The following is a 111,979-nucleotide window of genomic DNA, read 5'->3' on the forward strand; positions in this document are numbered from 1 at the left end:
GTGTCGGTGTTTTCCCAAGACAGCAACGCGGCCAAGGATTTAGGCCCGCAAGACATTATGGCGCTGCGCCGCCACTACCCCAAGGAGGAATAGATGCCGTTTGATTTGTGGTTGGCTTTTGTGGCCGCGTCCATTGCGTTGTTGATGATCCCAGGGCCGACGATCCTGCTGGTCTTGTCCTATGCGCTGTCCAAGGGGCGCAGCGTCGCTGTCGCCTCGGCCGCCGGGGTCGCGACCGGGGATTTCGTCGCCATGTCGCTGTCGCTGGCGGGGTTGGGGGCGCTTGTGGCCACCTCGGCGATGTTGTTCACGGTGCTGAAATGGGTCGGTGCGGTCTATCTGGTGTGGCTGGGGATCAAGCTGATCCGCTCGGCGCCAACCAGCGGCTTGGCCCTGCCAGAGGCAGAGGTTTCGGCCCGCGGGGTGTTCCTGCACAACGCCGCCGTGACCGCTTTGAACCCGAAAAGCATCGCGTTTTTCATCGCGTTTGTGCCGCAGTTCATCACGCCCGAGCGTGCCTTGCTGCCGCAATTTGCGGTGCTGGTGACGACCTTTGTGACGCTGGCGACGCTGAACGCGCTGGCCTATGCGCTGGCTGCTGACCGGCTGCGCGGGATGATTGCGCGGCCCTCTGTTCTGACGTGGATCACCCGCGCTGGCGGTGCCACCCTGATCGCCATGGGCGTGCTGACCGCCAGCCTGCGCCGCGCCGCTTGAATTGAGAAAGGAGACCCGGACATGCGGGACAACAGAGACGTCAAAGACTACATCCGCACCATCGTCGATTTTCCCCACGAAGGGATCATGTTCCGCGATGTGACCACGCTGTTCGCCGATCCGCGCGGGTTTCGCATGGCGATTGACCAGCTGTTGCACCCCTACGCAGGCGTGCGGTTTGACAAGGTGGTGGGGCTGGAAGCGCGCGGGTTTATCCTTGGCGGGGCGGTGGCGCACCAGCTGTCGGCAGGCTTTGTGCCGATCCGCAAAAAGGGCAAGCTGCCCGGCGCGGTGATTTCCGAGGAGTATCAGCTGGAGTACGGCGAGGCGATTGTCGAGATCCACGACGATGCGATCAAGGCCGGGGAAAAGATCCTGTTGGTGGACGATTTGCTGGCCACGGGCGGCACCGCCGAGGCCGGGATCAAGCTGGTGGAACGGCTGGGCGGCGAGATCATCGGCTGCGCGTTTATCGTGGATTTGCCGGACCTTGGCGGGCGGGCAAAGCTGGAGACGCTGGGGATGGAGGTCCATGCGCTGTGTGCCTATGAGGGGCTTTAGGGGGCGCGAACACGAAGGGGTGTTGCGGGCGCTGCCCACTCACCGGAGGTGAGGCACTTGATGTGGAGGGGGCGCTGCCCTCTCACCGGAGGTGAGGCACTTGATGTGGAGGGGGCTCTGCCCCCGCCCTGCGGCCTCCCCCGGGATATTTTGAAAGAGAAGAAGCTGAGGCCGGAAAAGGAAACGGCCCGCGCGAGGGAAGCGCGGGGCGTTTTTGATTTGGGTTGGTTCCCTTAGGCGACGTTGGCGGCCTTGGGTTTGGCCGGTTTCTTGTCGCCCGAGTTGGAGTCGATGAAGTCGAGCACCAGCGGGCGGATGTTGTCGCGCCAGCTTTTGCCCGCGAAGATGCCGTAGTGGCCTGCGCCGGGTTCGACGTGCGAGGCTTTCTTGCTGTCAGGCAGACCGGTGCACAGGCCGAGGGCCGCGATACACTGGCCGGGGGCGGTGATGTCGTCCTTGGCCCCTTCGACGGTTTTCACGGCGACATTGGTGATCTTGCCCATGTCGACCTTATGGCCATCGACGATGAATTCGTTCTTGGCGATTTCGCAGTTCTTGAAGATGCGTTCCACCGTCGAGAGGTAGAATTCCGCCGGCATGTCCATGACCGCGAGGTATTCGTCGTAGAAGCGGTTGTGGGCGTCGTGGTCCGACGCCTCGCCGCGGCAGACGCGCATGATCTGGTCGCGGAAGGCTTTACCATGGCGGTCGGCGTTCATGCTCATGAAGGAGGACAGCTGGAGCAGGCCCGGATAGACCATGCGGCCCACGCCCTTGTACTTGAAGCCGACGCGCTGGATCATCGTCTCTTCGAGCTGGCCCATGGTTACCCGCGCGCCAAAGTCGGTCACGTCCGTCGGCACCGCGTCGGGGTTGATCGGGCCGCCGATCAGGGTCAGCGTGCGCGGCTGCGCGTCGGGGTCCAGTTCCGCCAGATAGGCGGTTGCGGCCAGCGTCAGCGGCGCGGGCTGACAGACGGCAATCACATGGGTGTCGGGCCCGAGGTGGCGCATGAAGTCCATCAGGTAGAGGGTGTAATCCTCGATGTCGAACTTGCCCGCCGAGACCGGGATGTCGCGCGCGTTGTGCCAGTCGGTGATGTAAACCTCGCAGTTGACGATCAGCGATTTCACCGTCGAGCGCAGCAGCGTCGCGTAGTGGCCGGACATGGGCGCGACCAGCAGGATCTTGCGCGGCTGTTCCTCGCGGCCGGCCACGTCAAAGTGGATTAGATCGCCGAAGTCCTTTTCGACCACGGTCTTGACCTCGACCAGGTGGTCCTTGCCGTCTTCGCAGGTGAAGGTGCGAATGCCCCAGTCGGGCTTGACCACCATGCGTTCGAAGGTCCGTTCCGTCACCTCGCCCCAGGCGGCCATCCATTCCAGCGCCGGGTTCGGCATCATCGAGAACGCCGGGTAAGACGCCATGGTGCGTGCGGTCGCCCCCAACCACTGGTTGGTGTTCCGCATGGTTTCCATCAGATCATAAGTCGCCATGTAGCGCATGACAGCCACTCCTAAAAGTTGCGGTAAGGGCGCAAATCGTTGCACACTTCCCGTAAAACTAATTCGTCGCTTGGCCCACAGCGTCTGGCGACGTTATTCTGCATAGCAGCGAAGATAGGGGGAATTCGTTAAGATGACAACAAACGAGGTTGCCGCAGGTAAACATCAACAGCGGCTGGAGGAGAATCTCGCCAAGGTCGAGGCGCTTTCTCAGCGTCTTGTCAACGCTTTGACGAAAAAACACCCAACGCCGAATGCCTTGAACGGGCCCGATCCGGCGCTCTATTCCAAAGCGGCGCAGGCGTATTTCAGCGAATGGACAACGAATCCTGCTAAGATTCTTGAACAACAGGTCCAGTATTGGGGCAAGACCGTCACCCATTTCGTCGAGGCGCAACAGGCGCTGGCGAGTGGCAAGCTGGCCGCTCCCGACGATCCCGGCCCCAAGGACCGGCGTTTCAAGAATGAGCTGTGGGATACCCACCCTTATTTTAACTTTGTTAAACAGCAGTACCTGATCAACGCAGAGGCGATCAAAGAGGCCGTCGAATCAATCGAAGATATGGACCCGACCGAAAAGCGCCGCTTGCGGTTCTTTGCCCAGCAGATCACCGACATGTTCGCGCCGACGAACTTTTTGGCGACCAACCCAGATGCGCTGCTCAAGGCGGTCGAGACCGAGGGCGAGAGCCTTGTTCACGGGATGGAAAACCTTGTGTCCGATCTTGAGGCGAACAATGGCGAGCTGCTGGTGCGGCTGGTGGACGAGACCGCCTTTGAGGTGGGCGAGAACATCGCCACCGCGCAAGGCGAGGTCGTCTTTCGCAACCGGATGATGGAGATCATTCAGTACAGCCCCACCACGGAAAAGGTGCACGAGACCCCGATCGTGCTGTTCCCGCCTTGGATCAACAAGTTCTATATCCTTGATCTGAAACCGCAAAACAGCTTGATCCGCTGGGTCGTGGACCAGGGCTATACCCTGTTCGTGGTCAGCTGGATCAACCCCGATGGCAAGTACCGCGATGTCGGCCTAGAGACCTACATCGAGGAAGGCTATCTGCAAGCGATCGACGTGGCGCGCGAGATTTGCAAGGTCGAGCAGATCAACGCCGTGGGCTATTGCATCGCCGGGACGACGCTGGCGCTGACCTTGGCTTTGCTCAAGAAACGCAAGCTCAAGTACATCAAGTCGGCGACCTTCTTTACCGCGTTGACGGATTTCAGCGATCAGGGGGAATTCACGCCCTTCTTGCAGAACGACTTTGTCGACGGGATCGAGGAAGAGATCGACCAAGAGGGCATCCTGCCGTCGTTTATCATGGCGCGGACGTTTTCCTTTCTGCGGTCCAACGATCTGATCTACGGGCCTGCGATCAAGTCCTATATGATGGGCGAGACGCCCCCGGCGTTTGACCTGCTCTATTGGAACGGCGACGGCGCCAACCTGCCCGGCCTGATGACGATGGAGTATCTGCGCGGCCTGTGTCAGCGCAACGAATTCGCGAAAGGCACCTTTGAGCTTTTGGGCGAGACCCTGACGCTCAAGGACGTGGACGTTCCGTTGATGTCCATCGCGACGGAAACGGACCACATCGCCGCCGCCCGTGACGTCTATCGCGGGGTGCAGCAGATGGGATCGCGGTCCAAGGAGTTTGTTCTGGGCCAGTCGGGCCACATCGCGGGCATCGTCAATCCGCCCAACAAAAACAAGTATGGCCATTATACCAATTCTGACCTCAGCGCCGACTTTGACAGCTGGAAAGAGGCCGCAGAGCACCACCAGGCGTCCTGGTGGCCCCATTGGGAGGCGTGGCTCAAGAAGCGCAGCGGTAAAATGGTGCCTGCTCGCGCTCCGGGTGATTCGACGTTTAAACCACTCGCGCCAGCGCCCGGTACTTACGTGAAGTTAAAAGCGGCTAAACAATTTCAGTAGGTTAGACGATTTATGCTGCGTCGCAGAAATTTCACTTGAAATGCTGCGCCGCAGCATACATATTCCTTAGCAAGCTGCACAACAACGCGGGGTGGGCCCGCAGCAGTCGGACAAAGGAATTAGTACAATGGCACAGACCCAAGACTTCACCGCTATGATGAAAGACATGATGGGCGCGTTCCCGGTGGACACCAAGGCGATGGAAGACGCCTTCAAGACCACCGCGACCATGAACGAGAAGCTCTCGGGTGTTGCTTTGGAAGCCGCTGAAAAGTCGACCGAACTGTCGGCAAAGTGGACCAAGGACACGCTGAGCAAAATGGCCGACATGTCCAAAGCAAAAGCAGAGCCGGCAGACTACGCCAAGGCGATGACCGATTTCGCGTCCGCTCAGGCTGAAGTTGCTGCCGAGAACATGGCTGCTTTCGCTGAGATCGCGAAAAAGGTCCAGATGGACACCGTCGAGCTGATGATGGCCGCAGGCAAGGACATCTCTGAGGATGCCACCGCCGCCATGAAAAAAGCGACCGACGAAATGACCGCCACTGCCAAGAAGGCAACTGCTGCGGCCAAGTAATTTCGGCCCCTGCGGGGGCTGATCCGGAAGTTGCGCCCTCTCCTCCCATTTTGGCGCGACGTTCCTAGGCGGGTTCTTCGGAACCCGCCTTTTTTGTGTTTGGCGCTTTGGGGGATGGGGTTGCGCCTGCGGACAGTGCGGATGCCTCCGGCGGGGATATTTTCAAAGAGAAGAAGCGAGCACGAAAAAGGCCGCGCGGGCGGGATGCTGCGCGGCCTTTGGATTTGTGTGTAGGGTGTTTAGACGATGGTGGCGAGGGTCGCTGCGCGCAGCTCTTCCTCGGTGACGCCATCGGCGCATTCGACGATTTTCAGGCCGCCTTCGACCACGTCCAGCACGCCGAGGTTGGTGATGATCCGGTCAACCACGCCCTTGCCGGTCAGCGGCAGGGTGCATTCCTTGAGCACCTTGCTGTCGCCGTGCTTGTTGGTGTGATCCATCACCACGATGACCTTGCCGACGCCGGCCACGAGGTCCATCGCGCCGCCCATGCCTTTGACCAGCTTGCCGGGGATCATCCAGTTCGCCAGATCGCCGTTTTCGGCCACTTCCATGGCGCCGAGGATGGCCGCCGCGATCTTGCCGCCGCGGATCATGCCGAAGGAGGTCGCGCTGTCGAAGTAAGACGTGCGCGGCAGTTCGGTGATGGTCTGCTTGCCGGCGTTGATCAGGTCGGCGTCTTCTTCGCCCTCAAAGGGGAACGGGCCCATGCCCAGCATCCCGTTTTCGGATTGCAGGGTGATGTCCTTGTCGCCGACGTAGTTGGCCACCAGCGTCGGGATGCCGATGCCGAGGTTGACGTACATGCCGTCGTCGAGTTCCTGAGCGGCGCGCGCCGCCATTTGGTTACGGTCCCAGGCCATTACGACGCCTCCTTTTGACGAACGGTGCGCTGTTCGATGCGCTTTTCATGCTCGCCTTTGATCAGGCGGTGCACGTAGATGCCCGGCAGGTGGATGTGATCGGGGTCAAGCTCGCCCGGCTCGACGATCTCTTCGACTTCCATCACGCAGATTTTGCCGCACATGGCCGCAGGCGGGTTAAAGTTGCGCGCGGTCTTGCGGAAGATCGCGTTGCCGGTGGTGTCGGCCTTCCACGCTTTGACGATGGCCAGATCGGCAAAGATGCCCTCTTCGAGGATGTATTCCTTGCCGTTGAAGATCTTGACCTCTTTGCCCTCGGCGATCTGGGTGCCGACGCCGGTCTGGGTGTAAAAGCCCGGGATGCCTGCACCGCCCGCGCGCATACGCTCGGCCAGGGTGCCCTGCGGGTTGAATTCCAGCTCAAGCTCGCCGGACAGGTACTGGCGCATGAACTCGGCGTTCTCCCCCACGTAGGAGGACATCATCTTTTTGATCTGCTTGGTTTCGAGCAGCTTGCCCAGACCAAAGCCATCAACGCCTGCGTTGTTGGACGCAACGGTCAGATCCTTGATGCCGCTTTCGACGATGGCGTCGATCAGCAGTTCCGGAATGCCGCACAGGCCAAAGCCACCGGCGGCGATGAGCATGCCGTCGCTCAGCAGGCCGTCCAGCGCCTCGGCAGCGGTGCCGTAGACTTTCTTCATGAAACTCTCCCCTAATCTCTGGATTGCCAAAGTTGTCGCCGCGCGGCAGCAAAGAGTCAATGCAGGTGCAACAATGGACCTGCTATTAACCAAACCGATAGCGCCAACGGGTCAGATCAGGCGGACTTGGGTGCCGATGGGGGTGATCTCGAACAGCTCGGCGATCTTTTCGTTATACAGGCCAATGCAGCCGTCCGACGAGGGCCGGCCGATCTTGCGCGTGTCGTGCGTGCCATGGATCAGGTAAGCGGGCCAGTCGAGATACATGGCGTGGGTGCCAAGCGGGTTGTCGGGGGCGCCGCCTTCGACCGGGCGCCAGTCGGGGAAACGCTCCATCTGGCTGGCGGTGGGGGTCCAGCTGGGGCCGACCTTTTTGCGCACGATCTTGGTGTAGCCGCGTTTGGTCAGCTCGTCGGTTTTCGGCACAGAGGTCGGGTAGACGCGGTAGTCCTTCCCGTCTGCGGCCCAGTAATGCAGGGCGCGGCTGGCGGTGTCGCAAACGATGCAGCCCACACCGAGCGCGTCAAAGTGATCGCGCCAGTCCTGGCTGACAAAGGCCGAGGCATTGCGCCGCGCAGGCGCTTCTTGCGCGCGGGCGGTGGCGGGGACCAGCAGGCTCGCGCCGCCTGCGGCCAAAAGGGTGCGTCGGGTGATCATGTCAGACTCCTGCTCTTGGGTGTCACTTGGTAGCACCCAAACATGAGTTTGACGGCGGTTGAAAATCACACATGCGTGTGGCGGCATATCAGTGCCGATTGGCAACAGGCCGACTAGCCAAGCGCCAGATCTCGCAGAACCTCCACCGATGCGGCGGCCCCCTGGAGGGCCGTGGGCCAAGGCAATTCGGTGTGGCGATGGAACGGCACGAAGCCATGCCCGCCGTCTGCGCCCTCTTGGAAATCGACCCGAGTGACGGTGCATGTGGGCGTTTCAAACGGGTCCACGGTCAGCAGATCGTCAAGCGACGGGCTTTCCATGCGCAACCCCAATGCCTTGGAATAGGTGACTTCGCTCGCACCACAAGTGAACAAGAGCGCATCCTTCTCGCCAAAATCCTTGGCGACAACAAAGCCCACCATCGGCAACAGCAAAACAGGCACGGTCGGCGCCACAAAGGAATGCGAGCGGCCATCCTTGATGACCAACAACTCTGCCAAATCCATCGCAGTCATCGTCAGAGAGGGCGGCTCCACGTCCGGCATGGACGCGCAGCTTTGCAGATAGCGCAGAACAAGGCCCACGCCATCCAGCCCACGGTTATGAAGATGCCACGCGCATTGTCCCAACATCTCTGGGTCCGGCTCTGGGCAGTTCAGCTGTGTGGCCAGCTCTGCGATCGCGGTTCGGACCTGCGCGTAAGGCAGGTCCGTGTAGCCGTCAGTCATCCTTCTTTGCGGCCGGTTTCTTGGCCGCAGGCTTCTTGGCGGTGGTCTTTTTCGCGGCAGGCTTTTTCGCTGCCGGTTTCTTGGCCGCGGCCTTCTTCGGCGCGGCTTTCTTCTTGCCGCCCTTGCCGGCCTTTTCCTCGATCAGCTTCAGCGCCTCTTCCATGGTCAGCTTTTCAGGGTCGGCATCCTTGGGCAGGGTCGCGTTGACCTTTTCCCATTTCACATAAGGACCATAGCGCCCTTCCATGATTTGGATCTTGCCGCCGTCGGGGTGATCCCCCATCTCGCGCAAAGCCTTGGCGGCGGTGCGCCCACGGCCCGGATTTGCGCGCTTGTGGTCGATCAGTTCCACCGCGTGGTTCATGCCGATCTCGAAAACCTCTTGGAATTCCTTGAGGTTAACGTAAACGGGCTTTTCGTCGTCGGGCAGCTGGTGCGCGATATAGGGGCCAAAGCGGCCAAGGTTCGCGGTGATCACGCCGCCGTTCGGGTGCATCCCCACCTCGCGCGGCATGGTCAGCAGCGTCAGCGCCTTTTCCAGCGTCATATCCTTGGGATCCCAGCCCGGCAGATACTCGCGGTTCTTGCGCGGCAAGGATGCGCGCGGCGGTTTCTTGTTCTCGGGCGTGGGTTCGCCGCGTTGCACATAGGGGCCAAAGCGCCCGGCCTTGAGCCAGATTTCATCCCCGGCGTCCTCGCCCAGCAGCTTTTCTTCGCCCTCGGCCCCCTCGCCCGCGATGGGGCGGGTGTAGGTGCATTCGGGGTAGTTGCCACAGCCGACAAAGCCGCCCGTGCGCGAGGTTTTCAGGTGCAACTGGCCCTGCCCGCACTTGGGGCAGATGCGCGGATCGGTGCCGTCTTCGCGCGGCGGATACAGCTGCGGGGCCAGCGCGTCGTCCAGCACATCCAGCACTTCGGCAATGCGCAGGTCGGACGTCTCGCTGATGGCGGCGCTGAAATCGCGCCAGAATTTCGCCAGCAGTTCCTTGTAGTCCTCTTCCCCGGCGCTGACGTGGTCCAGCTCGGTCTCCAGCGCGGCGGTAAAGTCATACTCCACGTAACGCTTGAAGAAGTTGAGCAAAAAGATCGTCACGATCCGGCCCTTGTCCTCGGGGAACAGGCGGTTTTGCTCTTTGCGGACGTATTCGCGGTCCTGGATCGTGGTGATCACGCTGGCGTAGGTCGAGGGGCGGCCAATGCCCAGCTCTTCCATGCGCTTAACAAGGGTCGCCTCTGTGTAGCGCGGGGGCGGCTGGGTGTGGCTTTGCAGCGCCAGCGTGGCCGCGTCCTTGGACATCACCGCCGCGCCATTGGACTGCATCCCGCCGCCGGGCTTGTCGCCATCGTCGATCACGCTGTCGGCAGTTTTCTCGCCGGCCTTGGCGAATTGCGCCTGCATGGCCCCGGCCGCAAAGGCTGCCGGCTCGCCCTGCATGATCTGCGGCAGGCGCTTGTCGTCATCCTCGACCGGCTCGTCGCGGCCCTCTTCGTAAACCTTGAGGAAGCCGTCAAAGGTCACCACCTGCCCGGTTGCGCGCAGGCCAACCTGACTGTCATCGCTGCCGATTTCAACGGTGGTGCGCTCCAGCCGCGCGCCTTCCATCTGGCAGGCCAGGGTGCGCTTCCAGATCAGGTCATAGAGCTTACGCTGATCATCCTCGGACAGCTTCAGCTGGGTCGCGTCCTTGGTCATATCCGTCGGGCGGATACATTCGTGTGCTTCCTGCGCGTTCTTGGCTTTGTTCTTATAAATCCGAGGGCTGGAGGGCACGTATTCCTTGCCATAGCGGTCGGCAATCGCGTCGCGGCAGGCGGTCACCGCCTCGGGGGCCATGTCGATGCCGTCGGTCCGCATATAGGTGATGTGCCCCGCCTCATAGAGCCGCTGCGCCGCGTTCATACACTGGCGCGCGCCCATGCCGAACTTGCGGCTGGCCTCTTGTTGCAGGGTCGAGGTCATGAAGGGCGCGGAGGGGTTGCGCGAGGCCGGCTTCGCCTCCACGCTGGTGATGCTCAGCGCGCGTTTCGACACGGCGTCCACGGCCATCTCGGCCTGCGTGGCGTTGGCCAGGTCGAAACGGTCGAGCTTCTTGCCCGCAAGGCTGGTCAAACGGGCCTCAAAGCTTTGACCGCGCGGGGTTTTCAGCTGCGCCTTGACGGTCCAGTACTCGCGCGGGTTAAACGCCTCGATCTCCATCTCGCGCTCGACGATCAGACGCAGACAGACCGACTGCACCCGCCCCGCCGAGCGCGCGCCCGGCAGTTTGCGCCACAGCACCGGCGACAGGTTAAAGCCTACAAGGTAGTCCAAGGCGCGGCGCGCGAGGTAGGCTTCGACCAGCGGCGCGTCGATGTCGCGCGGGTTCTGCATCGCCTCGGTCACCGCCTTTTTCGTGATCGCGTTAAAGGTCACGCGGCTGACGTGGGTCGATTTCTTGATCGAGCGGCGTTTGGTCAGCGCCTCCTTGAGGTGCCACGAAATTGCTTCGCCTTCCCGATCGGGGTCAGTCGCGAGGATCAGTTCGTCGTCGGTTTTGAGCGCTTCGGCGATGGCCGCGACATGTTTACGCGAATCGTTCGCGATCTCCCATTTCATCTCGAAATCGGCGTCGGGATCGACGCTGCCGTTCTTGGGAGGCAGGTCGCGCACGTGCCCGTAAGAGGCCAGAACGGTGTAGTCCGAGCCGAGATACTTGTTGATTGTCTTGGCCTTAGCGGGGGATTCGACGACAACGACTGGCATATCGGGCTGCACCTCGTGAAATGGTTTTTCGGACCTCTACAGAGCCCGCGTATGGCGACCACAGATGTGGGGCGCAAGGGGGAATTGTCAATGTGGGTTGCCTTGCCGCGCGGGTTTGATCGCGTTTTTGCGTTAAACTTTGGTCAATTTTCGGCCCGTTTCGGCACCTGCTTGGCCCCGGTTTGCTCCCGGCTTCCCGCCCCAAACGCTATGCGCCGCGCACGCCCGGGATCAGCGACAACAGACCGCCCGCGTGGCGTTGCACCCGGCCGTCAAGCTCCAGGTCGGTCAGCGCAGGCGTGACCTTGCCGGGGTTTGTGCCCAGCTCACGGATCAGCTGATCCTCTGGCAAAGGCGCAGGGCTGAGCCGCGACAGGATCTGACTGTGCAAAGAGGCCGCCTCTTGCAAGGTGCGCTGTTCGGGCGGTGCCTTTGGAATGTCCACGGGGGGGATGCCCACGGGCGGCGCAGGGGCAAGCGGCAGCTCACCTTGCACAGCGGCCCCGTCCTCCGGCGGCAGGGATTCGAGAATATCCTCGACGTTGCGCACCAGCCGTGCGCCATCGCGGATCAACAGGTTACAGCCGCTCGCCCGCCCGTCCAGCGGATGCCCCGGCACCGCCAGCACTTCGCGCCCCTGGTCGAGCGCGTTGCGAGCGGTGATCAACGAGCCGGACTTGGCGGCGGCCTCGACCACCACAACCGCTTGGGACAGGCCCGAAACGATCCGGTTGCGCATGGGGAAATGCCGCGCGATGGGCTGCGTGCCCATGGGCATTTCCGACAGGCGCAGGCCGCCCTTTGCCGCGATGTCCTCGGCCAGCTTGGTGTTCTCGGACGGGTAGAGCACATCGACGCCCCCCGCCAGTACCGCGACGGTCCCGGTGTCCAGCGCCGCCAGATGCGCTGCCGTGTCGACCCCGCGCGCAAGGCCAGAGGTCACGACCAGCCCCGCCTTGCCCAGCCCCTCGGACAAGGTGCGCGCCATCCGCAGCCCCAAGGAGGAGGCATTGCGCGCCCCCACCAAGGCCACAGAGCGGCGACGCAAAACGCCCACATCGCCCACCGCCCAAAGGATCGGCGGCGCGTCGGGCAAATCCATCAAGGCCTTGGGGTAGTCTGGCGCGCCGTGGCACAGCATCCGCGCCCCGCGCAGCTTGGCCGCCTTGAATTCGGCCTGGATGACGCCCATCGGGCAAATCTCGTAGTTTTCGACCCCGGCGGCACGAGCCACCTCTGGCAATGCCTCCAGCGCAGCGGCGGCGCTGCCGTGTTCGGCGATCATGCGGTGAAAGGTCGTCGGCCCCACACGACGAGAGCGCAAGAGACGGAGCCAATCCACACGATGATCTTCCGTGGTGGGTGGGAGTGGGGGGTGAGTGGAAGAGTAGCTTTCGTCGCGCATCTTGTCCCCGTCGTCTTGCAGGAACAGGTTTAACGTGTGCTAGGTTAACCAGAAGTAAACCGGAAAGAGAAAAATGCACGTCATATAATTAAGGCGCTGAATCTTTGAGAGAATTAGTTCAACCCCCAAGCAAACCTGGCGTCACCCAACATGCAAACGCCGCCAAACCAAAGGCCCGGCGGCGTTAATATTCAGGCCGCAGCGCCGCCCACGGTCAGCCCGCCGATCATCACCGTGGGCTGACCGACGCCCACCGGAACCCACTGCCCCTGCTTGCCGCAATTGCCCATGCCGGGATCGAGCGCCATGTCGTTCCCCAGCGCCTTGATCTGGTTCAGCGAGGTCGCGCCATCGCCGATCAGCGTCGCCCCCTTGACCGGCGCGCCGACCTTGCCGTTCTTGACCCGGTAGGCCTCTGTGCAGCTGAACACGAACTTGCCGTTGGTGATGTCCACCTGCCCGCCGCCAAAGCCCACGGCCCAGATGCCATCCTTGAGATCGGCAACAATGTCCTGCGGGTCGGCGTCGCCCCCCAACATATACGTGTTGGTCATGCGCGGCATGGGAATGTGGGCATAGCTCTCGCGGCGCCCGTTGCCGGTGGGCTGAACCCCCATCAGGCGCGCGTTCTGGCGGTCCTGCATGTAGCCCACAAGGATGCCGTCCTCGATCAGCACATTCTTACCCGACGGCGTGCCTTCGTCGTCGATGGTGATGCTGCCGCGCCGGTCGGGGATGGTGCCGTCGTCCAGCACGGTCACGCCCTTGGCCGCGACCTGCTGGCCCATCAACCCGGCAAAGGCGCTGGAGCCCTTGCGGTTAAAGTCGCCTTCCAGCCCGTGGCCAATCGCTTCGTGCAGCAAGATGCCCGGCCAGCCCGGCCCAAGCACCACGTCCATGACACCCGCCGGGGCCGGTTCCGCCGACAGGTTCACCAAAGCCACGCGCAGCGCCTCCTTCGCCTTGGATTTCCAATCCTGCGGGTCCAGCAAACCGTCCAAGGCGACACGCCCGCCGCCCCCCGCCGAGCCGGATTCGCGGCGGCCGTTTTCCTCGACAATAACGCTGACATTCACACGGGTCATCGGGCGCACATCGGTGACCAAACCGCCTTCGGGCCGCAGAATCGCCACCTCTTGCAAGGACGCCGCAATCGACGCCGTCACCTGCACCACGCGCCTGTCCAGATCGCGGCAGTAGGCGTCAATCTCGCGCAGAGTCTCGACCTTGACCGGAAAGGACGCGCCCTCGATCGGGTCGGAATCGGTATAAAGCGCGCGGTTGGTGCCCGCGGGCGGCGGCGCCATCACCCCGCCCCCGTCGCCAATCGCCAGCCGCGCGGTTTCCGACGCGCGTTTCAGCGCCGATTCGCTGATCTCGGTGGAATGGGCGTATCCGGCGACCTCGCCTTTGACCGCGCGCAGGCCGAATCCCTCGGCTGCGTCATAGCTGGCGGTTTTCACCCGCCCGTCATCCAGCACGAGGGATTCGGAGCGGCGCCGTTCAAGGAACAATTCACCGTCTTCCGCCCCTGCAAGGGCAGTTTTCAAAGTGGAAAGTGCGCTTTCACGATCCAGATGTGTCTCAAAAGGTAGGAAAGGGGCATTTGACATATGGACCTCAGGCTTGATCTAGATCAAAAAAGCGGCGCTTTGCCGCAAGGCGGGTTCTTTATCCGTGAACTGGAATATGGTTTTAAGGATAGCTGAACGCAATGGGAGGAGACTGTCTGCCGCGGATGTATACCGATGTGGACCCGACCCTTCCGTCCGATGAACTCGAATCACAACCGATCAGGGTGAGATATGCAACTTAAAACGATGTTGACAGGCCTGCTCAGCGCCTTTGTCGCCGCGCCCGCAATGGCGCAATCCCTTGAAGTGGTGGGCAAACCCACCGATGGCGACATGGGCTTTCAGCCCGCCGCAACCAAGCTGGCCGAAGACCTGCAGTGGCTCGATGGCATGATTTTGGTGATCATCACCCTGATCACGCTGTTCGTGACCGGCCTGCTGGCGTGGTGCATCGTGCGCTACAACCGCAAGGCCAACCCGACGCCGGGGTCCTTCACCCACAACTCGCCGCTCGAAGTGGCATGGACCATCGGGCCGATCGTCATCCTGATCTTCATCGGCTCTTTCTCGCTGCCGGTTCTGTTCGACCAGCAGGAAATCCCCGAGGCGGACATCACCATCAAGGTGACCGGCTACCAGTGGTACTGGGGCTATGAGTACATCGGCGAAGACCTGTCCTATGACGCCAACATGATCGGCGCGCCCTACACCGATGGCGACTATCGCAAGACCCCCGAGGTCGTCGCCCAGCTTGAAGAAGCCGGCTACGCCGAAGAAGACTTCCTGCTGGCCACCGACACCGCCGTTGTCGTGCCCGTGGGCAAGACCGTCGTGATGCGTGTCACCGGCGGCGACGTGATCCACTCGTGGACCATCCCCGCCTTTGGTGTGAAGCAGGACGCCGTTCCGGGCCGCACCGCCGAGCTGCACTTCACCCCGAACCGTGAAGGCGTCTACTTTGGCCAGTGCTCCGAGCTGTGCGGCATCGCCCACGCTTACATGCCGATCACCGTCAAGGTCGTCTCCGAGGCTGCCTATGACGCATGGCTGGCCCGCTCCAAGGACGAAGGCGGCTACGTCGACGTTCGCGAAGTTTTGACCAACTAAGACTGTCTGACGACATGCGCCGGGGCTATCTGGCCCCGGTACACACCTGACACTCTGGCACCTGATCCAAAGGCACCCAAATGAGCGACGCAAGCTACGACAGCAGCATCCAGGAAGGCGAAGCGCAGTTCGGCGACTATTTCGCCCTGCTCAAGCCCCGTGTGATGACCCTCGTGGTGTTCACCGCCTTTGTGGGCCTGTTGGCCGCGCCGGTGCCGGTGCATCCGTTTATCGCGTTCTGCGCCGTACTGTTCATCGCCGTGGGCGGTGGGGCATCCGGCGCGCTGAACATGTGGTACGACAGCGACATCGACGCCGTCATGCGCCGCACCGCGAAACGCCCCATTCCCGCAGGCAAAGTCACCCGCGAAGAGGCACTGGCCATCGGCCTGACGCTCTCGGTGTTTTCCTGCCTCTTCCTTGCCTTTGCCACCAACTACCTGGCAGGCGGCCTGCTGGCCTTTACCATCTTTTTCTACGTGGTGATCTACACCATGTGGCTGAAACGCGCGACGCCGCAGAACATCGTGATCGGCGGGGCCGCTGGCGCCTTTCCCCCGATGATCGGCTGGGCGGCGGCGACCGGCGAAATCTCCACGGCCTCCGTACTGATGTTCTGCCTGACCTTCATGTGGACCCCGCCGCACTTCTGGGCGCTGGCGCTGTTCATGCGCTCGGATTACGACGACGCGGGCGTGCCCATGCTGACCGTCACCCATGGCCGCCGCGCCACCCGCGTGCACATCCTTGTCTACACCGTCCTGCTGGCCGCGCTGGCCATCGCTCTGGGGTTCACCCAAGTGGGCGGGCCGGTCTACCTGACCGTCGCCGTGGTGCTGAACGCGCTGTTCCTCAAGGGCGCGGTGGACATCTGGCGCCGCGACGAGGACGCCTCGGAAGGCGACAACTTCCTGACCGAGCGCAAATTCTTTAAACTCTCCCTGCTCTATCTTTTCGCCCACTTTGGTGCGATCCTGATCGAAGCGGGCATCGACCGGATGGGGTTCTGATCACATGGCACTGACCAAGGAACACGAACTTCACACCCGCCGCCGCAGCCGTAATGTGGGCCTCGGCCTGACGCTGGCCGCCTTTATCGCCATCGTCTTCGGCATGACCTTCGTCAAGGTCACGCGCGGCGGCTTTGCCCCGAACCCCAGCCCGGTGGCCACTGCTCCAGCAGGGCAACAAGGAGGCGCGAATGGCAACTAACAACAACGGCAAGACGGTTCTGCAACTGGTCGGCGTGGTGGTCTTTATGGGCGCTATGGCCTGGGCTTCGGTGCCGTTCTACAACTGGTTCTGCGCGGTCACCGGCTTTGGCGGCGCAACCCTGACCGCCGAGGCCACCACCGGTGAAATCCTCGACCGCAAGATCAAGGTCAACTTTGACGCCAACACCGAACAGGGGATGCCGTGGGAGTTCAAACCCGCGCAGCTGTCCATGGAGGTGCGCATTGGCGAAGAGGGGTTGGCGTTCTACGAGGCCTACAACCCCACCGACAAACCCGTCGCGGGCCAAGCCAGCTACAACGTCGCGCCTTTTCAGGCCGGCAGCTACTTTAGCAAGATCGAATGCTTTTGCTTTACCGAACAGGTGCTTATGCCCGGTGAGCGCATCCAGATGCCGGTCAGCTTTTTCGTGGATCCCGAGTTCGCGACCGACCCCAATACCAAGGGGATGAAACACATCACCTTGTCCTACACCTTCTACGAGATCGACCTGCCCGAAGAGGCTCAGGCGGCTCTTGAAACCAACGAAGACGCGAAAGCGTCTGTGAACTAACGCCTAACGAGGGAAACGCCATGGCGCATGCTAAGAACCACGACTACCACATTCTGAACCCCTCTATCTGGCCGCTGTTGGCCTCGGTCTTTGCTTTTGTGATGCTGTTCGGCGCGGTCATGTTTATGCATGACAACGGCCCGTGGATGCTGATCATCGGCTTTGTTGGCGTGCTCTACGTCATGTTCGGCTGGTGGGGCGAAACCATCAAGGAAAACCAGGTGGGCGATCACACGCCGGTCGTTCTGATCGGCCTGCGCTATGGCTTTATCCTGTTCATCATGTCCGAAGTGATGTTCTTCTTTGCGTGGTTCTGGAGCTTCTTCAAGCACGCCATGTACCCCATGGGCCCCGACAGCCCGGCAATCGACGGCGCATGGCCGCCCGCTGGCATCGAGACGTTTGACCCGTGGCACCTGCCGCTGATCAACACGCTGATCCTGCTGTGCTCGGGTGCGGCGGCGACCTGGGCGCACCACGCTCTGGTCCACGAGAACAACCGCAAGGACATCAAGTCCGGTCTGACCATCGCGATCCTGCTGGGCCTGATCTTCTCGGTGTTCCAGGCGTATGAATACTCGCACGCGGCCTTTGGCTTCTCGGGCAACATCTACGGCGCGAACTTCTTTATGGCGACGGGCTTTCACGGCTTCCACGTGATCGTCGGCACCATCTTCCTGTTCATCTGCCTGATCCGCACGATGAAGGGCCACTTTACCCCGGAAAACCACCTCGGCTTCGAGGCGGCGGCCTGGTACTGGCACTTCGTTGACGTCGTGTGGCTGTTCCTCTTTGCCGCAGTCTACGTCTGGGGCGGCTAAGCCAGTCAGGTTGGGTGTTGCACCTGACCGATACTAAGGTAAACCAAGGCGCGCCCAGTGTGGCGCGCCTTTTTCGTTCGGCCTAGTCGGAGAGCCCGTGAAACGCATCCTCGCCCCTGCCCTGTTCGGCCTGATCGGCATTGCGATCCTCGTGTCCCTTGGCACTTGGCAGTTGCAACGGCTGGAGTGGAAGCGTGCGATCCTCGACCGGATCGAAACGACCATCGCCGGTAATCCCCAGCCCCTGCCCCGCCTCATCAGCCCCGCCGAGCAGACCTATATGTCGGTCGCCATGGACGGCAGCTTTGGCGACGGGGCGCTTTATGTGCTGGTGTCGGTGAAACGCCAAGGGCCGGGCTGGCGCGTCATCAGCGATTTCACCACCCAAGACGGGCGGCGCGTGCTGGTTGACCGGGGCTTTACCCCGATCGAGAGCAAAGCAGCCCCCCGCCCGGGCGCCGCCGCACAGATCACCGGCAACCTGCTGTGGCCCGACGACCGCAATTCCTCGACCCCCGAGAATGATGTCGCTGGCAACACGTGGTTCGCCCGCGATGTGGCCCAGATGGCCGAGGCGCTGAACACCGAACCGCTGCTGATCGTCGCCCGCGACGTGCGCCCTTCGGACCCGACCCTGACCCCAATGCCCGTGGACACCGCCGGCATCCCCAACGACCACCTGCAATACGCGATCACCTGGTTTTCGCTGGCGGCGGTGTGGCTGATCATGACCGGCGTATGGATCATGCGCCGTTTTCAAGGCAAGGACTAACCCATGCGTTACATCTCGACCCGCGGGCAGGCGCCTGCGCTGACCTTTGAAGAAGCGATGCTGTCCGGCCTTGCCCGTGACGGCGGCCTGTACGTGCCCGAAACCATCCCGCAGATGACCGCCGATGACATTCGCGCGCTGAACGGGCTGAGCTACGAGGAAATCGCCTTTCGCGTAATGCGTCCTTTCGTGGGCGATGGGTTCACGGATGAGGTCTTTGCCGACCTGATCGCCAAGGCCTATGCCGGGTTCGGCCACAACGCCCGCGCGCCGCTGGTGCAACTCGCCCCCAATCACTTCCTGCTGGAGCTGTTCCACGGGCCGACGCTGGCGTTCAAGGACTTCGCCATGCAGCTGATCGGCCAGCTGTTCCAAGAGGCGCTGGAGCGGCGCGGCGAGCGTGTCACCATCGTGGGCGCAACCTCGGGCGATACTGGCTCTGCGGCGATCGAGGCCTTCAAGGGTCTGGACAACGTCGACGTCTTTATCCTGTTCCCGCATGGCCGCGTGTCCGAGGTGCAGCGCCGCCAGATGACCACCCCGCCGGAAAGCAACGTGCACGCGCTGGCGCTGGACGGTCACTTTGACGACTGTCAGGCCAAGCTCAAGGACATGTTCAACGACTTCGACTTCCGCGATTCTGTCCGCCTTGCCGGTGTGAACAGCATCAACTGGGCGCGGGTTCTGGCGCAGGTGGTCTACTACTTCTCGTCCGCTGTCAGCCTCGGCGCGCCGGACCGCAAGGTCAGCTTTACCGTCCCCACCGGCAACTTTGGCGACATCTTCGCGGGCTACATCGCCAAGCGCATGGGTCTGCCCATCGACCGTCTGGTGGTGGCCACCAACCAGAACGACATCCTGCACCGCTGCCTGACCGGCGGCGCGTACCAGACGTCGCAAGTGCACCCCTCGATCAGCCCGTCCATGGACATTCAGGTGTCTTCGAACTTCGAACGCGCGCTGTTCGACGCCTACGACCGCGACGGCGCGGCGGTCGCGCAGCTGATGACCGAGCTCAAAGAAGGCGGGTTCAACGTCTCTCAAGGTGCGTTGCAAGCCCTGCGCGAGCATTTCGACAGCGGCCGCGTGTCCGAGGACGAAACGCTGGCGATGATCAAACAGGCCAACGCCACCATGGGCGAACTGCTCTGCCCGCACAGCGCCATCGGTGTCAAAGTTGCCGAAGATTTACGCGACCCTGCCACGCCAATGATCACGCTGGCCACCGCGCACCCGGCGAAATTCCCCGACGCGGTGGAAAAGGCCAGCGGCATTCGCCCGCCTCTTCCCAATCGCATGGCGGACCTCTATGAGCGTCCCGAACGCGTGACGCGGGTCAACAACGACCTCGCCGAACTCGAAGCCCTCATTCAGGAGCGGATCAACAAGTGACCACCCAATTCGCCACGTTGTCCAACGGGCTGCGCATCGTCACCGAACAGATGCCCAGCTTGCAATCCACTGCGGTCGGCCTGTGGGTCGATGCCGGTGGCCGGCATGAACGCCCCGATCAGAACGGCGTGGCGCATTTTCTGGAACACATGGCCTTTAAGGGCACGAACACCCGCACGGCGCTGCAAATCGCCGAGGAAATCGAGGACGTGGGCGGCTATATCAACGCCTACACCTCGCGCGAGGTGACGGCCTATTACGCCCGTGTCCTAGAGGCGGACACCGCGCTGGCGGTGGACGTTCTGGCGGACATTCTGCGCAACCCGATCTTTGACCAAAAGGAAATCGAGACAGAGCGTCACGTGATCCTGCAAGAAATCGGTCAGGCGCATGACACGCCGGACGATGTGATCTTTGACTGGTTGCAGGAAAAGGCCTACCCCGATCAGGCGCTTGGCCGCACCATCCTGGGCGAGGCAGACCGGGTGCGGCGCTTTGATCAGGCCGATCTGGCGCGCTTTGTGTCCGAACATTACGGCCCCGGCCAGTTGATCCTGTCCGCGGCGGGCGCGGTGGATCACGACGCGCTGGTCGCGCAGGCCGAACAGCTGTTTGGCGACATGACCGCGCGCGAGGCGATGACCCCGGACAGCGCGACCTTTCACGGCGGCGAAGCGCGCAAGGTCAAGGATCTGGAACAGGCGCATATGGCGCTGGCCTTTGAGGGGCCGGGATACCGCGCCGACAACTTCTACGCCGCGCAGATTTACTCGATGGTGCTGGGGGGCGGCATGTCCTCCCGCCTGTTCCAGAAGATCCGCGAAGAGCGCGGCCTGTGCTACACGATCTTTGCCCAATGCGGCGCCTATGCCGAAACCGGCATGACGACGATCTACGCGGGCACCTCGGGCGAGGAACTGCCAGAGCTGGCCACGCTGACCATCGAAGAGATGAAGCGCGCTGCCGAGGACATGACCGAGGTCGAGGTTGAACGCGCCCGCGTCCAGATGAAGGCCGGTCTGCTGATGGGTCTGGAAAGCCCGTCCTCGCGCGCCGAACGCATGGCCCGCATGGTGCAGATCTGGGGCAAGGTCCCCCCGATCGAGGACACCGTGGCCAAGATCGACGCCGTAACGCTGGCCGATGTGCGCGCCTTTGCCGAAAATCAGGCGACACAGGCCGCCCCCGCGCTGGCGCTATACGGTCCGGTGGAAACCGCCCCCACGCTGGAGGCGATCCAGTCCCAACGGGCGGCGTAATGCTGACCTTCCGGCGCAAGCTCAAGCTCGAAACCGAGCGTATGACCCTGCGCCCCCCGGCGCATCCGGACTATACGCCGTGGTCTGCCTTGCGCGCGGAAAGCCGCGATTTCCTGACCCCGTGGGAGCCGACGTGGTCGCCCGATCACCTGTCGCGCAAAGCCTTTACCAACCGGGTGTACTGGGCTTCGCGGTCGATCAACTCGGGCAGCGCGGTGCCGCTGTTCCTGATCCACCGCGACACCCAGGAACTGCTGGGCGCGATCACGCTGGACAACATCCGGCGCGGGCCCGCGCAGGCGGGCACCCTTGGCTACTGGATCGGCGAGCGCCACGCCCGCCACGGTTACATGTCCGAGGCCATCGCCGCCGTGGTTCACCACGCCTTTGAACGCATGGGCCTCAGCCGGGTAGAGGCCGCCTGCCTGCCGGAAAACGTGCCTTCGCGCGGGCTGCTGGAACGCTCTGGTTTCAAATATGAGGGCGTCGCGCAAAGCTATCTGCAAATCAATGGCCGCTGGCGCACCCATGTGCTGTACGCCGCCCTGCGCGGCGATCGGCGCGGCAAAACCGACGTCGGCTAAGCCCGTTCACGACAACGCGATGCGCCGCGCGCGCGAATCGGCGTAGCCTTTCCCCCGTGAAAGGAGACCGCCCATGTTCCGCCTGCTCACTGCCCTGCTGCTGCTGGCCACCTCGGCCACCGCAGCCGCCGCCCAAGACGCGCGCCGCCCCAGCCATTGCATCGCCATCGCCGACGCCGCGCCAGGGCTGCAATACCTGCACAAGGCCAGCTTTCGCGACCCGCTGCCCGACTATAGCGTGCGCATCCATTACATCGCCCACGCCGCCTTTTTGATCCAGACGCGCGGCGGGCTGGAGGCGGTGACCGACTACAACGGCTTTATCGGCAACACCACGCTGATCCCCGACATCGTCACCATGAACCACGCCCATGACACCCACTGGACCGCCGCCGTCGACCCGGCGATCCCGCATGTGCTGCGCGGCTGGGGGGATGAGTTTGGCGCAGGCGCGGACCACCACCTCGACCTTGGGGAAATGCTGGTGCGCAATGTGTCCACCGACATCCGCTCGGGGCGCGGGACGGAGCCGCGCGGAAACTCGATTTTCGTGTTCGAAGCCGAAGGGCTGTGCATCGGTCATCTTGGCCACCTGCATCACGAACCCACCGACGCGCAATACGCCGCGCTGGGGCGGTTGGATGTGGTCATGGTGCCGGTGGACGGCGGGATGACCCTGCCGCTGGACACCGTGGTGCGCGTGGTGAACCGGCTGAAATCCTCTGTGGTGATCCCCATGCACTGGTTTTCCGGCTACGCGCTGGAGCGGTTCCTGACCGACATCTCGGACAGTTTCGCCATCGACCGCCGCGCCGGGCCAGAGCTGACCGTATCCCTGCGCACACTGCCCAGCCAGCCCACGGTGGTGGTCCTGCAACCGGACTGGCTGCGCGACTAGGGTCTACCGCTGCGCATCCTCTCCCGATACAAAAGCGCCAAGACAAAGGGAGAGAGTCATGCACCCCGCCGATGATACCTTTGCCGCCGCTTTGGTCGAGCAATTGCCCGCCGACACCCTGCGCCGGGCAGAGCCGCGCTATCTAGAGGAGCCGCGCGGCAAGTGGCGCGGGCTTTCGCAATGGGTCGCCCTGCCCCGCACCACGCAAGAGGTGTCCACTATCCTCAAGGCCTGCAACGCCGCCCGCGTCGGCGTGGTGCCCTATGGCGGCGGCACGGGGCTGGTGGCGGGGCAAGTCAGCACCGATGGCGCGGCGCTGATCCTGTCGCTGGAACGCATGACCGCGATCATGGGCGTCTACCCGCAAGAGAACGCCGCCGTGGTGCAGGCGGGCGCGATCCTTGCGGATGTGCAGGCCGCCGCCGCCGAGGCGGACAGGCTGTTCCCGCTGTCGCTGGCGTCCGAAGGCTCCGCCCGCATTGGCGGTTTGCTCTCGACCAACGCGGGCGGGGTGAACACACTGCGTTACGGCAATGCCCGCGATCAGGTGCTGGGGCTAGAGGCGGTTTTGCCCGACGGCCAGATCTGGAACGGGCTGAAACGCCTGCGCAAGGACAACACCGGCTACGATCTGCGCCACCTGTTGATGGGGGCCGAAGGCACGCTGGGCGTGATCACCACCGCCGCGCTGAAACTGCAACCGCGCCCCGCCGTGACCGGCACCGCCCTGCTGACCGTCGCCTCGCCACAGGCCGCCTTGGACCTGCTGTCACTGGCGCGCACGCAGATCGGCGACGGGATCAGCGCGTTCGAGTTGATGCACCGCATGGGCTTTGACTTTCTGCGCGAGACGCTGCCGGACATCCGCCAACCGTGGGAGAGCCCGCCGGAATGGGCCGTTCTGATCGAACTGGGTCTTGGCCGCGATCAATCCCCGCAAGAGGCCTTGGAAACGCTTTTTGCCGAAAGCTTTGAGGCGGGGCTGGTCAGCGACGGGCTGATCGCGCAGTCGGCGCAGCAGGCGCAGGACTTTTGGAACATCCGCGAGCATATCCCCGAGGGCAACAAGCGCATCGGCTCGATCTCTTCGCAGGACATTTCCCTGCCGCTCAGCGCCATCCCCGAGTTCATCGCCACCGCCGGCCCCGCGCTGGCCAAGCTGGGCGATTTCCGCATCAACTGTTTTGGCCACGTGGGCGACGGCAACCTGCACTATAATGTGTTCCCAGCGCAGGGGCGCAGCCGCACCGACTATAATGTCAGCGACGCGGTAAAGACCTGCGTGCACGATCTGACCGACAGCTTTGGCGGCTCGGTCAGTGCCGAGCATGGGCTTGGGCGGCTCAAGGTCGGCGATCTGGAACGCTACGGCGATCCGGCCAAGCTGGCCGCCATGCGCGCGATCAAGGCCGCGCTGGACCCGAACGGGATCATGAACCCCGGCGCGGTGCTCAGTTCATGATCTGAAAGACGCAGCCGTCCGACACCAGCTCGGGCGGGGTGCTGCACAGGCGTTTGGCCACGTTAAAGGCCGCCAGCACCTTTGGCACGTAATCGCGCGTCTCGGGATAGGGCGGCACGCCGTTGTTCTTGCCGATCGAATTCTCGCCCGCGTTATAACCCGCCAGCACGAGGATCGGGTCGCCGTTGAACTTTTCCATCAGGAAGTCGAGGAACTTGACCCCACCACGAATGTTCTGCGCCGCGTCCAGACTGTTCTCCACGCCAAAGCGCGCCGCCGTATCGGGCATCAGCTGCATCAACCCTTGCGCCCCTGCCCCGCTGACCGCATCCACCCGGCCAGAGCTTTCGACCGCAATCACTGCGAGGGCCAAAGCGGGTGACACCCGCGTGCCCACGGTTTCGCGCAGCAAGTCAGTGCCATGGCGCGCGGCGATCTCTTGGAGCAGTTGCAGGCGCGGCGCGGGCACCGATTGCCCCGCCGGCCCCTGCGCCAAAGCCACGAGAGAGGGCGCAAGCCGCCCCGGCCCGGTGGCCGACAGCTCTGGTGAGACAGTGGACCAGAACCAGCCATAGGTCGGGGCCGCTACCGCAGGCGCCACCGGTGCCACCGCCGCTGCAACCGTCGCAGCCGCAGCCGGGGGCGCGGCATTATGAACGGGCGGCACCGCCGGATTGGCGCGCGGCGCGATCTGCACGGTGATCCGTTTCTTGGTCCCGGCGCTTGGCGGCTTGACCCGCTTGGCGGAAAAGGTCGCAAAGGGCGACGGGGCCTTGGCGGCCTCCTGCGCAGTGCCAGCGCCCGCAACGCTTAGACACAGAGGCAGACTCAGCGCGAGACTCTGGGCCAGACATATGATTCCAATTTTCATGACCTGCTCTTGGCCCAAGTGTTTTGTGTTTTTCCCAATATCGCACAAAACGGGTTTTGACGCCACTATCGTTGCACAAGAGTAAACAGATGTGCCTTAACTTATTACCCAAAAGGATAGGCCGGGGCGCGAAAGGCGTAGCGATCCTACTGTTTTGAAAGGAAAAACATCCTTTTCAAAGGTTTTCTTTCGTGCCTTTCACTTACTACAAAATCAATCCAATCATGCCCAAATCTCGCCCCAAAGCGGGGGCTATATATGCTCATACCAAACGGGAACAGGGCAAAGAGAGAGGCCCGCTATAAAGCCCCGACGGTTAACGTGAGCAACGTATATCTACGGAGAGAGACCATGATGAACTTTATCAAAACCTTCCGCGCATCCGAAGACGGCGCAGTGACTGTTGACTGGGTTGTCCTGACCGCAGCAGTCGTGGGCCTGGCCGTGGCCGCCTACACCACCATCGAGACCAACTCGACCGGCCTGATCGACGCAGCGGCCGCACGTGTCGCCCTCGAAAACGACTACTAATTCCGGGCGCGGCCTGAGCGCCGCATGAGGACCTGAGGCGCGCACCCGATGCGCGCCCGCCTCCCCCGACCAACTCTAGGGCCGACAGGCCAAACAAGGACAAAGACCATGATGAACTTTATCAAAACCTTCCGCGCATCCGAAGACGGCGCAGTCACCGTTGACTGGGTTGTTCTGACCGCAGCCGTCGTGGGCCTGGCCGTGGCCGCCTACACCACCATCGAGACCAACTCGACCGGCCTGATCGACGCAGCAGCGGCACGTGTCGCTCTGGAAAACGACTACTAAGTCGGCGCGGCCTGAGCGCCGCGTGATCTGAGGCGCGCGACTTGATCGCAAGGGCGCGCGCCGTCCCCACCAGACACTCGGCCAAACAGGCCAACCAAAGGATTACTACCATGCTGAACTTCATCAAAACCTTCCGCGCATCCGAAGACGGCGCAGTCACCGTTGACTGGGTTGTTCTGACCGCAGCAGTCGTGGGCCTGGCCGTGGCCGCCTACACCACCATCGAGACCAACTCGACCGGCCTGATCGACGCAGCAGCGGCACGTGTGGCCCTCGAAAACGACTACTAAGTCGACTGCATCGCACATCGCCAAAAACAAGGCATAGCGCGCGTTACCTAGCGCGCGCTCCGCGAAACCGGAAATCACTTCCCCTTTCCTTTCACGGAGACAGCGATGCACAAGCTCTTGAAAACCTTCGCCAAACACGAAGACGGAGCTGTCACCGTCGATTGGATTCTTTTGACCGCGGCCATGGTCGGGTTTTGTATCGCCGTTTACACGGTGCTAGAAGACAGCACGATCGGGCTGGCTGATGCCGCCGCCGCAGAGATCCAGTCTCGGGACAACTACTAACAAGCTCGCGCCTTGAGGCAGACATGCCCAAGGCGCTGGTTTGCGTTCTGGCGGCCATTCTCGGCCCCCGCCGGGACGGCTGCGATGCCCTCAAAGCGTCATCGCTTCGGCAAGATTTCACCACATTGTCGAAACATGATGGAAACATCTTCCCCCATGGTCGTCTGCGGATGACCTGAACCGATTACAGAGGTGCCCCCATGCGAATGGTATTCGGACTAGTCCTCGTTGCAGGCTTGGCCCTTGCAGGCTTTGCCGTCTACATGGCGCAGAATTATATCGGCGCCTATGAAACCGCTCTGCTCGAAGAGCGCCAGAAATCCACCGCCGCCGTGCCCACGCAGATGATCTATGTGACCTCGCGTCCCATCGCCTATGGCGAGCAGATCCTGCCCGAGGACGTGCAACTGGCCCCCTGGCCCACCGAAATCCTGCCCGAAGGCGCGTTTGACGAAGAAAACCCGCTGATCAGTGAGGAAGGCCTGCCCCGCGTGGCCGTGCGCGCCATGGAAAAGTTCGAGGCCTTCATGGACGTCAAGGTCTCTGAGCCCGGCGGGGACGCGGGCCTGACCTCGCGCCTTGAAAAGGGCCAGCGCGCCTTTGCCATCAAGGTGGACGTGACCTCTGGTGTGTCGGGCTTCTTGCGCCCCGGTGACCGCGTGGACGTCTACTGGACGGGCCGGATGCCGGGCAACGATCCCAACCTGCCGCAGGGCGACGTGACCAAGCTGATCCAGACCGGCGTGCGCCTGATCGCCATCGACCAAAGCTCTGAGGCGGACAGCACCGCGGCCTCCATCGCCCGCACCGTGACCGTCGCCGCCAGCCCGCAGCAGGTCGCCGCCCTTGCCCAGGCGCAATCCACGGGCCGCCTGTCGCTGTCGCTGATGTCGCTGAACGACGACACCGTCGCCGAAGCCATCGAGGTCGACCAGCGCTCGCTCTTGGGTCTGCAAAAGACCGAAAGCGCCGCCCCCACCACGATCAAGCCCTGCGTGATGCGGGTTCGCCGTGGCGCGGAAGTGGTCGAAAAGCAGATCCCCTGCACCAACTGACTGGCACAGGCCAAGCGCTTTCAACCGCTTAACTGATCCAAGGCCCCGTTCTGCGGGGCCTTTTGCCGTGCGCTGCATCGCTATGTTGCGGGTTATCCACATTTAAACCCGGCGCGAAGCCATTGATTCTTGCATAAAATCTGAAAATCCCCCATGCTTAGCGAAAATGCGGGCAACAAGACCCGCGACAGAGGCGTGATCGAAAGGCAGGTCACATGAAGTTTGAGAGTATTCTAAAGGCCGCCCTGATTGGGTTGGCTGTTAGCGGCGCACCTGTGGGCAACGTGGCGCAGGCAGAGTCCATTCGCGTTGTGCGGACGGGCACCGAAGCCGTGTTGAACGTTCCCATGAACCGCGCGGTGGTGATCGAAAGCGAACAAAGCTTTGCCGAACTGTCCATCGCCAACCCGGCCATCGCGGACCTGTCGTCGCTGTCTGATCGCACGATCTATGTGCTGGGCAAGGCACCGGGCACCACGACGCTGACGATCCTCGATGCCCAAGGGCAGCTGATCACCAACGTCGAAGTGCGCGTCGCCGCCGATGTGACCGAGTTCAAGGAGCGCCTGCGGCAGATCCTGCCCGACGAAAAGATCGAAGTGCGCACCGCCAACGACGGCATCGTGCTGTCGGGAACCGTGTCGTCGACCGCGCGGATGCAGCGCGCGCTGGATCTGGCCGAACGCTACGCGCCGGAACGTGTGTCCAACCTGATGGTGGTGGGCGGCATCCAACAAGTTATGCTCAAGGTCCGCTTTGCCGAAATGCAGCGCACCGTCGCCAAAAGCCTGCGCGCCTCGCTGGCCACGGGCGGCTCGACGCTGGGCGGTGATCTGGGACTTGAACTGGGCACCGGTCAGGCCGCCACCGTGGCCGAACGCGATCTGGTCGCGGACAAGCTGATCCCCAAGCGGACCGGCACCGAGGGCACCGTGCTGTTCGGCTTTAACGCGGGCGGCCTCGAAGTGGGCATCATGCTTGAAGCCCTTGAAAACAAAGGTGTTGTGCGCACCCTGGCAGAGCCGAACCTGACCGCCCTTTCGGGCCAGGAAGCGAAATTCCTCGCGGGCGGCGAATACCCGATCCCGGTCAGCCAGCAGAACGGCTCGATCACCATCGAATTCAAACCCTTTGGCGTCGAGCTGAACTTTATCCCGCGCGTGATCGACGGCGATCTGATCAACCTCGAACTCGAAGCGGCGGTCTCCTCGATCGACACCAACAACTCGATCCAGCTGTCCTCGATCAACATCAACGCCTTCAAACGGCGCGAGACGCAGACCACCGTGGAACTGCGCGACGGCGAAAGCTTTGCCATCGCGGGCCTGTTGATGGACGACTTTACCGACCTGAACGCACAGGTGCCGTGGCTGGGCGATGTGCCCGTGTTGGGCGCGCTGTTCCGCAGCGCCGACTACCAGCGCGAGCAATCCGAGCTGGTGATCATCGTGACGCCGCATCTGGTCACACCGACGCGCGGCGAAGCGCTGGCGCTGCCGACCGACCGCGTGGTCCCGCCCAGCGAGCGCGACCTGTTCCTGTTCGGCAAGACCTCGGCCACGCCGGGCAAATCCAAAGCGCCGCAAAAGGGCGCCGCGGGCGAAGTGGCCAAGCAGGATTTCAGCAGCTCTTACGGCTACGTGATGGACTAAATGATGCAGGGGCAACGGATGATACGGGCATTGACGACGGGCCTCACGCTGGGCCTCGTGCTGGCGGGTTGCAGCAACGATCCTGCGGGTGGCATGGCAGCGTTCAACCGCGAGGCGGGCGCGCTGATCGACACGGGCGATTTCGGCAATGCCACCATGAACAACCACCAGTACATGACCGGCGAAAAGCAGTACGTCTTTGACCTGTCCCAGCGCTTTGCGACCGAGGTGCTGACCACGGTGAACTTTGCCTTCAACAGCGCGCAGCTGGACGTGGGCGCGCGCGACACCCTGCGCGAACAGGCGGCGTGGATCCGTCAGTTCCCCGAGGTGCGGTTCCGCGTTTATGGGCACACCGACAAGGTCGGCTCGGCCGGGTACAACAAGGCGCTTGGCCTGAAACGCGCCAATGCCGTGGTGAATTTCCTTGTGACCCAAGGGGTTGGCCGCGACCGCCTGGAGGCGCTGGTCAGCTACGGCGAGACCCAGCCGCTGATCGTCACCGATGGCCGCGAGCGCCGCAACCGCCGCACCGTCACCGAGGTGTCGGGCTTTGTCGGCAGCCATCCGACGGTGCTCGAAGGCAAATACGCCGAGATCATTTACCGCGAATACGTGAACAGTGCAGAGCCCGCCACCGGCCTTGATGGCATCCAGGGCGCGGACTTCCAGATCACCGACTAACCTTCAAAGGGCGCGCCAGACACCACGGCGCGCCCTTTAAGCTATTGGAAACGCACATTGTCGTGACTGTTTCCCCCGGCGCGCCGCGCCCCCTTTGCCAGATCACCACCGTGCAGAAATGACGTACAATTTCGGTTTTTTGGCCTAAATGTTGCCGCCTTTCCCAGCGATCTTACTCCCAAGGACCAGTGCGCCGACCCGACTCGGCGACCGGGGGACCTGCACAGGGGTGGGCGATTATCGTTAACAAGCCTTCCCCTTTGCCGGTGCACCGCACAACAAAGGACGTAAGGCATGACGAGTACACCATCTCACGCAGAGCCGGCCCCGATCGTGGCCTGCACGATCAGCCGGGATGTGCAGAATTTCGACCTGCTTATCGAGGACATGGAAGCGCTTTTGGGCGAGGGTTGGGGCGATCTCGGCTTTGCCGAGGCGCTGCCGTTCCTCAGCCAGCCCGAAGCCAGCGAGATGGAGTTCGTCGCCATGGCCATCGACGCCATCGACGAGCCGGAGCTGGCCCAGCTGAGCACCATCATCGCCGGGGCCAAGGAACGCGGTGTCAAGGTGATCCTCATCGCCGAGGACGTCACGCCCGCATCGCTGCACACGCTGCTGCGTCAGGGCGCCGATGAATTTGTCCCCTACCCCCTGCCCGAGGGCGAGCTGGCCGCCGCCGTGGAACGGCTGCGCACGCCGCCCCCCGCGCCCCAGCTTCCCGCCGAAGTCGCCGAGCAAGGCGTCAAGCTCAAGAAAGGCGGCGATGGCGTCCTGATCGCCGTTCAGGGCCTTTGCGGCGGGGCCGGTGCAACCACCGTTGCGGTCAACCTGGCCTATGAGCTGGCCACCGGGGTCAAAGACAAACAACCGTCGATCTGCCTGATCGACTTTGGCCTGCAATTCGGCTCTGTGGCGACCTACCTTGATTTGCCCCGCCGCGAGTCGGTGTTTGAACTGCTGTCGGACGTGGAAACCATGGACGGCGACAGCTTTGGCCAGGCGCTGGTCAGCTTTGAGGGCAAGATGGACGTCTTTACCTCGCCCGCCGATATCCTGCCGCTGGACATGATTGGCCCGGTCGAGGTGCAGCGCATCCTACAGGTGGCGCGCGAACACTTTGACTATGTGATCGTGGACATGCCGTCGACCATCACCCAGTGGACCGAAACGGTCCTGACCGAGGCGCAGATCTACTTTGCGCTGGTCGAGCTGGACATGCGCTCGGCCCAGAACACGCTGCGCCTGAAACGCGCGCTTCAGGCCGAAGAGCTGCCCTTTGACAAAATCCGCTTTGCGCTGAACCGCGCGCCGAAATTCACCGATCTTCAGGGCAAGAGCCGCGTCAAGCGCATGGCCGACAGCCTTGGGATCGCGCTGGACCTGCAATTCCCCGACGGGGGCCGCGCCGTGATGCAAGCCTGCGATCACGGTCTGCCCTTGGCCACCCACGCGGCCAAGAATCCCCTGCGCAAGGAAATCGTCAAACTTGCCCAACAGCTCAACGCGCTTGGCGCGGATGATGCCGAAGCGGCCTGATCGGTAAGAAGGAACGAGCATGTTTTCCCGATACAAAAAGCCCGGCTTGAAAGAAGCGGCCCCGGTCAAGAAGCCCGAAGCCGCCGCCCCGGCTGCGCCCGCCCCCGAGCCGAAAAAGTCGGTGGCCGCCCGCCGCCCTGCCCCGCAAAAGGTCGCCGCCCGCGCCCAGCCCGCCGACAAAGAGAAAAAGCGCAAGGAACGTCTGGGCGAGGTAAAGCTGGAACTGCACCGCGCGCTGTTGGACAACCTCAACCTTGCGGCGCTGGATCAGGCGTCCGAGGCGGAACTGCGCGAGGAAATCTCGGAAATCGCGTCGGAGGTGCTGCAAGAAAAGGGCATGGTGCTGAACCGCGACGAGCGCCGCGCCATGATCGCCGACCTGTATGACGAGGTCAAAGGCCTTGGCCCGCTGGAAACCCTGCTCAAGGACGAGACGGTTTCGGATATCCTGGTCAACGGCCCGCACCAGATTTTCGTAGAACAAAACGGCAAGCTGTCGCTGTCGGACATCACCTTCAAGGATGAAAAGCACCTGATGCGGATCATCGACAAGATCGTGTCCGCCGTGGGTCGCCGTGTCGATGAATCCAACCCCTACGTTGACGCCCGTCTGCAAGACGGCTCGCGTTTCAACGCCATGGTGCCGCCGATCGCCATCGACGGATCTCTGGTGTCGATCCGTAAGTTCAAAAAGGACAAGCTGGGCATCGACGATCTGGTCAAGTTCGGCGCCTTCACCGAGGAAATGGCCGTCTACTTGCAGGCCGCCGTGGCGACGCGCCTGAACATCATCGTCTCTGGCGGTACCGGTTCGGGTAAGACAACCACGCTCAACGCGCTGTCCTCCTTCATCGACGACAGCGAACGCATCCTGACCATCGAGGATACGGCGGAACTTCAGCTGCAACAGACCCACGTGGGCCGCATGGAAAGCCGCCCGCCCAACGTCGAAGGCAAGGGCGCGGTCACCCCGCGCGATTGTCTGAAAAACGCGCTGCGGATGCGTCCTGACCGAATCATCGTGGGGGAAACGCGTGGCGAAGAAGTCATCGACATGTTGCAGGCCATGAACACCGGCCACGACGGGTCCATGACCACAATCCACGCCAACTCTGCCCGCGACGGCGTCGCGCGTCTGGAAAACATGATCGCCATGGCCGGGATCGAAATGCCGCTCAAAGCCATGCGCAGCCAGATCTCTAGCGCTGTGAACCTCATCGTGCAGGCCTCGCGTCTGCAAGACGGCTCGCGCCGCATGACCTCGATCACCGAGATCACCGGCATGGAAGGCGACGTAATTTCCATGCAGGAACTGTTCCGCTTTCAGCGCGTCGGCCTGACCCCCGACAACAAGATCATCGGCCACTTTACCGCGACCGGTGTCCGCAGCGCCTATTCCGAGCGCTTCCGCATGTGGGGCTACGACATTCCGCCCTCGATCTATGAACCCTTCCGCCCGGAGTAACCTGCGATGTTGAGTGCAGAACCCATTATCTATGGCCTGATTTTCGTCGGCGTTCTCGTGCTGGTGAACGGCGCGTATCTGGTGATCTTCGGCAAGTCGATCAGCCTGTCGAACAAGGTCAACCGCCGCCTCGAAATGCTCGAAAAGGGCACCCGCCGCGAGGACGTGCTGGCGCAGCTCCGCAAGGAGATGGACCAGCATATGAACTCGCGCTCGCTGCCCTTGTATTCGCTGCTGGCGGACAAGGCGCAAAAGGCCGCGATCGCCTTTACCCCGCAACAGCTGATGATGGTCATGGCCGGGGCGTCGGTCTTTGCCTTTGTTGGCCTGACCGTCGGCACCGAAGCCACCACCCCGATCAAGGCGGTGATGTCCGTCGCCATGGGCGTCGGCGGCGTGTTCATGTGGGTCAGCTCCAAGGCGAAAAAGCGCCTGACCATGATCGAAGAGCAACTGCCCGACGCGGTGGAACTGATGGTGCGCTCCTTGCGCGTCGGCCACCCGTTCAGCAGCGCCATCACCATCGTGTCCAAGGAAATCAAGGACCCGCTGGCCACCGAATTCGGCATCATCGCCGACGAGGCCGCCTATGGCCGCGACATGGGCGAGGCGCTGAAACACATGGCCGAACGTCTGGACATGCAGGACATGCGCTTTCTCGCGGTGGCCGTGGCGATCCAGCAGCAGGCCGGGGGTAACCTTGCGGAAATCCTTGATGGTCTGGCCAAGGTGATCCGCGCCCGCTTCCGCCTGTTCCGCCGCGTCAAGGCGATCACCGCCGAAGCGCAGTGGTCCGGCAAGTTCCTGTCCGCTTTCCCGATCATGGCCCTGATTTTCATCCAGGTGGCCAAGCCCGACTACTACGACGGTGTGATTGATCACCCGTGGTTCATCCCCGCCTGCTTTATCGTGGGCATCATGCTGGCGCTGAACATGATCGTCATGCGTATGCTGGTTAACATCAAGGTTTAAGGACGCTGCCAATGTTCGATTCAATCAACACCATGATCGTGGATATGCTCGGCCCGGCCGGTCCGCTGATCGTTGTCGCCGGCCTTGCGGTCTTGATGATCCTCGGCACCATTCCGTTCATGCTGAACGCCAAGCCCGACCCGATGGACAAGCTCAAGCAGTCGGGCCGCGAAAAGATGGATGCGCAGACCCGCGCCGTCCTGCGTGACAAGCGCAAGAACGAAAAGCTGAACAAATACGCCCAGTTCCTCGAACCGCAGGACGAAAAAGAGCTGGGCGACGTGCGGATGAAGCTGCTGCAAGCGGGCTATCGCACCAAGGACGCGGTTCAGCTGTACTACTTTGCGCAGATGGCGCTGGGGCTTGGCTTCCTTGCGCTTGGGGTGGCGTATTTCCTGCTGGCCGTCGATCCGGCCACGGCGTCGATGAACAAAAAGCTCATGACCATCCTTGGGCCGGGCGTCGTCGGCTACATGGCGCCCAAATATTGGATCACCAAACGCGTGGCCAAGCGTCAGGAGGAAATCCAGCAAGGTTTCCCCGATGCGCTCGACATGATGCTGGTCTGCGTCGAAGCCGGCCAGTCCATGGAACAGTCCATCGTGCGTGTGGCCAAGGAACTGCGCGGCTCCTACCCGGCGCTGGCCGATGAGTTCGAAATCATCAGCCACGAGATGAAGGCCGGTAAGGATCGCGGGCAGGTTCTGAACGATATGTCCGACCGCTGCGGGGTGCAGGACGTGTCCAGCTTTACCACCGTTTTGAACCAGGCGCAGACCTTTGGTACCTCGATCGGCGACGCGCTGCGGGTCTATGCGGGCGAAATGCGTGACAAAAGGGTCATGCGGGCGGAAGAAGCTGCAAACAAACTGCCGACAAAGATGACCCTTACCACTATGATGCTGACAGTGCCGCCGCTGCTGATCATCCTTGTGGGTCCGTCGGCTGTCGGCATTACGCAAATGGGTGCAATGGCCGGTAACTAACGACATGACAAAGGCTTTTTTAGCCGCAATCGTGATGCTTTCCCTGGCCGCCTGTTCCGCAGGCGGCCTTGGTGCGTCGCGCGACAATCCTTATGCGCCCGCCGTCGATCCGCGCGGCGAGGCGGTCGACGGGCTGATCGTGGGCCACCGCCTGATGGAGGCGGGGCAATACGATCTGGCGCTGAAAAACTTTACCCGCGCCGCCGGGGAACACGGACTGACCGGCGAAGTGCTGGTGGCGCTGGGGTCGGCGAACCTTGCCCTGGGGCGGCTGAACCAATCCGAAGAGCTGCTGCGCCGCGCGGTCAAGGCCGAACCGGACTGGCCCGAGGCGTGGAACAACCTTGGCGTTGTGCTGATGGAACGGCGCAAAATCCCCGAAGCGTCCGAGATTTTCAAACGCGCCTATGCCCTTGATAATGGCGAAAGTGACGCAATCCGGGACAATTTGCGCTTGGCGCTCGAAAAAGTCGAAAATTCCCTGTACGATAATGTTAACGAACAAGACTATAAACTCGTGCGCCGGGGCAGTAGCCAATACTTGATCCGACGGGTGCCGGGATAAAAAGGCAGAGCAGTTAAAAGGACGCAGGCAACATGCGCCATCCCATGATCGTACTTTGCGCGACCGCTGTGGTTGCGCTGTCGGCCTGTGAAAAGGGCATCGATACCGCCGAAATGGATCGCAAGTTCCAAGGCGTGAACGTCATTGATGAAAGCAACCTCAACGAGGTGATGCTCGCCTCTGGCGACCCGAACGAGGCCGTGTCCTACTTTCAACGCTCGCTGACGGGCGCGCCGGATCGCATCGACCTGATGCGCGGGCTGGCGATCTCTTTGATCCGGGCCAAGCGCATCTCCGAGGGTAAGATCGCCTGGGCCAAGGTGGTTGACCACAAGGACGCCACCGACGAGGACCGCGTCCAGCTGGCCGACGCGCTGATCCGCGCAAACGATTGGGAAAAGGCGGAAAAAGTGCTAGACACCATTCCGCCGACCTATGAAACCTTTAAACGCTACCGCCTTGAGGCGATGATCGCTGACGGCAACAAGGAATGGAAAAAGGCCGACAGCTTTTACGAAGTCGCCATCGGCCTGACCACCACCCCGGCGTCGGTCATGAACAACTGGGGATACTCGAAACTGACCCGCGGCGACTACGCCGAGGCCGAACGCCTGTTCACCGATGCCATCCGTCAGGATCAGGCGCTGTTCACCGCCAAGAACAACCTTGTTCTGGCGCGCGGTGCGCAGGGCAAATACACCCTTCCGGTTGTGCCCATGACCCAGATCGAGCGCGCCCAGCTGCTGCACTCCATGGGGTTGGCGGCGATCAAACGCGGCGATGTGGAAATCGGCAAAGGTCTGCTGCGCGAGGCGCTGGACACCCACCCGCAGCACTTCGAAGCGGCGGCTCTTGCGCTCAAGGCGCTTGAGAACAGCTAACGGACGGCCCACGCCATGATGATCTCTGCCAGCACTGCGCTGTGGTTCGCCCTCTTTCTGGTGCCGATCTGCCTGTATGTCAGCTTTACCGACATGAAGGCGCTTCGGATTCCCAACCACGCGGTCATGGCGATGTTCGTGATCTACGTGATCGTCGGCTTTTTCGCCCTGCCGCTGGATGCCTACCTGTGGCGCTACGTGCACCTGATCGTGGCGCTGGTCGCCGGGATGGCGCTGAACGCCGGCGGGGCCATGGGCGCGGGCGATGCAAAATTCATCGCCGCCGCCGCGCCGTTCATCCACCTTGGGGATCTGCGCTTTTTGGTGGTGATGTTCGCCGCGACCCTGCTGGCGTCGTTCTTTGGGCACCGCATCGCGCGCCATTCGCCGCTGCGCAAGTTGGCCCCCGGCTGGGAAAGCTGGTCCTCGGGCAAGCGGTTTCCCATGGGCTTGCCGCTGGGCGGGGCGTTGGCGATCTATCTGCTGATGGGCGCGATATACGGGGCGTGAGCCGGGGGAGCGTGACGCCGGGATCAAAGCGGCGTTAACGCCCCGCAAAGTCCCAAGCCCGGCCCACAATCCGCCACAAAGCCTGTGCACCTTTGCTGCAAAGCAATATCGCAGGTTATCTCATGAACATGCAGACCGGCGCCGTGATGGCGCCTCCCTCGCCCAAGCGGCTCGAAGACATCCAGCTGTCCCACGTGATGGTGCGGGACATCCTGCTCAAGACCCTGTTTCGCAAGAACACCAACAAGGTCACACACTTGGCCGAGGCGCTGCACCTGCCCGTGCCGATCACCCAAGAGGTCATCGACATGGCCCGCGGCCAAGGCCTGATGGAGGCGATGGGCACGCTGGGCGCGGCGGGAGAGGTGTCCTCAGAAATGCCCTACCAGCTGACCGACAGCGGCAAGGCCCGCGCGCTGGATGCGCTGGCCCAGTCCGAATATTTCGGCGCGGTTCCGGTGCCGCTGGACGTCTACCGCGAGCAGGTCAAGCGCCAGTCGATCCGCAACATCCAGATCACGCGCGAGCAGCTGACCGGCGCCATGGGGCATCTGGTGCTACCTCCGTCGCTGATTTCCAACCTTGGTCCGGCGGTCAGCTCGGGGCGCTCGATCCTGATGTACGGCCCGCCGGGGAACGGCAAGTCCTCGATTTCCAACGGGATTCGCGACGCCATGGGGGACAAGATCTATGTCCCGCGGGCCATCGAATACTCGGGTCAGGTGATCACCGTGTACGACCCCATCGTCCACACCAAGGCCGAAGAAGCCGCCGAAGACCCCACCCGCCTGCGCCGCACCGCCCGCTATGACAAGCGCTACGTGGTCTGCACCCGCCCCACCGTGATCACCGGCGGCGAGCTGTCGCTGTCCATGCTCGACCTCGTCTACAACCCGACCGCGCGCACCTATCAGGCGCCGCTTCAGCTGAAATCCTCGGGCGGCATCTTTATCGTCGACGATCTTGGCCGTCAGGCCGAACCGCCGCAGGCGCTGGTCAACCGCTGGATTGTTCCGCTGGAGGAATCCAAGGACATCCTCGCGCTGCAATCGGGGGAAAAGTTCGAAGTCCCCTTTGACACGCTGGTCATTTTCTCGACCAACTTCCACCCGAACGAGATCTTTGACCAGGCGGCGCTGCGCCGGATTTTCTTCAAGATCAAGATCGACGGCCCCAGCCAAGAGGATTTCCTGAAAATCTTCGCGCTGGTCGCCCGCAAGAAAAAGCTGCAACTGGACGAGGCCAGCCTCGTGCACCTGCTCAAGAACAAGTACCCGACGATCAACAACACCTTTGCGAACTACCAGCCGGTGTTCCTGATCGACCAGATGATCGCCGTCTGCGATTTCGAAGGTATCCCGTATAAGATGACCCCGGAACTGGTGGATCGCGCGTGGGCGAACATGTTTGTCAAAGACGAAAAGATCGTAAAGTGACTCGTCCGTGATTTGACCGGCGGGGCCATCTGTCCCTTTGGTTTCCGTCCGCTGGCGCGCCCCTTTTGGGGCGCGTTCTTTTATGTAATTTCAATACCTTACAAGAAGGTGTGAAATTTCTGATTTTTTGGTCTTGACGATTCACGGCCCCCTCCGTATTCACCCCGCACGGTAACGGCGCGGTAGCTCAGTTGGTTAGAGCGATCGACTCATAATCGATAGGTCGGGAGTTCAAGTCTCCCCCACGCCACCACCGCCCCTCCCCTTTAAAAACACAAAAAAACCCGCGCACAGCGCAGGCTTTTAGCGTTTGCAATGATGTCCGTTAGGGGATGTCAGGCTCAGGCCATGTCAGGCCCGGCCGCAGGCGATTTCAAGCCATGCCGCGATCGCGGGCGATCATCGCCGCGTGGGTGCGGTTGCGCGCGTCCAGCTTGCGCGACAGCGTCTTGACGTGCAGCTTGACCGTCACCTCTTGCAGGCTGAGGTCGCGGGCGATTTCCTTGTTGGACTTGCCCTCGCAGATGCCGCGCAGCACGTCGAGCTCGCGTTTCGTCAGCGGGCCCGCCTCATCGCTGGCCTGCTGCATGAATTCGATGGGCGCGTAAATCTCACCGGCGGCCATAAAGCGCGCGGCGGTCAGCAGGCTGCGCGCCGACAGGGTTTTCGGGATAAAGCCCTGCGCCCCCGCCTTAAGCGCCGCATCGGCCACATCGCGCGTCGCACTACCAGAGAGAATCGCCACCGGCTTGCCCTCGTTGGCGTCCTTCATGCGGGTCAGCCCATCAAGGCCGTTCATCCCCGGCATGTTGTAGTCCAGCAGAACCAGATCAAACGTGCCTGAACTTTCCGCCGCTGCGACCGCATCGTCCAGCGTGGCAACGGTCTGCACCTCTTCGATGTCGGCCCCGTCCAGAAACGCCGCAATGGTCTCTCGGACTAGATCGTGGTCGTCTGCCACCAAGATGCGCATCATGTCGTTCCCATATCCGTGCACAAACCAGCACACCGTCGTTACAGCTTAGGCCAAACTATGCCGTTCACATTAACACATCGTAAGCGGCCAAGCGGCGTTTACACAAGCTAAACAGGTCTGCAAAATGCCACAATAGCCTATACGAAAGTCTATGGCACATACTTCGGTTGGCCAGATATGGGATTGCGCGCATTTAAGCTAGACTTCGCGCGATTTCGCCGGGGAAAGGAACCACATGCGAGGGATGCACATGCTTTGCGGGGCCGTGATGGCTCTGATCGTCTGGACCGGTGCCGCCCTGGCGTCGGATCTGCCCGCCCCCGAGGGGCCCGTTCTGCTGCACGTCACCGGCGAGATTTCCGTGACGAACCAAGATGGGGCAGCGGCCTTTGACCTTGATCTGCTACGAGGGATCGGCGCGCAAACCATTGAAACCACTACGATCTGGACCGATGGAGTGCAAACCTTCGAAGGGGTGCCGCTGCACGATCTGACCAAGGCGCTTGGCATCACCGGCAGCGCGCTGCGGGCCACGGCGGTGAACGACTACGCCGTCGACATCCCGCTGGCCGACGCGGTGCCGGGCGGTGCGTTTCTGGCCTTTGCCCGCAACGGGCGCCCCATGTCCGTGCGCGACAAGGGGCCGCTATGGGTGATCTATCCCTACGACAGCGCCCCGCGCTACCAGGCCGAGATTTATTACGCCCGCAGCATCTGGCAGCTTGATCGCATCGAAGTTCTGCCCTGACACCGCCCCATTGCGGGGCTAGAGGGGGCGTATGCAACGCAAGATCGACATCATTTTCAACGACAACGGCCTTGTGCGCCGCGGGCTGACCGGCTTTGTCGTCTCGCTGTTCATCAGCACCATTGCCGTTCTGGTGATGGACGCGCGCGCCCAGATGGCCCGGCTGGAAACCGCCTCTTCGGACAACATCCAATGGGTGCTGAGCCAGACCGAAACCGAGATCGTCGGGCTAAAAATCGCCATGTACGAGGCGCGGCTGGCCGAAACCCTCGATCTGGACGAGCTGCGGCTGCGCTTTGACATCTTTTACAGCCGGATCGAGACGCTCAAGAACAGCCCCGTCTTTGACGAGATGCGCCAAGACCCAGAGGTGCGCAGCGCGCTGACCGAGATCGAGGCCTTTCTGGCCGAGTGGGTGCCCGCCATCGACAGCCCCGATCCGCAATTTCGCGCCGTGCTGCCCGAGTTTGCCGTGGACATCGACGCCGCGCACCGCACCTCGCGCGAGATGGCCCTTGCGGGGATCGAGTTTTTCTCGCGCACCAGCGATCTGCGCCGGACCAGCGTGTCGCGCACCCTGTTCAACATCGCGGTGCTGACCGTGGCCCTTGTGGTGCTGCTGCTGATGGTGGCGATTGCGCTGCTGCGGCTGGCGCGCCAACGCGAACGCAGCGCCACGGAAAACCGCCTGACCCGCGAGCGCATGGAGACGATTATTTCCACCTCGCTCGATGCGGTGATCGTGACCAATCGCAGCGGCGTCATCGAGGAATACAACGGCGCCGCCGAGCGCATTTTTGGCTATTCGCGCGACGAGGCCATCGGCCAGCAGATGGCCGACCTGATCATCCCCCCGCAGTTCCGCGACATGCACCACGCCGGCATGAAACGCTACACCGAACATGGCGAGGCGCGCCTGATTGGCAAGGGCATCGCCCAGCTTGAGGCCACCGGCAAGGATGGCAAGCTGTTCCCGGTCGACATCTCGCTGGCCAGCGCCCAAAGCCCCGGCGGCGAGATTTTCATCGGCTTCATGCGCGACATTTCTGACCGCGTTCAGGCGGAACAGGCGCTCAAACGCGCGCGCGACCGCGCCATCGAGGGTGAAAAGCACAAGGCAGAGCTGCTTGCGGTCATGAGCCACGAGATGCGCACCCCGCTGAACGGCCTGCTGGGCACGCTCGATCTGTTCGAGACGGACAGCCTGAACCCCAAGCAACGCCGCCACCTGCGGATCATCCGCAACTCTGGCAAGCTGCTGCTGGCGCATGTGAACGACGTTCTGGACATCTCGCGCCTGGATGCGGGCAAGATGTCGATGCGCAAGACGCGCTTTGACCTGATCGCCCTGCTGACCGAGATCATTGAAAGCCAGTCGGGGCGCGCGGCGCAAAACGGCAACCGGCTGGTGCTCTCGCCGCCCAGCCCTGCCCTGCACGAAGTCTACAGCGACCCCGACCGCATCCGCCAGATCATGCTGAATCTCGTGGGCAATGCCATCAAGTTCACCAAGGATGGCACCATCACCATCGAGGCAGAGTGTCAAAACGGCCTGAACGAGGTCGAGCTGCGGGTGATTGACACCGGCGTCGGCATCGAAGAGGCCGATCTGGAACGGATCTTTGGCGATTTCGTCACCATCGACAACTCTTACGGGCGGTCCAACACCGGCACCGGGCTGGGCCTTGGGATTTCCTCGCGGCTGGCCTCGGCGCTTGGCGGGATGCTGGGCGCGGAAAGCGAGCCGGGGGATGGCAGCCTGTTCTGGATGCGCCTGCCCTTGGCCCCCGCCCCCGGGGAAACACCACAGATCGACAGCGCCGCGCCCACCCCTGACCCCGATCTGGAAATCGACCTGCCGCCGCTGCAAATCCTCATGGTCGAGGACAACGAGGTGAACCGCATGGTCGCCCGCGAAATGCTGGAACGGCTGGGCCACAGCGTCACCGAAGCCTACGATGGCGCCGAAGGGGTCGAGCGTGCGAACCGCGAAGAATACGACCTGATCCTGATGGATATTTCCATGCCGGGGATGGACGGGCTGACCGCCGCCCGCCTGATCCGCTCTGGCGATGGGCCTAGCGCCGACGTGCCGATCATCGCCACCACCGCCCACGCGCTGCCCGAAGAGGTCGTCGCCTTTCGCGCGGCGGGCATGAACGACGTTCTGATCAAGCCGATCAACGGCGCGGCGATCCGGCGGGTGCTTGGCTCTGTCTTTATGGAGTTTGCGCAGGATGCGCAGGCCGACGACGATCCCGGCGCCCCGGTGCCGCTGCTGAACCACACCCATCTGGCCGAGCTCAGCGCCGATTTGCCCAGCGACCGGCTAGAGGCGGCGCTGCGCACCTTTGCCACCGAGATGACGACCTTTGTCGCGGAAATCCGTCTGATGCTGGAAACCGACGCAGACCGCGCCGCCATGGCCGCCGAAGCGCACCGGATGGCGGGCTCGGCGGGGGTGTTTGGCGCCGAGCGGCTGACAGAGCTGCTGCGCGAGCTTCAGACGATGGCCCCGGATGCCCCCTTGGACGCGCTGCTGGCCAAGCGCCGCGAGCTGAACGCGCTGTGGCCCGAAACCCTGTCAGAGATAGAGCGCAGCGGGCATGTCTCGCTGGCCAATCTCGAAGCGCCTTGACGCGTCCCCCGGGTTAAGCGAACAGGCCTTGGTAGCTGGCGCGCAGGGCGTTCTTTTGCACCTTGCCCATGGTGTTGCGCGGCAAAGCGTCGATCAAGACCAGCTTGCGCGGATGTTTAAAGCGGGCCAGCTTTTCCGCCACCAACCCGGCGATCGCCTCCAGGTCCGGGGTCTCGTCCGGTTTGGGGACCAGCACCCCCACCGGCGTCTCCCCAAAGTCCGGGTGCGGCACGCCGATCACCGCGCTTTCCAGCACGCCGGGCATGTCGTCCAAAAGGCTCTCCAGCTCTTTGGGGTAGATGTTGAACCCACCCGAGATGATCAGGTCTTTGTTGCGGCCCACAATCGTGACGTAGCCATCCTCGGCCTGCTGCGCGAGATCGCCGGTGATGAAAAACCCGTCGGCGCGCAGCTCTTCGGCGGTCTTCTCGGGCATCTGCCAATAGCCTTGAAACACGTTGGGACCGCGCACCTCAAGCACGCCGATCTCGCCGCGCGGCACCTCGGCCCCGTCCGGGCCGCAGACCTTGACCTCGACCCCCGGCAGCGGCAGACCAACCGTCCCGGCGCGCCGCTCGCCCTCGTAGGGGTTCGAGGTGTTCATATTGGTTTCCGTCATGCCATAGCGCTCTAGGATACGGTGCCCGGTGCGCTCTTCGAACCGCAGGTGGGTTTCGGCCAGCAAGGGCGCAGAGCCGGAAATGAACAGGCGCATACTGGCCGTGGCCGCCGTGTCAAAGCGCGCGGTATCCAGCAACCGGGTGTAAAAGGTCGGCACCCCCATCAGCGACGTCGCCCGCGGCATCCAGTCGATCAGCGCCTCGGGGTCGAGCTTGTCAAAGAACACCATCGACGCGCCGGCGGCGAGGATCACGTTGGTCGCCACGAAAAGCCCATGGGTGTGAAAGATCGGCAGCGCGTGCAGCAACACGTCCTTGTCGGTAAACCGCCACAGATCCACCAACGTCAGCGCGTTCGACAGCAGGTTGTTCTGCGACAGCATCGCCCCCTTGGACCGCCCCGTCGTCCCCGAGGTATACAAAAACGCCGCGATGTCCTCTGGCGCGCGCGGCTCGGTGTCAAAGCTCTGTGCCTGCGCGTCCGCAACCTGCGCCAGGCTGCCCTCCCCGGCGCCCCCCAGCGTCAAGATTTGCGCGCCGCAGGCCTCGGCCACCGGGCCCAACGCCGCTTCGGCCTCGGGCGCACAGACCAACAGCCGCGCGCCGCTGTTCTCGACGAAATAAGACATCTCATCGGCGGTGTAGCCGGTGTTAAGCGGCAAAAACACAACCCCCGCCTGGATGCAGCCAAAGATCAGGGCCAGCGCATCCGCCGATTTCCCCACCTGAATGGCCACCCGGTCGCCCGGCGCAATCCCCTGCGCACGCACCGCCCCGGCGAACTGCGCCACACGCCCCAGAAAATCCGCATAACTCACCTGCCGCCCATCCGGCAAATGCAGGAACACAGCCGCGCTGCCTGCATGGCGGCCAAGCATCTGATCATACAGCGGGTTCGTCATCGGTGCCTCCTGCCCTCATCCTAGGCGCATTTCTACGCCCAAGCCCACAGACAGGGCAAGCATACGGACGGGGCAAGCGCACGCCTCGCCCTTCTTCTCTTTCAAAATATCCCGGGGGAGGCCCAACGGGGCCGGGGGCAGAGCCCCCTCCATCTTTGAGTGCCTCGCCTACGGCGAGAGGGCAGAGCCCCCTCCACCTTTGAGTGCCTCGCCTGCGGCGAGAGGGCAGAGCCCCCTCCACCTTTGAGTGCCTCGCCTGCGGCGAGAGGGCAGAGCCCTCTCTACCTTTGAGTGCCTCGCCTACGGCGAGAGGGCAGAGCCCCCTCCACCTTTGAGTGCCTCGCCTACGGCGAGAGGGCAGAGCCCCCTCCACCTTTGAGTGCCTCGCCTGCGGCGAGAGGGCAGCGCCCCCACGCTCTTCTCCTCAAACGCCCTTGCCCGCCGCTTGCACGGTAAACTCACAGCGCACCGGCTTGATATCGACCAAGGGCGTCCCGTCCAGACAATCGAGACCACGCACCACCAAGACAGCCCCCTCGCGGCGGATCAGCCGCACCACCGAGGTGCCAATCGGGTTGGGCCGCAAAGGCGAGCGCAGCGAAAACGTGCCCCGCACCGCGCCATCCCCCTTGGGGCTTTGGGTGAGCAAGTCACGCCGCGCCTCATGCAGCCAATACAGCAGCTCCACGCGGGAAAACGCCTCAATCCCGTCCAGACCCGGCGCGAATTCGGGCGACAGCTCCACCCGGCACTCCGGCCCATCGTCGCTCCCCTGCCGAGGGCACTCCTCGCGCCCTGCAAACGGGGTACGCAGCCGTCCTATGAACCTCAGGCGCGCGTCGTTCGGCGCGGGCAAGTCCAGCGCAGTCTCGCCCGGGCGCAGAGCATCGCCGTGGTGCTCAGTCATGCAACACCACCCGCGGCTCGGCCCGCCCCGTGGCCTCCGGCCTCAGGACAAAGGTCTTGCCCGCGTCCGTATCGCTCGCGGGTCGCCCCTCTGCCGCCGAGGTCACAAAGAGCCGGTCCAGCCCCGCGCCACCGAACGCCGGGCAGGTCGTCTGCGGCGTCGGCAGGTCCATGGCCGTCACAAATCGCGCCTCGGCATCGTAACAGGCCACCCGCCCCGCGCCCCATTGCGCGACCCAAATGCGGCCCAAACTGTCGATCACCGCGCCGTCGGGGTTCAAGCCTTCGGCCTGCAAATCCAGCCAAAGCGCGCGGTCGCCCACTGGCCAGCCGTCCTGATCCAAAGCGACACGGTCGATCCGCCCCGCGCCGGTATCGGCCACATAGGCCCATTTCCCATCCGGCGAAAAACACGTGGCATTGGGGATCGACACCCCGTCCCAGAGCTTGCGCAGTTCACCGCGATAAAACCGATAGACCGCGCCCATGCCGTCCTGACAGTCATACCCCATGGTGCCGATCCAAAAGCCGCCATAGGGGTCGGCGCGCCCGTCATTGCTGCGCGTCAGGGGAATGTCCGCCTCCAGCGCCACCAAAGACGTCTCCTCGCCCGTCTCCAGATCAAAGCGGATCAGATCACGCGCCGTGGCGATCAGCAGCACATCGCGTGACACCCAAGCAGCCGCCGACACCGCGCGATCAAAAGACCACGACCGCTGTGCCGTGCCGTCATGTTCGAACAGGGTGTGCCCAAGGATGTCGAACCAAAACAAGGACTGCCGCTCGGGGTGCCATAAAGGCCCCTCGCCCAGCGTACACTTGGTCTGTGACAGAATTTCATAGCGCATGGCGGCCCCTCCTCTTTGGGCGCTAACAGTGCCGGGAGGGGCCGCCGAGGTAAAGACCCTTACGCCGCGCCGATTACGCCGCCACCGTCACCACGCCGCCATCCACCGCGATACACTGCCCGGTCATCATGGCGCTGGCGTTCGACGCCAAGAACAGCACCGGCCCGACGATGTCCTTCGGGGTCAAATGCCGCTTGAGGCACTGCTTTTCCATAAAGGCGCTCAGGTCCTCGGGCGTGGCCCACAGGCGCATCTGCCGCTCGGTCAGGACCCAGCCCGGCGCCAGAGCGTTCACCCGGATGCCATCGCAGCCGAACTCGCGCGCGTGGCCCCGCGTCATGGCGGTGATCGCCCCGTTGGCGCTGGTGTACGCGGGCAAATCGCCGATCCCCAGCATGTAGCTGATCGAGCTGAAGTTGATGATCGCCCCGCCGCCGATGGCCTGCATCATCGGCACAACCGCTTGGGTAGCGAAGAAATATGCCTTGAGGTTCACGGCCATGGCGGCGTCCCAATCCGCCTCGTCCATGTCCAGCGTCGCGTGGCGCGTGTCATTGGCCGCGTTGTTCACAAGCACAGAAACTGGTCCGTTCACCTCCGCAACTTCGTCGATCGCGGCCCGCAAAGCGCGCGTATCCGTGATGTCACACGGCACGAAATGCGGCGCGCGCCCGTATTTGGCCGCCATCTCGGCGCAGAACTCGGACGCATCCGAGCGTTGCACAAAACCGACCTTGGCGCCTTGGGCCAGAAAGCCTTCGGTCAGCGCCGCGCCGATCCCCGCGCCGCCGCCGGTGATGAACACCGATGCCCCATCCAAATCCCCGTATTGGAAATCACTCATACGTCCCCTCCCTGATACCACGGCGGGGTGAGTGGCCCGCCCTTCGTTTGGGAAACACATTCCGCGCGCGCAATGCAAGAACTCTTGGGCCAAAGGGCTGGATTCACCTGCGTTTTTCAGGTCAATTCGGGACAACACAGCGCACAGCCGCAAGGAGCCGCCTCATGACCTGCGTTTTCATCCAGATCCGGTGCAAACCGGGCACCGCCTACCGCGTCGCCGGGGACATCGCCCTGCGCGAGATCCACTCTGAACTGTATTCGACGAGTGGCGAGTATGACCTCTTGGTCAAGCTCTACATCCCCGAAGGTGAAGATGTGGGCAAATACATCAACGATCAGCTGCTGGATATCGAAGGCATCGAACGCACGTTGACGACGCTGACCTTCCGGGCATTCTAAAGCGATAAAATTCCAAAGCGATAAAAAAGACGGGGAGAATGACAATGAACATCAAGAGCCTAGCTCTGAGCACCGCGCTGGCCGCGCTGGCGACGGCCTCTGTGGCGGACGTAAAGGTCGGCATGATCACGACGCTGTCCGGCGGCGGCGCGAGCCTTGGGATCGACACCCGCGACGGCTTTATGCTGGCGATCAACGCGGCGGGGCGCGACGACATCGAGGTGGTGATCGAGGACGACCAGCGCAAGCCCGACGTGGCGGTGCAACTGGCGGACAAGATGATCCAGTCGGAAAAGGTCGACGTGCTGACCGGCATCGTCTGGTCGAACCTTGCCATGGCGGTGGTGCCCTCGGCGACGGCGCAGGGGCTGTTCTACCTGTCGACCAATGCCGCGCCGGCGCAACTGGCGGGCCGCGGCTGTAATGCCAACTACTTCTCGGTGTCCTATCAGAACGACAACCTGCACGAAGGCGCGGGCGCCTATGCCACGCAAGAAGGGTTCAAGAACACCTTCATCATGGCGCCCAACTACCCGGCGGGCAAAGACAGCCTGACCGGCTTCAAGCGCTTCTACGAGGGCGAGCTGTCCGGTGAAATCTACACCAAGCTTGGCCAGACGGATTACGCCGCCGAAATCGCGCAAATCCGCGCCTCTGGGGCGGATTCGGTGTTCTTCTTCCTGCCCGGCGGCATGGGGATTTCCTTCCTCAAGCAATATGCGGATTCCGGCGTAGACCTGCCGCTGGTCGGCCCTGCGTTCTCGTTCGACCAAGGCATCTTGCAGGCGGTGGGTGACGCGGCGCTGGGGGTCAAGAACTCCTCCACCTGGTCCAAAGATCTGGACAACGCAGCCAACGCCGCCTTTGTCAGCGCCTTCGAAGAGGCCTATGGCCGCCTGCCGTCGATCTACGCCGCCCAAGGCTATGACACCGCGAACCTGCTGCTGTCGGCGATGGACAAGGCGGACGTGAACGACGATGCGGCCTTTGGCGCGGCGCTCAAAGAGGCGGATTTCGCCTCGGTGCGCGGGTCGTTCAACTTTGCGACGAACAATCACCCGATTCAGAACGTTTACGTGCGTGAAGTGATCAAGGAGGGGGACGTGTTCACCAACAAGATCGTCTCGACCGCGATGGAAAACCGCGACAATGCCTATGTCGCTGACTGCAAGATGTAAGCTGGCCAAATTCCTTTGAAGGAATTTGCAAATTTCTTGCAAGAAATTTGGTCCGCCCGGACGGTGGGCGGGCCAAAGATCAGAGACGTTTTATGACCTTATCCCTCGTTTTCGAGCAGATCCTGAATGGTCTGCAATCGGGCATCATGCTGTTCTTGATGGCCGCCGGGCTGACCTTGATCTTTGGCGTAATGGGCCTGATCAACCTCGCGCATGGCTCTCTCTATATGGTCGGCGCGTTCTGCGCGGCCGCCATGGCGGGCTGGACCGGATCCTTTGCTTTGGGGCTGGTGGCGGCCTTGGCCGGGGCGGCGGCGGCGGGCGCGTTGATCGAATTGGTGGTGATCCGGCGGCTTTATGCGCGCGATCACTTGGATCAAGTCTTGGCGACCTTTGCCCTAATCCTGATATTCTCTGAAGGGACGCGATGGGTGTTCGGGTCGTTTCCCTTGTACCTTGACGTGCCCGAGGCCTTGTCCGGGCCGGTGAGCCTTCCCGGTGGGATTTCCTATCCCTTGTACCGTTTGGCGATCATCGGCGTTGGTCTTGCCGTGGCGGCGGGGTTGTTCTGGCTGATCGGGCAGACGCGCGTCGGTGTGCGCATCCGGGCCGGGGAAAACGACCGCGAGATGATCGCGGCCCTCGGGGTGGATATCGACCGGCTCTATACCTTTGTCTTTGCGCTGGGAGCGGCTTTGGCCGGGTTGGCCGGGGCCTTGGTGGGCGCGATCCAGTCGGTGCAGGTGGGGATGGGCGAGCCGGTTTTGATCCTCGCCTTTGTCGTCATCGTGATCGGCGGGATCGGCAGCATTAAGGGGGCCTTGGTGGGCGCGCTTTTGGTTGGGTTGACCGAGACCTTGGGCAGCGTGTTCCTGCCGGTTTTCTTCAAGCTTTTCATGGCCCCTGCGGCGGCGACGCAAGCGGGGGCATCCTTGTCGTCGATGGCGATTTACATCCTGATGGCGGGGGTTTTGGTGTGGAAGCCTTCGGGGTTGTTCGGGAGCCGTGGGTAATGGCGTTGGTTGAGAGGGCGCGCATTTGGGGCGCTGCCCCGCTCCTGCGGAGCTCCCCGGGATATTTGCAAAGAGAAGAAAATGGGGGGCGTCATGCGCCGTGAGCTTTGGGTGAATGCGGCGCTGTGGCTGGGGCTGATATGCGTGCCGCTGTGGGCGCATTGGGCGGGCGAGCCGTTTACCATCACCTTGGCGACGCGGGCCGTGATCTTTGCCGTGGCGGCGGTGGGGCTGAATATTGCCCTTGGGCTTGGTGGGTTGGTGAGCCTTGGGCACGCAGCGTTTTTCGGGATTGGCGGCTATGCCATGGGGATCCTGGCCTTTCATGCGCAGAATTATCAGCCGTTGTTCGAATGGCCCTTTGTCTTTGAGGGCAGCCAGTCGATGCCTTTGATCTGGGTCGTGGCGTTCGCTGTGTCGGGGCTTTGTGCTTTTGTGATCGGACTTTTGGCGCTGCGCACCTCGGGGGTGTATTTCATCATGATCACGCTGGCCTTTGGGCAGATGTTCTATTTCTTTTCCATCAGTTGGGCGGCTTATGGCGGCGAGGATGGGATGTTGATCTATGTGCGCAACGGCTTTCCGGGGCTGAACACGCTGGACCCGATCCAGTTTTATGGCTTGTGTTTCGCGGTGCTGAGCGCGGCGCTGCTGGTGCAGGCGCGGCTTGCGCGGTCGCCCTTTGGGCTGGCGCTGAACGCGGCACGGCAGGTGCCAGAGCGGGTGCGCGCCGTGGGCCTCGATCCGGTGCGGCTGCGGCTGCTGGCCTTTACCCTGTCGGGGGCGATCACTGGCCTTGCGGGGGCGCTGTTTGCCGATCTCAACCGCTTTGTCAGCCCCAGCATGTTCAGCTGGCAGCTGTCGGGCGAGTTCATCGTCTTTATCATCATCGGCGGCACGGCGCGGCTGTTTGGGCCTGTGGTCGGGGCCATGGTCTTTGTCGGGCTGGAACACCTGCTGGGGGGCCTCAGCGAGTATTGGCACGTGTGGTTCGGCGCGCTTTTGCTGGGGATTGTGCTGTTCGGCCAGGGGGGCGTGATCGGGATGATCGCCGGAAAGGCGCGGGCCCATGACTGAAGTTCTGGAAACGCGAGGATTGCGCAAGGCGTTTGGCGCATTGCAGGCCACTGATGATGTGTCCTTGACCCTGCGCGCGGGGGAAATCCACGCCATTATTGGGCCGAACGGGGCGGGGAAATCCACGCTGATCGGGCAGATTTGCGGGACGCTGCCGCCCGACAGCGGCTCTGTCCATCTGAACGGCGTGGACGTGACGGGTCTCAGCACGCAGGCGCGCGCGGGGCGCGGCCTTGCCCGGACGTTCCAGATCAGCCAGCTGGCGATGGAGGATACGGCGCTGCAAAACGTGCTGCTGGGGGCGGTGGGGGCCTCAAAGCGCGCTTGGCGGTTCTGGCGGCCTGCCCTGCGGCACGCGGATCTGCGCGACAGGGCCGAGGCGGCTTTGGCCCGCGTCGGGCTGGACGGCCACGCCGCCACCGTCACCGCCGAGCTGTCCCACGGCCAGCGCCGCCAGTTGGAGGTTGCCGTGGCGCTGACGCTGAACCCGCAGGTGTTCATCATGGATGAACCGATGGCGGGCCTTGGGGCCGAAGGGTCGGCGCGGCTGACGCCCCTGCTCGATAGCCTGCGCCAAGAGGCGCCAATCCTGTTGGTGGAACATGATATGGACGCGGTTTTTGCCCTTGCGGATCGGATCAGCGTGCTGGTCTACGGGCGCATCATCGCCTCTGGCACCGTCGAGGACATCCGCCGCGATCCCGCCGTGCGCGACGCCTATTTGGGGGATGCGGAATGACGCTTTTGCAGGCCCAAAACCTGACCGCGCATTATGGCGCATCCCAAGCGCTGTTCGATGTGAACCTGACCCTCGCACCCGGCGAAGTGCTGGCGCTCATGGGGCGCAATGGCATGGGCAAGACCACCACGGTCAAGTCGATCTGCCGGATGGTCGCCGCCCAAGGCACCTTGCGGCTGGACGGCCACGACCTGACCCGCCTGCCCTCGCACAAGGTTGCCAAGCTGGGCGTCGGACTTGTGCCTGAGGGGCGTCGGTGCTTTGCCGATCTGACCGTCAGCGAAAACCTGATTGCCGCCGCCCGACCCGGCGCTTGGGATGAAACCCGCGTTGGCGCGCTTTTCCCCCGTCTGGCCGAACGGCGCGGGCAGATCGCGCGCTCTCTGTCGGGGGGCGAACAGCAGATGCTGGCGATCGGGCGCGCCCTGATGACCAACCCCCGGCTGCTGATCCTTGACGAGGCGACCGAAGGGCTGGCCCCCTTGGTCCGGCAGGAAATCTGGGACGCCATCGCGCGGCTCAAACGCGAGACCGGCATGGCCATCCTGATCGTCGACAAATCGCTGGCCGAGCTGCGCGGGGTCTGTGACCGCGCGGTGATCCTTGACCGGGGGCGCGATGTCTGGACCGGCGTGATGGACGCGCTGGACGGCGAGGCCGCGCAGCGCCTGCTCGGCGTGTAGCGGTCAATTTCGACGGCGCGCGGGAACCTTCGCCCGCATCCCGTGTTGTTTGTGATGAAGGGGACACGCGCCCCCACATCCGACAAGACGGGAGAGACCGCGATGACACACCACCCGAATATCCCCGACGCCACCACCGCCAAACAGGCTGCCATGGACGCCCGCGATGCCGTGGCCGAGACCGCCGAGGCCCACGCCGAAGAGGTCCGCGACGAAGTCGCCGACCGCGTCGATCAGACCGCCGAAGCCGCGCATCAGGCCGCCGATGCCTACGACCCGAACAGCCTGCAAGCGCAGCTGCTGTCGCAACTGGCGGGTAATATCGAAGGGCTGACCGACAAGCTGCGTGGCAAGACCGTCGAAGACATGGCGCAGGACGCCGCCACCTTCGCCCGCCGCAACCCGGCGCTGGTGCTGGGCGGCGCAGCGGTCGCTGGCTTTGCGCTGGCACGCTTTCTCAAGGCCAAACCGCAAGAGACGCGCCAGATCACCCAAGACCCGTGGACCGGGCATCTTGACAGCCGGGAGGTCATGTGATGACCGGCCCGAGCCTGCGCGACGCCCCGCACCTGCTGCTGGATGCGCTGGACAAGGGCCAGGATCTGCTGCGCGCCGAGCTGCGGCTTGCCCGCGCCGAGGTCACGCAAGGTCTTGAACAGATGGGCAAAGGCGCGGCCTTGTACGCCGCCGCTGGCCTGTTTGGCCTGACCGCGCTGCACGCTTTGGCCGCGACCGCCGTGCTGGGGCTGATGGCCCTTGGGCTGGGGGCGCTGGCCTCTGCCGCGATTGTCACGCTGGTGCTGCTGGCCGTGGCTGCGATCCTCGCTTTGACCGCGCGCAGCCGTCTGAAAAACGCCTCGCTGACCCCGAAACGCAGCCTGCGCGGCCTGCGAGCCGACCTGACCACCGCCAAGGAGGCCGCCCATGTCTGACACTTCGACCACCGACCTTGAACAACAGGTCCGCGCCGAACGCGCGCGCTTTGCCGCCTCGCTCAGCGGCCTCGCGCAGGCCGCCGACCCTCGCAAAAACGGAGACCACGCCATGCAACAGATGACCGAAACCGGACAGGCGCTGGCAGGCAAAGCCGCCCGCGCCGCCAAGGACAACCCCGCAGGCCTCGCGCTGATCGGCGTCGGGCTGGCGGTTCTGGCGCTGAACCCCTCCAAGCGCAGCGAAACGCCTGATCCACGCAGCTTTGACGACCGCGTCGCGCACGCTGACCAGCGGATGCGCCTGAAAAAGGACATCGAACAGGATCGCCCTTCGGCGTCCAAGATGCGTCAGGCGCTGGACGCCGGGCTGGACAAACTGCCCCCCGAGGCGCGCGAGCGCGTCAAAGCCGCCCGCCTCAAGGCGATCGACGCCCAAGACAAGCTGGAACGCGAGGCCGCCCGCATGACGCAGGCCGCCAAGGACACGCATCAAAGCCAGCCGCTGCTGACCGCTGCCATCGCCGCCGGGATCGGCGGGTTGATCGGCGCGCTGCTGCCGTCGACCGAGCGTGAATCCGAACTGCTGGGCGCGCAGCGCGACGCCTTTATGCGCGATGCCGAAGCGGTGCTGCGCGCCGAAATGCACACGCTGGCCAAGGCCGGGGCCGATGCGGTCGCCGCCCGTCTGGACAGCGCCCCGGCAGAGCGTCCCCATGCCTGATCTTGGGCGCAGCCCTATCCAAACCTTATCCTTGGCGGTCATCGCAACGGTGGCCGCCATTGCCCTGCTTCAAAACGGGCAGGAACTCTTTGCCCCCGTCACCCTTGGGTTGGTGGTGGCTATTGTCCTTGCGCCCATGGTCTCGCGCCTTGGGCGTATCGGCGTGCCGCGCGCAGTCAGCGCCACCGGCGCGTTGTTCATCGCCATCGCTGCCATCATCTTGTTGCTCAGCCTCGTCGGCCCGGTCGTCATGGACGTGATCGCGCAAATCCCGCGCATCGAAGCCCGCGCCATGTGGTGGCTCGAAGGCATGTCCCGCAGCCTCCAAGGTCTTGAACCCATTACCGAAGAGCTGCGCAAATCCATGGGCGGCGGCGGTCAGTCCGCCATGGAACAGGCCGTCCCCACCCTGTCCGAAGCGCTGTGGATGGCGCCGAACTTCATGGGCCAGGCGCTGATCTTTGCCGGGACGCTGTTCTTTTTCCTGCTGACCCGCGACAACATCTACGAAGCCGCCCCAGCCCAGGCGCGCACCCTGCGCCAGGCCGACCGCGCGGTGTCGCACTATTTCACCACTGTCACCGCGATCAACGCCGGGCTTGGCTTTGCCGTCTTTGGCGTGATGTCCCTGATCGGCCTAAAAGGCGCGGTGATGTGGGGTATGGCGGCTTTCCTTCTTAACTTCGTCTTATACCTCGGCCCCGCCGTTCTGGTCATCAGCCTGCTGATCGCCGGGGTCACGCAAAAGACCGGAGTCGCGGCGCTTTTGCCCGCCGCCTCTTACCTGATGCTCAACCTCACAGAGGCGCAATTCGTCACCCCGACGCTGGTCGGCCACCGCTTGCGCATCAACCCGCTGGCGGTTTTCGTGGCGATCATCTTTGGCCTGTGGCTGTGGGGGCCGCTGGGCGGCATCGTCGCCCTGCCCGTCATGGTCTGGATTGGCGCGCTGCTGTCCGCCACCGCCGAGGCCACCACCGCCCCGCATTTCAACACCCAACCGGAGCCTACATGACCACCGACTTTCGCGCCCTGCCCGGCCCTGACACACGCTTGTGCGGGGTCGAGATCGAATTCGCCGGACTGTCCGAAACCGCCACCGCCGACGTGCTCAAAAAGCGCTTTGGCGGTGAACTCGTCGAAACCGGCTCGCATGTGGTCGAGTTGCGCGGCACCCAGATCGGCACGCTCGAGGTCGAACTGGACACCGTTCTGCGCAAGAAAGACCTGCCGCTGCTGGCCGAAGGTCTGGATCTGGTGCGCGGGCTGGTCCCGGTCGAGATCGTCACCGACCCGCTGGACGCGGACCAAGTCGCCGCCTTTGACAGCGCGCTTGGCCCCTTGCGAGAGGCCGGCGCGATGGGCTCGCGCAGCGGTGTCCTGCTGGGCTTTGGCGTGCACCTGAACCCGGAAATCCCGAGCGAAGCCAAGACGTTGGACATCATCCGCGCCTATGGCCTGCTTGAGGATCACCTGCGCACCAGCGCCGAGATCGACGCCACCCGCCGCGCCATGCCGTTTGTGGATCGCTGGCCCAAAAGCCTTGTGACCGCCTTGGTGACCAGCCCGCCCAGCGACCTGCGCGCGGCCATGCGGCTGTACGCGCAGCACACCACCAGCCGCAACCACGGGCTGGATCTGTTGCCGCTGTTCAAACATGTGGACGAGGATCTGTACCTGTCGATCTACGACAACAAGGACAAGACCGCCGCCCGCCCGACCTTTCACTTTCGCCTGCCCGACAGCCGCATAGACGAGCCCGACTGGTCGCTGCATCAGGCGTGGGACATGTGGCGCCTGGTCGAGGATGTGGCCGCCGAAATGGGCCTGCTGGGCACGTTGGGCACCGCCTGGCTGGACACCATGGGCAGCCCGCTGGCGCGCCGCGCCGAATGGGCGCGCACCGTTGCGGGCCACTTGGACAAGGCGGGCCTGATGGGAGCGCAGGCATGAGCCGCCCCCGCATCGCCGTCACCACCTCGCAGCGCTCGGGCTGGCGGGTCTATCCGCTGATCAAGTTCAACCTCTGGCTGGTGGGCGGCCACGCGGAACGCTGGGGCGCGGGTCGCCCGGCCGATCTGGACAAGGTCGACGGGCTGATCATCGGCGGCGGCGACGACATCTCGCCCGATCTTTACGGCGGCCAGCTGGGCATCAGCGCCCGGCTTGACCCCGCGCGGGACGCGCTGGAACGGCACCTCGCGCAAGAGGCCTACGCCCGCAACATTCCCGTGCTGGGCATCTGCCGCGGCTCTCAGATGCTGAACGTGGCGCTGGGGGGGACGCTGGACCAGGACGCCTTTGCCAGCTTTCCTGACGCCAAGTTCATCAAGACCATCCTGCCCAAGCGCACCGTCTGCGTCGATGCGGGCAGCACGCTGGACCGCGTCTGCGGCACCCAGCCGATGAAGGTCAACGCCCTGCACACCCAAGCGGTGGACAAGCTGGGCGACGGCCTGCGTGTGGCCGCCCGCGACGAGGCGGGAATGATCCAGGCGATCGAGCGCAACCGCGATCCGTTTTGCCTTGGGGTGCAGTGGCACCCGGAACACCTGTTCTATGCGCACCGCCAAAGAGCGATTTTCCGCGCGCTGGTGGTGGCCGCCAAAGCCCGCGCCGAGGCCTGCGCCCAGTCCCCCGCCGTCAACGAAGACGCCGCCGCCCAGACCTAAATCCATGTGGACAATACAAAACCGCCCCGAGCTATCCAAAGGCCGGGGCGGTTTTTTCTTATGTCTTCAAAGCCTGTCTAGCCGGTCAGTGGACCTCTTGCGGCTGCCAGCTGGGCACCGTCGCGCCCATCCGGGTTTCGGCCACGAAATGGCTGCGGTCCTTGGGCACATGGCGCAGGCTCTCGGCGTCCACATGCAGCGTCACGCCGCCGCTCTGCGAGACCATGATGTCTTCAAGCGCGTTGCGCCCGGTGTCGATGTCTACGTCACGGATGCGGCCCAGCTCTCCCTGCGAGGAAAACAACGGCTTGCCGCGCAGATCACGGCCCCAGACCCAACCGTCGGGTGCGCCCTTGGGCAGCTCTGTCTCGGGGCGCGACTGCCCCGCCAGCCAGGTGCCCACCATGGACGGCACCATGCCGTGACCAAAGGGCGCGGCCATCACGGCGGGCATCTGCGCCAGATCGGCGTCGTCACCTTCTGCCGCTTCGGCACGATCGCGCGCGGCGTCCAGCGCGCTTTGGTTCATGTGAATGGTCAGTTGCTCTTCGTTCGCGGCGACGCGAGAAGCGGTGATCAACACAGGCGCGGCCTTGAACCGGCCCCCAAGGTTCACACGCCAGTAAGCGACGCAACAGTTTTCGAGGTCGAGCAAGGCATCTTCGACGCGGCCCAAGTGGCCGCCCGTTGCATGCACTGCCGGGACCCCTGTCAGCTTTGTCAGTTTCATCGATTTGCTCCTTTTACTTAATAGGAAAACGCCCCGCCCGCCAAAGGGTTCCATGCCAAATCCGTGATGTATCGGGCTGTGGCACAAATGCAAAAAAGCGCCCCAAGGGGCGCCTTTTCAAAGTCTTGCGATCACGCTGCGATGCTCAGATGCAGCACCTTATGCGTGCCCACGTCGGGGTGGCTTTCGCCCTCGGTCATGGCGGCGCGCATCATCTTGAGCCCCACCAGCACCGGGTTGCCCTGCGACGCCCAGACAGAGGCCTCACGCGGGGTGAACTTGATCAGCTGCACCGTCTCGTCCGCGCGGCCCTTTTCGAACCACGCCGCAACGGCGAAATTCCACAGCTCGTCGATCTTTTCGTCGCTGTTATAGGGCACCAGCGGGCCGGTCATGCTGGCGTGATAGTCGCCAGAGCCGCTGACCAAGGTAAAGCCCGCCTGCGCGCCCTCGCCCATCGCCGCCACCAGATCGGTGTCAGAGGCGGTGATGAACCACAGCGCGCCGCTGTCGGGATCGGCAAAATGCGTCATCGGCTGCGGATGCTGGCCAGAGCCCTGCACCCAAAGCATCCCGGTGCGCGTGTCGGACAGCTGGTCCCACAGTTGCTTTTCAGCTTCGATATCGGTTTCGGGACGATTGGCCATGGTTACACCTTGTCCAGCATCGAATCGACAGCCTCGCGGGCTTCGTCCTTGGTCTTGCCAGCGCGCTGCTGGATCAAACCTTCGAGCTTTTGGCGGTTGCCGCGCGCCTCTTCGATCTCGTCGTCGGTCAGCTCGCCGTACGCCTCGCGCACGCGGCCTTTGATCTCGGTCCATTTGCCTTCGATAATATCGCGGTCCATGGGGTTTCTCCCTTTGAAAGTCACAAGTTACACGGGGGGAAAAGGCCGGGGTGATCCCGGCCCTGTTCGTTACTCAGCGGGCGGTTGCACGTCGATGGTGGGGACGGTGACGGTGACTTCTTCTTCGTCCACGTCGATGTCGCCAACGTCGGCGTCAAACTTGGGCATGTTGCCACCCTCGACGGTCACATCAGGCAGGCGCGCCTCTTCGGTTTGGTCGATGTCGATCATATAAACGGCAAAGCCGATCACGACGGCGGCCACGATGGCGCCGATAATTGCTCCGGTTTTCATGGGGTATCTCCTTGCTTTCATTAGGATAACTGGGGAGAAGGCATTTGGTTCCGTCTCACGCGGCCTTTATTTCCTGAGCCAGCGATTTTTCCAGTTCGTCAATGGGTTGGTTGGTCAAAACCTTGGCCACGTCGAACAGGATCTTGTCCTGAACTTCCTTGTGCAGGCTGTTGCGCAGCTCGCTCAGCACAGGGCGCGAGGCCACGATCACCAGGTCATCAAACGCGCCCTTATGCGCCTGCTTGTACAGGTACTCGCCCAGATCCTTGGCAAAACGTTCCTTTTCCAGCTCATGCCAGTCGGTGTCATCCACGGCGGATTTCTGACCGGGGCCGTTGTCGTGCATCCGGCCGGGGCGGTTGGCGGCCCAGTCCTGCGCCTTTGGATTGTCCTGAGTGTCCTTCTTGACGACCTCAAGGTTCATGTCGGTGGCGTCGCCGATGTTGCGCAGGAACAGGGCCTTTTCCCCATCCGCAACTAACACCCAAGCGCCGCGCGGCAGTCCAGACGTGCGGTCGGTCATATCATTTCCTCCTGTTTTGATTTAAATGCGAGAGAGTTCGTCCCGCAGCAGCGCGACATTGCGCTGGTTGGATTTAAAGCCCACGTCGAACAGGTCCCCCAGCAGCGGGACGCTGCCGATGACGCTGTCGATGGCGGTGTTCACACCCATCCGGGCGAGCACCCGCTTGCGCGCCCCAAGGCTGTGCGCCTGCTGGATGATCCACAGCGCCGGCGCAAGCGCGAGCGCATCGCCCACCCCCGGCACCAGCCCAAGGATCGAATCCCAGCCCAAACGGATGCCCGTACCCGGTATGCGGTAGGCGCGGTCCAGTTTCGCGGCGAGGTTTTCGATGCGGGCCAGCCGGGCGGCGGCCTCAGCGGCGGGCAATGATGTAGACGGCATGGACGATCCCCGGAATGTAGCCAAGAATGGTCAGCAGGATGTTCAGCCAGAAATGCTTGCCCAGCCCCACTTGCAGGAACACGCCCAAGGGGGGCAGCAAAATAGCGATAAGGATGCGGATCAGGTCCACGGTAACCTCCTGTGGTTGCTTGCTTAATTAACGCGCAAACACAGAGTCCGGTTCCTTGTCTTCGTCAGTTTCTTCGCCGCGCAGCGCGCCCAGCGTGTCCGCCTTGACGGCGCCGCGCGCACCCATGGGGCGGTCCGGCCCGGTGGTGGTGTCGATCTTGGTCTGGGCCTCCAGCTCGGCGTCGACGGTGGCGCCCAGCAGCACGATAAAGGCCGACAGCCACAGCCAGGTCAGCAGCACGATCACCCCGCCCAGCGCGCCGAAGGTCGCGTTATAGTTGCCGAACATCTGGACATAAAGGCTAAAGCCAAAGCTGCCCGCCACCCACAGCGCGCAGGCCATCAGCGCCCCCGGCGTGATCCAACGCCACTTGGCGCGGCGGCGCGAGGGGCCGTAACGATACAGCATCGCAAGACCAAAGGCGCCGACGCCAAACATCAAAGGCCAGCGCAGCAGCAGCACAACTTGGGTCAGGCGCGGACTGCCAAACCACGCCACCGCAGCGGGCAGCGCGGCCACCAGCACGACGCACAGCAAGAATCCAAGGATCAGCGCCAGCGTCAGACCATAGGTCAGCGCCGTCAGCTTGATAAAGCCGCGCCGTTCCTTTTCGCCGTTCACCACGTTCAGGCCGATCACGAAATTCGACGTCGCCCGCGAGGCCGAGTAAATCGCCAGCCCCAGCGAGAACAGCGCCGCAAGGCCAAGCCCGCCGTTGCGCGTGCCCACCACGTCTTGGACCTGTCCCATGACGATGTCCTTGGCCTGATCGGGCATCACGTTGGACAACGCGATCGAGGTCTCGACCAGCGCCTCTGTCGACAGGGTCATCCCGGCAAAGGCGACAGCGGCGGTGATCGCCGGGAACAGCGACAGCAGCCCGTAAAAGGCGACGCCCGCCGCCAGCAACCCGATGTTGTGGTCGCCGATATTGCGGAACACCCGCGCGCCCAGATCGAACCACCCTTTTAGGGGGATGTGGCTGGGGCGACGGGCGGTGCGTCCTCGGGTCATGCGGCTGTCCTGTTGTTTGTCCATAGCCCAACGCGCGGGCGGCGCGCCGGTTCCGCGCGCGCGCCCCTCAGGCGGCGCGCTCGCCCTTTTTCTCGGGCTCGAAATCCACGCGCTCAAAGGTCACGCTGTAGGTGTAACAGCCCTCTTCGTCGACCACCTCGGCGCGAGTGTCCAGCTGGGCCTCAAAGGCGCGCATCAGCTTTCTGCCCAGACCGCTGCTTTGAAGCGAGTCAAAGTGCTCGTTCACCGCTTTGTCGTTCTTGGTGTTGCAGATGCGCAAAGTCACTTGGCTGGCGTCGTCGGTCACGTGCAGCTCGACCTTGATCCGGGCGTCGCCCTTGGACGAGGCGGTCGCGTATTTCAGCGCGTTGGTCAGCGCCTCGGCGGACAGCATCGACAGCGGCACGGCCTGATCGGGATACAGTTCGACATTGGCCAGATCGGTGGTGAGTTCGATGTTGGGCGCCAGCAGAGCCTGCGTCGCGTCATCCACCACCGCTTGCAGCAGGTCAGCCCCGTCCACGGTGGTCAGATCCGGCGCGGCGTACAGCGCACGGTGCAGCATCGCAAGGCCGCGCACCCGGCGCTGCAACCCTTCGAGCAGGAAACGCGCCTCGGCAGAGGTGGCCGTGCGCATCTGCATGTTCATGATCGAGGCGATCAGTTGCAGGTTGTTCTTGACCCGGTGGTGCACCTCTTTCAGCAGCACCTTCTTGTCGCGCAAATCCTGATCGCGGCGCTGTTCCGCCTCGGAGATCAGCAGCGCCATGCGGTTAAAGGCGCGCTCGGCCTCGGCCAGTTCCTCGGCGGGGTTGTCCAGCGTCAGGCTGCCCACCGTGCGATCGCCCAGCGCAAAGCGCCGCATGGCAGAGCGCAGCCCGCGCACATGCCGCACGACAAGGCGCTGCATGCCCAAATACGCCACGACGATCCCGGTGATCCACATCAGCAAGGGAAAAGCCAAGGCCAGTCGCGTCTGAAGGCTGCTCACCAGCCCGTCGCCAAAGTCATAGGGCGCGCTGCCCACCAGAACGACGCTGCCCGGCAACAGCTCGCTGACCGCGAACAGGCGGCGTTCGCCGTTGCGCGCCGTCGCCTCAAAGGTGCTGCCAGCGATGCCCACCAGCTGCTCGGGCTGCACGTCGCGCGGCAGCAGTTGCTCGGCGTCCTCGGCACCGTCGTTGGACACGACGATTTCGCCCTTGGCGTTGACCGTCAGCAAGCGCAGGTCTTTGGGTTCGGGCGTATCGACAAGGTTCAGGGTGCCGTTGGCGACCCGGTGGGGGATCGACACCACCGCCAGCCCGCGCAGATCGTTGTCGCGATAGATCGGCTGGATGACGATGGCCACGGACTCGCCGGATACGACGCCTTGGTGGCGCATGTTGATGACCGGACCGTTTTCGCGGATCGCCTCTTCGAATTCTGCGGTGCCCGCGAAGTCATAGACCTGATCCGAAGAGCTGCACACCATCTGGCCGTCGGTCTGGATGAACCCCGCAAAGACAAAGACCGGATGCGCGGTCACGAAATCCGCCATCGCCGTCTGGCACAGCGGCCCGGCGGCGGACATTGCCATCGCCCCCAAGCCCTGCGCCGCCCCCAGCGCCTGCTGGAACAGCTCGCGCTCGGCGTGGCTGGCGGCGACCGTCTCAGACATAAGAGAGGCGCGGGTAAACACCTGCGCCTCATCCATCACCGTCTTGGTCTGATACAAAGACAGAATCCCCAGAGGCAACAACGCAAGGGTCATCAAAACCACCACCCGCGCCGAAAGGCTTCTGGCGAACGTTCCTAGTCGTCTCATTCAAGCTCCGCGTTATGGTCGCGCCTGGGGGCTGGGATCAGGCCGCGCTTTGATTGTCCGCCACGATCCCAGAGGTCACCGTATCGGTCAGTTCGATCCGCTCATCTTCGTCCAGGTGCATCAACTCGGCCAAGCGCGCCCGCGCCCGGTTCACCCGGCTCTTGATCGTCCCGACCGCCACGCCGCACGCCTCGGCGGCCTCTTCGTAGGAAAAGCCGGATGCCCCAACAAGGATCAACGCCTCGCGCTGCTCATCCTTGAGCTCTGCAAAGGCGGTGTTGAAGTCGCGCATCTGCAAGCGCCCGTCATGATCGGGCTTTTGCGCCAGACCGGCGGACATTTCGCCATCGCTGTCCTGAACTTCGCGTTTGGCCTTGCGGTGGTGCGAGTAATAGGTGTTGCGCAGGATCGTAAACAGCCAAGCGCGCATGTTGGTGCCCGCCTCGAAGCTGTCGATCTTGCCCCAGGCTTTGACCAGTGCGTCCTGCACCATGTCATCGGCCAGCGCCGAGTTGCGGGTCAGGCTCATGGCGAATGCGCGCATCGCCCCAAGGTGTTCGACGATCTCGTCGCGCGGATCCCGGTTAGGCATCGTCAGATTCCTCGGCCCTGGACGCGCCCGACGCCTCTTGGGCGCGCAATTGGTCTAACAATCGAGTAAACCGGTCGGGAACGTCCTGATTGACGACTTCTTCGAACGCCCGCTTGAGGTTCTCGTCAATCTCGCTCTGCAACCTTGATCGTTTGGCATTTTGCGTCATGTCGCGGGTATACCTGCTGTGGTTTTTTCTGCAAATTCGTGGAACCAACCCACAACTGCTGCGTTGGTTCCACGAAAAGTTCAAAAAATATGGGACGAACACAATGAGCGAAGCAACTGCCGGCGACATCACCTCGAGTGTCGGAGCAAACCTGCCTTACCTGCGCCGCTATGCCCGCGCGCTGACAGGCTCGCAAACGCGCGGTGACGGCTATGCGGCGGCCACGCTTGAGGCGATCCTCAGCGATCCGTCCTCTTATGATAAGTCCCTGTCGGCCAAAACGGCGCTGTTTCGCGTGTTCCACACGATCTGGTCCACCTCTGGCGGCACCATGAGCGACGAGGACAGCGGCCTTGCGGCGCGCGCGCAATCGCATCTGGCCAAGCTGACCTCTGGCACGCGCGAGGCGCTGTTGCTGCACACGATTGAGGAATTCTCTTTCAACGAGCTGGGGCAGATCATGGATATCTCTACCGAAGAAGCCGGCAACCTCGTCGAAATCGCCTACGCTGAAATGGCCAAGTCCCTGTCGGGCCGCGTCATGATCATCGAAGACGAGGCGATCATCGCGCTGGATCTGGAAAGCATGGTCATCGACATGGGGCATCAGGTCACCGGCGTCGCCCGCACCGAAACCGCCGCGCTGGAGCTGGCCAAGGCCGAAAAACCCGACCTGATCCTGTCTGACATCCAGCTGGCCGACAATTCCAGCGGCATCGACGCGGTCAACAACATCCTCAAGGATTACAACGACATCCCGGTGATCTTCATCACCGCCTACCCCGAACGTCTGCTGACCGGCGAAGGCCCGGAACCGGCGTTTTTGATCCCCAAGCCCTACACCGAAGAGCAAGTGCGCTCTGCCGTATCGCAGGCGATGTTCTTTTCCTCGACCGAGACCCTCAAGGCGTAACTCCTCCCCTCCTCCCTATCGCCTTGGAACCCGGCCCCGTTTGGTGGCCGGGTTTTTTATGTTCGCCTTCCTCTGCACCAAGTAAAAAAACGGGGCCGCGATGGGCCCCGTTTTTCATCATATACGTTCGGTTCAAGGCGTCCGGCCCCGCAGCGCCCGTGCCACCATCGCGACCACGAACAGGATCAGGAACAGCACGAACAACACCTGCGCAATCCCGGCAGAGGCCGAGGCGATCCCGCCAAAGCCAAACACACCGGCGATGATCGCCACGACAAAGAAAAGAAGTGCCCAGTACAACATGGTAAAACCCTTTCAGATTGATCTCTCTATTGCTGGATAAACCCAGCTACCGCGCGCAAGGTTCCGGGGTTTTTGCGCAAATCTTGCCGGAACAAATCGCGCCTTCCTCGCGTTAAACCGATGAATGAAAGGAGATCTTTGATGACCTATCACGATATGGAACAGACGCCCCGCTCTAACGGCCATGACACCTCTGGCGTGGCCGACAAGGCCCGCAAAGCCGCCGAAGGATTCACCGCCCGCGCCACGGAAACCGCCGAAAACGCCAAGGCAAAGGCCTATGACGCCGCTGGCAAAGGTCAGGAACAACTGACCCTCGCGCGCAGCGAATTCGAACGCGGCGTGCAGAAAAATCCCGGCCTCGCGGTGCTGGGCGCGGTGGGGGTTGGCGTGCTGCTGGGGCTGGCCCTGCGCGGTCGCCGCTAAAAGCCGATTTGGCTCAGCGCCCAAACCAGATCGCGTTCGGTGAACGGACGCAAGATCGAGACAGCCCCGGCGCGGGCTGTCTTCTCCGCCCCCGGATCGACGACGATCACCGGCACGCCTACCGCGCTCGCCAAGGCCATGACCGCCTGCGTTTCGGCGCTGCGGCTGGGCAATCCGACCACCACGACACGCGGCCAAGCGCCCAGACCCGCCTCGCGCAAAAGGTCACCCGCCTGCGCCGCGTTGACGCTAAGACAGGGGATAAACCCACGTTTTTCAAAGAATTCCGCCAGATCCACGGCTTCGACCGCGCTGTGCGTCAGGATCAACGCCTGTGGCTCTTCACTGCTCATAATTCCCCCATGGCCAATTCGCCAGTGTAGGGCAGCAGACCAAGCGGTTCTTTAAACTATGACATATAAAGCAACTTAAATGGCCCCTATGACCTCACAATGTTCCCAATGTCCCCTGCGCGCCACCGGCGCCTTTGCCGAGATGACCCCGGCCCAGCTGGAGGCCACGCAAAGGTTCAAAACCTCCGAGGTCTCGGTGATCGCGGGGGCGGATGTGCTGTCTCAGGGGCAAAAATCCGATTACCTTTACACGGTGCTCCGTGGCATGGGCCTGCGGCAGGTCACCCTGCCCGACGGGGCACGGCAGGTCATCGGCTTTGTCCTGCCCGGCGACTTTCTGGGGCTTCAGGCCGGAGTGATGGGCGAGATGGGCCATTCCGTCGTTGCCACCACCGATATGATGCTTTGCCGGTTCCGCCGCGAAGACCTGTGGGCGCTGTTCGGCACCTGCCCGGAACGCGCCTATGACATCACCCATCTGGCCGCCCGCGAAGAACACATGCTGGGCGAGGCGCTCGCCGTCCTTGGGCAAAAGCCCGCGCTGGAACGGGTCGCCTGGGCCTTGCACAAGCTGTTCACCCGCCTGACGGGGTTGGGTTTGGGCAGCGATGGCGTGGTCGCCCTGCCCTTTCGCCAGCAGGACTTGGCCGACGCTTTGGGCCTGTCCCTGGTGCATACGAACAAAACGCTGGCCAAACTGCGTGACACCGGGGTGGCCAATTGGACGGGGCGGCGTTTGGTCGTGCCCGACCCAAGCGCCCTGCTAGAGCTTAGCGACGTGCCGCAGGCCGACCTGCCGCCGCGCCCGTTGATCTAAGCCCCAGTGATTTAAACCATTGCGGCGACAGGCGTTTCGGTCAGGGCGACACGCGCCTCGGGCCAAGTCACCATCAAGATGGCGCAGCCGGTGATGCCTTCGCGCGCGATCAGGTCGGGCATGTCGCCCAAGTCCGTGCGGAACACCCGTTGCCCCGGTTTCGACACCTCGACCGCCACCGTAATCGGCGCATCCTGCGGCAAACCGCGCCCCTGCAAGGCCTGCGCAATGCGCCCCGCTTGCCGCACCCCCATGTAAAACGCTGTCGTCGTCCCCGGCGCGCTCATTCTTGCGCAATCGGGCAAAGGATCACCCGCGCGGCCCATCGCCGTGGTCAGGATCAGCGTGTCGGACACACCCCGTTCGGTCAAAGACTGCCCCATGGCGGACGCCGCCGCACAAGCCGCCGTCACCCCCGGCACCATTTCCACCGGGATGGCGTGCTCTGCGGCGGCGGTCAGCTCCTCACCCGCGCGACCAAAGACACCGGGATCGCCGGACTTCAGACGCACCACCCGGCGACCGCGCAGGGCTTCGGCGACAATCGCCGCGTTGATCCGCTCCTGAGGCCAAGCGTGCGCGCCAACCTCTTTGCCCACATAGACTTTTTCGGCCCGCGCGTCGGCGTACTCCAGCACCTCGGGGTCCACCAGACGGTCGTAGAAAATCACCTCGGCGGTGCGGATGCGGTCCACCGCGCGCACCGTCAGCAGGTCCGCCGCCCCCGGCCCCGTCCCCACGAGGGCAATGGTCCCCATGCCACCCTGCACCGGGGTCGCCTTGCCTTCGACGATGCGGCGCAGCAGGTCCATGGCCTTGCGGCGCACCGGACCGTCACCGGCAGAAAACAGCGAGAGCGTGGGGAAAAGGGCCATGTCGGGTCTCCTGTCAGGCCGCAAGCGGCTGTTTGCGGTCACGCCACAAGGCGCGCGCCAAATCCTCGGGGGCGTCCGCCCCCAGCGTATCCAAGGCCAAAGCCGCCGTGCCGATCACCACCGCTTCGGCGAAATCATCGGTGCGGGTGCCGTCCCAAAGCGCGCGCAGTTGCGCCGCGTCGCGTTCGCCGTCGTCCATGCGGCGGGTTTCGTCGATCAGGACCGAGGTCGTCTCTTCCCAAGGCGCGCCACCGCGCAGGCCGAACCCCGCGATGGGCTTGGCCGGGTTGCGTTCAAACTCGCCGCCGCCGCCCTTGATGACCGACAGCGCCTGCCAGCCCAGCAGTTGCGCCGCGTCGGCCTGAAGCAAGCGATACGAAGGATGAAACACGCCCTGCACGCTGGCGCTGGCCTTGGCGGGGTTCAGCATCCGGCAAACGGTGTTGACGCAGGACCGCAGTCCAAAAGTATCACGCAAATTGAGCAGCTTGAACACGGCCGGAGACAGCGTCTCCAGCGGCAGATAGGCGATCCCGTGACGGTCCAGCAACGCCTCGACGTCCGCCGGTTGCGCCGCAAAGGGAATGCCAAAGGCTTCGACCCCCTGACGCACAGCGGCATCCGGCCCGTTCCACCCGTGGATCAGCACGCGATAGCCCGCCCGCGCCACCAGCTGCGCCGACAGCAAAAACCAGGCCAGCCCCCGCGTGCGCCCCGCCGCATAGCTCGGCCAGTCCAGATCCACCTGCGGCAAGCCCGCCACGCTGGTCTGCGCCGCGCGCACGAAACCCGCGATCTCTTCGGCGGTCTCGCCCTTCATCCGCAACAGCATCAACAGCGCGCCCAGCGCCTCGGGGGCGGCGTTCCCGGCAAGGATCGTGGTCATGGCGTCTTCGGCCTCTGGCAAGGTCAAAGAGCGCGACCGTCCCGGCCCGCGTCCCAAGGTGCGAACGTGCTGTGCGAGTGTCATTCAGCGGCCTCCTTTTGGCGTATGCCTTGGAGTAGTGCCGCAATTTCCGGACGGCAAGAGCCGCAGTTGGTGCCCGCGTTCAATGCCGCGCCCACCGCCTCGACGCTCATCAGCCCGTCGGTCTCGATGGCGGTCAGGATGGTGTTCACCCCCACCCCGAAACAAGAGCACAGGACCGGGCCGGGATCGGGGCGATCCGCTGGGGTGCGCCCGGTCAGAATGTCGGGGACGACTTCGCCGGGGCGCGCGGCCAGATAGTCGCGCATCACCGCCACGGGGGTTTTCGCCACGAAGAGCGCGGCCAGCAAGACCCCGTCTTGGTGGAAGGCCAAGCGCACGTCCCCGCGCGCCGCGTCCTGCATCACCGTGACCTCGGCGTCCGGCAAGCCAAACAGGCGGCGCGCCTCGGCTTCCCAGTCCTCGGGCGCGGTCATCCCCGCCAGTTCCGCGCGCCAGCCTGCGCGGGTCCGGGCGCGCGCCCAATATGCGCAGTCCGGCGTCAGATCGCCCGCCGAGATGGCAAAGCCATACCACGCCGCGTCCAACCGCTCGACCGCGACAACGCTGGCCTTGCTCTCGGGCTGGCCCGACACCGGGTCGACCACCGGGGCAACGATGGCGTCGATGCGCGCGCTGGGGGCCGTTTCCCCCGTCCAGTGCATGGGGGCAAAGACCTGTCCGCGCTGCACATCCTCGGTGATGCGCGCCCGCAAAATGGCGGTGCCTTGCGGGGTGCGCAGGCGCAAAAGGTCCGCCGCTTCGACACACAGCTCGGCCGCGTCCGCCGGGTGAAGGTCCACAAACGGCTCGGCCAGATGTGCCGAAAGGCGCGGCGACAGCGCCGTGCGCGTCATGGTGTGCCACTGGTCGCGAATGCGCCCCGTATTCAGACGGAAGGGATAACGCGGCCCGGTTTTCGCCGCCGGCGCGCGGTATTGCACCGCGAGGAACCGCCCCTTGCCATCGGGGGTAAAGAACGCCCCGTCCTCAAAGAACCGCCCGCCCTGCCGCGCCTTGGTCACCGGCCAGCGGGTCGGCTCCAAAGCGTCATAGCCAGTGTCGTCCAGATCGCTGAGGCCAGAGATGTCAAAGTCACGGCCAAAGCCGCCCGCGATCCCCGACAGCGCCGCGTATTCGCGGAAAATCTCGGCGGGGGTTTCATAATCGAACGCCTCGGCCCAGCCCATGTGCTTGCCCACCTCTGACAGGATCTCCCAATCGGGGCGGCACTGGCCCGGCGCGCTGAGCACCGCACGCTGGCGGCTGATGGTCCGGTCAGAGTTCGTCACGGTGCCGGATTTCTCGGCCCAAGCCGAGGCGGGCAGCAGCACATGCGCCAGCCGCGCCGTGTCGGTCTGGCCGGTGATGTCGCTGACCACCACGAAATCACAGCCCGCAATGGCATCCCGCACCGCGTCCGCGTCGGGCATGGACACGGCGGGGTTGGTGTGGATGATCCACAGCGCTTTGATCTTTCCCTCGCCCACCGCCTTGAACATATCGACGGCTTTCAGACCCGCAGCCTCGGGCATCTGCGGCGCGTTCCAGAAATCGCGCACGGCGGCGCGGTGGTCGGCGTTTTCCAAATCCAGATGGCACGCCAGCATATTGGCCAGCCCGCCAACCTCGCGCCCGCCCATGGCGTTGGGCTGGCCAGTCACGGACAAAGGCCCGCAGCCGCGCTTGCCCACACGCCCCGTGGCCAGATGACAGTTGAGGATCGCGTTGACCTTGTCAGAGCCGGACGACGACTGGTTGACCCCCTGGCTAAAGACCGTGACGACCTTTTCCGTTCCCATCCACAGCTTGCAGAACGCTTTGATGTCCGCCTCGGGCAGGCCGGTGACGGTCACATCGTCGGCAAACGCTTTGGTGAGCGCATCGTCAAAGCCGCTGGTGTGCTGCAAATAGGCTTTGTCGATTGCGCCGCCTTCATACAGCTCGGTCAAGAGGCGGTTGAACAGCGCCACGTCGCTGCCGGGGGCCAAGCGCAGGTGCATGTCCGCCCCGTCACAGGAGGCGGTGCGGCGCGGGTCAATCACCACGATCTTGGCGCCGCGCGCTTTGCGGGCCGCCAGCAGGCGCTGGTACAAGACCGGGTGGCACCACGCGAGGTTCGACCCCACCAAGACCACCAGATCGGCCTCTTCGAGGTCTTCGTAGGTCTGCGGCACGGTGTCGGTGCCAAAGGCGCGCTTATGCCCCGCCACGGTGGACGCCATGCAAAGCCTTGAATTCGTGTCGATATTGGCCGAGCCGATAAAGCCCTTCATCAGCTTGTTGGCGACGTAGTAATCCTCGGTCAGCAATTGCCCCGAAACATAAAAGGCCGCCGCATCCGGGCCGTGATCGCGGATCGTATCGCTGAACTTCTGCGCAACCAGCGCCAAAGCGTCATCCCAGGACGCCTCCGCCCCGTTTACCATCGGCGCGCTCAGGCGCCCGGCCAGACCCACGGTTTCGCCCAAGGCCGACCCCTTGGAGCACAGCCGCCCGAGGTTCGCCGGGTGGTCCGGATCGCCGCGCACGTCCAGACCGCCTTCGCCGTCCGGGCGCAGCAAGACCCCGCAGCCGACGCCGCAATAGGGGCAGGTGGATTTCACCTCTGGCAAACCGCTTCCGTCCATCACTTCCGTTCCTTTTTAACCTGCCAGTGAGCACCGGCTGAGGGGCGCTGGCGCCTCGGCGTATGAGGGGCCAAAGATCAGCGCCGCGCGCATCGCCGACACATCCGTGCCGTCTTTGATAAGGGAGTAGATCCAAGGGCCATCGGCGGTGTCGCCATACATCACGGCCCCCACCACCCGGTCACCTTCCAGCACCAAGCGCTTGTAAATGCTGCGGGCGGGATCGCGCAGAAGGATGTCCTCGCGGGCATCAGAGCTGGCGAAATCCCCCGCCGAGAATAGATCGCATCCAGTGACCTTGAGCTTGGTGGACACGTCCTTGGGCGCGTACACGGCGGCACGGCCCATCAGCGTATCTGCGGCCACGCGCGCCTGATCATACAGCGGCGCAACAAGGCCGAACAGCGCGCCGCGATGCTCGACACATTCACCAAGCGCCAGCACATCCGCGTCGCTAGTGGTCATATCGTCCGCCACCGTCACGCCGCGCCCGCAGTCCAGCCCCGCCGCCTGTGCCAAAGCGATGTTGGGGCGGATGCCCACGGCCATCACCAGCAGATCGCAGGGCAGCTCGGTGCCATTGTCCAGCCGCAGCGCGGTCACATGGCCGTCCTTGCCGACAATTTCCTTGGAATTGGTCGAGACCAAAACCTTGATCCCCTTGGCGACCAAGGCTTTGCGCAGCAACGCGCCCGCTTCGGCGTCCAGCTGGCGCTCCATCAGGTGGCCCATCAGGTGCACCACCGTCACGTCCACGCCGCGCGCCGCCATGCCGGCCGCCGCCTCCAGACCCAGCACGCCGCCGCCGATCACCACCGCGCGTTTGCCCGCGCCGAGGGTCATCATACGCTGAGTGTCCTCGAGGTCGCGATAGGCGATCACACCCTCCAGATCGTGACCCGGCAGGGGGATGATAAAGGGACTGGACCCGGTGGCAATCACCAGCTTGTCGTAAGGAACACGGTCGCCATTCTCGGCCACCACAACGCGGGCGGAGCGGTCGATCTGCGCCACGCGCTGGCCAAAGCGGCAGTCTACCCCGCGCGCCTCGTACCAATCCGCGTCATGGGTGACGATCTGCTCATAGGTCTTTTCGCCCGCCAGCACCGGGGACAGCATGATGCGGTTGTAACAGCCGCGCGGCTCGGCGTTGAACAGGGTCACATCCCAATCCGCGCCCTCGTCGCACAGATGCTCCAGCATCCGCCCCGAGGCCATCCCCACCCCAATGATGACCAGCCGCTGGGTCATTCCGCTGCCGCCTCGGCAGAGGCCGCATCGCCATAGGCGGCGGTGGTCATCACACCGGACAGGATGCCGCAGGCGTCAGCCCAAGCCACCTGCAAATCCAGCGTCCAGGCGTCGCCCAACCCCTTTTCAAGCGTGCGCAGCAGCGACGCGCCGACCTTAGCGTAATCCTCGGCCTGTACGCCGTAATCCACATGGCGCACCGCCAGCTTTTCGGCCACCGGCACAATCGCGCCCAGATCGCGCAGACCGTTCACCACCACGGCCAAGGTCGCCATCAGCTTGTTGCCCTGCTCGGCCATATCGGCGTTGGCGAAATAAGGTTTCACCTCTGGCGCGGTCTCGAACAGATCCGCGTAAAAGATCTCTGCCGCGGTGTCCTTGATCGGCACAACCTTGGCAAAGCTGTCCTGAATAAGGGTGATCTGCGTGTCGTCCATAAGGGTTACTCCGCTGCGATAGCTTTGGGGGTTGCCTTGGGCTTGGGTTTTGCGCCGTGCTCGTACTCTTCGAGGAAATCCAGCACGTCCTGGCGGTACTTGTAGTAATCGGGGTGCTCCAGCAGCGCCTTGCGGGTGCGCGGGCGCGGCAGGTCGACGTCGACGATCTTGCCGATGGTGGCCTGCGGGCCGTTGGTCATCATCACCACGCGGTCGGCCAGCAAAATGGCTTCGTCCACGTCGTGGGTCACACAAATGGCGGTGACCTTGGTCCGATCCCAGACCTCCATCAGCACCTCTTGCAGCTCCCACCGGGTCAGGCTGTCGAGCATCCCGAAAGGCTCATCCAGCAGCAGCAGCTTGGGCGACAGGGCAAAGGCCCGCGCGATGCCCACGCGCTGTTTCATGCCGTTGGACATATCCGCCGTGCTGCGGTCCATGGCGTCCGCCAGCCCCACCCGTTCGAGGTAGTATTCCACCACGTCCTGACGCTCGGCCTGCGACGCCCTGGGATACACCTTGTCCACACCAATGGCGCAGTTTTCACGCGCGGTCAGCCAAGGGAACAGGTTCGGCGACTGGAACACCACGGCGCGCTCGGGGTCGGCGTCACGCACCTCGTAGCCGTCCAGCTTGATGACCCCCTTGGAGATCGAGTTCAGACCGGCGGCCATGGTCAAAACCGTGGACTTGCCGCAGCCCGAGTGGCCGATCAGCGAGATGAACTCGCCCTTGTTGAGCTTGAGGTTGAAATCCTCGACCACGGTCAGCGGACCCTTGGGCGTGGGGTAAATCTTGTGCAGCTGCGAGAACTCAAGGTATTTTTCCTCGATCCCCGAAGCGGCGGCCTCGGCCACGGCGGCAGGCACCGTGTGGTTCGGCTTGATCCCCGGCAGGGTGCGGATGCCCGTCGCCTTGGCGGTCATGCCCACATCCATCAGGTAGCCGGTGACGTCCTTGCGCAACGTCTTGAAGGTCTCGTCGTGGTTCATCGCCGTGCGGTCACGCGGGCGCGGGATGCTCACCTTGAACTCCTGCCCCAGCGTGCCATCGGGGTTCAGCGCGATGATGCGGTCCGCCAGCAGGATGGCTTCGTCCACGTCGTTGGTGATCAGCACGCAGGTCTTCTTGTCCTGCTCCCAGATGTGCTCGATCTCATCCGCCAGATTGGCGCGGGTCAGCGCGTCCAGCGCCGACAGCGGCTCGTCCAGCAGCAGCAGTTCCGGCGACATGGCCAGCGCGCGGGCCACGTTCACCCGCTGGCGCATCCCACCGGACAGCTCGGCGGGGCGGCGGGTGGCGGCGTGGCTCAGCCCCACCATCTTGATGTAATGCGCCACCTTCTCGGCCTTTTCGGCGGCGGGCATCTTGGGGAAGCAAGTGTCCAGCGCGAGGCGCACGTTGCCCTCGACCGACAGCCACGGCATCAGCGAGTAGTTCTGGAAAATCACCCCGCGCTCGGGCGACGGCTCGGTGATGTCCTTGCCTTTAAAGGTCACGCGGCCTTCGGTGGGCATTTCCAGACCCGCCATCAGGTTGATGAGGGTGGTCTTGCCGGTGCCGGAAAAGCCCAGCAAGACCAGGAATTCGCCTTCTTGCACATCAAGGTTGATGCCCTTGAGCACGTCCTCGCGGCGGGTCCCGGTCCCAAAGGCTTTGGTCACATTGTCGAATTTGAGAAAGCTCATGACGTGTTCCTTTCGGCGCGGATCAGCGGTTGTTCGAGAAGGTGAACAGCGATTGCAGGGCGTACATCACACGGTCGAGCAGGAAGCCGATGATCCCGATGGTAAAGACCGCAACCATGATCTTGGCGAGCGAGGACGAGGAGCCGTTCTGGAATTCATCCCACACGAACTTGCCCAGACCGGGGTTCTGCGCCAGCATCTCGGCGGCGATCAGCACCATCCAGCCCACACCAAGCGACAGACGCAGGCCGGTGAAGATCAGCGGCAGCGCCGAGGGCAACACCAGCTTGGTGATCTTGGTATAGGTGTTCATCTTGAGGACCTTGGACACGTTCACCAGGTCCTTGTCGATGCTTGCAACCCCCAGCGAGGTGTTGATCAGCGTCGGCCACAGCGAACACAGCGTCACGGTGATCGCCGAGATCAGGAAGGACTTGGAGAACATGCCGTCGTTGGACGCATAGACCGCCGAGACGATCATGGTCACGATGGGCAGCCACGCCAGCGGCGAGACGGGTTTAAAGATCTGCACCAGCGGGTTGATGGCGGCGTTGGCATAGGGCGACAGGCCCGCCATGATGCCCAGCGGCACCGCGACAACGGTCGCCAGCATAAAGCCAAAGAACACCGTTTTGATTGAGGTCCAGATCTGCTGGTAGTAGCTGGGCGCGCCGGTGTAGGCGACCTCTTTGACCTGATCGGCCTTGCCGGCGGCGATCAGCTTTTCGTTGCGCTTGGCGACCATCGCCTCGAATTTTTCCTGCTTGGCGGCCTTGGCCTGCGCGTCCTCGTGCAGGTTGACGACCTCTTCCCAGACCTGCGCCGGGCCGGGCACCGCGCCGAGCGATGTCTGCACCTTGGGCGCCAGCACGCCCCACAGCAGCAAAAAGCCGACGATGGCTAGAACCGGCACGCCGAGCAGACGCCAGATTTCCTTGCCCTGCGCGCGCGGGTTATCGCCCGCGGCGGCCTTGGCGATCGGCGTCAGCCACGCCAGCCCCAGCACCTGGAACCACTTGTCAGCGGCGTTGATGCGGGTGAACAGGCGCGCGCGCCGCGCTTCGCGGTCGGCCTGTGCAGAGAAGTTCGGATCGACGGTGGTCATAGCTGTGTCCTCGTCAAGAGATCTGGTGTCAGTGGCCGCTTGGGGCCGTGAATGGGTGGGTTTGCAACCCGCCGCCCTTGGGACTGAAGGTCTTGGGGATGGAGGCTTGGAAACCCGCCTTGCGGTGGGGGATGCGCCCGCCGCTGAGGCGCATCCGGGTGTCTGTTGGCGAAGCCCTCAAAGGGGTGAAACTGGGCCTCGCCTTGAATTCCCATTAGGGAATTATCCCTTCACTTCGGTCCCAACGACCGTCTGCTCACCCTTCAGGCCAATCGGCAGGCTTTCGAGGTAGGCGTTGGGCGCTTTGCCGTCATAGGCGATGCCGTCGATGATGTCCTCGGCGGGGGTCGGCGCTTTGTAACCGTCGGTATCCCAAGGGAAATCCGCCTCATTCGCCAGACCTTCGTCCACCAGCAGGCGGGCCGCCTCAAGGTAGATGTCGGGGCGGTAGACCGACTTGGCGGTCTCATCGTACCACGCGTCCGACTTGGCTTCGGCGATCTGCCCCCAGCGGCGCATCTGGGTCAGGTACCAGACCGCGTCCGAGTAGTAGGGGTAGGTCGCGTTGTAGCGGAAGAACACGTTGAAATCAGGCACTTCGCGCTTGTCGCCCTTTTCGTATTCAAACGTGCCGGTCATCGAGTTGGCGATCACCTCGGCGTCGGCGCCCACATACTCGGGGCGGCTGAGGATCTCGACCGCTTCCATGCGGTTCTCGTTGTCGTTCTCGTCCAGCCACATGGCGGCGCGGATCAGAGCCTTGACCACGGCCTTGGTGGTGTTCGGGTACTCTTCGGCGAACTCTGCGGTGATGCCAAAGACCTTTTCGGGGTTGTTCTTCCACAGCTCGTAGTCGGTCACGACCGGCACCCCGATGCCCTTGAACACGGCCGCCTGGTTCCACGGCTCACCCACGCAGTAGCCGTAGATGGTGCCAGCCTCGAGCGTGGCGGGCATCTGCGGCGGCGGGGTCACGGACAGCAGAACGTCGGCGCTGATCTGGCCGGAAATGTTCTCGGGCGAATAGTAACCGGGGTTCATGCCACCCGCGGCCAGCCAGTAGCGCAGCTCGTAGTTGTGGGTCGACACCGGGAACACCATCCCCATGTTAAAGGGCTTGCCCTCGGCCTTGTACTGATCGACCACCGGTTTCAGAGCCGAGGCGCTGATCGGGTGCTGGGGGCGGCCGTCTTCCATCTTTTCAACGTGAGGCAGCATCGCTTCCCAGATCTCGTTGGACACGGTGATGGCGTTGCCGTTCAGGTCCATCGAGAAGGGCGTGATGATATGCGCCTCGGTGCCGAAGCCGATGGTCGCCGCCAGCGGCTGACCGGCCAGCATATGCGCGCCGTCCAGCTGACCGCCAATCACACCGTCCAGCAGAACCTTCCAGTTGGCCTGCGCTTCGAGCGTCACGAACAAGCCTTCGTCGAGGAAAAAGCCCTGCTCATAGGCCACCGCTAGCGGCGCCATGTCGGTCAGCTTGATAAACCCGAACGTCAGCTCGTCCTTTTCCAGCTCCAGTTCCGCCAGGGCCGGGCTGACAAGTGCTGTGGTTGCCGCGAGGCTCAGGAGAAGTTTCTTCATCGTTTACGTCCCTCTTGGGTGGTGCCCTGTTGTCCGGGCTGAAAAACAAAAAAAGCCGCTCAATCAGACCGCGCCTAAGGGAGGAGGATAAGGCACAATCAGATCGAGCGGCTTTGCTCTGGAATTCCCTGTCATAGGGAAGAATTTCGTATCGGAAGGCTTCGTTGCCCTCCGATGCAGCCTTTATCGCAAATCCCGTGGGGGCCCGGCAAAGCATTTCCCGCAATTTTTGCCAATTTCGCCGCATTGCAGAAACCGATGCTGCGGTGTTGCATAATTTTTAGGCGTCAAAATTCGCTCGGCTCAAAAACCCGCCCGTCAAAGAACGAATCCGGCTCTAGAATCAACTTGCCCACCTTGGAGGACACCGCCGTTGGCACAGGCAGCGCGCCCTCGATCTTGGACGAGGCGCCAGGCAGATCGGCGGTGGTGGCGCGCAGGGCTTCGCGGTGCAGGTCGCTGCGGAACACCTCGCGCGCGGCGCGGATCGCGGTGCCCCGGTCCAGCCCGGTGCGCCCCGCCAGTTGCTGGCCGATCCATTCCGCCTGCGAGCGCCACGGAAAGGTCGCCGCGCCCTTGAAGAATTCGACGAACCCCGGCACCTGCCGCATCTCGCCGCTGGGCGAAATCACCAGATCGCCGCTGAGCGCGCGGTCCAGCGTCTCGGCGGGGATGTCCAGAAACTCGGGCCGCGACAGCAGCTCGCCGGTCAGGCTGCGGCTCGCCGGATCGCCCAGCCAGCGCCCTGCCCGCCAGACCGCCCGGATCAGCCGATCGCGCAAGGCCGGTTCCGCCCGCGCCCAGTCGTCGCGCACCGCCAGCACCTTTTCCGGCGCAAAGGCCCAGATCGCGCGGGTCGGCAGCAGCAGCTCGCCCAAGCCCTCCTCGACAGAGCGCGACCCCCACGGCTCGCCCACGCAAAAGGCGTCGATCTCTCCCGCCTTGAGCGCATCGGACATCAAGGGGGGCGGCACGGTGCGAATGTCCACGCTTTGCGGCGCGGGCAGGCCCAGCGACGACAGCCAGTAATAGACCAGCTCGGCGTGCATCGAGAACGGGAACGGCACCCCGATCCGCAAGCGCCCCGGCGCAGCGGCGATCAAGGCCTGGCCCGCCTCGCGCGCATCGTCAAAGCCGAAACGATGCCCCACGCCGCGCAGCCGGTCCGCCAAATCGCGGCTGACCCCGATCACGTTGCCATTCATCGACAGCACCGAAATCGCCGCCATGGGCGCGCTGCCCCCGCCCAGACCCATGGCCGTGGCCACCGGCACCGGGGCCAGCATATGCGCCGCGTCCACATGGCCAAAGCTGAGCATATCGCGCAACGCCGACCACGACGGCGCGCGGCGCAGGTCCAGCGTGATGCCTTCTTCGGCGGCAAAGCCCATTTCCTGCGCCACGATCAAGGGCGCCGCATCGACCAGCGGGATGAACCCGACCTTCAGCGCCGCCTTCATGACAGCAGCCCCGCCGCGGTGACCAAGGCATTGGCCACGTCATGCAGGCGTTTGCCCTGATCCATCGCCGCCTTGCGCAGGATCGCATAGGCCTGATCCTCGTCGACGCCGCGCGCCTTCATGATCATGCCCTTGGCGCGGTCAATCACCTTGCGCTCTTCCAGCGCGCGCTTGGTCTCGGCCAGTTCGGTGCGCATCCGCTGGAACATGCGAAACCGCGCGATGGCCGCGTCCAGAATGGGCTTGAGCCGGTCGGGCCGCATCCCGTCCACCACGTAGGCGCTGACCCCCGCCTCGATCGCCGCCGCGGACATCCCGTCGGCAGAGCGGTCCACGAACATCGCCACCGCGCGCTCATGCGGACCAGACGCCAGCGCCATTTCCTCCAGCATGTCGCGCGACGGGTTGGCCATGTCGATCAGGACCACGTCAGGCTGAATGGCCTGGATCTGCCGCGCCAGCGTCGTCGGCTCGGAAATCACAGAGATATCAAAGTCCCCCGCCTCGCGCAGAGACTCCACGATCTGAAGCGCCCGGTCCCGGTCGGCTTCGACGACAATGATGGAAAGAGTGTCAGACATAGGCTTGCTACAGCACCGCGCCGGGCTAAAGTAAAGATAACGGTCCTGCGCAGCTGCCCAAAAACTAATAGAGTGATGAAACTTTAGGCATTCGCACAAACCCGCCTTTGCGATGCCTTCCTGAGGAAATTTTAATATTTTCGCAACTTTTTCTTAATCAGCCGGAACCTTATGGTTTCGGGCGAGTTGGGACGATGCTGTAGAAGGAAATACAACCGTTGCCCATGGCCCTTGCGCCGCGCCTTGATAGCGCCGCTCCGACCCACACCCACCTGTTTCCCGCTGCCAACGACGCAACGGTGTCGCAGGCGATCCGCACTCCGGCAGCAGAGCGGTTCCGCCATGTGCTGCGCGCCGCGATGATCCCGCATCACGACGCCGCCGAATTTCTCTTCGACCGCTTCATGCACGACCCCGAAACCCATATGGACTGGTTCCTGAGCACCCAGCTGGCCGCCACCTGGGCCTTTGTCGAGCCGATGCGCGCGCTGGCGGGCGATGATCTGGGCCAGGCCATGCTGGCCGTGCTCAACGCGCTCGAAGCCGATTGCGCCCGCCGTGGCCTGACCCCGACCCCGGTCGCCCCCTACCAAGGCTCGGCGCTGGCGGCGGCCTATGTCCTGCTGGGCGCGCGGCTGGGGGCAACCATGATGCAGCGCCACATGGAAAGCCTCGGGATGACCGCCCTGCCCGCCTTTTTCACAAAGCTGGACGGCGTGGGCGATGCGTGGAAAACTGTGGTCGAGCGGCTGGACGCCATCGACCCGACCAGCGCCGAGGCCGCGACCCTCACCACAGACGCCACCGCGGCGTTCAAGATTTTCGAGCTGGCCGCCACGGCCGCTCCTCCGCAGGATTAATCGCACGCTCGCGTTTTGGGAACCGATATATGAATACACACACACCCAGCGATACGCCCAAGGTTGACCTGACCAACTGCGACCGCGAACCGATCCACCAGCTGGGCCGGGTCCAGTCCTATGGCGCGCTGGTCGCGGTTTCCAGCGATTGGATCGTCCAACACGCCAGCGAGAACCTTGGGGCGATCCTGGGCACCGACCACGCCGAGGCGGTGGGCCGCCCCCTCAGCGAGCTGATCTACAGCGACAGCTTTGACCGCATCCGCGAGAACCTGCCGACGCTCGACGTCGAGGATGGCGCGCTACGGCTGTTCAACGTGGCGCTCAACGCCGGTGAGCGGACCTTTGACGTGTCCCTGCACCGCAGCGGGCGCCACATCCTGATCGAGTTCGAACCCAAGGCCGCGCGCGCCAGCACCGACGTGATGACCGAGGTCTACCCCCACATCAAGCGGATCTCGGGCAAGGGCGACCTGACCCGTCTGGCGCGCGATGCGGCGCGGGGGCTGCGGGCGCTTTCGGGCTTTGACAGCGTCATGGTCTACCAGTTCCAGCCCGACGCCTCGGGCAAGGTCATCGCCGAAGACCGCCTCGACCGCACGCCCCACTACATGGGCATGATGTTCCCCGCCTCGGACATTCCCGTGCAGGCGCGCGCGCTGTACAAACGCTCGCTCTTGCGGCTGATTTCCGACGTCGACGACGGAGGCGCGGCGATCCTGCCCGCCACCACGCTGGACCGCCAGCCGCTGGACCTGTCGCTGGCCGTGACCCGCGCCGTGTCGCCCATCCACATTGAGTATCTGCGCAACATGGGGGTCAAGGCCTCGATGTCCGTGTCGATCATGAAGGACGGCGAGTTGTGGGGCCTGTTTGCCTGCCACAACCATACGCCGCGCTACATCGACTACGAACGCCGCACCGCGATCGAGATGTTCGCCCACCTGTTTTCCTATGAACTCAGCCGGTTCGAAGACGCCGAACGCGACAAGGCCAGCCGCGACATGAACCGCCTGCAAACCCAGCTGATGGCGTATATGGCCGATGGCCGCGACATCGCCAGCAGCCTCTTGTCGGTGTCCGAACAGATCCACGCGGTGATCCCGCATGACGGTATGATCCTGTATTCCGACGAAGAATTCTTCAGCACCGGGTCGTCCCCCACCCAAGAAGAGTTCATGGGCATTGCCAATATGCTCAACCGGTCCATCGATTCCGGCATCTATGCCACCCAGTGCCTGACCGCCGATCACCCGCCGGCTGCCGCCTTTGTCGACCGCTGCGCCGGGGTGCTGGCGATCCCCGTGGCGCGCCGCCCGCGCGACTACCTGCTGCTGTGCCGCAGGCAGGTCATCGAGACCGTAAACTGGGCGGGCAACCCGGAAAAACCGGTGGCCGTTGGCCCCAACGGCACCCGCCTGACCCCGCGTAAAAGCTTTGACGCGTGGTCCCACACGGTCGAGGGCCAATGCGCCGCCTGGTCACCCTATACCATGCACGCTGCCGAACTGATGCGCACCGTGCTGCTAGAGGTCTTCCTCAAGGTCACCGACGCCACCAACCAAGAGCGCAAGCGCGCGCAGGAACAGCAGCAACTGCTGATCTCAGAGCTGAACCACCGGGTGCGCAACATCCTCAACCTGATGCGCGGGCTGATCTCTCAGTCCAAGAGCTCTGCGGGCAGCCTGCGCGAGTTCACCGAAAACCTTGATGGGCGCATCCACGCGCTGGCCCGTGCGCACGACCAGCTGACGGCCGAAAAATGGGAGCCGTCCTCGCTGCGGACCCTGATCGAATGCGAATTCGAAGCCTACGCCGTGACGAAATCGTCGCGGGTGCGGATCAACGGCAATGACGTGATGATCACGCCCCAGGCCTACACCACCATGGCGCTGGTGCTGCACGAGATGGCGACCAACTCGATCAAATATGGCGCGTTGTGCGATTCCACCGGGCATGTGGACGTGTTCCTGGAACGCGACGCCAACGACGCGCTGCTGCTGACGTGGATCGAACGCAACGGCCCGCCGGTGCAGCCGCCGACGCGGCGCGGCTTTGGCACCGTGATCATCGAGAAGTCTGTCCCCTATGAGCTGCGCGGCGACGCCGATGTGAACTACAAGATCACCGGGCTGGAGGCGACGTTCCGCATCCCGGCCAAGTACATCACCGAAGCCAAAGCGCCCGACCCGGCCGTCCTTCCCAAGGACGACAGCGGCCCGGCACAGCCCGGCAATGCCGCGTCCCTCAGCGGCCCTGCGCTGGTTTTGGAAGACACGATGATCATCGCGCTTGATGCTGCGGCCTGTCTCGAAGATCTGGGTGCAAGCCCAGTCAAGATTTGCTCTTCGGTCGGCGAAGCCCTTGAGGCCATTGACAAAACCGTGTTCAGCTTTGCGCTGCTCGACGTCAATCTGGGTGACGAACAATCGGTGCCCGTGGCGCAGAAGCTCGCCGAACAGGGCGTGCCCTTTGCGCTGGCCACCGGCTATGGCGAAACCGAAGACATCGTCCGCGTCTTTCCGCCCTGCGTGATCATCCAAAAACCGTTCAGCGATGCGGCGCTGCAAAACGCGATTTCTGCAACCCTGGGTTAACGATTTTGTTGCCATAGGCACGCGCCAAATGTAATTTCCCCGGCAACGAAAATGCCGGGGGACAGTCATGGACCTGATCTTTCACCAAGAGCAGCTGAATGCTCAGGCCGTGTCGTCGATGCTGGGCTATCTGGCGCAGCGGTCCAACGTCTGCGCCAAGGTCATTGGCCGCGACAGAGAGATCGTCGCCGTCAATCGCCGCGGCTTGCAGCTGCTTCAGACCGAGGCGGATGACATCTGCGGCGCGGTCTGGACCACCTTTTGGCAAGGGGATGCGCGCGCGGCCGCCGAGACCGCTCTGGAACAGGCGTTTGGTGGCAAGCCCGCCTCTTTTGTGGGGCATTTCGACCTGAAAGGCCAAGACACCGTGTGGGAGGTCGACATCCTCCCGCTGGAATGGGCCATGGGCGAGGTCGTCTCTGTCATTGCGATTTCCAACAACATCACCGCCACGCAGGCTAAGGACGTCGAAGCCGAAACCCTGCGCACGTTCTCCGAAGCGCTGCACGCCATGGCGAACGTGGTGTCCGTGTCCTCCAGCAGCGCGCGCCTGCTGCGCAAACGCGGCGGTGATGCCCTGACCGAAAGCCTCGCCGATGGTCTGGCAGAGGCCGCGACCCGCGCGCAGGCCCAGCTCGAAGAGTTGCGCGCCGCCCTTGGCAAGCCCAAGTCCTGACGGGGCACCGCACCCGCTGGCGTCCGCGTGCCGCTTGGCCTAGCGTGGGCGCATGACCACCGCTTTTGGACCGCTGATTCCGCTTTGCCTGATGCTGCTTGCCCTGCCTGCCGCCGCGCAAGAGGACAGCCACGATCACGACCATATCGAGGACTGCCCGCCCTTTGCCTGGGGGGCGCAGATCGACCCCGGCACGCAGACCTACAGCGAAGAGATCATCGCCGGGTTCGACGACGGGCGCATCGTGATGAAAGTCACTTTTGACGCGCTGTCCGGCCCTTATGCCAAGCGGCTGATGTTCCTTGAGCTGATCGACTACTGCGTGCTGCGCGCGGTGTCGGTGGGCAGCTATCCGGCGCGCGTCCAGCAGACCCCGGACACCCCGTGGCACGTGGATTTCTACGAGGCGGACAACCGCACCACGCTGGCCACCCTGCCCGCTCCGCCCCCCGCCGACACGGTCGAGGCGCAGGCGATCGAGCTGTTCCTGAACGTCGACATCCCGGCCCTGCCACCGCTGGCCCCAACCGGCGATCAAATGTCTGACAATTAAATGTCTGACAATTTAACAACGTCTTAACGCCCCCAAGCGCGGAGCCTGACCATGACCCAAACCCTTTCCCTGGCGGACCTCAAACAGCAGGTGGAAACCGGCGCAATCGACACGGTTCTGGTGTGCCTCGTGGACATGCAGGGCCGCCTGATGGGCAAGCGGATGCACGCGGCGGCCTTCCTTGAGATGGCGCAGTCCAAGACCCACTGTTGCAGCTACCTGCTGGCCACCGATCTGGTGATGGCCACCTCCGAAGGCTTTGCCGCCACCAACTGGCAGACCGGCTATGGCGACTACGTGATGAAGCCCGACCTTGGCACCCTGCGGCCCGTGCCCTGGGCCGAGGGGACGGTGCTGGTGCTGTGCGATGTGCTGCACGACGATGGCCGCCCCGTCGCCCATTCGCCGCGCCAGATGTTGCAGGCACAGATCGCGCGGGCCGAGGCCATGGGGCTGACGCCGATCATGGCGACCGAGCTGGAATTCTACCTGTTCCAAGGCACCGCCGACCAGCACCGTGGCGGCTTTGAAACCCTTCAGCCGATCACCTCTACGAACTCGGATTACGCCATTCTGGGCACCGCGCAGGACGAACCGGTCATGCGCCCGGTGCGCAACCACCTGCGCCGCATGGGCGTGCCGGTCGAAGGCTCCAAGGGCGAGGCGGACGCCGGCCAGGAAGAGCTGAACATCACCCATGCAGGCGCGCTGGCCTGCGCCGATCACCACACGCTGGCCAAACACGCGATCAAGGAAATCGCCCGCCAGCAGGGGCTGACCGCCAGCTTTCTGGCCAAGTGGCACCCGGACCGCTCTGGCAGTTCCGCGCATGTGCATCAATCGCTGATGCGCGGCGGGCAGAACGTGTTTTTCGAGGCGGATCAACCGCTTGGTAAATCCGCGCTGATGGATCACTACATGGCGGGGCTGCTGAAATATGCGCGCGATACGACGCTGTTCATGGCCCCCTACATCAACAGTTACAAACGCTTTACCCCCGGCACCTTTGCGCCGACGCGGATCGTTTGGGCAGTGGACAACCGGACCTCGGCCTATCGTCTGTGCGGCGCGGGGACGCGCGGGGTGCGGGTGGAATGCCGCCTGCCCGGCGCGGATATGAACCCCTATCTGGCGCAGGCGGCCTTGCTGGCGGCGGGCCTGCGCGGGATCGAGGAAAAGCTGACCCTGGACGCGCCGTTCGAGGGCGACGGTTACGCAGGCGAGGACGCGCGCATTCCCACCACGCTGACAGAGGCGCGCGCGGCGCTGCTGGGGTCCGATATGATGCGCGCCGCCTTTGGCGATGCGGTGGTGACCCATTACGCGCGCGTCGCCGAATGGGAGCTGGAAACCTTTGAGCGCGCGGTGACCGATTGGGAAATCGCCCGCGGGCTGGAACGCGCCTAACCCCCTGACCAAGCCCCCCAAAAACGCGAAAAGGCCCCCACGAAGGGGGCCTTTTGCAAAAGCTAAGCGCTTGGGTCAGAGAACCCAGACGTAGTCTTCGATCGCGGCGTCCAGACCGTCGGTGGTGGTCAGACCTTCGAGCAGGATCGACATGTCGGAGGTCGCCAGCAGCACGCCGTCCGCGGTCACCGTGGCGGTGGCTGCGAAATCCGTCGCCGTCATCGAGAACGCGTCGAGCAGGATCGTGTCTTCGAGCACGTCGAAGTCGGTGATCGTGTCGTTGCCATCCATATCGCCAAAGACAAAGGTATCTTCGCCGGTGCCGCCCTTCATCCAGTCGTCACCTTCGCCGCCGATCAGCGTGTCGTCATCGCCGCCCGCGAACAGGGTGTCATTGCCCCGGCCACCGTCGAGAAGATCGTCGTGACGGTTGCCCGCCAGCAGATCGTTGCCTTCGCCGCCGAACAGGATGTCGTCCTTGGTGCCGCCCTTGAGGAAGTCGTCGCCAAAGCCGCCATACATCTCGTCCATGCCGCCGCCACCTTTGACGGTGTCATTGCCATTGCCGCCGTCCAGCGTGTCGGCGTGGCGCTGACCCGCGATGGAATCGTCGCCTTCGCCGCCGTCGATGCTGTCGGTTTCACGGCCACCGCGCAGGGTATCGTTGCCAAAGCCACCCCAGATGACGTCGTTGCCGCCGTTGCCCCAGATCGCGTCGTCGCCATCTGCGCCGTCGATGGTGTCCTCGCCGCGGCCGCCCGATGCGGTGTCGTCCAGCTCGGACAGGAAGAAGGTATCGTCCGTGTCGCCGCCGGTATAGTTGTAACCCGGCTTGATCGCATCAACGGTGCCATCGAGGAAGTCGAGGAAGTCGATCCCGCTGAGGGTGTCGACGCCATCGGCGCTGCTGACCTGGATCAGGTCAAAGCCCAGCACGGTGATCTCTGCGTCGGCAAAGTTGACGTCAAAGACAGCCGTGTCGCTGTAGGAGTTTGGGTTGCCCCACCAGTCGTGACCCGCGATGTAGTCGTTGCCCGCGCCACCTTTGAGCGTGTCATCGCCGCTCCAGCCATACAGCGTGTCGTGGTCATCGCCGCCATCAATGAGGTCGTCCAGATCACCGCCGTGCAGCTCATCGTTGCCATCAAGACCGTAGATCGCGGTTGCGTCATCATCCCAGGCCCACAGTTCGCCCCAAGAGCCGCCGAGGGGGACGTCGATCAGGATATCGTCGAACGCCACGCCGTCGACCAGAACCAGCCAGCCGTCGCTGCCCGCCGCATCGTCGGAGTAGGTCACTTCGAGCACCTGCGTGCCATCCGGCGCGGTGAGGTCAAAGTTGGTCATGGAGGCCAGCAGCGCGTCGGCATTGGCGCGCGCGTCCACCCCGGACATGTCGTCGAGGAAGCCCAGCAGCGCGCCGAAGTCTTCGACATTGCCGGACAGGTCCGCCGCAAAGTCCAGCACGAACCCGTCAAGGTTGATGGTCAGCCCGGTCGCATCCAGCGAAACGTCCAAGATGTCGGTGCCGCCGTCGCTGAACTTAAGCCCCGAAAGGCCCCAGTTGGACATATAGGCGATCAGGTCGTCCTGCTCATCGCTGGTCAGCTCGTCGAACATCGACAGTTCGCTCAGCGTGAACACCATGCCAAAGATGTCGTTCAGGTTGGTCGGCAGCGTGCCCGACAGCTCGAACGAGGTGCTGCCCGACGACAGCGTGTAGGCGCCGGGGGCAAAGCTCAGCTCGGCCAGCGTGGTGGTGCCCTGCATCAGCGACACGCCATAGATCTGGCCGGTCGCAACGCCGTTCATGATCGCGTTCATCAGTTCCTCTTCGGAGCCGATGGGGCCCAGACCGTTGGCGTCGATGATCAGGTCATACGCGCCGATGCCGATTTCGAACAGCGACGAGGTCACCGTGTTGTAAACCCACGTCTCGGTGTCAAAGGCGATCAACGCCGCGTCAAGCGCGGTCTGATGCGTCAGGGTAAAGTCGTCATACCCTGCACCAAGGTTGCTCAGCGCATAGATGCCTTCGGTGGTGTAACTTTGAATAACCGTCACGGCCGTTTTTCCTTCCCCAAACTGGATACGCGCTCTATTTCTCAGCGTACTCGCGATAAGTCAACAATTTTGAGATGACTGTGAAACAAATCAAATCGGCATTTCTTTCGGTGGTGTTAACGTTTTGCGCAACCCTAGCGGTAGCCGATGAAAGTGGCTTATATTTCCGCGTCGCGACTGCCCCGACGCAATTCGACCGCCAGGCGCGGTTTGTCCTGTTGGATGACTTTTTGCTGGGCCCCGTCCCCGAGCATTTGCGCGTGGGCAAGGATTGGGCCGTGCGCGGCCCGTCGGCGGGGGCGTCCTTGGGGGTTGGCTGGTCTGCGCCGCTGTCCGCCGCACCACGGATCAGCCCGCACCTGACCGCCACCTTTGGCGTGTCCAAGCTGAATTTCCCCGATGGCGTCGCACCTTACACGGACCCGGGCACCGCCAAGCTGCGCTACTTTAGCCTTGATCTGGGGGCGATGGCGCAGGTGGCGCAGACGCGCGTGGCGGGGCGCAGGGTGGATCTGACGCTAGGTGGCGGCATCCTGACCGCTTTTGTACAAATGAGCTATGAATCGGCGCTCATTGACGCCAGATCGGACACGCTTCAGTCCAGCGGCTATATCCGGGCCAAGCTGGATATTCCGCTGTTCAAAGGCGCATCTGGGGCCAAGGGCTTTGCAGACCTCAGCCTTTATGGAAACAAATCTGCCGATATACGCTTTGGAATTGATTTCCAAATGTAATTCCCTGCGACCCTTGCGCACTTAACCCAATGGTCAGAATTAAAGGCATGCGCGTAATTCCGCCTATTGCGGCAATTCAATCTGCATCTTGACGTCCGACGCCGGGGCAGAGGCCGCGACGACAAAGGCGTGCACGCTGTCCTCAAAGGCAAACGTCCGTGTGATCAAAGGCTTTACGTCGATCGCGCCAGAGGCCAGCATCCCCACGCAGCGCGGAAAGACATGGGCGTAGCGAAAGATATTTTCGACCCGCGCCTCGCGGATCATGGCCGCGCCCGCGTCATATTGGATCGGCTCGGGTTGCCCCCCGATCATCACCACACAGCCTCCCGGACACAGCGGTTCGAACACCCGCGCGGCGGCGGCGGCGCTGCCGGTGGCTTCGAACACCACGTCGACGCCCCACCCGTCCGTGTCGCGCGCGACCACTGACGCGGGGCTTTCGGATCTGACGTTAATTGGCGTAATCGCCGCGCTGAGAGACGTCGCGATTTCCAGCTTTTTCTCGGACAAATCCGCCACATAGACCCGCGCGCACCCCGCCGCCAAGGCCGACAGCGCGGTGACCAGACCAATCGGCCCCGCGCCCAGCACCACGGCGGTGTCGCCGGGTTTGATCCGGGCCTTGGTCGCCGCGTGCACCCCGACGGCGAGCGGCTCGACCATGGCGGCCTCGGCAAAGCTGACCGTGTCGGGCAGTTTGAAGGTAAAGTTTTCCGGGTGCACGCAGGTGGGGCGCAGGATGCCATGCACCGGCGGCGTTGCCCAGAACCGCACCGCCGGGTCGACATTATACAGACCCAGACGGCTGGCGCGACTGTTGGGATCGGGCAGGCCCGGCTCCATGCAGACGCGGTCGCCCACGGCAAGGGTTGTCACCTCTGCGCCGATCTCGACCACGGTGCCCGCGCCTTCGTGCCCAAGGATCATCGGCTGGGTGATGACAAACGGCCCGATCCGCCCATGGGTGTAATAATGCACGTCAGAGCCGCAAATCCCCACCGTGTGCAGTTTGATCCGCACATCGCGCGGGCCCAGGGTTGCCTCGGCGCGGCTGATTTCGGGAAAGTCCCGCAGGGACAGGACGTGTTGTTCTTCGAGGACGAGGGATTTCATCGCAGGACTCCTGTTAGCGCTCACTTTATAGCGTCGCGCAGCGTGCCTCGGCAACAGCCGGCAGGTCGCGCATCGATTCTGGATGATGGCGGCGCGGGGCGGGTTTTTGGGCAGGCAAGCTGCCACATTTGCGCGCGCGTCACAGGGCCAAGAGCCGGCAACCGCCCGTCCAAATGTGGCGAAAATCTGGCTTTATCCGAATAGATGAACAATGGATGTATTTTATGATGCTAATTACCCGAAAATCCGAGAGGCAACCGCGGCGTTGCAAAAATCGACGCTCTGCCCCCACCTCTTTTGGATTGGTTTCGGCGAAGCGCGTTTGGGGCATCGGCGCAGAGCTGGACCGCTCTGGATCCGTGGCGCAGCCGGCGCGCGGCGCAGGCAGCTGGGCGACGACGCGAATGGCACAAACCAAACTATTGAATTAAATTAATAAAACTGATCGCCGCACGGATTTGATGCCCGCGCACTCACGCCACCTATGGGATAGGCTCCGGCGGGGGAAGACTCTCGTATGGCGTGTGGGACCGCCAAACGCTGTCTGGCACGACGGCGCCCCGGTTTCGGCGCACGCCCTCAAGATGGCGCGCCAAGATACCCGTCTAGCGTGTGCCTGCCTTAGTTCCGACGCTTTCGAACCAGATTTGAGACCAATTTTCAACAAATCCGCCCCCGATCATTAAGCCATCGTTAACACAAGGATACGGTTTAATGTCGCTCAACATCTCGGAACTCAAAACGATCCAAGGCTTCATCGGCGCATGTCTCGTGGACAGTGAGTCCGGCCTCATGCTCGCCAGCGAAAGCAGCAACCGCAAGTTCGACCTAGAGGCAGCGGGCGCTGCCAATACCGAAGTGGTGCGCGCCAAGAACGCCGCCATCAAGGCGCTGGGTCTGGACGATCATATCGAAGACATCCTGATCACGCTGGGCAGCCAGCTGCACCTGATCCGCCCGCTCGCCGCCAACCCCAGCGTCTTTGTCTATGTCGCGCTCGACCGCGAAAACGCCAACCTCGGTCTGGCCCGGATCAAGGTCAAAGGCGTCGAGGGCAAGCTCAAGGTCTGAGCCATGCCCGGTGTGTCTGACCTCGCGAGCCCATGCGCGAGGTCAGCTGTGCCGCCGTCTCGCCCCCCGCGCGAGCCAGCAATTTTCCCCTGATTTCAGGCTGTTCCCATGTCCGACACCTCTGCCATTCACCAGCGCCACCGCCAAGGTTTCCAAGAGCTGAACGCCTTTTGGGACCAGTTGGATGCGCTGGAAACCGCCATCGACGCCTTGGGCGATTGCGCCCTGTCCTTTGCCCAGGACCCCATCGAGCGGGCGCTGGAGCAGATCCACGCCTTTGAGCCGTCGGTCAGCGTGATCGGGCAGGTCAAGGCGGGCAAGAGCACGCTGTTGAACGCGCTGATCGGGCAGACCGATCTGCTGCCGTCGGACGTGAACCCCTGGACGTCGGTGATCACCGGCATTCACCTCAATTCCCGGCATCGGCCCATCGACACCCGCGCGCTGTTTCGCTTTTTCGACGCGCACGAGTGGGACCGTCTGGTCGCCACCGGCGGGCGTCTGGGCGAGATGGCGGCGCGCGCCGGGTTCGAGGCCGAAGCGGATGAGGTGCGCGCCCAAGTGACCGAGATGCGCCAGAGCACGCAGGCGCGTTTGGGGGATGAATTCGCCGCCCTTCTCGGGGCGTCTCATAGCTATCCCGACCTGGATAAGTCCCTGATCGACCGGTACATTTGCTACGGCGATCCGTCCGAGCTAGAGGACGGCGCGACCGAAGGCGTCTACGCCGATCTGACCAAATCCGCCGATCTGTACGTCGATCTGCCGGGCTTGCCGCGGGGGCTGTGCCTGCGCGATACGCCGGGGGTCAACGACACCTTCATGATGCGCGAGCAGATCACCCTGAACGCCATCGCCGAAAGCCGCGTCTGCGTGGTCGTGCTGTCGGCGCATCAGGCGCTGTCGACCATGGACGTGGCCTTGCTCAGGATCATTTGCAGCGTCGAGGCGCGCGAAGTCCTGATCTTTGTGAACCGCATCGACGAGTTGGCGGACCCGGCAGGCGAGACGGTGAAAATCCGCACCGCTTTGGAGGGCACCCTGCGCCGCCTCGGTCTGTCGGACGACATCGAGATCCTGTTCGGCAGCGGCTATTGGGCCAATTGCGCCCTTGGCGATGTGAGCCGGATGATGCCCGCCAGCCGCGCCGCGCTGGCCGCTTTGCACGGCGCGACGGACGATCTGGACAGCTTACGCGCGCAGGCCTTTGACGCCTCTGGGGTCAGCGAGTTGCACCGTGCCATTGCCCGCCGGATCGTAGATGGCCCCGGCCAAGCCTTTCTGAACGATACGAAAAAAGAGATCGACGCCCTTCTCGACATGACCGAAACGGTCGAGAGCGTCGCCCATCAGCGTAGCGGGGGTGCCAACCCTGCCATCACCGCCGCTGCGCTGACCCAACGGCTGGACACCGTGCGCGATGAGAGCCTTGAGACCTTTGACGAGCAAACCGACCGTCTGCGCGCCGATCTGCACGCACGGCTGTTGCGCGCGCAGGACACCTTTGTCGGCTCGGCTTTGGAGGCGCTCGAAGCGCATATCGCCGCCTTTGGCGAGTTCAACAGCTGGACCCACGACCCCGCGAACCTGCGGATGATGATGAAAACCGCGTTCTCGTCGTCTTGCGCGAAACTGCGGCGCGAAGGCGAGGCAGCCTTTGACAACGTGCTCGACGGGATGCAAGAGATCGTCGAACGTGATCTGGGCGTGTTCCGCGACGCGCACAGCATCGACTTTCCCGAGCAACCGCAGCACAAGGCGCCGACGGTTCTGGCGCGCACGCTGAGCCTTGATCTGCAAGGCCCGTGGTGGCGCAAGTTCTGGCGCTTTGGCGCGCGCGGGGCCGCCGAGAAACGCTATCGCGCGGTGATCCTTGCCGAGACGACGCCGCTGGTGGACGATCTCTTGACCGACGTCTTTGACCCCGCCGTGGCGCGGACCCGCGAGATCATCGAGGTGTTTGCGCGCGAGCAGGCGGGCTATGTCCGGGCGATCCATGAGTGTATGGACGCGCCGCGCGAAACCCCTGCCGCCCAGAGGCTGAGCGCATGAGCAGACCGACCCAGCGCCCCGCCGCCGCCCCGCTGCGCCGTCCCCGGCTGTTGATCGCCGGAGAGTTCAGCGCCGGAAAGACAAAGCTGATCAATGGCTTGCTGGGGGACGCCCATGCCTTGCCGTCGAATGTCACCGCAACTGCCCTGCCGCCGGTCTGGCTGGTGGGCGGCGGAGACGCGCGGCTGGTGGTCGATCTGCAAGGCACCGCGCGCCGCGCCGAGACCCTTGAGGGGCTGGACCTGAACGACACGCATTACTGCGTCGTCTCGCACAGCGCCGCCTGCCTCAAGCATTTCGACATCATCGACACGCCGGGCACGTCGGACCCCAACATGCCGCCCGAAAGCTGGGAGCGGATGCTGCCCCTTGCCGACGCGGTGGTCTGGTGCACCAACGCGACGCAGGCGTGGCGGCAGAGCGAAAAGGCGATCTGGCAGGACATGCCCGCCGCCCTGCGCCGCAACGCGACCTTGGTGATCACCCATGCCGACCGGCTGCCGGATGAGCGGTCGGTGGAAAAGGTCTTGCGCCGGGTGAACCGGGACGCCGCGCCGTTCTTTGACCGCGTGTCGATTGCCTCGCTGATCAACCCGCATGACGTGGCGCGCATCGGGCGCGATCTGATCACGCTGGCCGGTGCGATGACCGACCTGCCCGGCGCAGAAAACGCGCTGGCCAGCAGCCTGTCTGCCGCGCCGCAGCCCGCCCCGACCCATGGTGCGCAGGCGATCACCCCGCAGCGCGTGCGCCCCGGCGGCACCGTGGTGCCCCTGCCCCGTCCGCAAAAGGGCCGCGCCCGCAGCCTGTGGGACAGGCTGAGCAAGAACACCGATCTGGCCGACGCCGCCGCCGTTCTGGCCCAAGTCGAGACGCTGATCGAAACCCTGGACCGGGGCGCGCCCGCCGCCCCGACCCGCGTGCGCCGCGGCGCTGGTGAAGAGGATTAAGGTTATGAAAATCGCCCCCAAGCAACGCCAAGAGTTGGACTTTTTGCGCGACACGCTCGACAAGCTCGAAGGCACCGTCGACCGCAAGACCCGCAGCAACTTTCGCGACATCCGCGAGCGGCTGGACGACTGGGCCGCCAAGGTCGCGGTGATCGGTCAGGTCAAGGCGGGCAAGTCCACCTTTCTCAATGCTTTCATGCACATGCACGACTTTTTGCCGTCGGATGTGAACCCTTGGACGTCCGTGGTGACCAACATGCGGATCAACGTGCCCTCCGATCCGATTTCCGGCGCGCGGTTCGAATTCTTTGATGAAAGCGACTGGGCCGAGATCGTCGACGGCGGTTCGAAAATCCGCAAGCTGACCGAACAGCTGCTGCCCGGCTTTGACACCGAAGTCCTGCGCCGCCAGTCCGAAGAGATGCGCGAGCGGGCGCAAAAACGGCTGGGCAAGCATTACCACACGCTGCTGGGCAGCGCCCATGACTATGACTTTCTGACTGCCGATCTGCTGCAACGCTATGTCTGCGCCGGGCCGGGGTCGGATCAGGGACTCGACCGGCAGTCCTTGGGCCGTTACGCGGCGCTGACCAAGGTGGCGAACACCTATATGCGGATGCCCGAGTTTCAGGTGCCGACCATCGTGACGGACACGCCGGGGGTGAATGACCCCTTTCTGGTGCGCGACGAATTCACTTGCCGCAGCCTTGATCAGTCGGACGTGTTTGTCGTCGTCCTGTCGGCGCATCAGCCGCTGACAGATGTGGACATTGCCTTGATCCGTATCCTTGCGAAACAGGATTCCAAGGACGTCATCATCTTTGTCAACCGCATCGACGAGCTCGAAGATTTCGCCAGCGCGGTGCCCGAGGTCGTCGCCGATGTCTCGCGCCGCCTGCGTGCCGCCATCCCCGAGATCGAGTTCAACATCCTCGCGGGCAGCGCCTATCTGGCCGATCTGACGCTGGACACCTCGGAGGGCGCGCAGGCCGCGCGCGATGCCGCCGACACGCCCGAGCTGGCCGATTACCTCATGTCGAAATATGGCCGCGTGCCGGGCGATCAGATGGAACGGCTGTACCTGGCCTCGGGCCTGGAGCGCGCCAAATCGGTGCTCTCGCACGTGATCGACACCGGCGTCGGCAGCCAGCAGCTGGCCCAGATCGCCGAGGACATCCGCGCCGAGATCACCGGCACCCAGTTCGTCATCCGCCGCGAGCGCGACTCGCTTCAGATGCAGGTCGACAGCATTGGCCGCGAGGTCGCCGAGCAGGCGATTGAGGAATTGGAAAGCGAAATCAAGGACATCCGCGACGTGCTGGCCAAGCTTGAACACCACGTGGACAGCGCCGACAGCCAGATGGAAAAGGTGCTGACCAAGGCTTGGTCCGGTCTCGAAAAACGTCTGATGGGGCAGATCGACAGCTTTGTCGGCGCGCAAGAGGCGGTCATTCAGGAACGCATCTTTAGCGGTTCGGTGCGCGGCAACGCGGCGCGATCGCTGGACATCGACGTGGCCCCCTTGCAGGCGCAGATGGAACGCGAAGTCGCCAGCAGCTATGACAAGGCGCGCGCCTCGGCGGATGTGATCATGGACAATTGCATCCACGCCTGCCGCCAGACCATCGCCGATAAATTCGACGACCCGACAGAGAATATCTCTTTGGCCGAGCTGCCCTTTGGGACGTTCACCTCGACGCTGACGCTGGCGAAAAAGTCGCTGAAGATAGACATGATCGCGGATCGCAGTTGGGCGTTCTGGCGGCAGCCGTCGGTCAATATCGACAAGTCCATGGCCGCCCTGCGCGCCCTTGCCGCCGAAGAAATGCGCCCCCCCGTGGACAAGATCCTGAGCGCCTTTAACGAGGCCGCGGTCGAGCGCGCCACCGCGGGCAATGGGCGCATTCGCGTGATGGTCCGGATGATCGAAACCAGCCTGTCCGAGCGCACGCATCGTCTGAAAAAGGACAAGGTCGAGCTGGAACAGATCGCCCGCGACCCCGAAATGCAGCGCCGCATCGTCATGCGTCTGCAAAGCCAGATGGAGGTGCTGGAGCGCCGTTTGCTGAACCTCTCTGCGCTGGATGGGCGGCTGGCCCGCCCTGACCTGCCCCAAGCCGCCTGAGGTCCGCCATGTACAAGGCCACAGCCATCGCCCCCGCCGCCGCCCCTCTGCGGGTGGCCATCTGCGGCGAGGTCCGTTCGGGAAAATCCACCGTCATCAATGCCTTGCTGCGGCAATCGCTGCTGTCCGGGGTGACCCACGCGCCGCAGGTCGTTGGCCATGCGGCGGACGGCGGCGACGGGCTGCGCCTTGATGCGCCGCACCTGCGCGGGATCGAATTGATCGAGGTGCCCCTGACCAAGGCCGAAGACCTGACCGACCCCCAGCGCGCCCTGATCAAAGGGGCGGACGTGTGGATCTGGGTGACGATTGCCTCGCAGGCGTGGCGCTTTACCGAGCTGACCTTAGTTGAGCAGCTGGCCGAGCAGCGCCCGGCGCGCGGGCTGTTGGTGGTCTCGCGCGGGGACAAGCTGCGCCGCGACGCCGACCGCGCCAAGATCATGGACCGCATGGCGCGAGAGACCGCAGGGATCTTTGACGGCTGCCACATGTTGCACGGCGCGGGGCCGCAGATCGCGCAGGCCGCGAGCGATGAGGCCGCGTGGCAGGCGACTGGCGGGCGCGCGCTGTATGAGACCTTGCAGCAGATCGCCGCCGATCTGGACAAGACCCCGGCGCGCGCCGCCTCTGCCGAGATCGTCGATCTGGCGCAGCGCCGCCCCGCTGTGGACCCGGCGCCAGAGCCAGACCCCGCGCCTGAACGGGTGACAGAGCCTGAACCGGCCCCCGTGCCAACCCCAAGCGCCACGTCCAGCGCCGCCCCCGACCCGCGCGCCGACCAGTGGCGCGCCATCGCCGCCGACTTCCCCGCCATCACCGCGCTGGTGGCGTGGCCCGCACAGGGCGCGGCGCAACCCATCATGGGCGAGGACGCGCAGTGCCAAGCCCTGAGCGATTACCTGCGCCCGGTCTACGCCGCTCTGCCCGCGCATTATGCCGGTGGCGGCGTCGCGCTGGCCACGGCCAGCACCCGGCTGCACATCCTGCCGCTGGCGGAGGTGACCCTTGCCTTTGCCGCCCCGGCGCAGACCCTGTCCGAAGGCATGGCCGCGACCGTCGCCAAACGGCTGGCGGCGGTATGAGCACCGCTGACATCTGGGGGCCGTGGATCACTCATGACGGCAAGGGCTGCCCCCTGCGCCCCGGCACCATCGTGGAAATCGTCGCCGAGGATCGCTTTGGCTTTACCCTACAGCAGATCGCCTGCGTGACGGGGGGCGCGTATTCGTCGTGGAACTGGCGCTTTTACCCGCGCCTCAAGCGCATCCTGCGGTATCGCGTGAAAAAGCCCAACGGTCTGACGATCCTCGAAGATCGCCTGCAAAGCGTCCAGAGCGCCCCCATGACACCCGTCAGCTGGCGACAATGACAGCGCGGCGCACGGGCGGGCTTGCGGTGGGCGGCGGGGGATGTCACCCTTGGCGTGAATGACGATCAAACCGGAGCGGGTGTCCATGTCCAAACCCCTGAAATTCATCGCAGCGCCCTTGGTGCTGCTTGGCCTTGCCGCGTGCGAGCCCATGCCCGAAGGCGCAGCCACAGGCCCGCGCATCAGCAACGTGCCAGAGTCTGTGTCCTCCATCGCCGCGCCCTACCAAGACCTCAGCCGCGTGCGCCTGCGGGCCGAGGACGGCTGTTACTGGTACATGCACGATGGCCCCGTCGAGACCACCGAACTGCCGCTGCGCACCGCCGCCGGCAACCCGATCTGCACGCGGCCCAGCAGCTAAACCATTGAAAACATAAAAAGGGCGGTGCGCTGGGATATGCGCACCGCCCTTTTTCTATGTCTCTTGACGTGTCTCGCGCCTAAAGCGGGCTGCCATCCGTGCGGTACAGGTACACGGTCGAGCCGTTCGCCACGGTGTCATAGAGCGCGTTGATATGCGGCATCACCATGCGCACGCAGCCAGAACTGGCGCGCGTCCCGATCGAGCGCGGCGCAGGCGTGCCGTGGATGCGCAGGTAGGTATCGCGGTTGCCCTTGTACAGGTACAGCGCCCGCGACCCCAGCGCGTTCGCCGGACCCGGAGGCATCCCGCCATCGGCCCAGCGTGCGTATTTCTCGGGCTCACGCTTGATCATCGTCGGCGTCGGCGTCCAGCGCGGCCACTTGGCCCGGCGCTTGATCGTGTAGACGCCCGGCTCGTACAGGCCATCGCGCCCGATCGCCACGCCGTAGCGCATGGCGGTGCCGCCTTCTTCGATGTGATACAGGTAGCGCGCCACCGCATCGACGTGGATGTCACCGGGGGTCAGCCCCTCTTTGGCCTTGACCCGGCGCGGCAGCAGGCGCGGGTGCAGCCCCCAGGGGTTGCTGGTTTCCAGATCAAAGCCCTGGGGCGTGACCTGCGCATCCCAAGAGTCCCACTCGCTGGTGGCGGCCATGGCAGGGCCGATCAGCGCCGGGGTCGCCAGCGTGGCAAGAGAAGCGATCATAAAACGTCGGGTGACCATAAGAGACCTTTCCAAATTTCTACCCAAAGGCCGCCCGAGCAGAGGGACTCGCCTTGGTCTGAGTAAGAAACGGCCAAAGCGGCCCAAGGTTCAAATGCAAACTGCCCTTTTCATGGATATTTTTGAATGTCTGCGCTCTGAAGGTCGCGGCGCGGCTGGTAATTTTGGCTGTGGCGTCAGCTTTGAGCGTTTTGGGAGGCGGTGCGCAGCAGGCACAGCCTCCAGCACAGGCGCAAAATGGCGTCCGAGTCAGCAGGGTCCAGCGCGCGGATTTGCGCCGCCAGCGGGTCCAGCCCAAGCGCCACGGCCTGCCGCGCCAGATCGGCGGCGCGCTGCGGGGCCATCCTTTGCGCTTGGGGGCCATCACCCAGCAGGGCAAGCCCTTGGTCAGCAAGGCATTCCACCGCCGGGATGGGGCGGGCTTTGGCATTGACCGGAGCGTGGGCCGGGGACAGCCGCGCCTTGGCCTTGGTCCACAGGGTCGCTTTGGGCGGCTTGTCTGGCACGGGCGCTGGGTCAAGCGTGACGTTCACCACCGCGCCGTCCGGGGCGATCAAGCTGATCAGGCGACACAGGCGGCCATCGCGGCTGGCCTCGATCTCGACCAGGGCGGTGTCCTCCGGGCGAAGCGCGGCGACCCAGCGTTCGGACGGCAGGACAACGCGCAGGGGCGCGCCCGTCGCATCCAACAGCGGCAAGAGGACACGCCCCGCGATGTCATCGCGTTCCGGCGCGGCGATCTGGGCGGCGCGGACCAGCGCGGGCACCGGGTGCGTCGCCGCCCGCAGGCCAAGACCCATGCGCCCCGCAACATCGCGCGCCAGCTCTGCCCAGTCGGTCTGCACCGGCAGCGCGTCCGGATCCAGCGGGCCGGTGATCTGACAGGTCAGCCCCTCGGGGAGCACGCTGTCCTGGGACATCTTCGGCGCGGGCAAATGGAGTTGGTGCCCGACCATAGCCTTGGGCGCATGGCCCGCCCACCACGGTTTGACGTAGGCGCCTTTGGGCGAGAACGTCGGGTCCATCCCGGCGGCGCGTGTTGGCCCGGTGCGGACGAACCGCTGCCCGTCCCAGCCGTGCAAGGTCAGGCCGCGCGCGCCCGACGGCGCGTCCCATCGCGCCGCCCCCAGCATCGCCACGGTACAGGCGGGCCGCACCGGATAGTCGCGCCGCAGCAGCCCGGTCAGCGCCGGGTCCGCAGGGGCGTGGCGCAGGGCGCGGGTCAGGGCATAGGCCTGCGCGAGGTCTTCGGCATAGCGCTGCGGGTCAACGCCGGGATCGTGCCGCGCCAGCGCCCCCGCCTGCCGGGCCGAGGCGCGCAGCAGCGCCGCCAAACGCGGGGCCGCATCGGCGCGCGCCGCCGAGGCCACATCCACCAAGCGGTCCTGCGCCAGCAGCGGATCGCCCTCTAGCCCGTGCTGCAACGCCGCCCGCAGCGCCTGCGCCGCGTGGTCCAAAAGCTCTGCGTCCACAGAGGCTTGGGCCGTCTGGGCGCGCGCGATGCGATGCCCACCAAGGACCAAGGCCGCCGCCGCGACAAAGCGTTTACGCCGCCCGTCCGGGCCTTTGAACAGGGCTTTGCGCAGGCCGCCCCCCGCCACAAAGGTCACCGCCCCCGGCGCGTCGGGCAAGAGCACCGCGCAGCTGCTGTCGGCCTCGGTGATCGTCGGGCGCGTGGCCCAGGCGGCGATGCGCTGCGCCTGCGGCCAATCGGCCCCGGCAAAGGCTTTGATGTCCTGCGCGCTCAGCGCGGCGATGTCCGCGCGCGCGGATTTGGGCGGTACGGCAGCGGTCTGCGGCCCGCTCTGCTCCGGCGCGGGGGCGGTTTCACGCAAGTGCTGCACCGCCATCACGATGTGGCGGCACAGCCCCGTCGCCGGGCAATCACAGCGCGCCTTGGCCACGCCGTCCGCCCCGATCAAGACCACCTGCCCCAAGGCCTCGACCTGCGCCTCGGCGCCTGTGCGTTGCACCACCCGGACCGCGCCATCCTCCGCCAAGGCCTTGCGCGCCCGGCGCACCAGCCCCGCATTCGCCAAGGCCACAAGCGCGGCGTCATCCATCGCCGCCAGCATGTCGTCCAAGGCGCTCATGCCATCGCCTCGGCCAGCCATTCGGCGAAATGTTCCGGCGTCATTGCGCCAATCTGCATCCCCAGATCCGCCGCCTTGCCCGCCAGATCGTGGTCGAACCACGCGCGCCCCGTGTCGTCCAGAGCGGGCAGGCCCAGCTGCACCACCTGCGCCTCGGCCAGCCGCGCGACGCTGGCCAAAACCCCCGCAGGCGAGCCGCCTTCGAAGAAGTCCGTGACCAGTGCAAGCACCGTCCGTGTCGGGTTGTCGATCAGCGTCTCGCAATACCGCATGGCCCGCGAGATGTCCGTACCGCCGCCCAATTGCACCGACAGCAGCGTGTCGATCGGGTCAGTCAGCCTGTCGGTGACGTCCACCACAGACGTATCGAACAGCACCATCTTGACGGTGATCCCCGGCAGCCCCGACAGGATCGCGGCCAGCACGGCGGCGTGGATCACGCTATCGCTCATAGAGCCGCTTTGGTCGACGCACAGCACCACCGTCCACGGCAGCCGCCGTTTCACCCGCGCGTTGAACCGCAGCCTTTCGGCCAGGATGCGCTGGCGGTCCGGGTCGTAGCGGCTAAGGTTGTCGCGCAGCGTGGCGCGCCAGTCAAAGTTCGCCGCCGAGGCCACGTTGGACCGGGCAAAGCGGTTGCGCTGGCCGGAAAAGGCGCGGGTGACCTTGGGGCGCAGCCGTTCCATGATCTGGTCGATGACCCGCTGGGCCACGGCGCGCAGCTGCGCCTTGAGCTGATCGGGCGCGCGGCTGTGCATCCCCAGCAGCACCGGCAGCAGATCTTGGCGCGGCTCGATCCGGGCGAGCACATCGGGGTCCTTCAGCAGCTCTGTCAGCCCATAGCGGTTCAGGGCATCGCCTTGCAGCGTCTCGAAAACGTCCCCGGGGAACAGCGCGCGCGACTGGTTCAGCCAAGACAGCGCGGTGAGTTGCGTGGGATCAAGCGAGCCTTCCTTGCCGCCGATCCCGCGCGCGGCGTACTCACGGCGATAGAGAAAGTCCAAAGCCTCATCCCGCGCGCCATCCTGCCCGGGCAACCCGCCCAGTTTGTCCTGCGCATAGCGGCCCAGCATCAGGCGCCAGCGGCGGGAGGCCTCGCTGCTCATGGCTGGTCCTCCAGACCGTCGGCGCGCAGGGCCGCCTGCACCGCCAGATGCGCCTCTAGGGCCAAGGTGACCTCGGCCTCGGACAGCGGCGCGCTGTGGATGTCGGGCCGCGCGCCGTGGCGCTGCGCCAAGACGTCTGCCAGCCGGTCCGTCTCTCGGGGGTTGAGCGCGGTCAGGATGCGGCGCATCTGCGGCAAAAGGCTTAGGAACTCCGCCTCTGGCAGGCTGGCAAAGAACCCGTCGATCTCGGCCAGAACCTCGGGCTGGGTCCACAGCACCGACGGCGCGGTCACCAGCATCCCGCGCATCACCCCGGTGCGCTCTGCGACGTCGAACACCGCCGCGTGGAACTCGCTGCGCAAGGCGGCCACCAGATCGGCGGGGGCCACATGCCCCGACCGCAGCGCCAGCGCCAGCGCCGCGCCCTTGATCTGCGGCGGCGCGTCACGGCGGGCAAGGCGCGCGACCGCGTCGAGGAACAGCGCCGGATCAAGGCTGCCTTCGGTGTCCGAGGCCAGCAAATCCGCCACCAGCCGCAGCGCGCGCACCGCCCCCGGCACATCGCCCTCGGGCAGGGTCGGCAGGTCATCGGCAAGGTAGACCAGCCGCGCATAGCCCCGCGCCAGCAGTTGCGGCAGATCGAGGCCTTTGGGCGCGCGCATCGGCCCGCGCGTATGGCTCAGGCCATAGAGCCGCTGCAAGGCGTGGGCCATCTCGGCAAAGGCGCAAGAGCTCTCGATGCTGTGCCCCAGAGCAGTCACAAAGGGGTGCAGCCGCATCCCCAGCCCGGCGCGAATGCCCTGCCCCAAAAGGGTGATCTGGTCGGGCAGCGTATCCTTGGGCGCTTGGGTCAGCGTCCACAGGCAGGCCGCCGCGACGCTGTCGCCCGCCCCTTGGGTGGCCAGCTGGATCAGGCGGGTTTCGACGATGGGCGACCATCCATAGGACCACTCTTCGAACAGGCGATCCGCGCCCAGCCCTGTCGCGTAATCCGGCCCCGCGGTCATGCGGGCAAACCCGCTGTCCAGCAGCTGCATGGCGTGGAGAAAGCGCGAGGTTTGCAGATGCGCGTCCTTGCGGTGGATGTCCAAACGCTTTTGTTTTTCAAGGGATTGGGTGAGGTCGAGCCGGGTCTTGGCGGCGCGGGCGCGGGCATCGGCCACGAGCGGCAAGACCTGCTGCCCCGGCTTGACCCGCCCCAGCGCTGTGCCGTGCCAGTGGCGGCGCAGGCGCTGTGCCCAGGCGTCATGGGCGGTGACCTGTCCCTTGGTCAGGGCGGTTTGGGCGGCATCGAACAGGTCGTGCCGCAGCACCGCCGCCCGCCCGCGCAAGCCCGCCAAGCCATGCGCCACGCGCAGCAGTTCGACCTTGGATGGCAGGGCGGTGGGGTGGCCTTGGGTGGCAGCTTCGGTCAGGAAGGTTTGGATCAGATCGGCGGTCAGGCTCGGCCAGTCGGGCGGGCCGTTCGCAGCCTCGGCGGCGTGCCAGAGCGCGTCGTAATACCCTGGCTGCGGCAGGCCCGCGCCATAGCCCGCAAGCGCGTCCATCGCCGCGTGGCCGTAACCGATGAGGTAAGCGTCTTGGCAGGGCGGAACCTCTGGCGCAGGGCCTTGTGGGTCGGTCAAGGCGGGGGCGTGAAAGCCGCCGACCACCGCGACGGTGCGGCCTTTGGGAAGTGCCTGAGCGATGTGCGCAGACATGTCGGCTTCGCGGGCTGCGTTGTTGGCGTCGGGCGCAGGCGTGGCGGCGCGCAGCCCCGCGCAGTAGCGGCCCACGTCGGTCAGCAGCGCCCGCCAATCCCCCTCGCCCAGGCGCGATTCAAACAGGTGGTCCCACAGCTCGAACCCGTCGCGGCAGCCGGTGCGCGCGCACAGCCCCGCGATATAGTCACCGCTGTCAAAGGCGTGCTCGTCCGTTGCCGGGATCGGGCCGACCTGTTCGCCGGTGAACAGACGGTCCGAGGGCAAGTCGATAAAGCGCACCTCGGCCCCCATCGCCAGCGCCTCGGACATGGCCACGTATTCCGGGCTGTGATCACACAAAGGCAGATAGGCGGCGCGCCCCTCGCGCAGCATCACCGCCGCCACCGGGGGCCGGGTCGCGGCGTCGCAGAGGTCGGGGATCAGCGGCGAAAGGTCCGCTGGCCCTTCGATCAGCACCGTCTTGGGGCGCACCTCGCGGATCAGCGCCCGCACCGCCCAGGCGCAGGCGGGCGAATGATGCCGGATCGGCGCAATCCACAGCCCGCGATCCGGCTGGAACAGCGGCGGGTCGAAACCGTCAGCCGTCATGCGACTGGCGTGCGCCCTTGTGGAAGGCCGCCCATGTGGCGCTGCTTTGGCCACGTTTCTTGGCGATCTGGTCGGTGTAGGCGCGCAGTTTGCGGGCGTCTTCGGGGTCGTCCTTAAAGACCACGCCGCGCAGTTGTTGGGCCACATGCGCGCCCGTCACCGGCCCGCCGTCGAGGTAGCCCGCCGCCAGCATCGCCGCCTGCGCGGTGTTGACCGCCTCGGCGGTGGACATGACCGAAGACGGCACCGGCACGCTTGCCCCGTCCGCCGTCACCCCGGTGCGCAACTCGCGGAACACGGCGACCACGAGGTCGAGCACATCGTCCGGCATCTGCGCGGGCAGATCGTGCGCGGCCATGCGTTCGGCCAATTGCGCGGCGATCAGACGTTTCTCAAAGGCGGCGTCGGCAATCGGGTGGACGGTTTCGAAATTGAAGCGCCGTTTGAGCGCGCTGGACATGTCGTGCACGCCCCGGTCGCGCAGGTTGGCGGTGGCGATGACGTTGAAACCGGGGGCGGCGCGGTATTCGGCCTGCGGGCCAAGCTCTGGCACCGCAATGGTTTTTTCCGACAAGAGAGAGATCATGGCGTCCTGCACCTCGGGCGCGCAGCGGGTCAGTTCCTCGATCCTTGCAATGCGGCCTTCGCGCATGGCGGTCAGCAGCGGCGAGGGGACCATGGCGCGTTCGGACGGCCCTTCGGCCAGCAAGAGCGCGTAGTTCCAGCCGTAGCGCAGGTGATCCTCGACCACGCCTGCGGACCCTTGGACCACGAGGGTCGAGCTGCCGCCGATGGCCGCCGCGAGCAGCTCGGACAGCATGGATTTCGCCGTCCCCGGCTCGCCCACCAGCATCAAGCCTTGCTGGCCCATGAGGGACACGATAGCGCGGTCGACCAGCGCGTCGTCGCCAAAGAATTTCTGGGTCACGCCAAGGCCCGCATCGCCAAGGATGAACCGCCGCACCGCGCGCGGCGACAATCGCCAGCCGCGCGGGGTGGGCGCGTCGTCCCCCTGCCCCAGCGCCGCCAGTTCAGAGGCGAATTTCACCTCGGCGGGGGCGCGTTGAACGTCTGTGTCCGGGCTTACCATGGAGCGACCTTTTCCCATTCGGGGTCAAAGCTGGCCTTTGCGGCGATGGCGTGCAAGTCCGCCCAGCATTCGGCCAGCATGACCGGCGGCAGCTTGCCCAGTGCGATCTTTTGCCCCGAACCATAGCCGCGCGACACCCCGGCTGGCAGGCGTTCAAAGAACATGGTCTTGATCGCCACGGGGATGTTGTCCTGTTCCACATGGTTGCCGGTGAATTCCAGCACGGCCACGATGCCTTCGGAGCTGAAGTGCCGTGTGTAGCAGTCGAAGCCCCCACCATCGAGCGCATCGCCACGCTCGTACCCGGCCTTGGTCACCGCGCTGCGCAGGGTAAAGGCATCGGTGACCCAGCCTTTGCGGTCCTCAAGGTCGGTGGCCTTGGCCATGTCCTCGGGCAGGCGCGGCAGGTTGGCGCGGACCTGTTCAAACAGTTGTTTGACCTCGTAGTCCTTAAGGTGGGCGCGCCACGCCTTGGTGTCCTCTGGCGGCAGGGTCGAGGCGTGGGCGAGCCGGATTTGCGCCACGCCCTCAAGGGTCACGTCGCCGTCGGCATTATCAAGGAAATCGCCCTCGGGCGTGGGGCGGAAGCTGCCCGTCGGGTGGCCTTCGGCGTCCAGCGTCTGCCAGATCAACCGCTCGATCAGCTTGCGCATCAAGGGGTGCTCGTAAAAGTCGCGCTGCCAGTCCTCGGGGGTCCAGGCGCGGCCTACGCACATGGCTTCGAACAGGCGGGCGGTCTGAAAGGCGACGGCCTGCTTGATCTCTTTCTTGGCGGCGCTCAGCGCCTTTTTCGAGGCTTTGGTGATGTCGTCGTCACCTGCGGGCAACGCCTTGATCGGCTTGCCGTCGGGGTTGAAGACCGCCAAGGCCAGCTTTTCGTCCAACCGCGCGACGTAGGTTTTCGAGCCCGCCGCCACGGGCAATTCCAAGCGCCCGTCGTCGTCGAGGCCCCCGGTGGGCACGGTGCGGTCGGCCAGCTGGTCGGTGGTCCAGTCGTTGCGCTCGGCCACCGCTTGGACCAGTTCATTGGCGCGCGCCTGCACCGATTTCTGACGCAAGCGCGTGGCGGCGGCGATCACCACCTGCAAGGACAGCGCGTCTCCCTTGGCGGCCATCAGCTCCAGCAAGGACGTGGTCTGGCTGGTGCGCCCGCCGTGCTGGCGCAGGTAGCTGCGGACTTTGGCAACGGCGTGGGCGGGCGGGACGCGCACCGCGAGGGCCAGCATCCCCTTGGCGCTGGCGGCGGAGTTGGGGTTTTCCACCCGCACGAACTTGCGCAGGTAGGCGACCTTTTCATCGTCGGTCATATTGGCCGCCTCGGGGTAATACAGGTGCCAGAGGTTGCCGTAACTCCGCATGGTCTTGCGGATATGCGCGAGGATCGCCTCCTCGCTCGGGGGGGCGGTGTCATAGCCGATCCACGCGTCGAACATATAGGTCGACAGGGTCACGGCGTCCTCGGGCCGCAGCTGATCAAGGTACAGCTCGAACAGGCCGGTGTCGCCGGGCGCCTTGAGCTTGACCGCCATGGCGAGCCACCATTGCACCACCTCGGGCGGGACCGGCGTGCCATCGGCATAGGCCACCTGCGGCAGGGTATTCAGGTCAAGCCAGTCCACATCCTTAAAGCTGGCCTTTTTCAGACCCTTGGTCGCCTCGGTCAGCAGCGCCTTTGGCCCGACAAAGGCGGAAATATCCTGATCAAAGGCGCGCAGGGCCGACAGCATCGCCGCCTTGGCCACCACGCTCTTTTCCTTTTTCAGGCGGGTTTGCAGGGCGTCAACCGCCGGGGCATACCCCATCTCGGCCAGCATCCGCGCGGCGGTGGCGCGCACCGCCTGACGGCTGTCGCCCAGCATGTCGGTCAGCGCGCCCTCAAAGCCGCCCGTGCGCCGCATCAAGGCCTGCGCAAGCTTGGCGTGGGCTTTCTTGCCGGTCAGCGCAATGTCCAGCACCGCCGAGGCATGGCGCGCGGGCACCTTGGGCAGCAGGTCCAGCAGGCGCAACGCCGTGTCGGTTTGCGACGGCACGCCGGGGTCAGAGACCATCCCCAAAAGCTTGTCCAGAACCCCGAGATTCTCCGCCAGCAAGGGCCAGGCCACCGAGGCGGCGTAGGGTTCGGGCCGATAGCCATAGCGCCCTTGGGCATAGAGATCCAAAAGCAGATCGCCGGGGCGGCGCGCGCGTGCGGCCTTCGCTCCCCAGATCAATATTGCCTGATCCGGCTTGGCCAGGATCAGCTTTTCCAGATAGCGCAAATCGCCAAGATCTGAGAGTAGGTAGGAGTTGATCACCGAGACCAGCGCACGCTCGTGCCCGACGCCGTAGGAAAACGACGTGAACCGAGAAACGCTGTTTACCGCAGCCTGTAGGGCATTGCCCACGGGGATTTCTGCAAACATGGCGGCGACGGGCGCAAAGCTTGCGGGATAGCTTAGCCGCCTGCGCAGATCCTTGACCTCGTTCAGCGCGCTTTTGTCGCCGCTGCGCAGCCGCAACACGCCTTTGACATAGCTTTCGGCGGGCAGGCTGGAGGCGTATTCCAGATAGTGGGTTCGCTTGCCTTCCTTGCGGATCGCCTGATACTCGGCCTCGAGCGTCTCGCCGGCCTGGAACAAGGCGTCCAGTACCTCTGGCGAGGGATCGGGCAGCGGGCCATGCGGGGGCGCAATCATCGGCGGGATTTCCACCCAAGACCCATCCTGCGCGCGGTAGCCGGGGGTGTCCTCGGGGGCGGGCTCGGCCTGTTTGGTGGTGGCGGTGATGCCAAGATAGGCGTTGATGGCGGCGGTGATCCGATCGGATTTCTCGGTGTCCAGATGGGCGCGCAGGGCCTTGGACCCGGCATCGCTGCCGGTCAGCTTGAACAGATCGAGCGCCACCAGACGGCTGGCGGCTTTGCCATCGCTCAGCAGGCGCTTGGCCTCGGCGTCGATCTTCAGCGGGTGCAGTTTGGAGATGGCGGACAGCGCCAGCGCGCGGATCTTCTTGGAGCTGTCGGTGAGTGCGCCGGTGACCATGGTCTCGATCTCTGGCACGTCCATCAAGGATTCGTCGACGATATATTTGAACAGCTCTTCGCGGCTTTGCAGGTCCAGCCGGGTGTTCTGCGCCACAAAAGCCGCAGGGTGTGCGCGCACCGCATCCGGGCCGGACAGGCGTTTCATCATAGTGCCGGTCTGGCCGCGAATGTACCGATTGGGCTGGCTGAACACCGCGTCAAAGAGGTCTTCGGCGGTGCCGCCCAGCTGCTCGATCACCGCCAGCACTTGGGGCAAGGTCGCCTGAGCGCGCGCCGCGTCGGTGCCAATCCCAAGCCGCAGGTCTTGCCGTTCGCTGAGGTAGATCACCACCTCTTGCGGCACCTTCGCCGAGGCAACCACCGGCAGGTGATACGACGCGCCCCGCTTGTGGCCCAAGGCCATAGAGGCGGCCAGCACGCGGATATACCGCGCCACCAGCGCGGGCTCTATTTCCAGATCGGCAAAGATAGTCCGGCGGGGCTTGAGAATGTCAGCTTGACGGGAGAAATGATCGGGATGCACCCCGGCCTTGAGTTCGACATTGAGCTGTTCGATGCGCGCCAGACAGCTGTCGTCGCCCTGCCCCTGGATATAGTCCCAGGCCGCGTGACCCATCCCGGTTTCCGCCTGCTCCAGCAGCTCCAGATCGGGGGGCAACGGCAGCCCGCCAGAGTCCGAGCCTGAACCCTTGCGGCCCGTCAGAGCGCCCAAAGCCTTGCGAAAAAGTGACATTGCCTGTTCCTGCGGTTTTTACCTTTTGACGCCAACCAGCGTAAAGGCAAACCGCCCGCGGCGGCATCACAAAGCCGCGCGCCACACGCAAAACGCGCGCCCGCGTGGCGCAATTCCCACAAAGGTCAGGGGCTTAGTCGTCGAGCTTGCGGGCTTCGTCCATCAGCATGATCGGGATGCCGTCGCGGATCGGATAAGCCAGCCCTGCGCGTTTGGACACCAATTCCTGCGCCTCGGCGTCATATTCCAGCGTGGCATGGGTGACGGGGCAAATCAGCGCCTCGAGCATACGGCGGTCGAACACGGTTTCGGTCATTGCATCAAATCCTCTTCACCGCCCCGCAGATCATATTCGATCAGGGTAATCAAGGTCTCGCGCCGGGTAGCCAGCGACGGTGCCTCTAGCAAGGCTTGCTTGTCCTCGGGCGACAGGTCCAGCAGCATCGACAGCGAGTTGAGCAGCAGCTCGTCGTCGGCCTCTTGCAGCGTGTCCCAGTCGGCGGACAGCTCATGCGCGGTAAAGTAGCGGTCGAGCAGCGACAAAAACGCCGCGCGGTCAAAGGCCTTGTCCTGCTCCGGCCCTTTGCGGTCCTGTTCAAAGCCGTCCCATGACACTTCGCAGCGGCGATAGGGGCTAAAGCCCTCGATCTCTTGAGTGATGCGAAAGCGCGAGATGCCCGCAAGGGTGATCATATAGCGCCCGTCCTCGGTTTCCGAGAACTGCGTGACGCGGCCCGCGCAGCCGATCAGGTGCAGCGCCCCGTCCGCCTCTGGGCGCGGGTTGGGCTGCACCATGCCGATCAGACGCGTATCTGTTTTCAGACAATCGTCCACCATCGCCAAGTAGCGCGGCTCAAAGATGTGCAAGGGCAACCGAGAGCGCGGCAACAGCAGCGCCCCCGGCAAGGGAAACACCGGGAGCGTGCCCGGCAGATCGGTGATCCATGTCATAGGCTGACAGTAGCCCGCGCGCGGCGTCAGGCAAATATCATCGACGACAATTTGCGACGACCGTTCAGAACCACCGGATCGTTGGGCTTGAGCGCCTCGAAGATGGTGAACAGCTGGGTCTTGGCCGCGCCGTCGTTCCACTCGCGGTCGCGCTTGAACAGCTCGAGCAGCTGGGCCACCGCGCCTTCGGCGTCGCCTGCCGCATACATGGCCTGCGCGAGGTCAAAACGGGCCTGCGCGTTGTCCGGCTCTGCCTCGACCTGGGCGGTCAGCTCGGCGATGGGGCCAGCGTCGGCGGCTTGCTTGGCCAGCTCCAGCTGGGCGTGGGCGGCCTCGAGTTCCGGCGCCTTGGAGATTTCCGCCGGGGCACCGTTCAGCACCGCTTCGGCCTGCTCCAGATCGCCCACGGCGATATGCGCGCGGACAAGGCCACTGTAGGCTTTGGCGTTCACCGGGTCTTCGCCAAGGATCGCGGCAAAGGTCTGGGCCGCGTCGGCCACCGCGCCCTGATCCAGCATCTCTTCGGCGGCGGCGATGGCATCGTCCAGACCACCCGAAACGTCCCCGCCGGACGCCTGCACCACACGTTCGATGAACGCCTTGAGCTCGGACGGCGGCAGCGCGCCCTGGAACCCGTCGACCGGCTGCCCCTTGTAAAAGGCGTAGACCGTCGGGATCGACTGGATCTGCATCTGGCCGGCGATCATCTGCGCCTCGTCGACGTTGACCTTGACCATCTTGACCGCGCCCTTGGCGGCGGTGACAGCGGCCTCAAGCGCCGGTCCAAGCTGTTTGCACGGGCCGCACCACGGCGCCCAGAAATCCACGATCACCGGCACCTCGGCAGAGCCATCCACAACCTCGGTCATGAATTCCGCTTCGGTGATGTCCTTGACCAAATCCCCCGCCGGGGCCGCACCTTGTCCTAGTTCGAGCATACTCGCCTCCGCCTTTGGCGTTTCCTTGCCGCTTTAGATGGATCACGCGCCGGTGAGTTGCAAGGGGCGCGCCCCCCGCGAAAACGTCGCGGCAGGGTTATACGTCAAAGGTTGCGAACACAGGCGCGTGGTCAGAGGGCTGTTCCCAGCCGCGCACGTGGCGCAACACCCGGCTGGAATGCGCCGCCCCGGCGATGTCGGGCGTGGCCCAGACGTGGTCCAGACGGCGGCCCTTGTCCGCGCCGTCCCAGTCCTTGGCGCGGTAGGACCACCAAGAGTACAGCTTGCCCTCGGGGATGTCCTTGCGGGTGATGTCGACCCATGCGCCCGCCTCTTGGGTTTCCGCGAGGGCCGCGACCTCGACCGGCGTGTGGCTGACGATCTTCAGCAGTTTCTTGTGATCCCAGACGTCATCTTCGCGCGGGGCGATGTTCAAATCCCCCACGAGGATCGCCTTTTCCGGCGTGTTGGCGCGGAAGTAGTCGCGCATCTCGGCAAGGTAATCGAGCTTTTGCCCGAACTTGACGTTGACCTCGCGGTCGGGCACGTCGCCGCCCGCAGGCACGTAAAAGTTGTGGATGGTCACGCCGTTTTCCAGCCGCCCTGCAACGTGGCGCGCGTGACCCAGATCGGCGAAGTCCTCGCCGCCCACGTCCTCGATCGGCAGGCGCGACAGGATCGCCACGCCGTTATAGCCCTTTTGCCCGCGCCCCACGAGATGGGGATAGCCTGCCTCGGCGAACACTTCGGTCGGGATTTTCTCGACCGGGGTTTTGCATTCTTGCAGGCACAGCACGTCCGGCCCCTCTTCGCGCAGCAGTTGCGTCACCAAGCCCTTGCGAAGGCGGACAGAATTGATGTTCCAGGTGGCCAGCGTAAAGGGCATGGGGGTCTCCGACAGGTCAAGGGTTGGCGCAACCTGCCAAGGCGGGCGGCAGGGTGCAACCGCTTAGATGATTTCGTCCTCGTCGAACAGGGGGGCGGCCTCCATGTGCTCGTCGAACCCTTCGGCGGCCTTTTCGTGCATCGCTTGCGTTTTCGGAACGGCGATGTGGAACAGCGCGTCGCCCTCGTTGACGATGGGCAGGTTGGTGCGGCCAATGACGATGCCTGCGGTTTCCGCCGTGACCTCGGCTTCGCGTTCGCCAAAGGGGTCGGACACAACGCCCAGCACGGTGCCCGGCTCGACGTAATCGCCGCATCCCTTGAGCGTCCGGAGCAGCCCCCCGGACGGCGCGCGCACCCACGACGAGCGTTCGCAAAACACCGACGCGCCGCGCGCCTTGGGCACGCCGCGGTGGGCGATCATCCCGAGCTTTTCCATGACGCGCAGGATGCCCGCCACCCCGGCGCGCGCCGCGAATTCGTCAAAGCGCAGCCCCTCGCCCGCCTCGTACAGCAGCACGTCGACACCGGCTTTTTCGGCCTCGAGCCGCAAGGACCCCTCGCGGGTTTTCGAGTTCATGGTGACCGGCGCGGCAAAGGCATCGCCCAGTTCGCGCAGCCGCGCGTTGCCCGGGGTCAGGCGGATTTGCGGCAGGTTATCGCGCCCCACGGCGGCCGAGTGCAGGTCGATGCCCACGTCGCAGCGCTGGACGATCTCTTCCATAAAGATATGCGCCAACCGCGCCGCGAGGCTGCCATGCGAGACGCCGGGAAAAACGCGGTTCAGGTCGCGGCGGTCGGGCAGATAGCGGCTGTGGTTGATGAACCCGAACGTGTTGACGATGGGCACGGCGATCAAGGTGCCCGACAGGCGCGACACAGGCGCGGCGCGCAGCAGGCGGCGGACGATTTCCACGCCGATGACTTCGTCGCCGTGGATCGCCGCCGAGACGAACATGACCGGGCCGGGTTTGCGCCCGTGCACCACATGCGCCGACATGGTCACCGGCGTGTGGTCGGACATGACCGACACGGGCAAATCGACGGTCCGGCGCTGGCCGGGCAGGATGCTTTGGGTTCCCAGATCAAAGGCGTCGCGCATGGGGCTCTCTCATTTTTTGCGCATTGGACGCTGAATCGCGCCCCGGTGCAAGCCCTTGCCAACAAGCGAACCTGCGCAAGCCCTTGTGCCAAAACGAAAACGGGCGCCCCGCATGGGACGCCCGCCTATCGGTATCAAACCGCGATTACGCCGGGTTCTTGGCGTAGCGCAGGTAGGGCAGCTGTTTGTCCAGCGTGCCGAATTTCTCTTCGGCGGCGGCGTCGTCCAGCGACAGGGCCACGATCACGTCCTGACCGGTTTCCCAGTTCGCCGGGGTCGCCAGCGGCTGGCCAAAGGTGCGCTGAAGCCCGTCGAGCGCGCGCAGCACTTCGGCAAAGTTGCGGCCCACGGACATCGGGTAGGTCATCATCAGCTGCACCTTTTTGTCGGGCGAGACGATGAACACCGAGCGCACGGTGGCGCTGTCGGCGGGGGTGCGACCATCGGGCAGATAGGCGTCGGCGGGCAGCATATCCAGCGCCTTGGCAACCGCGAGGTCTTCGTCAGCGATGATCGGGAAACCGGCGGGCGCGCCTGCGGTCTTTTCGATGTCGGCCTTCCAGCCCTTGTGCTCTTCGACGCCATCGACGGAGATGCCCATTACCTTGGTACCGCGCTTGGCCCATTCGTCCGCCAGCTGGGCGACCGCGCCGAATTCGGTGGTGCAGACCGGGGTGTAATCCTTGGGGTGGGAAAAGAAGATCGCCCAGGAGTCGCCTTGCCAATCGTGCAGGTCGAATTCGCCCAGATCGGTGGTCACGTGGAGGTTCGGGAACTGGTCATTGATGCGCAGAGCCATTGGTTTTTCCTTCCTGTCCGAGAGTCTCGGGGTTGATTTGCTCGCATTAGATAAATTCTAAATTGGGGATGTAAAGGGCCACTTGCGGCCCCTCTGACAGAGTGTCACAGTGCGGCCCAAGGCTGACCACGCGGTCGGCAAAACGCAAAAGCTTTGGGAGAGAAGCGATGCAAGAGCACAAACAGTTTTACATCAACGGGGCTTGGGTCGATGCCATCGAGGGCACCGACTACAACGTCATCAACCCCACCACCGAAGAGCCCTGCGCGGTGATTGCGCTGGGGGGTCAGGCCGATGCGGATGCCGCCGTAGCCGCCGCCAAGGCCGCCCTGCCCGGCTGGATGGCGACCCCGGTCGAGCAGCGCATCGAAGCGCTGGAGCGGGTTTATGCCGCCTATAAGGCACGCGCCGAGGATCTGGCGCAGGCCATGAGCCTCGCCATGGGTGCGCCGCAGGATCTGGCAC

The 111,979-nt window shown here is 64.0% G+C and carries 112 protein-coding genes, 1 tRNA gene and 1 pseudogene (2 of these 114 running past the window's edge); 63 read left to right on the top strand and 51 right to left on the bottom strand.

The genetic code is table 11. The annotated features are described in order from the left end of the window. The 3 genes in view from B9A11_RS01345 to B9A11_RS01355 are tightly spaced (at most 21 nt apart) and all read left to right on the top strand, a layout consistent with a single transcriptional unit that may run on beyond the window. Window positions 1-93: the end of a DUF2927 domain-containing protein gene (locus B9A11_RS01345; RefSeq protein ID WP_159452461.1), read on the top strand. Its footprint begins 552 nt before the window's first position; only the last 93 of its 645 coding nucleotides appear in the window; its start codon lies beyond the left edge, outside the window; it ends in the stop codon at window positions 91-93. Next, complete coding sequence (locus B9A11_RS01350) at window positions 94-717, top strand: LysE family translocator (protein WP_058246135.1); 624 nt, start codon at window positions 94-96, stop codon at window positions 715-717. It abuts the gene before it with no gap. 21 nt (window positions 718-738) lie between these two features. Next, entirely contained in the window at window positions 739-1,278 is a 540-nt protein-coding gene (locus B9A11_RS01355; RefSeq protein ID WP_058246134.1) for an adenine phosphoribosyltransferase, read from the top strand. Between the two features lie 233 nt (window positions 1,279-1,511). On the opposite strand, the gene phaZ is transcribed toward B9A11_RS01355, so the two are convergent. Continuing rightward, window positions 1,512-2,783 (bottom strand): polyhydroxyalkanoate depolymerase, encoded by a 1,272-nt coding sequence (gene phaZ / locus B9A11_RS01360; RefSeq protein ID WP_058246133.1) that lies wholly within the window; start codon window positions 2,781-2,783, stop codon window positions 1,512-1,514. A 133-nt stretch (window positions 2,784-2,916) separates the two neighbouring features. Between phaZ and B9A11_RS01365 the strand changes: the two genes are divergently transcribed. Further along, window positions 2,917-4,719, top strand: coding sequence for a PHA/PHB synthase family protein (locus tag B9A11_RS01365; protein WP_058246132.1), 1,803 nt, complete (start codon window positions 2,917-2,919; stop codon window positions 4,717-4,719). A 127-nt stretch (window positions 4,720-4,846) separates the two neighbouring features. Further along, the gene (locus tag B9A11_RS01370; RefSeq protein WP_058246131.1) at window positions 4,847-5,296 is read left to right on the top strand and encodes a phasin, PhaP; all 450 of its coding nucleotides are present in this window, start codon (window positions 4,847-4,849) and stop codon (window positions 5,294-5,296) included. 239 nt (window positions 5,297-5,535) lie between these two features. Here the strand turns inward: B9A11_RS01370 and B9A11_RS01375 are convergent, their stop codons facing one another. The 7 genes from B9A11_RS01375 to tldD form a co-directional block, all read right to left on the bottom strand. Further along, window positions 5,536-6,159, bottom strand: a complete 624-nt coding sequence (locus B9A11_RS01375; RefSeq protein ID WP_058246130.1) for a CoA transferase subunit B — start codon at window positions 6,157-6,159, stop codon at window positions 5,536-5,538. Next, complete coding sequence (locus B9A11_RS01380) at window positions 6,159-6,863, bottom strand: CoA transferase subunit A (protein WP_058246129.1); 705 nt, start codon at window positions 6,861-6,863, stop codon at window positions 6,159-6,161. The genes B9A11_RS01375 and B9A11_RS01380 overlap by 1 nt, the downstream gene beginning before the upstream one ends. Before the next feature lie 111 nt (window positions 6,864-6,974). Then, a complete protein-coding gene (locus B9A11_RS01385; RefSeq protein ID WP_058246128.1) occupies window positions 6,975-7,520 on the bottom strand; it encodes a L,D-transpeptidase in 546 nt (181 codons plus the stop codon). A gap of 113 nt (window positions 7,521-7,633) precedes the next feature. Further along, window positions 7,634-8,248, bottom strand: coding sequence for a hypothetical protein (locus B9A11_RS01390; protein WP_058246127.1), 615 nt, complete (start codon window positions 8,246-8,248; stop codon window positions 7,634-7,636). After that, complete coding sequence (topA, locus tag B9A11_RS01395) at window positions 8,241-10,991, bottom strand: type I DNA topoisomerase (protein WP_058246126.1); 2,751 nt, start codon at window positions 10,989-10,991, stop codon at window positions 8,241-8,243. The genes B9A11_RS01390 and topA overlap by 8 nt, the downstream gene beginning before the upstream one ends. A 208-nt stretch (window positions 10,992-11,199) precedes the next feature. Next, window positions 11,200-12,396, bottom strand: coding sequence for a DNA-processing protein DprA (dprA, locus tag B9A11_RS01400; RefSeq protein ID WP_083499740.1), 1,197 nt, complete (start codon window positions 12,394-12,396; stop codon window positions 11,200-11,202). A gap of 191 nt (window positions 12,397-12,587) precedes the next feature. Next, a complete protein-coding gene (tldD, locus tag B9A11_RS01405; RefSeq protein ID WP_058246125.1) occupies window positions 12,588-14,009 on the bottom strand; it encodes a metalloprotease TldD in 1,422 nt (473 codons plus the stop codon). A gap of 192 nt (window positions 14,010-14,201) precedes the next feature. Between tldD and coxB the strand changes: the two genes are divergently transcribed. The 11 genes from coxB to B9A11_RS01460 all read left to right on the top strand — a co-directional run bounded on the left by coxB (window position 14,202) and on the right by B9A11_RS01460 (window position 24,051). Beyond that, window positions 14,202-15,077, top strand: coding sequence for a cytochrome c oxidase subunit II (gene coxB, locus B9A11_RS01410; protein ID WP_058246124.1), 876 nt, complete (start codon window positions 14,202-14,204; stop codon window positions 15,075-15,077). Between the two features lie 80 nt (window positions 15,078-15,157). After that, on the top strand, window positions 15,158-16,087 hold the full coding sequence (cyoE, locus tag B9A11_RS01415; protein ID WP_058246123.1) for a heme o synthase: 930 nt from the start codon (window positions 15,158-15,160) through the stop codon (window positions 16,085-16,087). 4 nt (window positions 16,088-16,091) lie between these two features. Next, a complete protein-coding gene (locus B9A11_RS01420; RefSeq protein ID WP_058246122.1) occupies window positions 16,092-16,289 on the top strand; it encodes an SRPBCC family protein in 198 nt (65 codons plus the stop codon). After that, complete coding sequence (locus tag B9A11_RS01425; RefSeq protein ID WP_058246121.1) at window positions 16,279-16,863, top strand: cytochrome c oxidase assembly protein; 585 nt, start codon at window positions 16,279-16,281, stop codon at window positions 16,861-16,863. Before B9A11_RS01420 ends, B9A11_RS01425 begins: the two co-directional genes overlap by 11 nt. Window positions 16,864-16,883: 20 nt before the next feature. Next, complete coding sequence (locus B9A11_RS01430) at window positions 16,884-17,684, top strand: cytochrome c oxidase subunit 3 (protein ID WP_058246120.1); 801 nt, start codon at window positions 16,884-16,886, stop codon at window positions 17,682-17,684. A gap of 97 nt (window positions 17,685-17,781) precedes the next feature. Further along, on the top strand, window positions 17,782-18,456 hold the full coding sequence (locus B9A11_RS01435; RefSeq protein WP_058246119.1) for an SURF1 family protein: 675 nt from the start codon (window positions 17,782-17,784) through the stop codon (window positions 18,454-18,456). A gap of 3 nt (window positions 18,457-18,459) precedes the next feature. Further along, window positions 18,460-19,848: a threonine synthase gene (thrC, locus tag B9A11_RS01440; protein WP_058246118.1), complete on the top strand. Its 1,389-nt coding sequence runs from the start codon at window positions 18,460-18,462 to the stop codon at window positions 19,846-19,848. Continuing rightward, complete coding sequence (locus B9A11_RS01445) at window positions 19,845-21,107, top strand: M16 family metallopeptidase (RefSeq protein WP_058246117.1); 1,263 nt, start codon at window positions 19,845-19,847, stop codon at window positions 21,105-21,107. Before thrC ends, B9A11_RS01445 begins: the two co-directional genes overlap by 4 nt. Next, complete coding sequence (locus B9A11_RS01450; RefSeq protein WP_058246116.1) at window positions 21,107-21,691, top strand: GNAT family N-acetyltransferase; 585 nt, start codon at window positions 21,107-21,109, stop codon at window positions 21,689-21,691. Before B9A11_RS01445 ends, B9A11_RS01450 begins: the two co-directional genes overlap by 1 nt. Before the next feature lie 73 nt (window positions 21,692-21,764). Continuing rightward, entirely contained in the window at window positions 21,765-22,589 is an 825-nt protein-coding gene (locus tag B9A11_RS01455) for an MBL fold metallo-hydrolase (protein WP_058246115.1), read from the top strand. 58 nt (window positions 22,590-22,647) lie between these two features. Then, window positions 22,648-24,051, top strand: a complete 1,404-nt coding sequence (locus tag B9A11_RS01460; RefSeq protein ID WP_058246114.1) for an FAD-binding oxidoreductase — start codon at window positions 22,648-22,650, stop codon at window positions 24,049-24,051. Here B9A11_RS01460 and B9A11_RS01465 read toward each other — a convergent pair. Further along, window positions 24,041-24,922 (bottom strand): lytic transglycosylase domain-containing protein, encoded by an 882-nt coding sequence (locus tag B9A11_RS01465; RefSeq protein ID WP_083499739.1) that lies wholly within the window; start codon window positions 24,920-24,922, stop codon window positions 24,041-24,043. The genes B9A11_RS01460 and B9A11_RS01465 overlap by 11 nt on opposite strands. Window positions 24,923-25,273: 351 nt before the next feature. On the opposite strand from B9A11_RS01465, the gene B9A11_RS01470 reads away from it, so the two are divergent. The 16 genes from B9A11_RS01470 to B9A11_RS01545 all read left to right on the top strand — a co-directional run bounded on the left by B9A11_RS01470 (window position 25,274) and on the right by B9A11_RS01545 (window position 38,311). Next, a complete protein-coding gene (locus B9A11_RS01470; protein ID WP_058246113.1) occupies window positions 25,274-25,453 on the top strand; it encodes a hypothetical protein in 180 nt (59 codons plus the stop codon). 108 nt (window positions 25,454-25,561) lie between these two features. Next, a complete protein-coding gene (locus tag B9A11_RS01475; protein ID WP_058246113.1) occupies window positions 25,562-25,741 on the top strand; it encodes a hypothetical protein in 180 nt (59 codons plus the stop codon). Between the two features lie 110 nt (window positions 25,742-25,851). Next, window positions 25,852-26,031 (top strand): hypothetical protein, encoded by a 180-nt coding sequence (locus tag B9A11_RS01480; protein WP_058246112.1) that lies wholly within the window; start codon window positions 25,852-25,854, stop codon window positions 26,029-26,031. A 105-nt stretch (window positions 26,032-26,136) separates the two neighbouring features. Next, a complete protein-coding gene (locus B9A11_RS01485; RefSeq protein ID WP_058246111.1) occupies window positions 26,137-26,316 on the top strand; it encodes a hypothetical protein in 180 nt (59 codons plus the stop codon). A 200-nt stretch (window positions 26,317-26,516) separates the two neighbouring features. After that, on the top strand, window positions 26,517-27,371 hold the full coding sequence (gene cpaB / locus B9A11_RS01490; RefSeq protein WP_058246110.1) for a Flp pilus assembly protein CpaB: 855 nt from the start codon (window positions 26,517-26,519) through the stop codon (window positions 27,369-27,371). Between the two features lie 215 nt (window positions 27,372-27,586). Beyond that, on the top strand, window positions 27,587-29,023 hold the full coding sequence (locus B9A11_RS01495; protein ID WP_058246109.1) for a type II and III secretion system protein family protein: 1,437 nt from the start codon (window positions 27,587-27,589) through the stop codon (window positions 29,021-29,023). Window positions 29,024-29,041: 18 nt separating this feature from the next. Further along, a complete protein-coding gene (locus tag B9A11_RS01500) occupies window positions 29,042-29,707 on the top strand; it encodes an OmpA family protein (RefSeq protein WP_234988703.1) in 666 nt (221 codons plus the stop codon). A gap of 294 nt (window positions 29,708-30,001) precedes the next feature. Continuing rightward, window positions 30,002-31,243 carry an AAA family ATPase gene (locus B9A11_RS01505; RefSeq protein WP_058246108.1) on the top strand — a complete coding sequence of 414 codons (1,242 nt, stop codon included), beginning with the start codon at window positions 30,002-30,004 and terminating at the stop codon, window positions 31,241-31,243. Window positions 31,244-31,262: 19 nt separating this feature from the next. Then, window positions 31,263-32,708, top strand: coding sequence for a CpaF family protein (locus B9A11_RS01510; protein WP_058246107.1), 1,446 nt, complete (start codon window positions 31,263-31,265; stop codon window positions 32,706-32,708). 6 nt (window positions 32,709-32,714) lie between these two features. Further along, window positions 32,715-33,680 (top strand): type II secretion system F family protein, encoded by a 966-nt coding sequence (locus B9A11_RS01515; RefSeq protein ID WP_058246106.1) that lies wholly within the window; start codon window positions 32,715-32,717, stop codon window positions 33,678-33,680. A gap of 11 nt (window positions 33,681-33,691) precedes the next feature. Further along, entirely contained in the window at window positions 33,692-34,666 is a 975-nt protein-coding gene (locus B9A11_RS01520) for a type II secretion system F family protein (RefSeq protein ID WP_058246105.1), read from the top strand. A 34-nt stretch (window positions 34,667-34,700) separates the two neighbouring features. After that, complete coding sequence (locus B9A11_RS01525; RefSeq protein WP_234988704.1) at window positions 34,701-35,231, top strand: tetratricopeptide repeat protein; 531 nt, start codon at window positions 34,701-34,703, stop codon at window positions 35,229-35,231. Between the two features lie 32 nt (window positions 35,232-35,263). Further along, window positions 35,264-36,112, top strand: coding sequence for a tetratricopeptide repeat protein (locus tag B9A11_RS01530; protein WP_058246103.1), 849 nt, complete (start codon window positions 35,264-35,266; stop codon window positions 36,110-36,112). A 15-nt stretch (window positions 36,113-36,127) separates the two neighbouring features. Beyond that, the gene (locus tag B9A11_RS01535) at window positions 36,128-36,622 is read left to right on the top strand and encodes a prepilin peptidase (protein WP_058246102.1); all 495 of its coding nucleotides are present in this window, start codon (window positions 36,128-36,130) and stop codon (window positions 36,620-36,622) included. 122 nt (window positions 36,623-36,744) lie between these two features. After that, entirely contained in the window at window positions 36,745-38,058 is a 1,314-nt protein-coding gene (locus tag B9A11_RS01540) for a hypothetical protein (RefSeq protein ID WP_058246423.1), read from the top strand. 176 nt (window positions 38,059-38,234) lie between these two features. Next, a tRNA-Met gene (locus tag B9A11_RS01545) sits at window positions 38,235-38,311 on the top strand. 120 nt (window positions 38,312-38,431) lie between these two features. Here B9A11_RS01545 and B9A11_RS01550 read toward each other — a convergent pair. Then, window positions 38,432-39,031: a response regulator gene (locus B9A11_RS01550; RefSeq protein WP_058246422.1), complete on the bottom strand. Its 600-nt coding sequence runs from the start codon at window positions 39,029-39,031 to the stop codon at window positions 38,432-38,434. A gap of 271 nt (window positions 39,032-39,302) precedes the next feature. On the opposite strand from B9A11_RS01550, the gene B9A11_RS01555 reads away from it, so the two are divergent. Further along, the gene (locus tag B9A11_RS01555) at window positions 39,303-39,782 is read left to right on the top strand and encodes a putative pterin-binding protein (protein WP_234988705.1); all 480 of its coding nucleotides are present in this window, start codon (window positions 39,303-39,305) and stop codon (window positions 39,780-39,782) included. Window positions 39,783-39,813: 31 nt separating this feature from the next. Continuing rightward, entirely contained in the window at window positions 39,814-42,420 is a 2,607-nt protein-coding gene (locus B9A11_RS01560; protein ID WP_058246101.1) for a hybrid sensor histidine kinase/response regulator, read from the top strand. 13 nt (window positions 42,421-42,433) lie between these two features. Here the strand turns inward: B9A11_RS01560 and B9A11_RS01565 are convergent, their stop codons facing one another. The 4 genes from B9A11_RS01565 to B9A11_RS01580 form a co-directional block, all read right to left on the bottom strand. Beyond that, a complete protein-coding gene (locus B9A11_RS01565; protein WP_058246100.1) occupies window positions 42,434-43,942 on the bottom strand; it encodes a malonate--CoA ligase in 1,509 nt (502 codons plus the stop codon). Window positions 43,943-44,366: 424 nt separating this feature from the next. Further along, complete coding sequence (gene tsaA, locus B9A11_RS01570; RefSeq protein ID WP_058246099.1) at window positions 44,367-44,849, bottom strand: tRNA (N6-threonylcarbamoyladenosine(37)-N6)-methyltransferase TrmO; 483 nt, start codon at window positions 44,847-44,849, stop codon at window positions 44,367-44,369. After that, window positions 44,842-45,696, bottom strand: a complete 855-nt coding sequence (locus B9A11_RS01575; RefSeq protein ID WP_058246098.1) for an SMP-30/gluconolactonase/LRE family protein — start codon at window positions 45,694-45,696, stop codon at window positions 44,842-44,844. The genes tsaA and B9A11_RS01575 overlap by 8 nt, the downstream gene beginning before the upstream one ends. 73 nt (window positions 45,697-45,769) lie before the next feature. Then, window positions 45,770-46,540 (bottom strand): SDR family NAD(P)-dependent oxidoreductase, encoded by a 771-nt coding sequence (locus tag B9A11_RS01580; protein ID WP_058246097.1) that lies wholly within the window; start codon window positions 46,538-46,540, stop codon window positions 45,770-45,772. 164 nt (window positions 46,541-46,704) lie between these two features. Between B9A11_RS01580 and B9A11_RS01585 the strand changes: the two genes are divergently transcribed. The 12 genes from B9A11_RS01585 to B9A11_RS01640 all read left to right on the top strand — a co-directional run bounded on the left by B9A11_RS01585 (window position 46,705) and on the right by B9A11_RS01640 (window position 55,959). Further along, window positions 46,705-46,941 (top strand): Lrp/AsnC family transcriptional regulator, encoded by a 237-nt coding sequence (locus tag B9A11_RS01585; RefSeq protein ID WP_058246096.1) that lies wholly within the window; start codon window positions 46,705-46,707, stop codon window positions 46,939-46,941. 44 nt (window positions 46,942-46,985) lie between these two features. Next, window positions 46,986-48,119, top strand: a complete 1,134-nt coding sequence (locus tag B9A11_RS01590; RefSeq protein ID WP_058246420.1) for an ABC transporter substrate-binding protein — start codon at window positions 46,986-46,988, stop codon at window positions 48,117-48,119. Between the two features lie 92 nt (window positions 48,120-48,211). Further along, entirely contained in the window at window positions 48,212-49,132 is a 921-nt protein-coding gene (locus B9A11_RS01595; protein ID WP_058246095.1) for a branched-chain amino acid ABC transporter permease, read from the top strand. Between the two features lie 93 nt (window positions 49,133-49,225). Then, complete coding sequence (locus B9A11_RS01600) at window positions 49,226-50,209, top strand: branched-chain amino acid ABC transporter permease (protein WP_058246419.1); 984 nt, start codon at window positions 49,226-49,228, stop codon at window positions 50,207-50,209. Beyond that, a complete protein-coding gene (locus tag B9A11_RS01605) occupies window positions 50,202-50,948 on the top strand; it encodes an ABC transporter ATP-binding protein (RefSeq protein WP_058246094.1) in 747 nt (248 codons plus the stop codon). Before B9A11_RS01600 ends, B9A11_RS01605 begins: the two co-directional genes overlap by 8 nt. After that, window positions 50,945-51,631, top strand: coding sequence for an ABC transporter ATP-binding protein (locus tag B9A11_RS01610; protein WP_058246093.1), 687 nt, complete (start codon window positions 50,945-50,947; stop codon window positions 51,629-51,631). Before B9A11_RS01605 ends, B9A11_RS01610 begins: the two co-directional genes overlap by 4 nt. 102 nt (window positions 51,632-51,733) lie before the next feature. Continuing rightward, a complete protein-coding gene (locus B9A11_RS01615; protein ID WP_058246092.1) occupies window positions 51,734-52,168 on the top strand; it encodes a hypothetical protein in 435 nt (144 codons plus the stop codon). Further along, entirely contained in the window at window positions 52,168-52,563 is a 396-nt protein-coding gene (locus B9A11_RS01620) for a phage holin family protein (protein WP_058246091.1), read from the top strand. Before B9A11_RS01615 ends, B9A11_RS01620 begins: the two co-directional genes overlap by 1 nt. After that, a complete protein-coding gene (locus tag B9A11_RS01625) occupies window positions 52,556-53,287 on the top strand; it encodes a DUF3619 family protein (protein WP_058246090.1) in 732 nt (243 codons plus the stop codon). The genes B9A11_RS01620 and B9A11_RS01625 overlap by 8 nt, the downstream gene beginning before the upstream one ends. Next, window positions 53,280-54,302 (top strand): AI-2E family transporter, encoded by a 1,023-nt coding sequence (locus B9A11_RS01630; RefSeq protein ID WP_058246089.1) that lies wholly within the window; start codon window positions 53,280-53,282, stop codon window positions 54,300-54,302. Before B9A11_RS01625 ends, B9A11_RS01630 begins: the two co-directional genes overlap by 8 nt. Further along, window positions 54,299-55,240 carry an amidoligase family protein gene (locus B9A11_RS01635; RefSeq protein ID WP_058246088.1) on the top strand — a complete coding sequence of 314 codons (942 nt, stop codon included), beginning with the start codon at window positions 54,299-54,301 and terminating at the stop codon, window positions 55,238-55,240. The genes B9A11_RS01630 and B9A11_RS01635 overlap by 4 nt, the downstream gene beginning before the upstream one ends. Further along, the gene (locus B9A11_RS01640) at window positions 55,237-55,959 is read left to right on the top strand and encodes a gamma-glutamyl-gamma-aminobutyrate hydrolase family protein (protein WP_058246087.1); all 723 of its coding nucleotides are present in this window, start codon (window positions 55,237-55,239) and stop codon (window positions 55,957-55,959) included. Before B9A11_RS01635 ends, B9A11_RS01640 begins: the two co-directional genes overlap by 4 nt. An 85-nt stretch (window positions 55,960-56,044) precedes the next feature. Here B9A11_RS01640 and B9A11_RS01645 read toward each other — a convergent pair whose 3' ends face one another. The 11 genes from B9A11_RS01645 to B9A11_RS22545 all read right to left on the bottom strand — a co-directional run bounded on the left by B9A11_RS01645 (window position 56,045) and on the right by B9A11_RS22545 (window position 62,578). Then, complete coding sequence (locus B9A11_RS01645) at window positions 56,045-56,689, bottom strand: PRC-barrel domain-containing protein (protein WP_058246086.1); 645 nt, start codon at window positions 56,687-56,689, stop codon at window positions 56,045-56,047. Window positions 56,690-56,820: 131 nt separating this feature from the next. Continuing rightward, on the bottom strand, window positions 56,821-57,336 hold the full coding sequence (locus B9A11_RS01650) for a pyridoxamine 5'-phosphate oxidase family protein (protein ID WP_058246085.1): 516 nt from the start codon (window positions 57,334-57,336) through the stop codon (window positions 56,821-56,823). 2 nt (window positions 57,337-57,338) lie between these two features. Continuing rightward, window positions 57,339-57,536 carry a CsbD family protein gene (locus B9A11_RS01655; RefSeq protein ID WP_058246084.1) on the bottom strand — a complete coding sequence of 66 codons (198 nt, stop codon included), beginning with the start codon at window positions 57,534-57,536 and terminating at the stop codon, window positions 57,339-57,341. Window positions 57,537-57,605: 69 nt separating this feature from the next. Continuing rightward, complete coding sequence (locus B9A11_RS01660) at window positions 57,606-57,830, bottom strand: hypothetical protein (RefSeq protein ID WP_058246083.1); 225 nt, start codon at window positions 57,828-57,830, stop codon at window positions 57,606-57,608. Between the two features lie 55 nt (window positions 57,831-57,885). Further along, a complete protein-coding gene (locus B9A11_RS01665) occupies window positions 57,886-58,353 on the bottom strand; it encodes a baeRF12 domain-containing protein (RefSeq protein WP_058246082.1) in 468 nt (155 codons plus the stop codon). 21 nt (window positions 58,354-58,374) lie between these two features. Then, the gene (locus B9A11_RS01670; protein WP_058246081.1) at window positions 58,375-58,737 is read right to left on the bottom strand and encodes a DUF4112 domain-containing protein; all 363 of its coding nucleotides are present in this window, start codon (window positions 58,735-58,737) and stop codon (window positions 58,375-58,377) included. Further along, entirely contained in the window at window positions 58,709-58,867 is a 159-nt protein-coding gene (locus B9A11_RS01675; RefSeq protein ID WP_083499738.1) for a YqaE/Pmp3 family membrane protein, read from the bottom strand. Before B9A11_RS01675 ends, B9A11_RS01670 begins: the two co-directional genes overlap by 29 nt. A gap of 27 nt (window positions 58,868-58,894) precedes the next feature. Next, window positions 58,895-59,881: a YihY/virulence factor BrkB family protein gene (locus tag B9A11_RS01680; RefSeq protein ID WP_058246080.1), complete on the bottom strand. Its 987-nt coding sequence runs from the start codon at window positions 59,879-59,881 to the stop codon at window positions 58,895-58,897. A gap of 67 nt (window positions 59,882-59,948) precedes the next feature. Continuing rightward, on the bottom strand, window positions 59,949-61,688 hold the full coding sequence (locus B9A11_RS01685; RefSeq protein WP_083499737.1) for a sensor histidine kinase: 1,740 nt from the start codon (window positions 61,686-61,688) through the stop codon (window positions 59,949-59,951). Window positions 61,689-61,725: 37 nt separating this feature from the next. Then, complete coding sequence (locus tag B9A11_RS01690; protein ID WP_058246078.1) at window positions 61,726-62,280, bottom strand: RNA polymerase sigma factor; 555 nt, start codon at window positions 62,278-62,280, stop codon at window positions 61,726-61,728. Continuing rightward, window positions 62,273-62,578 (bottom strand): NepR family anti-sigma factor, encoded by a 306-nt coding sequence (locus B9A11_RS22545; protein ID WP_327442493.1) that lies wholly within the window; start codon window positions 62,576-62,578, stop codon window positions 62,273-62,275. Before B9A11_RS22545 ends, B9A11_RS01690 begins: the two co-directional genes overlap by 8 nt. Here B9A11_RS22545 and B9A11_RS01695 point away from each other — a divergent pair. After that, window positions 62,553-63,362 (top strand): response regulator, encoded by an 810-nt coding sequence (locus tag B9A11_RS01695; RefSeq protein ID WP_058246077.1) that lies wholly within the window; start codon window positions 62,553-62,555, stop codon window positions 63,360-63,362. The two genes, B9A11_RS22545 and B9A11_RS01695, sit on opposite strands and share 26 nt — an antisense overlap. Window positions 63,363-63,494: 132 nt before the next feature. Here B9A11_RS01695 and B9A11_RS01700 read toward each other — a convergent pair whose 3' ends face one another. Further along, window positions 63,495-63,665: a DUF1328 domain-containing protein gene (locus B9A11_RS01700; protein WP_083499736.1), complete on the bottom strand. Its 171-nt coding sequence runs from the start codon at window positions 63,663-63,665 to the stop codon at window positions 63,495-63,497. 141 nt (window positions 63,666-63,806) lie between these two features. On the opposite strand from B9A11_RS01700, the gene B9A11_RS01705 reads away from it, so the two are divergent. Further along, the gene (locus B9A11_RS01705) at window positions 63,807-64,091 is read left to right on the top strand and encodes a hypothetical protein (RefSeq protein WP_058246076.1); all 285 of its coding nucleotides are present in this window, start codon (window positions 63,807-63,809) and stop codon (window positions 64,089-64,091) included. Here the strand turns inward: B9A11_RS01705 and B9A11_RS01710 are convergent. After that, window positions 64,088-64,444: a hypothetical protein gene (locus B9A11_RS01710; RefSeq protein WP_143595772.1), complete on the bottom strand. Its 357-nt coding sequence runs from the start codon at window positions 64,442-64,444 to the stop codon at window positions 64,088-64,090. The two genes, B9A11_RS01705 and B9A11_RS01710, sit on opposite strands and share 4 nt — an antisense overlap. A gap of 79 nt (window positions 64,445-64,523) precedes the next feature. On the opposite strand from B9A11_RS01710, the gene B9A11_RS01715 reads away from it, so the two are divergent. Beyond that, on the top strand, window positions 64,524-65,261 hold the full coding sequence (locus B9A11_RS01715) for a Crp/Fnr family transcriptional regulator (RefSeq protein ID WP_306345502.1): 738 nt from the start codon (window positions 64,524-64,526) through the stop codon (window positions 65,259-65,261). 11 nt (window positions 65,262-65,272) lie between these two features. Here the strand turns inward: B9A11_RS01715 and cobA are convergent, their stop codons facing one another. From cobA to B9A11_RS01765, 10 genes and pseudogenes are all read right to left on the bottom strand, one after another. Next, entirely contained in the window at window positions 65,273-66,136 is an 864-nt protein-coding gene (gene cobA, locus B9A11_RS01720) for a uroporphyrinogen-III C-methyltransferase (protein ID WP_083499735.1), read from the bottom strand. Between the two features lie 13 nt (window positions 66,137-66,149). Next, on the bottom strand, window positions 66,150-67,106 hold the full coding sequence (locus tag B9A11_RS01725; RefSeq protein ID WP_058246073.1) for a glycosyl transferase family protein: 957 nt from the start codon (window positions 67,104-67,106) through the stop codon (window positions 66,150-66,152). Further along, window positions 67,103-69,733: a nitrate reductase gene (locus B9A11_RS01730; RefSeq protein WP_058246072.1), complete on the bottom strand. Its 2,631-nt coding sequence runs from the start codon at window positions 69,731-69,733 to the stop codon at window positions 67,103-67,105. The genes B9A11_RS01725 and B9A11_RS01730 overlap by 4 nt, the downstream gene beginning before the upstream one ends. Before the next feature lie 60 nt (window positions 69,734-69,793). Next, a pseudogene (locus tag B9A11_RS01735) lies at window positions 69,794-70,984 on the bottom strand (NAD(P)/FAD-dependent oxidoreductase); the annotation flags it as partial. Then, window positions 70,981-71,421: a globin family protein gene (locus tag B9A11_RS01740; protein ID WP_058246071.1), complete on the bottom strand. Its 441-nt coding sequence runs from the start codon at window positions 71,419-71,421 to the stop codon at window positions 70,981-70,983. The pseudogene B9A11_RS01735 and the gene B9A11_RS01740, both read right to left, overlap by 4 nt. A 5-nt stretch (window positions 71,422-71,426) precedes the next feature. After that, window positions 71,427-73,109: an ABC transporter ATP-binding protein gene (locus B9A11_RS01745; protein ID WP_058246070.1), complete on the bottom strand. Its 1,683-nt coding sequence runs from the start codon at window positions 73,107-73,109 to the stop codon at window positions 71,427-71,429. A gap of 22 nt (window positions 73,110-73,131) precedes the next feature. Then, window positions 73,132-74,214, bottom strand: a complete 1,083-nt coding sequence (locus B9A11_RS01750) for an ABC transporter permease (protein WP_058246069.1) — start codon at window positions 74,212-74,214, stop codon at window positions 73,132-73,134. Between the two features lie 222 nt (window positions 74,215-74,436). Next, window positions 74,437-75,801, bottom strand: coding sequence for a CmpA/NrtA family ABC transporter substrate-binding protein (locus tag B9A11_RS01755; protein WP_058246068.1), 1,365 nt, complete (start codon window positions 75,799-75,801; stop codon window positions 74,437-74,439). Between the two features lie 287 nt (window positions 75,802-76,088). After that, complete coding sequence (locus tag B9A11_RS01760) at window positions 76,089-77,261, bottom strand: ABC transporter substrate-binding protein (protein ID WP_058246067.1); 1,173 nt, start codon at window positions 77,259-77,261, stop codon at window positions 76,089-76,091. Next, on the bottom strand, window positions 77,258-77,842 hold the full coding sequence (locus B9A11_RS01765) for an ANTAR domain-containing response regulator (RefSeq protein ID WP_058246066.1): 585 nt from the start codon (window positions 77,840-77,842) through the stop codon (window positions 77,258-77,260). The genes B9A11_RS01760 and B9A11_RS01765 overlap by 4 nt, the downstream gene beginning before the upstream one ends. Before the next feature lie 224 nt (window positions 77,843-78,066). Here B9A11_RS01765 and B9A11_RS01770 point away from each other — a divergent pair, with 224 nt between their 5' ends. From B9A11_RS01770 to B9A11_RS01790, 5 genes are all read left to right on the top strand, one after another. Further along, complete coding sequence (locus B9A11_RS01770; protein ID WP_058246065.1) at window positions 78,067-78,702, top strand: heme oxygenase-like domain-containing protein; 636 nt, start codon at window positions 78,067-78,069, stop codon at window positions 78,700-78,702. A gap of 29 nt (window positions 78,703-78,731) precedes the next feature. Continuing rightward, window positions 78,732-81,299: an HWE histidine kinase domain-containing protein gene (locus B9A11_RS01775; RefSeq protein WP_058246064.1), complete on the top strand. Its 2,568-nt coding sequence runs from the start codon at window positions 78,732-78,734 to the stop codon at window positions 81,297-81,299. 67 nt (window positions 81,300-81,366) lie between these two features. Continuing rightward, window positions 81,367-81,975, top strand: a complete 609-nt coding sequence (locus B9A11_RS01780) for a PAS domain-containing protein (protein ID WP_058246063.1) — start codon at window positions 81,367-81,369, stop codon at window positions 81,973-81,975. A 52-nt stretch (window positions 81,976-82,027) separates the two neighbouring features. Beyond that, window positions 82,028-82,528 carry a hypothetical protein gene (locus B9A11_RS01785; RefSeq protein ID WP_058246062.1) on the top strand — a complete coding sequence of 167 codons (501 nt, stop codon included), beginning with the start codon at window positions 82,028-82,030 and terminating at the stop codon, window positions 82,526-82,528. Between the two features lie 51 nt (window positions 82,529-82,579). After that, window positions 82,580-83,935, top strand: a complete 1,356-nt coding sequence (locus tag B9A11_RS01790; protein ID WP_058246061.1) for a glutamine synthetase family protein — start codon at window positions 82,580-82,582, stop codon at window positions 83,933-83,935. A gap of 75 nt (window positions 83,936-84,010) precedes the next feature. Here B9A11_RS01790 and B9A11_RS01795 read toward each other — a convergent pair whose 3' ends face one another. Continuing rightward, complete coding sequence (locus B9A11_RS01795) at window positions 84,011-85,999, bottom strand: calcium-binding protein (protein ID WP_058246060.1); 1,989 nt, start codon at window positions 85,997-85,999, stop codon at window positions 84,011-84,013. Between the two features lie 230 nt (window positions 86,000-86,229). Here B9A11_RS01795 and B9A11_RS01800 point away from each other — a divergent pair, with 230 nt between their 5' ends. Further along, window positions 86,230-86,733, top strand: coding sequence for a hypothetical protein (locus tag B9A11_RS01800; protein WP_143595773.1), 504 nt, complete (start codon window positions 86,230-86,232; stop codon window positions 86,731-86,733). 63 nt (window positions 86,734-86,796) lie between these two features. Here B9A11_RS01800 and B9A11_RS01805 read toward each other — a convergent pair whose 3' ends face one another. Continuing rightward, window positions 86,797-87,849, bottom strand: a complete 1,053-nt coding sequence (locus B9A11_RS01805) for an NAD(P)-dependent alcohol dehydrogenase (protein WP_058246058.1) — start codon at window positions 87,847-87,849, stop codon at window positions 86,797-86,799. Between the two features lie 714 nt (window positions 87,850-88,563). Here B9A11_RS01805 and B9A11_RS01810 point away from each other — a divergent pair. The 7 genes from B9A11_RS01810 (at window position 88,564) to B9A11_RS01840 (ending at window position 95,777) form a co-directional block, all read left to right on the top strand. Next, window positions 88,564-88,920 (top strand): hypothetical protein, encoded by a 357-nt coding sequence (locus B9A11_RS01810; RefSeq protein ID WP_058246057.1) that lies wholly within the window; start codon window positions 88,564-88,566, stop codon window positions 88,918-88,920. Between the two features lie 108 nt (window positions 88,921-89,028). Further along, entirely contained in the window at window positions 89,029-90,972 is a 1,944-nt protein-coding gene (locus B9A11_RS01815; RefSeq protein WP_058246056.1) for a dynamin family protein, read from the top strand. After that, the gene (locus B9A11_RS01820) at window positions 90,969-91,922 is read left to right on the top strand and encodes a P-loop NTPase family protein (RefSeq protein ID WP_058246055.1); all 954 of its coding nucleotides are present in this window, start codon (window positions 90,969-90,971) and stop codon (window positions 91,920-91,922) included. Before B9A11_RS01815 ends, B9A11_RS01820 begins: the two co-directional genes overlap by 4 nt. A 4-nt stretch (window positions 91,923-91,926) precedes the next feature. After that, the gene (locus B9A11_RS01825; RefSeq protein ID WP_058246054.1) at window positions 91,927-94,047 is read left to right on the top strand and encodes a dynamin family protein; all 2,121 of its coding nucleotides are present in this window, start codon (window positions 91,927-91,929) and stop codon (window positions 94,045-94,047) included. An 8-nt stretch (window positions 94,048-94,055) separates the two neighbouring features. Beyond that, window positions 94,056-95,129, top strand: coding sequence for a P-loop NTPase family protein (locus B9A11_RS01830; RefSeq protein ID WP_058246053.1), 1,074 nt, complete (start codon window positions 94,056-94,058; stop codon window positions 95,127-95,129). Next, window positions 95,126-95,416 carry a hypothetical protein gene (locus B9A11_RS01835; RefSeq protein ID WP_058246052.1) on the top strand — a complete coding sequence of 97 codons (291 nt, stop codon included), beginning with the start codon at window positions 95,126-95,128 and terminating at the stop codon, window positions 95,414-95,416. The genes B9A11_RS01830 and B9A11_RS01835 overlap by 4 nt, the downstream gene beginning before the upstream one ends. Window positions 95,417-95,474: 58 nt before the next feature. Beyond that, window positions 95,475-95,777 carry a hypothetical protein gene (locus B9A11_RS01840; protein ID WP_412556302.1) on the top strand — a complete coding sequence of 101 codons (303 nt, stop codon included), beginning with the start codon at window positions 95,475-95,477 and terminating at the stop codon, window positions 95,775-95,777. Window positions 95,778-95,856: 79 nt separating this feature from the next. Here B9A11_RS01840 and B9A11_RS01845 read toward each other — a convergent pair whose 3' ends face one another. From B9A11_RS01845 to B9A11_RS01900, 12 genes are all read right to left on the bottom strand, one after another. Then, window positions 95,857-96,435, bottom strand: coding sequence for a L,D-transpeptidase (locus tag B9A11_RS01845; RefSeq protein WP_370736523.1), 579 nt, complete (start codon window positions 96,433-96,435; stop codon window positions 95,857-95,859). A gap of 245 nt (window positions 96,436-96,680) precedes the next feature. Continuing rightward, window positions 96,681-98,597, bottom strand: coding sequence for an SWIM zinc finger family protein (locus B9A11_RS01850; protein ID WP_058246050.1), 1,917 nt, complete (start codon window positions 98,595-98,597; stop codon window positions 96,681-96,683). Continuing rightward, on the bottom strand, window positions 98,594-99,703 hold the full coding sequence (locus tag B9A11_RS01855) for a VWA domain-containing protein (RefSeq protein WP_058246049.1): 1,110 nt from the start codon (window positions 99,701-99,703) through the stop codon (window positions 98,594-98,596). The genes B9A11_RS01850 and B9A11_RS01855 overlap by 4 nt, the downstream gene beginning before the upstream one ends. Further along, on the bottom strand, window positions 99,700-101,994 hold the full coding sequence (locus B9A11_RS01860; protein ID WP_058246048.1) for a DUF5682 family protein: 2,295 nt from the start codon (window positions 101,992-101,994) through the stop codon (window positions 99,700-99,702). The genes B9A11_RS01855 and B9A11_RS01860 overlap by 4 nt, the downstream gene beginning before the upstream one ends. Then, window positions 101,984-103,084: an ATP-binding protein gene (locus B9A11_RS01865; protein ID WP_058246047.1), complete on the bottom strand. Its 1,101-nt coding sequence runs from the start codon at window positions 103,082-103,084 to the stop codon at window positions 101,984-101,986. The genes B9A11_RS01860 and B9A11_RS01865 overlap by 11 nt, the downstream gene beginning before the upstream one ends. Continuing rightward, a complete protein-coding gene (locus tag B9A11_RS01870) occupies window positions 103,078-106,839 on the bottom strand; it encodes a DUF4132 domain-containing protein (protein ID WP_058246046.1) in 3,762 nt (1,253 codons plus the stop codon). Before B9A11_RS01870 ends, B9A11_RS01865 begins: the two co-directional genes overlap by 7 nt. A 133-nt stretch (window positions 106,840-106,972) precedes the next feature. Beyond that, window positions 106,973-107,155: a Trm112 family protein gene (locus tag B9A11_RS01875; protein WP_058246045.1), complete on the bottom strand. Its 183-nt coding sequence runs from the start codon at window positions 107,153-107,155 to the stop codon at window positions 106,973-106,975. After that, window positions 107,152-107,790 carry an LON peptidase substrate-binding domain-containing protein gene (locus tag B9A11_RS01880; protein ID WP_058246044.1) on the bottom strand — a complete coding sequence of 213 codons (639 nt, stop codon included), beginning with the start codon at window positions 107,788-107,790 and terminating at the stop codon, window positions 107,152-107,154. Before B9A11_RS01880 ends, B9A11_RS01875 begins: the two co-directional genes overlap by 4 nt. A gap of 26 nt (window positions 107,791-107,816) precedes the next feature. After that, a complete protein-coding gene (gene trxA / locus B9A11_RS01885) occupies window positions 107,817-108,728 on the bottom strand; it encodes a thioredoxin (RefSeq protein WP_058246043.1) in 912 nt (303 codons plus the stop codon). Between the two features lie 97 nt (window positions 108,729-108,825). Next, window positions 108,826-109,614, bottom strand: a complete 789-nt coding sequence (locus B9A11_RS01890) for an exodeoxyribonuclease III (RefSeq protein ID WP_058246042.1) — start codon at window positions 109,612-109,614, stop codon at window positions 108,826-108,828. A 63-nt stretch (window positions 109,615-109,677) separates the two neighbouring features. Next, window positions 109,678-110,715 carry a succinylglutamate desuccinylase/aspartoacylase family protein gene (locus tag B9A11_RS01895; protein ID WP_058246041.1) on the bottom strand — a complete coding sequence of 346 codons (1,038 nt, stop codon included), beginning with the start codon at window positions 110,713-110,715 and terminating at the stop codon, window positions 109,678-109,680. A 145-nt stretch (window positions 110,716-110,860) separates the two neighbouring features. Further along, window positions 110,861-111,514 (bottom strand): peroxiredoxin, encoded by a 654-nt coding sequence (locus tag B9A11_RS01900; RefSeq protein ID WP_058246040.1) that lies wholly within the window; start codon window positions 111,512-111,514, stop codon window positions 110,861-110,863. A gap of 167 nt (window positions 111,515-111,681) precedes the next feature. Between B9A11_RS01900 and B9A11_RS01905 the strand changes: the two genes are divergently transcribed. After that, window positions 111,682-111,979, top strand: partial view of an aldehyde dehydrogenase family protein gene (locus B9A11_RS01905; protein ID WP_058246039.1) — the start only. 1,142 nt of this gene lie beyond the right edge of the window; only the first 298 of its 1,440 coding nucleotides appear in the window; the start codon lies at window positions 111,682-111,684; its stop codon lies beyond the right edge, outside the window.

Origin of the sequence: Tropicibacter naphthalenivorans (genome assembly GCF_900176475.1) — a bacterium.
GTDB lineage: Bacteria > Pseudomonadota > Alphaproteobacteria > Rhodobacterales > Rhodobacteraceae > Tropicibacter > Tropicibacter naphthalenivorans.

Excerpts from the sequence above, each read along its gene's own strand:
- B9A11_RS01350 (WP_058246135.1), top strand. The coding sequence starts at position 94 with ATGCCGTTTGATTTGTGGTTGGCTTTTGTGGCCGCGTCCATTGCGTTG.
- B9A11_RS01355 (WP_058246134.1), top strand. The coding sequence starts at position 739 with ATGCGGGACAACAGAGACGTCAAAGACTACATCCGCACCATCGTCGAT.
- phaZ (WP_058246133.1), bottom strand. The coding sequence starts at position 2,783 with ATGCGCTACATGGCGACTTATGATCTGATGGAAACCATGCGGAACACC.
- B9A11_RS01365 (WP_058246132.1), top strand. The coding sequence starts at position 2,917 with ATGACAACAAACGAGGTTGCCGCAGGTAAACATCAACAGCGGCTGGAG.
- B9A11_RS01370 (WP_058246131.1), top strand. The coding sequence starts at position 4,847 with ATGGCACAGACCCAAGACTTCACCGCTATGATGAAAGACATGATGGGC.
- B9A11_RS01375 (WP_058246130.1), bottom strand. The coding sequence starts at position 6,159 with ATGGCCTGGGACCGTAACCAAATGGCGGCGCGCGCCGCTCAGGAACTC.
- B9A11_RS01380 (WP_058246129.1), bottom strand. The coding sequence starts at position 6,863 with ATGAAGAAAGTCTACGGCACCGCTGCCGAGGCGCTGGACGGCCTGCTG.
- B9A11_RS01385 (WP_058246128.1), bottom strand. The coding sequence starts at position 7,520 with ATGATCACCCGACGCACCCTTTTGGCCGCAGGCGGCGCGAGCCTGCTG.
- B9A11_RS01390 (WP_058246127.1), bottom strand. The coding sequence starts at position 8,248 with ATGACTGACGGCTACACGGACCTGCCTTACGCGCAGGTCCGAACCGCG.
- topA (WP_058246126.1), bottom strand. The coding sequence starts at position 10,991 with ATGCCAGTCGTTGTCGTCGAATCCCCCGCTAAGGCCAAGACAATCAAC.
- dprA (WP_083499740.1), bottom strand. The coding sequence starts at position 12,396 with ATGCGCGACGAAAGCTACTCTTCCACTCACCCCCCACTCCCACCCACC.
- tldD (WP_058246125.1), bottom strand. The coding sequence starts at position 14,009 with ATGTCAAATGCCCCTTTCCTACCTTTTGAGACACATCTGGATCGTGAA.
- coxB (WP_058246124.1), top strand. The coding sequence starts at position 14,202 with ATGCAACTTAAAACGATGTTGACAGGCCTGCTCAGCGCCTTTGTCGCC.
- cyoE (WP_058246123.1), top strand. The coding sequence starts at position 15,158 with ATGAGCGACGCAAGCTACGACAGCAGCATCCAGGAAGGCGAAGCGCAG.
- B9A11_RS01420 (WP_058246122.1), top strand. The coding sequence starts at position 16,092 with ATGGCACTGACCAAGGAACACGAACTTCACACCCGCCGCCGCAGCCGT.
- B9A11_RS01425 (WP_058246121.1), top strand. The coding sequence starts at position 16,279 with ATGGCAACTAACAACAACGGCAAGACGGTTCTGCAACTGGTCGGCGTG.
- B9A11_RS01430 (WP_058246120.1), top strand. The coding sequence starts at position 16,884 with ATGGCGCATGCTAAGAACCACGACTACCACATTCTGAACCCCTCTATC.
- thrC (WP_058246118.1), top strand. The coding sequence starts at position 18,460 with ATGCGTTACATCTCGACCCGCGGGCAGGCGCCTGCGCTGACCTTTGAA.
- B9A11_RS01450 (WP_058246116.1), top strand. The coding sequence starts at position 21,107 with ATGCTGACCTTCCGGCGCAAGCTCAAGCTCGAAACCGAGCGTATGACC.
- B9A11_RS01455 (WP_058246115.1), top strand. The coding sequence starts at position 21,765 with ATGTTCCGCCTGCTCACTGCCCTGCTGCTGCTGGCCACCTCGGCCACC.
- B9A11_RS01460 (WP_058246114.1), top strand. The coding sequence starts at position 22,648 with ATGCACCCCGCCGATGATACCTTTGCCGCCGCTTTGGTCGAGCAATTG.
- B9A11_RS01465 (WP_083499739.1), bottom strand. The coding sequence starts at position 24,922 with ATGAAAATTGGAATCATATGTCTGGCCCAGAGTCTCGCGCTGAGTCTG.
- B9A11_RS01470 (WP_058246113.1), top strand. The coding sequence starts at position 25,274 with ATGATGAACTTTATCAAAACCTTCCGCGCATCCGAAGACGGCGCAGTG.
- B9A11_RS01475 (WP_058246113.1), top strand. The coding sequence starts at position 25,562 with ATGATGAACTTTATCAAAACCTTCCGCGCATCCGAAGACGGCGCAGTC.
- B9A11_RS01480 (WP_058246112.1), top strand. The coding sequence starts at position 25,852 with ATGCTGAACTTCATCAAAACCTTCCGCGCATCCGAAGACGGCGCAGTC.
- B9A11_RS01485 (WP_058246111.1), top strand. The coding sequence starts at position 26,137 with ATGCACAAGCTCTTGAAAACCTTCGCCAAACACGAAGACGGAGCTGTC.
- cpaB (WP_058246110.1), top strand. The coding sequence starts at position 26,517 with ATGCGAATGGTATTCGGACTAGTCCTCGTTGCAGGCTTGGCCCTTGCA.
- B9A11_RS01495 (WP_058246109.1), top strand. The coding sequence starts at position 27,587 with ATGAAGTTTGAGAGTATTCTAAAGGCCGCCCTGATTGGGTTGGCTGTT.
- B9A11_RS01500 (WP_234988703.1), top strand. The coding sequence starts at position 29,042 with ATGATACGGGCATTGACGACGGGCCTCACGCTGGGCCTCGTGCTGGCG.
- B9A11_RS01505 (WP_058246108.1), top strand. The coding sequence starts at position 30,002 with ATGACGAGTACACCATCTCACGCAGAGCCGGCCCCGATCGTGGCCTGC.
- B9A11_RS01510 (WP_058246107.1), top strand. The coding sequence starts at position 31,263 with ATGTTTTCCCGATACAAAAAGCCCGGCTTGAAAGAAGCGGCCCCGGTC.
- B9A11_RS01515 (WP_058246106.1), top strand. The coding sequence starts at position 32,715 with ATGTTGAGTGCAGAACCCATTATCTATGGCCTGATTTTCGTCGGCGTT.
- B9A11_RS01520 (WP_058246105.1), top strand. The coding sequence starts at position 33,692 with ATGTTCGATTCAATCAACACCATGATCGTGGATATGCTCGGCCCGGCC.
- B9A11_RS01525 (WP_234988704.1), top strand. The coding sequence starts at position 34,701 with ATGCTTTCCCTGGCCGCCTGTTCCGCAGGCGGCCTTGGTGCGTCGCGC.
- B9A11_RS01530 (WP_058246103.1), top strand. The coding sequence starts at position 35,264 with ATGCGCCATCCCATGATCGTACTTTGCGCGACCGCTGTGGTTGCGCTG.
- B9A11_RS01535 (WP_058246102.1), top strand. The coding sequence starts at position 36,128 with ATGATGATCTCTGCCAGCACTGCGCTGTGGTTCGCCCTCTTTCTGGTG.
- B9A11_RS01540 (WP_058246423.1), top strand. The coding sequence starts at position 36,745 with ATGAACATGCAGACCGGCGCCGTGATGGCGCCTCCCTCGCCCAAGCGG.
- B9A11_RS01550 (WP_058246422.1), bottom strand. The coding sequence starts at position 39,031 with ATGCGCATCTTGGTGGCAGACGACCACGATCTAGTCCGAGAGACCATT.
- B9A11_RS01555 (WP_234988705.1), top strand. The coding sequence starts at position 39,303 with ATGGCTCTGATCGTCTGGACCGGTGCCGCCCTGGCGTCGGATCTGCCC.
- B9A11_RS01560 (WP_058246101.1), top strand. The coding sequence starts at position 39,814 with ATGCAACGCAAGATCGACATCATTTTCAACGACAACGGCCTTGTGCGC.
- B9A11_RS01565 (WP_058246100.1), bottom strand. The coding sequence starts at position 43,942 with ATGACGAACCCGCTGTATGATCAGATGCTTGGCCGCCATGCAGGCAGC.
- tsaA (WP_058246099.1), bottom strand. The coding sequence starts at position 44,849 with ATGACTGAGCACCACGGCGATGCTCTGCGCCCGGGCGAGACTGCGCTG.
- B9A11_RS01575 (WP_058246098.1), bottom strand. The coding sequence starts at position 45,696 with ATGCGCTATGAAATTCTGTCACAGACCAAGTGTACGCTGGGCGAGGGG.
- B9A11_RS01580 (WP_058246097.1), bottom strand. The coding sequence starts at position 46,540 with ATGAGTGATTTCCAATACGGGGATTTGGATGGGGCATCGGTGTTCATC.
- B9A11_RS01585 (WP_058246096.1), top strand. The coding sequence starts at position 46,705 with ATGACCTGCGTTTTCATCCAGATCCGGTGCAAACCGGGCACCGCCTAC.
- B9A11_RS01590 (WP_058246420.1), top strand. The coding sequence starts at position 46,986 with ATGAACATCAAGAGCCTAGCTCTGAGCACCGCGCTGGCCGCGCTGGCG.
- B9A11_RS01595 (WP_058246095.1), top strand. The coding sequence starts at position 48,212 with ATGACCTTATCCCTCGTTTTCGAGCAGATCCTGAATGGTCTGCAATCG.
- B9A11_RS01600 (WP_058246419.1), top strand. The coding sequence starts at position 49,226 with ATGCGCCGTGAGCTTTGGGTGAATGCGGCGCTGTGGCTGGGGCTGATA.
- B9A11_RS01605 (WP_058246094.1), top strand. The coding sequence starts at position 50,202 with ATGACTGAAGTTCTGGAAACGCGAGGATTGCGCAAGGCGTTTGGCGCA.
- B9A11_RS01610 (WP_058246093.1), top strand. The coding sequence starts at position 50,945 with ATGACGCTTTTGCAGGCCCAAAACCTGACCGCGCATTATGGCGCATCC.
- B9A11_RS01615 (WP_058246092.1), top strand. The coding sequence starts at position 51,734 with ATGACACACCACCCGAATATCCCCGACGCCACCACCGCCAAACAGGCT.
- B9A11_RS01620 (WP_058246091.1), top strand. The coding sequence starts at position 52,168 with ATGACCGGCCCGAGCCTGCGCGACGCCCCGCACCTGCTGCTGGATGCG.
- B9A11_RS01625 (WP_058246090.1), top strand. The coding sequence starts at position 52,556 with ATGTCTGACACTTCGACCACCGACCTTGAACAACAGGTCCGCGCCGAA.
- B9A11_RS01630 (WP_058246089.1), top strand. The coding sequence starts at position 53,280 with ATGCCTGATCTTGGGCGCAGCCCTATCCAAACCTTATCCTTGGCGGTC.
- B9A11_RS01635 (WP_058246088.1), top strand. The coding sequence starts at position 54,299 with ATGACCACCGACTTTCGCGCCCTGCCCGGCCCTGACACACGCTTGTGC.
- B9A11_RS01640 (WP_058246087.1), top strand. The coding sequence starts at position 55,237 with ATGAGCCGCCCCCGCATCGCCGTCACCACCTCGCAGCGCTCGGGCTGG.
- B9A11_RS01645 (WP_058246086.1), bottom strand. The coding sequence starts at position 56,689 with ATGAAACTGACAAAGCTGACAGGGGTCCCGGCAGTGCATGCAACGGGC.
- B9A11_RS01650 (WP_058246085.1), bottom strand. The coding sequence starts at position 57,336 with ATGGCCAATCGTCCCGAAACCGATATCGAAGCTGAAAAGCAACTGTGG.
- B9A11_RS01655 (WP_058246084.1), bottom strand. The coding sequence starts at position 57,536 with ATGGACCGCGATATTATCGAAGGCAAATGGACCGAGATCAAAGGCCGC.
- B9A11_RS01660 (WP_058246083.1), bottom strand. The coding sequence starts at position 57,830 with ATGAAAACCGGAGCAATTATCGGCGCCATCGTGGCCGCCGTCGTGATC.
- B9A11_RS01665 (WP_058246082.1), bottom strand. The coding sequence starts at position 58,353 with ATGACCGACCGCACGTCTGGACTGCCGCGCGGCGCTTGGGTGTTAGTT.
- B9A11_RS01670 (WP_058246081.1), bottom strand. The coding sequence starts at position 58,737 with ATGCCGTCTACATCATTGCCCGCCGCTGAGGCCGCCGCCCGGCTGGCC.
- B9A11_RS01680 (WP_058246080.1), bottom strand. The coding sequence starts at position 59,881 with ATGACCCGAGGACGCACCGCCCGTCGCCCCAGCCACATCCCCCTAAAA.
- B9A11_RS01685 (WP_083499737.1), bottom strand. The coding sequence starts at position 61,688 with ATGAGACGACTAGGAACGTTCGCCAGAAGCCTTTCGGCGCGGGTGGTG.
- B9A11_RS01690 (WP_058246078.1), bottom strand. The coding sequence starts at position 62,280 with ATGCCTAACCGGGATCCGCGCGACGAGATCGTCGAACACCTTGGGGCG.
- B9A11_RS01695 (WP_058246077.1), top strand. The coding sequence starts at position 62,553 with ATGAGCGAAGCAACTGCCGGCGACATCACCTCGAGTGTCGGAGCAAAC.
- B9A11_RS22545 (WP_327442493.1), bottom strand. The coding sequence starts at position 62,578 with ATGTCGCCGGCAGTTGCTTCGCTCATTGTGTTCGTCCCATATTTTTTG.
- B9A11_RS01700 (WP_083499736.1), bottom strand. The coding sequence starts at position 63,665 with ATGTTGTACTGGGCACTTCTTTTCTTTGTCGTGGCGATCATCGCCGGT.
- B9A11_RS01705 (WP_058246076.1), top strand. The coding sequence starts at position 63,807 with ATGACCTATCACGATATGGAACAGACGCCCCGCTCTAACGGCCATGAC.
- B9A11_RS01710 (WP_143595772.1), bottom strand. The coding sequence starts at position 64,444 with ATGAGCAGTGAAGAGCCACAGGCGTTGATCCTGACGCACAGCGCGGTC.
- B9A11_RS01715 (WP_306345502.1), top strand. The coding sequence starts at position 64,524 with ATGGCCCCTATGACCTCACAATGTTCCCAATGTCCCCTGCGCGCCACC.
- cobA (WP_083499735.1), bottom strand. The coding sequence starts at position 66,136 with ATGGCCCTTTTCCCCACGCTCTCGCTGTTTTCTGCCGGTGACGGTCCG.
- B9A11_RS01725 (WP_058246073.1), bottom strand. The coding sequence starts at position 67,106 with ATGACACTCGCACAGCACGTTCGCACCTTGGGACGCGGGCCGGGACGG.
- B9A11_RS01730 (WP_058246072.1), bottom strand. The coding sequence starts at position 69,733 with ATGGACGGAAGCGGTTTGCCAGAGGTGAAATCCACCTGCCCCTATTGC.
- B9A11_RS01740 (WP_058246071.1), bottom strand. The coding sequence starts at position 71,421 with ATGGACGACACGCAGATCACCCTTATTCAGGACAGCTTTGCCAAGGTT.
- B9A11_RS01745 (WP_058246070.1), bottom strand. The coding sequence starts at position 73,109 with ATGAGCTTTCTCAAATTCGACAATGTGACCAAAGCCTTTGGGACCGGG.
- B9A11_RS01750 (WP_058246069.1), bottom strand. The coding sequence starts at position 74,214 with ATGACCACCGTCGATCCGAACTTCTCTGCACAGGCCGACCGCGAAGCG.
- B9A11_RS01755 (WP_058246068.1), bottom strand. The coding sequence starts at position 75,801 with ATGAAGAAACTTCTCCTGAGCCTCGCGGCAACCACAGCACTTGTCAGC.
- B9A11_RS01760 (WP_058246067.1), bottom strand. The coding sequence starts at position 77,261 with ATGAAGGCGGCGCTGAAGGTCGGGTTCATCCCGCTGGTCGATGCGGCG.
- B9A11_RS01765 (WP_058246066.1), bottom strand. The coding sequence starts at position 77,842 with ATGTCTGACACTCTTTCCATCATTGTCGTCGAAGCCGACCGGGACCGG.
- B9A11_RS01770 (WP_058246065.1), top strand. The coding sequence starts at position 78,067 with ATGGCCCTTGCGCCGCGCCTTGATAGCGCCGCTCCGACCCACACCCAC.
- B9A11_RS01775 (WP_058246064.1), top strand. The coding sequence starts at position 78,732 with ATGAATACACACACACCCAGCGATACGCCCAAGGTTGACCTGACCAAC.
- B9A11_RS01780 (WP_058246063.1), top strand. The coding sequence starts at position 81,367 with ATGGACCTGATCTTTCACCAAGAGCAGCTGAATGCTCAGGCCGTGTCG.
- B9A11_RS01785 (WP_058246062.1), top strand. The coding sequence starts at position 82,028 with ATGACCACCGCTTTTGGACCGCTGATTCCGCTTTGCCTGATGCTGCTT.
- B9A11_RS01790 (WP_058246061.1), top strand. The coding sequence starts at position 82,580 with ATGACCCAAACCCTTTCCCTGGCGGACCTCAAACAGCAGGTGGAAACC.
- B9A11_RS01805 (WP_058246058.1), bottom strand. The coding sequence starts at position 87,849 with ATGAAATCCCTCGTCCTCGAAGAACAACACGTCCTGTCCCTGCGGGAC.
- B9A11_RS01810 (WP_058246057.1), top strand. The coding sequence starts at position 88,564 with ATGTCGCTCAACATCTCGGAACTCAAAACGATCCAAGGCTTCATCGGC.
- B9A11_RS01815 (WP_058246056.1), top strand. The coding sequence starts at position 89,029 with ATGTCCGACACCTCTGCCATTCACCAGCGCCACCGCCAAGGTTTCCAA.
- B9A11_RS01820 (WP_058246055.1), top strand. The coding sequence starts at position 90,969 with ATGAGCAGACCGACCCAGCGCCCCGCCGCCGCCCCGCTGCGCCGTCCC.
- B9A11_RS01825 (WP_058246054.1), top strand. The coding sequence starts at position 91,927 with ATGAAAATCGCCCCCAAGCAACGCCAAGAGTTGGACTTTTTGCGCGAC.
- B9A11_RS01830 (WP_058246053.1), top strand. The coding sequence starts at position 94,056 with ATGTACAAGGCCACAGCCATCGCCCCCGCCGCCGCCCCTCTGCGGGTG.
- B9A11_RS01835 (WP_058246052.1), top strand. The coding sequence starts at position 95,126 with ATGAGCACCGCTGACATCTGGGGGCCGTGGATCACTCATGACGGCAAG.
- B9A11_RS01840 (WP_412556302.1), top strand. The coding sequence starts at position 95,475 with ATGACGATCAAACCGGAGCGGGTGTCCATGTCCAAACCCCTGAAATTC.
- B9A11_RS01845 (WP_370736523.1), bottom strand. The coding sequence starts at position 96,435 with ATGGCCGCCACCAGCGAGTGGGACTCTTGGGATGCGCAGGTCACGCCC.
- B9A11_RS01850 (WP_058246050.1), bottom strand. The coding sequence starts at position 98,597 with ATGAGCGCCTTGGACGACATGCTGGCGGCGATGGATGACGCCGCGCTT.
- B9A11_RS01855 (WP_058246049.1), bottom strand. The coding sequence starts at position 99,703 with ATGAGCAGCGAGGCCTCCCGCCGCTGGCGCCTGATGCTGGGCCGCTAT.
- B9A11_RS01860 (WP_058246048.1), bottom strand. The coding sequence starts at position 101,994 with ATGACGGCTGACGGTTTCGACCCGCCGCTGTTCCAGCCGGATCGCGGG.
- B9A11_RS01865 (WP_058246047.1), bottom strand. The coding sequence starts at position 103,084 with ATGGTAAGCCCGGACACAGACGTTCAACGCGCCCCCGCCGAGGTGAAA.
- B9A11_RS01870 (WP_058246046.1), bottom strand. The coding sequence starts at position 106,839 with ATGTCACTTTTTCGCAAGGCTTTGGGCGCTCTGACGGGCCGCAAGGGT.
- B9A11_RS01875 (WP_058246045.1), bottom strand. The coding sequence starts at position 107,155 with ATGACCGAAACCGTGTTCGACCGCCGTATGCTCGAGGCGCTGATTTGC.
- B9A11_RS01880 (WP_058246044.1), bottom strand. The coding sequence starts at position 107,790 with ATGACATGGATCACCGATCTGCCGGGCACGCTCCCGGTGTTTCCCTTG.
- trxA (WP_058246043.1), bottom strand. The coding sequence starts at position 108,728 with ATGCTCGAACTAGGACAAGGTGCGGCCCCGGCGGGGGATTTGGTCAAG.
- B9A11_RS01890 (WP_058246042.1), bottom strand. The coding sequence starts at position 109,614 with ATGCCCTTTACGCTGGCCACCTGGAACATCAATTCTGTCCGCCTTCGC.
- B9A11_RS01895 (WP_058246041.1), bottom strand. The coding sequence starts at position 110,715 with ATGCGCGACGCCTTTGATCTGGGAACCCAAAGCATCCTGCCCGGCCAG.
- B9A11_RS01900 (WP_058246040.1), bottom strand. The coding sequence starts at position 111,514 with ATGGCTCTGCGCATCAATGACCAGTTCCCGAACCTCCACGTGACCACC.